Source organism: Terrisporobacter petrolearius (assembly GCF_020748185.1).
GTDB lineage: Bacteria > Bacillota > Clostridia > Peptostreptococcales > Peptostreptococcaceae > Terrisporobacter > Terrisporobacter petrolearius.
The window spans coordinates 57,672-173,014 of record NZ_JAHZMO010000004.1; the positions used below are offsets into that span (position 1 = coordinate 57,672).

General features: G+C 27.7%; 118 protein-coding genes and 1 other annotated feature (2 of these 119 cut by a window edge). Of the genes, 96 read left to right on the plus strand and 22 right to left on the minus strand.

The features are described 5' to 3' along the window. Both K0040_RS03810 and K0040_RS03815 read left to right on the plus strand, forming a co-directional pair. A protein-coding gene (locus K0040_RS03810) for a TRC40/GET3/ArsA family transport-energizing ATPase (RefSeq protein WP_228107626.1) crosses the window boundary here: on the plus strand, positions 1-1,744 show its 3' portion. It extends 77 nt beyond the left edge of the window; 1,744 of the gene's 1,821 nt are visible here — the last part of the coding sequence; its start codon lies off the left edge, out of view; the stop codon is at positions 1,742-1,744. A gap of 713 nt (positions 1,745-2,457) precedes the next feature. Next, positions 2,458-2,949: a hypothetical protein gene (locus tag K0040_RS03815; protein WP_228107627.1), complete on the plus strand. Its 492-nt coding sequence runs from the start codon at positions 2,458-2,460 to the stop codon at positions 2,947-2,949. 87 nt (positions 2,950-3,036) lie between these two features. Here the strand turns inward: K0040_RS03815 and K0040_RS03820 are convergent, their stop codons facing one another. Further along, the gene (locus K0040_RS03820; protein WP_228107628.1) at positions 3,037-3,573 is read right to left on the minus strand and encodes an RNA polymerase sigma factor; all 537 of its coding nucleotides are present in this window, start codon (positions 3,571-3,573) and stop codon (positions 3,037-3,039) included. Positions 3,574-3,731: 158 nt separating this feature from the next. On the opposite strand from K0040_RS03820, the gene K0040_RS03825 reads away from it, so the two are divergent. The 12 genes from K0040_RS03825 to K0040_RS03875 all read left to right on the plus strand — a co-directional run bounded on the left by K0040_RS03825 (position 3,732) and on the right by K0040_RS03875 (position 17,234). Then, entirely contained in the window at positions 3,732-10,598 is a 6,867-nt protein-coding gene (locus K0040_RS03825; RefSeq protein WP_228107629.1) for an RHS repeat-associated core domain-containing protein, read from the plus strand. Positions 10,599-10,684: 86 nt separating this feature from the next. Further along, a complete protein-coding gene (locus K0040_RS03830) occupies positions 10,685-10,921 on the plus strand; it encodes a hypothetical protein (protein WP_074916871.1) in 237 nt (78 codons plus the stop codon). A 439-nt stretch (positions 10,922-11,360) separates the two neighbouring features. Continuing rightward, entirely contained in the window at positions 11,361-11,663 is a 303-nt protein-coding gene (locus K0040_RS03835; protein ID WP_228107630.1) for a hypothetical protein, read from the plus strand. Positions 11,664-11,773: 110 nt separating this feature from the next. Beyond that, on the plus strand, positions 11,774-11,917 hold the full coding sequence (locus K0040_RS03840) for a hypothetical protein (RefSeq protein WP_175487645.1): 144 nt from the start codon (positions 11,774-11,776) through the stop codon (positions 11,915-11,917). 15 nt (positions 11,918-11,932) lie between these two features. Further along, positions 11,933-12,580 (plus strand): hypothetical protein, encoded by a 648-nt coding sequence (locus K0040_RS03845; RefSeq protein ID WP_228107631.1) that lies wholly within the window; start codon positions 11,933-11,935, stop codon positions 12,578-12,580. Between the two features lie 195 nt (positions 12,581-12,775). After that, a complete protein-coding gene (locus K0040_RS20650; RefSeq protein WP_265588799.1) occupies positions 12,776-12,898 on the plus strand; it encodes a hypothetical protein in 123 nt (40 codons plus the stop codon). A gap of 38 nt (positions 12,899-12,936) precedes the next feature. Further along, positions 12,937-13,482 (plus strand): hypothetical protein, encoded by a 546-nt coding sequence (locus K0040_RS03850; protein WP_228107632.1) that lies wholly within the window; start codon positions 12,937-12,939, stop codon positions 13,480-13,482. A gap of 278 nt (positions 13,483-13,760) precedes the next feature. After that, a complete protein-coding gene (locus K0040_RS03855) occupies positions 13,761-14,603 on the plus strand; it encodes a hypothetical protein (RefSeq protein WP_228107633.1) in 843 nt (280 codons plus the stop codon). 104 nt (positions 14,604-14,707) lie between these two features. Further along, positions 14,708-15,241: a hypothetical protein gene (locus K0040_RS03860; RefSeq protein WP_228107634.1), complete on the plus strand. Its 534-nt coding sequence runs from the start codon at positions 14,708-14,710 to the stop codon at positions 15,239-15,241. Positions 15,242-15,411: 170 nt separating this feature from the next. After that, a complete protein-coding gene (locus K0040_RS03865; RefSeq protein ID WP_228107635.1) occupies positions 15,412-15,921 on the plus strand; it encodes an OB-fold protein in 510 nt (169 codons plus the stop codon). Positions 15,922-16,092: 171 nt separating this feature from the next. Continuing rightward, the gene (locus K0040_RS03870) at positions 16,093-16,668 is read left to right on the plus strand and encodes a hypothetical protein (protein ID WP_228107636.1); all 576 of its coding nucleotides are present in this window, start codon (positions 16,093-16,095) and stop codon (positions 16,666-16,668) included. 35 nt (positions 16,669-16,703) lie between these two features. Next, the gene (locus tag K0040_RS03875; RefSeq protein ID WP_228107637.1) at positions 16,704-17,234 is read left to right on the plus strand and encodes an OB-fold protein; all 531 of its coding nucleotides are present in this window, start codon (positions 16,704-16,706) and stop codon (positions 17,232-17,234) included. A 146-nt stretch (positions 17,235-17,380) separates the two neighbouring features. Here K0040_RS03875 and K0040_RS21250 read toward each other — a convergent pair whose 3' ends face one another. Together K0040_RS21250 and K0040_RS03885 are read right to left on the minus strand one after the other, a co-directional pair. Further along, complete coding sequence (locus K0040_RS21250; protein ID WP_228107638.1) at positions 17,381-17,566, minus strand: YvrJ family protein; 186 nt, start codon at positions 17,564-17,566, stop codon at positions 17,381-17,383. Between the two features lie 5 nt (positions 17,567-17,571). After that, the gene (locus K0040_RS03885) at positions 17,572-17,802 is read right to left on the minus strand and encodes a DUF2922 domain-containing protein (protein ID WP_465244993.1); all 231 of its coding nucleotides are present in this window, start codon (positions 17,800-17,802) and stop codon (positions 17,572-17,574) included. Positions 17,803-17,819: 17 nt separating this feature from the next. Between K0040_RS03885 and K0040_RS03890 the strand changes: the two genes are divergently transcribed. Continuing rightward, entirely contained in the window at positions 17,820-17,969 is a 150-nt protein-coding gene (locus K0040_RS03890; protein WP_228107640.1) for a hypothetical protein, read from the plus strand. Positions 17,970-18,029: 60 nt separating this feature from the next. Then, positions 18,030-18,251: a Mor transcription activator family protein gene (locus K0040_RS03895; RefSeq protein ID WP_228107641.1), complete on the plus strand. Its 222-nt coding sequence runs from the start codon at positions 18,030-18,032 to the stop codon at positions 18,249-18,251. A gap of 59 nt (positions 18,252-18,310) precedes the next feature. On the opposite strand, the gene K0040_RS03900 is transcribed toward K0040_RS03895, so the two are convergent. Beyond that, positions 18,311-18,463 (minus strand): hypothetical protein, encoded by a 153-nt coding sequence (locus K0040_RS03900; protein WP_228107642.1) that lies wholly within the window; start codon positions 18,461-18,463, stop codon positions 18,311-18,313. 300 nt (positions 18,464-18,763) lie between these two features. On the opposite strand from K0040_RS03900, the gene K0040_RS03905 reads away from it, so the two are divergent. The 6 genes from K0040_RS03905 to K0040_RS03930 all read left to right on the plus strand — a co-directional run bounded on the left by K0040_RS03905 (position 18,764) and on the right by K0040_RS03930 (position 24,586). Continuing rightward, positions 18,764-19,780: an endonuclease/exonuclease/phosphatase family protein gene (locus K0040_RS03905; protein WP_228107643.1), complete on the plus strand. Its 1,017-nt coding sequence runs from the start codon at positions 18,764-18,766 to the stop codon at positions 19,778-19,780. A gap of 98 nt (positions 19,781-19,878) precedes the next feature. Continuing rightward, positions 19,879-20,166 carry a hypothetical protein gene (locus tag K0040_RS03910; protein WP_074916844.1) on the plus strand — a complete coding sequence of 96 codons (288 nt, stop codon included), beginning with the start codon at positions 19,879-19,881 and terminating at the stop codon, positions 20,164-20,166. Positions 20,167-20,407: 241 nt separating this feature from the next. Next, positions 20,408-21,043, plus strand: a complete 636-nt coding sequence (locus K0040_RS03915; RefSeq protein ID WP_228107644.1) for a hypothetical protein — start codon at positions 20,408-20,410, stop codon at positions 21,041-21,043. 248 nt (positions 21,044-21,291) lie between these two features. Beyond that, a complete protein-coding gene (locus K0040_RS03920) occupies positions 21,292-21,930 on the plus strand; it encodes a zinc-ribbon domain-containing protein (protein WP_228107645.1) in 639 nt (212 codons plus the stop codon). An 88-nt stretch (positions 21,931-22,018) separates the two neighbouring features. Further along, positions 22,019-23,473, plus strand: a complete 1,455-nt coding sequence (locus K0040_RS03925) for a TcaA NTF2-like domain-containing protein (protein ID WP_228107646.1) — start codon at positions 22,019-22,021, stop codon at positions 23,471-23,473. Positions 23,474-23,692: 219 nt separating this feature from the next. Continuing rightward, positions 23,693-24,586 (plus strand): sulfite exporter TauE/SafE family protein, encoded by an 894-nt coding sequence (locus K0040_RS03930; protein ID WP_228107647.1) that lies wholly within the window; start codon positions 23,693-23,695, stop codon positions 24,584-24,586. 57 nt (positions 24,587-24,643) lie between these two features. Here the strand turns inward: K0040_RS03930 and K0040_RS03935 are convergent, their stop codons facing one another. Beyond that, positions 24,644-25,093, minus strand: coding sequence for a staygreen family protein (locus K0040_RS03935; RefSeq protein ID WP_228107648.1), 450 nt, complete (start codon positions 25,091-25,093; stop codon positions 24,644-24,646). Positions 25,094-25,298: 205 nt separating this feature from the next. Here K0040_RS03935 and K0040_RS03940 point away from each other — a divergent pair, with 205 nt between their 5' ends. From K0040_RS03940 to K0040_RS03965, 6 genes are all read left to right on the plus strand, one after another. Beyond that, complete coding sequence (locus tag K0040_RS03940; protein ID WP_228107649.1) at positions 25,299-26,297, plus strand: asparaginase; 999 nt, start codon at positions 25,299-25,301, stop codon at positions 26,295-26,297. Between the two features lie 186 nt (positions 26,298-26,483). Beyond that, positions 26,484-27,101, plus strand: coding sequence for a hypothetical protein (locus tag K0040_RS03945; protein WP_228107650.1), 618 nt, complete (start codon positions 26,484-26,486; stop codon positions 27,099-27,101). Between the two features lie 261 nt (positions 27,102-27,362). Next, positions 27,363-27,986 carry a hypothetical protein gene (locus K0040_RS03950; protein ID WP_228107651.1) on the plus strand — a complete coding sequence of 208 codons (624 nt, stop codon included), beginning with the start codon at positions 27,363-27,365 and terminating at the stop codon, positions 27,984-27,986. Between the two features lie 22 nt (positions 27,987-28,008). Beyond that, positions 28,009-28,578 carry a hypothetical protein gene (locus K0040_RS03955; protein WP_228107652.1) on the plus strand — a complete coding sequence of 190 codons (570 nt, stop codon included), beginning with the start codon at positions 28,009-28,011 and terminating at the stop codon, positions 28,576-28,578. Between the two features lie 173 nt (positions 28,579-28,751). Further along, a complete protein-coding gene (locus K0040_RS03960) occupies positions 28,752-29,117 on the plus strand; it encodes a BlaI/MecI/CopY family transcriptional regulator (protein WP_228107653.1) in 366 nt (121 codons plus the stop codon). 64 nt (positions 29,118-29,181) lie between these two features. Further along, the gene (locus tag K0040_RS03965) at positions 29,182-31,452 is read left to right on the plus strand and encodes a M56 family metallopeptidase (protein WP_228107654.1); all 2,271 of its coding nucleotides are present in this window, start codon (positions 29,182-29,184) and stop codon (positions 31,450-31,452) included. Positions 31,453-31,511: 59 nt separating this feature from the next. On the opposite strand, the gene K0040_RS03970 is transcribed toward K0040_RS03965, so the two are convergent. Both K0040_RS03970 and K0040_RS03975 read right to left on the minus strand, forming a co-directional pair. Continuing rightward, complete coding sequence (locus K0040_RS03970) at positions 31,512-31,868, minus strand: DUF1622 domain-containing protein (protein ID WP_228107655.1); 357 nt, start codon at positions 31,866-31,868, stop codon at positions 31,512-31,514. Positions 31,869-32,285: 417 nt separating this feature from the next. Next, positions 32,286-33,884: a peptide chain release factor 3 gene (locus tag K0040_RS03975; protein WP_228107656.1), complete on the minus strand. Its 1,599-nt coding sequence runs from the start codon at positions 33,882-33,884 to the stop codon at positions 32,286-32,288. Between the two features lie 276 nt (positions 33,885-34,160). On the opposite strand from K0040_RS03975, the gene K0040_RS03980 reads away from it, so the two are divergent. From K0040_RS03980 to K0040_RS04045, 15 genes are all read left to right on the plus strand, one after another. Beyond that, positions 34,161-34,763, plus strand: coding sequence for a hypothetical protein (locus K0040_RS03980; protein ID WP_228107657.1), 603 nt, complete (start codon positions 34,161-34,163; stop codon positions 34,761-34,763). Continuing rightward, on the plus strand, positions 34,711-35,643 hold the full coding sequence (locus K0040_RS03985) for a nucleotidyltransferase domain-containing protein (RefSeq protein WP_228107658.1): 933 nt from the start codon (positions 34,711-34,713) through the stop codon (positions 35,641-35,643). The genes K0040_RS03980 and K0040_RS03985 overlap by 53 nt, the downstream gene beginning before the upstream one ends. A gap of 438 nt (positions 35,644-36,081) precedes the next feature. Beyond that, a complete protein-coding gene (locus K0040_RS03990; RefSeq protein ID WP_228107659.1) occupies positions 36,082-38,382 on the plus strand; it encodes a sensor histidine kinase in 2,301 nt (766 codons plus the stop codon). Between the two features lie 405 nt (positions 38,383-38,787). After that, complete coding sequence (locus K0040_RS03995; protein WP_228107660.1) at positions 38,788-40,746, plus strand: sensor histidine kinase; 1,959 nt, start codon at positions 38,788-38,790, stop codon at positions 40,744-40,746. Between the two features lie 80 nt (positions 40,747-40,826). Continuing rightward, positions 40,827-42,047 carry a phosphoenolpyruvate hydrolase family protein gene (locus K0040_RS04000; RefSeq protein ID WP_228107661.1) on the plus strand — a complete coding sequence of 407 codons (1,221 nt, stop codon included), beginning with the start codon at positions 40,827-40,829 and terminating at the stop codon, positions 42,045-42,047. Positions 42,048-42,134: 87 nt separating this feature from the next. Beyond that, positions 42,135-42,659: a Tm-1-like ATP-binding domain-containing protein gene (locus K0040_RS04005; protein WP_228107662.1), complete on the plus strand. Its 525-nt coding sequence runs from the start codon at positions 42,135-42,137 to the stop codon at positions 42,657-42,659. A gap of 113 nt (positions 42,660-42,772) precedes the next feature. Next, the gene (locus tag K0040_RS04010; protein ID WP_334302487.1) at positions 42,773-43,537 is read left to right on the plus strand and encodes a phosphoenolpyruvate hydrolase family protein; all 765 of its coding nucleotides are present in this window, start codon (positions 42,773-42,775) and stop codon (positions 43,535-43,537) included. A gap of 325 nt (positions 43,538-43,862) precedes the next feature. Beyond that, the gene (locus K0040_RS04015) at positions 43,863-44,963 is read left to right on the plus strand and encodes a tetratricopeptide repeat protein (protein ID WP_228107663.1); all 1,101 of its coding nucleotides are present in this window, start codon (positions 43,863-43,865) and stop codon (positions 44,961-44,963) included. A 26-nt stretch (positions 44,964-44,989) separates the two neighbouring features. Continuing rightward, a complete protein-coding gene (locus K0040_RS04020) occupies positions 44,990-45,484 on the plus strand; it encodes a tetratricopeptide repeat protein (protein WP_228107664.1) in 495 nt (164 codons plus the stop codon). A gap of 11 nt (positions 45,485-45,495) precedes the next feature. Beyond that, complete coding sequence (locus K0040_RS04025) at positions 45,496-46,749, plus strand: Hsp70 family protein (protein WP_316718760.1); 1,254 nt, start codon at positions 45,496-45,498, stop codon at positions 46,747-46,749. Positions 46,750-46,757: 8 nt separating this feature from the next. Next, complete coding sequence (locus K0040_RS20995; protein WP_316718763.1) at positions 46,758-47,081, plus strand: hypothetical protein; 324 nt, start codon at positions 46,758-46,760, stop codon at positions 47,079-47,081. Between the two features lie 49 nt (positions 47,082-47,130). After that, complete coding sequence (locus K0040_RS04030; RefSeq protein WP_228107665.1) at positions 47,131-47,727, plus strand: HutD family protein; 597 nt, start codon at positions 47,131-47,133, stop codon at positions 47,725-47,727. A gap of 51 nt (positions 47,728-47,778) precedes the next feature. After that, positions 47,779-48,294 (plus strand): nitroreductase family protein, encoded by a 516-nt coding sequence (locus K0040_RS04035; protein ID WP_228107666.1) that lies wholly within the window; start codon positions 47,779-47,781, stop codon positions 48,292-48,294. A 37-nt stretch (positions 48,295-48,331) separates the two neighbouring features. After that, the gene (locus tag K0040_RS04040) at positions 48,332-49,309 is read left to right on the plus strand and encodes a GIY-YIG nuclease family protein (RefSeq protein WP_228107667.1); all 978 of its coding nucleotides are present in this window, start codon (positions 48,332-48,334) and stop codon (positions 49,307-49,309) included. Between the two features lie 120 nt (positions 49,310-49,429). Beyond that, positions 49,430-49,600, plus strand: coding sequence for a hypothetical protein (locus tag K0040_RS04045; protein ID WP_228107668.1), 171 nt, complete (start codon positions 49,430-49,432; stop codon positions 49,598-49,600). 111 nt (positions 49,601-49,711) lie between these two features. Here K0040_RS04045 and K0040_RS04050 read toward each other — a convergent pair whose 3' ends face one another. Then, positions 49,712-49,960, minus strand: coding sequence for a hypothetical protein (locus tag K0040_RS04050; RefSeq protein WP_228107669.1), 249 nt, complete (start codon positions 49,958-49,960; stop codon positions 49,712-49,714). Positions 49,961-49,964: 4 nt separating this feature from the next. Here K0040_RS04050 and K0040_RS04055 point away from each other — a divergent pair, with 4 nt between their 5' ends. From K0040_RS04055 to ilvA, 17 genes are all read left to right on the plus strand, one after another. Beyond that, on the plus strand, positions 49,965-50,240 hold the full coding sequence (locus tag K0040_RS04055; protein WP_228107670.1) for an ABC transporter permease family protein: 276 nt from the start codon (positions 49,965-49,967) through the stop codon (positions 50,238-50,240). After that, positions 50,212-50,343, plus strand: a complete 132-nt coding sequence (locus K0040_RS20655; RefSeq protein WP_265588801.1) for a hypothetical protein — start codon at positions 50,212-50,214, stop codon at positions 50,341-50,343. Before K0040_RS04055 ends, K0040_RS20655 begins: the two co-directional genes overlap by 29 nt. Before the next feature lie 12 nt (positions 50,344-50,355). Then, positions 50,356-50,631, plus strand: coding sequence for a hypothetical protein (locus tag K0040_RS04060; RefSeq protein WP_228107671.1), 276 nt, complete (start codon positions 50,356-50,358; stop codon positions 50,629-50,631). Positions 50,632-50,710: 79 nt separating this feature from the next. After that, positions 50,711-51,049 (plus strand): cupin domain-containing protein, encoded by a 339-nt coding sequence (locus K0040_RS04065; protein ID WP_228107672.1) that lies wholly within the window; start codon positions 50,711-50,713, stop codon positions 51,047-51,049. A gap of 3 nt (positions 51,050-51,052) precedes the next feature. Next, entirely contained in the window at positions 51,053-51,388 is a 336-nt protein-coding gene (locus K0040_RS04070; protein WP_228107673.1) for a cupin domain-containing protein, read from the plus strand. A 274-nt stretch (positions 51,389-51,662) separates the two neighbouring features. Further along, positions 51,663-52,472, plus strand: coding sequence for a nitroreductase family protein (locus tag K0040_RS04075; RefSeq protein WP_228107674.1), 810 nt, complete (start codon positions 51,663-51,665; stop codon positions 52,470-52,472). 336 nt (positions 52,473-52,808) lie between these two features. Next, positions 52,809-54,005 (plus strand): D-alanyl-lipoteichoic acid biosynthesis protein DltD, encoded by a 1,197-nt coding sequence (gene dltD / locus K0040_RS04080; RefSeq protein ID WP_228107675.1) that lies wholly within the window; start codon positions 52,809-52,811, stop codon positions 54,003-54,005. Continuing rightward, complete coding sequence (locus K0040_RS04085; protein ID WP_228107735.1) at positions 53,971-54,111, plus strand: hypothetical protein; 141 nt, start codon at positions 53,971-53,973, stop codon at positions 54,109-54,111. The genes dltD and K0040_RS04085 overlap by 35 nt, the downstream gene beginning before the upstream one ends. A gap of 17 nt (positions 54,112-54,128) precedes the next feature. Next, entirely contained in the window at positions 54,129-55,643 is a 1,515-nt protein-coding gene (dltA, locus tag K0040_RS04090) for a D-alanine--poly(phosphoribitol) ligase subunit DltA (RefSeq protein ID WP_228107676.1), read from the plus strand. Further along, positions 55,643-56,791 (plus strand): D-alanyl-lipoteichoic acid biosynthesis protein DltB, encoded by a 1,149-nt coding sequence (gene dltB, locus K0040_RS04095; RefSeq protein ID WP_228107677.1) that lies wholly within the window; start codon positions 55,643-55,645, stop codon positions 56,789-56,791. Before dltA ends, dltB begins: the two co-directional genes overlap by 1 nt. Positions 56,792-56,809: 18 nt before the next feature. Beyond that, positions 56,810-57,040 (plus strand): D-alanine--poly(phosphoribitol) ligase subunit DltC, encoded by a 231-nt coding sequence (gene dltC / locus K0040_RS04100; protein ID WP_074916778.1) that lies wholly within the window; start codon positions 56,810-56,812, stop codon positions 57,038-57,040. Between the two features lie 192 nt (positions 57,041-57,232). After that, positions 57,233-59,332, plus strand: coding sequence for a class 1b ribonucleoside-diphosphate reductase subunit alpha (gene nrdE, locus K0040_RS04105; RefSeq protein ID WP_228107678.1), 2,100 nt, complete (start codon positions 57,233-57,235; stop codon positions 59,330-59,332). 12 nt (positions 59,333-59,344) lie between these two features. Continuing rightward, positions 59,345-60,316 carry a class 1b ribonucleoside-diphosphate reductase subunit beta gene (gene nrdF, locus K0040_RS04110; RefSeq protein WP_228107679.1) on the plus strand — a complete coding sequence of 324 codons (972 nt, stop codon included), beginning with the start codon at positions 59,345-59,347 and terminating at the stop codon, positions 60,314-60,316. A gap of 322 nt (positions 60,317-60,638) precedes the next feature. Then, complete coding sequence (locus K0040_RS04115; RefSeq protein WP_228107680.1) at positions 60,639-61,013, plus strand: hypothetical protein; 375 nt, start codon at positions 60,639-60,641, stop codon at positions 61,011-61,013. Positions 61,014-61,276: 263 nt separating this feature from the next. Further along, on the plus strand, positions 61,277-62,599 hold the full coding sequence (locus K0040_RS04120) for a putative DNA modification/repair radical SAM protein (protein ID WP_228107681.1): 1,323 nt from the start codon (positions 61,277-61,279) through the stop codon (positions 62,597-62,599). Positions 62,600-62,608: 9 nt separating this feature from the next. Continuing rightward, positions 62,609-63,355: a TIGR03915 family putative DNA repair protein gene (locus tag K0040_RS04125; protein ID WP_228107682.1), complete on the plus strand. Its 747-nt coding sequence runs from the start codon at positions 62,609-62,611 to the stop codon at positions 63,353-63,355. Positions 63,356-63,466: 111 nt separating this feature from the next. After that, entirely contained in the window at positions 63,467-64,669 is a 1,203-nt protein-coding gene (ilvA, locus tag K0040_RS04130) for a threonine ammonia-lyase (protein WP_228107683.1), read from the plus strand. A 68-nt stretch (positions 64,670-64,737) separates the two neighbouring features. Here the strand turns inward: ilvA and K0040_RS04135 are convergent, their stop codons facing one another. Together K0040_RS04135 and K0040_RS04140 are read right to left on the minus strand one after the other, a co-directional pair. Beyond that, entirely contained in the window at positions 64,738-64,875 is a 138-nt protein-coding gene (locus K0040_RS04135) for a hypothetical protein (RefSeq protein WP_228107684.1), read from the minus strand. Beyond that, entirely contained in the window at positions 64,866-65,024 is a 159-nt protein-coding gene (locus K0040_RS04140) for a hypothetical protein (RefSeq protein WP_228107685.1), read from the minus strand. The genes K0040_RS04135 and K0040_RS04140 overlap by 10 nt, the downstream gene beginning before the upstream one ends. 214 nt (positions 65,025-65,238) lie before the next feature. On the opposite strand from K0040_RS04140, the gene K0040_RS04145 reads away from it, so the two are divergent. Further along, positions 65,239-65,778 (plus strand): hypothetical protein, encoded by a 540-nt coding sequence (locus K0040_RS04145; protein ID WP_228107686.1) that lies wholly within the window; start codon positions 65,239-65,241, stop codon positions 65,776-65,778. A gap of 31 nt (positions 65,779-65,809) precedes the next feature. Here the strand turns inward: K0040_RS04145 and K0040_RS04150 are convergent, their stop codons facing one another. The 3 genes from K0040_RS04150 to K0040_RS04160 all read right to left on the minus strand — a co-directional run bounded on the left by K0040_RS04150 (position 65,810) and on the right by K0040_RS04160 (position 68,547). Further along, positions 65,810-66,904: an acyltransferase family protein gene (locus K0040_RS04150; RefSeq protein ID WP_228107687.1), complete on the minus strand. Its 1,095-nt coding sequence runs from the start codon at positions 66,902-66,904 to the stop codon at positions 65,810-65,812. Between the two features lie 145 nt (positions 66,905-67,049). Beyond that, on the minus strand, positions 67,050-67,571 hold the full coding sequence (locus tag K0040_RS04155; protein WP_228107688.1) for a hypothetical protein: 522 nt from the start codon (positions 67,569-67,571) through the stop codon (positions 67,050-67,052). 61 nt (positions 67,572-67,632) lie between these two features. After that, on the minus strand, positions 67,633-68,547 hold the full coding sequence (locus K0040_RS04160; protein ID WP_228107689.1) for a patatin-like phospholipase family protein: 915 nt from the start codon (positions 68,545-68,547) through the stop codon (positions 67,633-67,635). Positions 68,548-69,135: 588 nt separating this feature from the next. Between K0040_RS04160 and K0040_RS04165 the strand changes: the two genes are divergently transcribed. Beyond that, complete coding sequence (locus K0040_RS04165; protein ID WP_228107690.1) at positions 69,136-69,309, plus strand: hypothetical protein; 174 nt, start codon at positions 69,136-69,138, stop codon at positions 69,307-69,309. A 138-nt stretch (positions 69,310-69,447) separates the two neighbouring features. Here K0040_RS04165 and K0040_RS04170 read toward each other — a convergent pair whose 3' ends face one another. The 3 genes from K0040_RS04170 to K0040_RS04180 all read right to left on the minus strand — a co-directional run bounded on the left by K0040_RS04170 (position 69,448) and on the right by K0040_RS04180 (position 71,699). Continuing rightward, on the minus strand, positions 69,448-70,407 hold the full coding sequence (locus K0040_RS04170) for a DNA-processing protein DprA (RefSeq protein WP_228107691.1): 960 nt from the start codon (positions 70,405-70,407) through the stop codon (positions 69,448-69,450). Positions 70,408-70,475: 68 nt separating this feature from the next. After that, a complete protein-coding gene (locus K0040_RS04175; protein ID WP_228107692.1) occupies positions 70,476-71,078 on the minus strand; it encodes a GNAT family N-acetyltransferase in 603 nt (200 codons plus the stop codon). 132 nt (positions 71,079-71,210) lie between these two features. Then, the gene (locus tag K0040_RS04180) at positions 71,211-71,699 is read right to left on the minus strand and encodes a spore coat protein (protein WP_228107693.1); all 489 of its coding nucleotides are present in this window, start codon (positions 71,697-71,699) and stop codon (positions 71,211-71,213) included. 586 nt (positions 71,700-72,285) lie between these two features. Between K0040_RS04180 and K0040_RS04185 the strand changes: the two genes are divergently transcribed. The 9 genes from K0040_RS04185 to K0040_RS04225 all read left to right on the plus strand — a co-directional run bounded on the left by K0040_RS04185 (position 72,286) and on the right by K0040_RS04225 (position 82,589). Next, on the plus strand, positions 72,286-73,299 hold the full coding sequence (locus K0040_RS04185; RefSeq protein ID WP_228107694.1) for a GH25 family lysozyme: 1,014 nt from the start codon (positions 72,286-72,288) through the stop codon (positions 73,297-73,299). A 304-nt stretch (positions 73,300-73,603) separates the two neighbouring features. Continuing rightward, complete coding sequence (locus tag K0040_RS04190) at positions 73,604-76,000, plus strand: sensor histidine kinase (protein ID WP_228107695.1); 2,397 nt, start codon at positions 73,604-73,606, stop codon at positions 75,998-76,000. 51 nt (positions 76,001-76,051) lie between these two features. Further along, positions 76,052-76,354 carry a hypothetical protein gene (locus tag K0040_RS04195; protein WP_228107696.1) on the plus strand — a complete coding sequence of 101 codons (303 nt, stop codon included), beginning with the start codon at positions 76,052-76,054 and terminating at the stop codon, positions 76,352-76,354. Between the two features lie 191 nt (positions 76,355-76,545). Next, positions 76,546-77,901 carry an MATE family efflux transporter gene (locus K0040_RS04200; protein WP_228107697.1) on the plus strand — a complete coding sequence of 452 codons (1,356 nt, stop codon included), beginning with the start codon at positions 76,546-76,548 and terminating at the stop codon, positions 77,899-77,901. A gap of 42 nt (positions 77,902-77,943) precedes the next feature. Continuing rightward, the gene (locus tag K0040_RS04205) at positions 77,944-78,153 is read left to right on the plus strand and encodes a zinc ribbon domain-containing protein (RefSeq protein ID WP_018590861.1); all 210 of its coding nucleotides are present in this window, start codon (positions 77,944-77,946) and stop codon (positions 78,151-78,153) included. A gap of 26 nt (positions 78,154-78,179) precedes the next feature. Beyond that, positions 78,180-78,386 carry a small, acid-soluble spore protein, alpha/beta type gene (locus K0040_RS04210; protein ID WP_228107698.1) on the plus strand — a complete coding sequence of 69 codons (207 nt, stop codon included), beginning with the start codon at positions 78,180-78,182 and terminating at the stop codon, positions 78,384-78,386. A 114-nt stretch (positions 78,387-78,500) separates the two neighbouring features. Next, positions 78,501-79,337, plus strand: a complete 837-nt coding sequence (locus K0040_RS04215) for a sulfurtransferase (RefSeq protein ID WP_228107699.1) — start codon at positions 78,501-78,503, stop codon at positions 79,335-79,337. 65 nt (positions 79,338-79,402) lie between these two features. Beyond that, positions 79,403-80,977 (plus strand): nitrite/sulfite reductase, encoded by a 1,575-nt coding sequence (locus tag K0040_RS04220; protein ID WP_228107700.1) that lies wholly within the window; start codon positions 79,403-79,405, stop codon positions 80,975-80,977. A 121-nt stretch (positions 80,978-81,098) separates the two neighbouring features. Beyond that, on the plus strand, positions 81,099-82,589 hold the full coding sequence (locus K0040_RS04225; RefSeq protein WP_228107701.1) for a phytoene desaturase family protein: 1,491 nt from the start codon (positions 81,099-81,101) through the stop codon (positions 82,587-82,589). A gap of 31 nt (positions 82,590-82,620) precedes the next feature. Here K0040_RS04225 and K0040_RS04230 read toward each other — a convergent pair whose 3' ends face one another. Then, positions 82,621-83,265: an undecaprenyl diphosphate synthase family protein gene (locus tag K0040_RS04230; protein WP_228107702.1), complete on the minus strand. Its 645-nt coding sequence runs from the start codon at positions 83,263-83,265 to the stop codon at positions 82,621-82,623. 278 nt (positions 83,266-83,543) lie between these two features. After that, on the minus strand, positions 83,544-83,978 hold the full coding sequence (locus tag K0040_RS04235) for a DUF2383 domain-containing protein (RefSeq protein ID WP_228107703.1): 435 nt from the start codon (positions 83,976-83,978) through the stop codon (positions 83,544-83,546). A 169-nt stretch (positions 83,979-84,147) separates the two neighbouring features. On the opposite strand from K0040_RS04235, the gene K0040_RS04240 reads away from it, so the two are divergent. The 4 genes from K0040_RS04240 to K0040_RS04255 all read left to right on the plus strand — a co-directional run bounded on the left by K0040_RS04240 (position 84,148) and on the right by K0040_RS04255 (position 90,216). Continuing rightward, the gene (locus K0040_RS04240; protein ID WP_228107704.1) at positions 84,148-87,312 is read left to right on the plus strand and encodes a DEAD/DEAH box helicase; all 3,165 of its coding nucleotides are present in this window, start codon (positions 84,148-84,150) and stop codon (positions 87,310-87,312) included. 47 nt (positions 87,313-87,359) lie between these two features. Continuing rightward, positions 87,360-88,097: a tRNA pseudouridine(38-40) synthase TruA gene (gene truA / locus K0040_RS04245; RefSeq protein WP_228107705.1), complete on the plus strand. Its 738-nt coding sequence runs from the start codon at positions 87,360-87,362 to the stop codon at positions 88,095-88,097. An 18-nt stretch (positions 88,098-88,115) separates the two neighbouring features. Continuing rightward, positions 88,116-88,541 carry a GNAT family N-acetyltransferase gene (locus tag K0040_RS04250; RefSeq protein ID WP_228107706.1) on the plus strand — a complete coding sequence of 142 codons (426 nt, stop codon included), beginning with the start codon at positions 88,116-88,118 and terminating at the stop codon, positions 88,539-88,541. A 55-nt stretch (positions 88,542-88,596) separates the two neighbouring features. After that, positions 88,597-88,948: a binding site (T-box leader), on the plus strand. A 65-nt stretch (positions 88,949-89,013) separates the two neighbouring features. Beyond that, positions 89,014-90,216, plus strand: a complete 1,203-nt coding sequence (locus K0040_RS04255) for an argininosuccinate synthase (protein ID WP_228107707.1) — start codon at positions 89,014-89,016, stop codon at positions 90,214-90,216. A 70-nt stretch (positions 90,217-90,286) separates the two neighbouring features. Here the strand turns inward: K0040_RS04255 and K0040_RS04260 are convergent, their stop codons facing one another. Then, complete coding sequence (locus K0040_RS04260; protein ID WP_228107708.1) at positions 90,287-91,504, minus strand: cation:proton antiporter; 1,218 nt, start codon at positions 91,502-91,504, stop codon at positions 90,287-90,289. Positions 91,505-91,854: 350 nt separating this feature from the next. On the opposite strand from K0040_RS04260, the gene K0040_RS04265 reads away from it, so the two are divergent. The 19 genes from K0040_RS04265 to K0040_RS04355 all read left to right on the plus strand — a co-directional run bounded on the left by K0040_RS04265 (position 91,855) and on the right by K0040_RS04355 (position 111,204). After that, positions 91,855-92,904: a BMP family lipoprotein gene (locus tag K0040_RS04265; RefSeq protein ID WP_228107709.1), complete on the plus strand. Its 1,050-nt coding sequence runs from the start codon at positions 91,855-91,857 to the stop codon at positions 92,902-92,904. Between the two features lie 166 nt (positions 92,905-93,070). Further along, entirely contained in the window at positions 93,071-94,096 is a 1,026-nt protein-coding gene (locus tag K0040_RS04270) for a threonine aldolase family protein (RefSeq protein ID WP_228107710.1), read from the plus strand. A 24-nt stretch (positions 94,097-94,120) separates the two neighbouring features. After that, positions 94,121-94,879: an ABC transporter ATP-binding protein gene (locus tag K0040_RS04275; RefSeq protein WP_228107711.1), complete on the plus strand. Its 759-nt coding sequence runs from the start codon at positions 94,121-94,123 to the stop codon at positions 94,877-94,879. After that, positions 94,860-95,780: a SufB/SufD family protein gene (locus K0040_RS04280; RefSeq protein ID WP_018590876.1), complete on the plus strand. Its 921-nt coding sequence runs from the start codon at positions 94,860-94,862 to the stop codon at positions 95,778-95,780. Before K0040_RS04275 ends, K0040_RS04280 begins: the two co-directional genes overlap by 20 nt. Before the next feature lie 237 nt (positions 95,781-96,017). Beyond that, positions 96,018-96,212 (plus strand): hypothetical protein, encoded by a 195-nt coding sequence (locus tag K0040_RS04285; protein ID WP_228107712.1) that lies wholly within the window; start codon positions 96,018-96,020, stop codon positions 96,210-96,212. A 308-nt stretch (positions 96,213-96,520) separates the two neighbouring features. Further along, the gene (gene clpB / locus K0040_RS04290) at positions 96,521-99,115 is read left to right on the plus strand and encodes an ATP-dependent chaperone ClpB (RefSeq protein WP_228107713.1); all 2,595 of its coding nucleotides are present in this window, start codon (positions 96,521-96,523) and stop codon (positions 99,113-99,115) included. Between the two features lie 163 nt (positions 99,116-99,278). Beyond that, a complete protein-coding gene (locus tag K0040_RS04295; protein WP_228107714.1) occupies positions 99,279-99,920 on the plus strand; it encodes a histidine phosphatase family protein in 642 nt (213 codons plus the stop codon). Between the two features lie 9 nt (positions 99,921-99,929). Continuing rightward, entirely contained in the window at positions 99,930-101,147 is a 1,218-nt protein-coding gene (locus K0040_RS04300; RefSeq protein ID WP_228107715.1) for a BaiN/RdsA family NAD(P)/FAD-dependent oxidoreductase, read from the plus strand. 45 nt (positions 101,148-101,192) lie between these two features. Continuing rightward, on the plus strand, positions 101,193-101,840 hold the full coding sequence (gene cmk, locus K0040_RS04305; RefSeq protein ID WP_228107716.1) for a (d)CMP kinase: 648 nt from the start codon (positions 101,193-101,195) through the stop codon (positions 101,838-101,840). Between the two features lie 7 nt (positions 101,841-101,847). Then, entirely contained in the window at positions 101,848-102,444 is a 597-nt protein-coding gene (locus K0040_RS04310) for a lysophospholipid acyltransferase family protein (RefSeq protein WP_228107717.1), read from the plus strand. A 10-nt stretch (positions 102,445-102,454) separates the two neighbouring features. Beyond that, positions 102,455-103,297 carry a 4-hydroxy-3-methylbut-2-enyl diphosphate reductase gene (locus tag K0040_RS04315; protein ID WP_228107718.1) on the plus strand — a complete coding sequence of 281 codons (843 nt, stop codon included), beginning with the start codon at positions 102,455-102,457 and terminating at the stop codon, positions 103,295-103,297. A gap of 95 nt (positions 103,298-103,392) precedes the next feature. Then, positions 103,393-104,106, plus strand: coding sequence for a DUF5131 family protein (locus K0040_RS04320; RefSeq protein ID WP_228107719.1), 714 nt, complete (start codon positions 103,393-103,395; stop codon positions 104,104-104,106). 20 nt (positions 104,107-104,126) lie between these two features. Then, positions 104,127-105,152: a DmpA family aminopeptidase gene (locus K0040_RS04325; protein WP_228107720.1), complete on the plus strand. Its 1,026-nt coding sequence runs from the start codon at positions 104,127-104,129 to the stop codon at positions 105,150-105,152. Between the two features lie 391 nt (positions 105,153-105,543). Then, positions 105,544-106,455, plus strand: a complete 912-nt coding sequence (locus K0040_RS04330; RefSeq protein WP_228107721.1) for a ketopantoate reductase family protein — start codon at positions 105,544-105,546, stop codon at positions 106,453-106,455. 12 nt (positions 106,456-106,467) lie between these two features. Further along, the gene (locus K0040_RS04335; protein WP_228107722.1) at positions 106,468-107,718 is read left to right on the plus strand and encodes a M20 family metallopeptidase; all 1,251 of its coding nucleotides are present in this window, start codon (positions 106,468-106,470) and stop codon (positions 107,716-107,718) included. A gap of 12 nt (positions 107,719-107,730) precedes the next feature. Beyond that, positions 107,731-108,054, plus strand: coding sequence for a YhdT family protein (locus K0040_RS04340; RefSeq protein ID WP_228107723.1), 324 nt, complete (start codon positions 107,731-107,733; stop codon positions 108,052-108,054). Then, the gene (gene panF, locus K0040_RS04345) at positions 108,054-109,559 is read left to right on the plus strand and encodes a sodium/pantothenate symporter (protein WP_228107724.1); all 1,506 of its coding nucleotides are present in this window, start codon (positions 108,054-108,056) and stop codon (positions 109,557-109,559) included. Before K0040_RS04340 ends, panF begins: the two co-directional genes overlap by 1 nt. Positions 109,560-109,607: 48 nt before the next feature. Further along, positions 109,608-110,432, plus strand: coding sequence for a 3-methyl-2-oxobutanoate hydroxymethyltransferase (gene panB / locus K0040_RS04350; protein ID WP_228107725.1), 825 nt, complete (start codon positions 109,608-109,610; stop codon positions 110,430-110,432). Between the two features lie 7 nt (positions 110,433-110,439). Further along, positions 110,440-111,204 (plus strand): IclR family transcriptional regulator, encoded by a 765-nt coding sequence (locus K0040_RS04355; RefSeq protein ID WP_228107726.1) that lies wholly within the window; start codon positions 110,440-110,442, stop codon positions 111,202-111,204. Between the two features lie 203 nt (positions 111,205-111,407). Here the strand turns inward: K0040_RS04355 and K0040_RS04360 are convergent, their stop codons facing one another. After that, positions 111,408-112,070 carry a chloramphenicol acetyltransferase gene (locus K0040_RS04360; RefSeq protein ID WP_228107727.1) on the minus strand — a complete coding sequence of 221 codons (663 nt, stop codon included), beginning with the start codon at positions 112,068-112,070 and terminating at the stop codon, positions 111,408-111,410. A gap of 495 nt (positions 112,071-112,565) precedes the next feature. Here K0040_RS04360 and K0040_RS04365 point away from each other — a divergent pair, with 495 nt between their 5' ends. Together K0040_RS04365 and K0040_RS04370 are read left to right on the plus strand one after the other, a co-directional pair. Beyond that, on the plus strand, positions 112,566-112,715 hold the full coding sequence (locus K0040_RS04365; RefSeq protein WP_228107728.1) for a hypothetical protein: 150 nt from the start codon (positions 112,566-112,568) through the stop codon (positions 112,713-112,715). Further along, positions 112,712-113,527, plus strand: a complete 816-nt coding sequence (locus K0040_RS04370; RefSeq protein WP_228107729.1) for an alpha/beta hydrolase — start codon at positions 112,712-112,714, stop codon at positions 113,525-113,527. The genes K0040_RS04365 and K0040_RS04370 overlap by 4 nt, the downstream gene beginning before the upstream one ends. Positions 113,528-113,868: 341 nt before the next feature. On the opposite strand, the gene K0040_RS20660 is transcribed toward K0040_RS04370, so the two are convergent. Beyond that, positions 113,869-114,750 carry a collagen-like domain-containing protein gene (locus tag K0040_RS20660; RefSeq protein WP_265588802.1) on the minus strand — a complete coding sequence of 294 codons (882 nt, stop codon included), beginning with the start codon at positions 114,748-114,750 and terminating at the stop codon, positions 113,869-113,871. Positions 114,751-115,023: 273 nt separating this feature from the next. Then, positions 115,024-115,343 carry the final stretch of a hypothetical protein gene (locus K0040_RS04380; protein WP_228107730.1) on the minus strand. The gene runs 1,378 nt beyond the window's last position, so the window shows 320 of its 1,698 coding nt (coding positions 1,379-1,698); its start codon lies off the right edge, out of view; the stop codon is at positions 115,024-115,026.

The following is a 115,343-nucleotide window of genomic DNA, read 5'->3' on the forward strand; positions in this document are numbered from 1 at the left end:
TGCAGATAAAGGATTAAAAACTTTAATAGTGACAACAGATCCAGCGGCTAATTTATCAGATGTTTTTGAACAAAAAATAGGTCATAAAATAACTAAAATAAATAATATAGAAAATCTTTATGCTATGGAAATAGATCCAGATGAAGCAACCAATGAGTATAAAGAAAATTTGTTAGCTCCTATGAGAGAGATATTTGATGAAGAAATGATAAAGATAGCAGATGAACAACTAAGTGGACCATGTACAGAGGAAATGGCTTCATTTGATAGATTTATTGATTTTATGGAGATAGATGAATATGACGTTATAATATTTGATACAGCTCCAACAGGTCATACAATAAGACTTCTTGAACTTCCTATAGATTGGTCTAAACATATAGAAGAAAGTGCACAAGGAAGTGGGCAAACTTGTATGGGTCCAGTATCTATGATCCAAGATAGCAAAGATAAATTCGATAGAGCTATAGCTAAGCTTAGAGATACTTGTCAAACTGATTTTATATTTGTTATGCAACCTGAACAAACTTCATTAGACGAAACTCTAAGAGCATCAAATGAAATAAAAGAACTTGGAATATCAACAACAAAGGTTATAATAAATGGATTTATACCACAAGATGAAGCAATAACTCCATTTTTTAAATCAAGATATGAAATGCAACAAAGCTATTTAGAAAAAGCAAAAAAAATATTTAAAGACTTGCCTATAGATACTATGGAGTTATTTGATAGTGAACTTAAAGGTGTAGATAGATTTAGAGTAAGTGCATCTATATTATTTGATGGCAAGAAACCTAAAAAAACTATTAAAATAGAATATAAAAATATAGATGATATAAAAATACAAAAAAATGAAAATGCTAAATCTCTTATACTACCTAAAAAAGGTTCTATAAGAAATGTGTTCTTCTCAGGCAAAGGTGGAGTTGGAAAAACTGTGATGGCTTGTATTACGGCTGTTAAATCTGCTAATGAAGGATTTAGAACTTTACTTCTTACAACCGATCCAGCCGCTCATATAGGCAAAGTTTTAGATAAACCAATAGAGGATAGTCCAGCACCAATAGATGGATGCCCTAATTTATATGCAGCTAAAATTGATCCTAAAGTAGCTTTTGAAGAGTATAAAGAAATGGTTTTAAAAGATGCTAAATCTAAGTTTAGCGGACCTACTATAGCTACTATGGAAGAAGAATTAAATTCTCCATGTACAGAAGAGATGGCAGCTTTTCAAAAGTTTATATCATATGCTTCAGAAGAAGAATATGATGTTATAGTATTTGATACAGCTCCAACAGGGCATACATTAAGGCTTTTAGAACTGCCTATGGATTGGTCAAAACAAATTCAAATGAAAGCTGGGGTTACTGCTGAAATTAGTGAAGAAGATAAAAAACAAAAAGAAAAGTTTGATAGAGTTATAGCTACTATGAAGGATCAAGAAAAAACTACTTTTAGTTTTGTTATGTATCCTGAAAAAACCCCTATAATAGAGGCTTATAGAGCTAGTGAAGAACTTAAAACCGTTGGTATTGAAACGCAAATGGTTATAGCTAATCTTATAATACCAGAAGAACAAGCAACTTCACCATTCTTTAGAAATAGACGAAATATGCAAGAGAAATATCTACAAGAAATAAAAAATGACTTTGCAAATTCTGAAGTTGTTAGAGTTCCTATGTATGATAAAGAAATCAAAGGTATAGATATGTTAACAAAGATAGGAAATAGCATATTCTAAAATTATATGTAGAGTTGTAGGTGTGTTAGTGGAAGTTCCTGTAATGCTTTGTCTTGTATGGATAGGTAATAAAACTAGAAAGCATTTTTCTTAATAAAAATTCATATAAATTATGAAAAAAGGTGAGTATCTAATTAAGGATACCCACCTTTTTTATGTATTACTCATATGATGATTAAAACAAACCTTGGAGAAATAATTAATTTTTACTAAAAAAATATTATAAATCCTAGTTTAATTACAATAAGAAATCTTAAGATAAGTTTATTTATATTTAATGTATAATAAAAGTGAGAACATAATCCAAAATTTGGTAGTTGGAAAGCTGGAATATATATATATCTGGAGGTATTCTATGAAAAAATTTTTTTCAATAGCTATAACTTTTTACTTTTAATTACAGGAGCTGTTTTTATTACAAACTTTTTTCTTAATAAATCTGATCTTCAAGATATTATAAATGTAACTGCTTTAATAATTTTACTTATTTATGCATTAATAGTAATTAAAGTTAATAAATAACTTATACTATATCTGGCCTTTAAATTACTAAAGAGGAGAAGTTTATGATAGGAAATAAGATTATCAGAATGGTATAAAATTTTGATAATATATATAGAATAATAATTTGAATATTTAGATTAACTATCATGTTGAAATTGCAAGATTAAAGGTTTATTATATAAGTAAAGGTTTGGTAAAGGAGTAAAAATGTGGTAATTGGCTTAATGGGTTTATTTTTATTTGTAGTTTTTATAGCAACATTAGTTCAGACAAAAGGCTTAAATAGAAAGGATAACGTTAAAGAAAGATTAGCTTATGAAAATTCAATAAAAGATGAATTGGGGAAAATAGGGGAAGTAAAATTTGTGGATTTTATAGATAATGGATATTTAGCAATAATAGATGATTATATGAAATACAGTTTTTGTGATTACGAAAATAAAGTTTATATAAAAGATATATTAAAAACAGAGATTGATTATGATTTACAAGGAATAGAAGAGATGAAAGCAAAAGATGAGAAAAGGTTTTCTCTATTTGGGCATACTCGCAATACTCCGGTTAAGTTAAGAGAAATAAAATTTGTCTTATATTTGAAAAAAATGGACAATATAGTATTAACACTAAATCCACAGTATGTAAATCCTTACAAGATTAAAAAAGTGCAGTCAATGTTAGATAACATGAATGCAGCAAGTTAGAGTTTAATTGGCATACTCCCATTGCTATATATGGGGGTGTGCCAATTTTGTGTTGTAATCTTATTATTTCAAATAGATAACTTTTATTTACCTAGTATCATGATTAAAATAAGCTTTTCTCAGTTTGTTCTTACAACGTTGAAATCTTTTGTATAATGCATCTTCACTTATCTCCAGCATAGGTGATATTTCACTTATTGAAAATCCATATATATACTTAAGAATAATAATTTCTTGATCATTTGGTTGTAATTGATTAAATAATAATAAATTACTATTAAAACAATCAAGTTGATCTAGTAAAGAAGGTGAAAAATTCATCTCATTTTCCAAATCATTAATATCCATAATACTTTCTCTTTTTCTTTTATTGTAAATATTAATAGAAACTCTTTTTACAATAATGGTAACAAAAGCTTTAGTCTTTGGGCAATGAATATCGTCTATCTTATCTAGATTATGTAATATTTTGATGAATGCTTCGTGTACAGCATCTTTTGATAATTCTTTATCATTTAAAATTAAGTTAGCTTCATAATACATTGATTGTTTATATGTATTATAAATTTCAGTAAAAGTGTCTTTCTGAGACTCATTGTCAATATGCTTAAAATAAATAATCAATTTATGACTCCTTAGAATGTATTTGTTTCTAATAATAACAAAACTAACTAAATTATAAGACCAAAATAAATAAAATACAATGAATTTGTAAAAAAATGGCCAATAAATGGAATTTAAATTGTTTATATTATGAATACAATTTTAAAAGGGGGATATTCATGAAAAAAAAGAAAATTAATAAGTTGATTTCTTTCATTTTGGCGATATGCATGACATTAGTGTATTTGCCAATGGGGGTATTTGCTGAGGAACTTAAAAGTGTTACTGAAGCAATTCAAAGCGCAAATCAGGAAGACGTAAGTAGTAAATCAGAAAAAGTAATCAAAAAGACAGAAAGTTCTACAATATATCAATTTGAAGATGGAAAGAAAAAGGAAGTTATTTATGACAGTAATATTAGATTTAAAGAGAAAGGTAAATTAGTTGATTATGATCCATCGTTAATAAAAATTGATGATAAAAAAACAGATAACGATACAGATATTTCAGATTACAAATATGAAAATAATAAAGGTGATAAAAAAAATTACTTACCTAATACAATATCAGAAGAGACACCTGTTATTTTAGAAAATAATAATTATCAAATTACAATGGCTCCAAAAGATAGTGAAACAGAAAAAGTAAAATTAGAGGATGAAAATGTATTAGATATATATGATAAGGAAGTAAAATTACCAGTTAAAGCGGTCTATGAAGGTAAAGATGATAAAACAAAATTAGAGTATATTTCACAAGATAATGGAATAAAAGAAAATATAATTTTAAACGAAATTCCAGAATCAAATGTTTTTGAATATGAAATAAAATTAAATGGTTCTAAACCTAAAAAATGCGAGCTTGAAGAAAGTATTGTGTTTATAGATGAAAAAAACGATGAAGTAGTAGGTAGTATTGATGCACCATTTATGAATGATACCACTAACAAGGCGTATAGTGAAGATATAACTTATGACATAAAGGAAAAAGAAGGAGAAAAGAATACATATATATTAACTATGACAGTTGACAAGGAGTATCTAAATAGTAAAGACAGACAATACCCAGTAAAAATAGACCCTACAATTACTTGGTCAGGAGATAGCAATATAATAGATACATATATAATAAGTGGAAGTAAATATGGTGGTATAAACTTTTATGATGGTGGAACTACAGCATTTCCAATAGGTAGGGGTAGCCAAGGTGTAAATAGAGCTCTGGTAAAAGGAAAAAAACTAGCTGATACTGTTGACAATAAGTATGTGGCAAAAGCAACCTTAACAATGTATGAAACTAGTGGAAATGAGTCAGCGAATATAATAAAAGCTTATCGCATGACTGAAAAATGGAATGAAAAAAATGTAACATGGAATAGTAGACCGAATTATAGTACTAGCGATGGAGAGTATGGATCGGTAAAATCTACAGGAACATTATACAAAGCTTTAACTATGAATATAACTAGTTATGCAAGAAAGGTTGCAAGTAAAAAAATAAGTGACAATGGTTTATTACTTAAAGCCTCTGATGAAAGTGATTCAAAAGGAAAATATTCTAGATTCTTTGGCTCTAGACACTCAAATTCTGCTCTTAGACCTAAATTTACAGTTGAGTACTATGATGGACCAACTACGGCAAGTAATGTAACTCTATCAAGTAGTTATTTAAAGGTAGGTCAAACATTTAAATTAAATTGGTCAGGTATAAGTTCTAAATCACTAAACAGAGTAGAGTATAGAATTGCAAGTTATAAAGATAGTGATGCTACTGTAGGCCCAGATATATTTAAATACGCAGAGAGTCCTAAATTAGGGGCTACTTCTAGCGGAAGCAGTGATATTTCTAAAATAAAAGAATTAAAAGAAGGGTGTTATAGAATATATGTAAGAGGTATTGATAATGGAGGTATAGCAGGAACTGGAAAAGGAGCAACTTTCCATATTGATTCTACAAAACCAAAACTCGGTAGTGTATCCATATCTCCTAATTCAACTGAAGCAAATCCTTCAGAAAATTTTACACCAACTATAACATGGTCAAATGCTGAGGATACTCATTTTAAACAAGTTGAATATAGTGTAAATGGAGGAACTTATACAGTTGCCAAAGCAGAAAAATCTGGTTCACTTAAGTTACCTGCATCAAAGTTTCCATCAGCAGGAACTTATAAAATCAATATTAGAGCTATGGATAAATCAGGAAATGCAAGTGATATAAAGACATTGACATATTACATTAAAGATAAGAATGAGGATTTAAAGAAATATCTTCCTAGTGATTTATCTACTACAAATTACTATGGAAAGACACTAATAGCATGGAATATGGCTGAAGAATTACCAGGTAATATTTCATATAAAGTATATAGAGGTGAAACAGAAGATTTTACACCATCAGATAAAAGTATAGTAGCATCAGGCATAAAGGATTTATATTGCTATGATATGTTAGTTGGAGATGAAAAACCATATTATTATAAAGTTAAAGTTATAAAAACAACTAATGGAAAAGAAGAAGATACTAATATAATAACTTCAGCTATAAAATCTGAAATTAGTGATAAATCTGAATGGACTAAAAGACTTGGAAGTAAAGAATACTTAGGTTATTTTTCATACCAAACACCAAATGGAGATGGAACTATTGAAAAAAGTCAAGGAAACTTAACTTATTCACAAAAAGATATAGAACTTCCATCATCACAAGTATCTTTTGATTTGCAAAGAAACTATAATAGCCAGTCTAAAATAAATAATATGTTTGGTGTAGGTTGGAGTGACTCATTCCATAAAGAGTTATATAAAACAGGCAATGATGAAGAAATAATTTTTAGAGATAGTGATGGTTCTATGTTTAAGTTTAAAGGAGATGGCAAAGGAAATTATACTTGTGCTGAAACTAAAGACTATGAACTAGTTCAAACTGATAAAATTGAAAAATATGAGACAAAGGATAGTGCTGGAAATACAAAAGTCTATGAAGTAAACGATTATTATGAAATGACAACAAAAGACAATAATATATATAGATTCAATAAAAATGGTCAACTAGTGGCAATAACAAATCCAGTGAACGAATCAGGAGAAGATAAAGAAAAAATATATAACACATTCTTGCTATATAACTATGATAATAAAGGCAGATTAACTACAGTTATGAGTAATAGTGGATTAACTATTGAGATGAAATATAAATCAGAAGAAGGAAAAGAATCAGGTTTATTAAGCTCAATAACATTACCAGACAAAAGTATTTTATCTTATGATTATAATGATAATTATTTGACTGAATTTAAGCATTCTTTAGGAAATAAACAGGTAAGTTATAACTTTGAGTATAACAAGGATAAATATTTGAGTGGTATAAAAGATGCAAAAAGCAACTTATACTCTATTGGTTATAGTAATAACAAAGCTAATATTGTAACATATCCAAATGGAGAAACTTATAACATAGGGTATGTAAGTAATACAGAAACGACTATGACTAAAAGCAATGAAAGTAACAAAAAAATGTATACTGAAAGTACTGAATTTGATCAAGAATCTGGAAAAGTAACAAAGGAAACTGATGCTTCAGAAAATGTTAAATGTTTAATTTATGATAATAATGACAATAAACTTTTAGTAACTTCAACACAAGAAAAAATACAATACGAAGAGGTTAATAATGGAGTTGTTGAGTTTAAAACTAAAGAAGTAAAGACTAAAACGGAATATAACAAAAACGAAGATGTGGTTGAAGAAGTAGATGAAGAAGGAAATACAACTACATATACTTATGGAGGTGTCTATACAGAAAGTAAGCCGAAAGAAGTAATTACTAAAAATGGTGATAAAACAATATCTAAAGAAGAATATGAATATACAAATTTAGGAGAAATAGAATTAGAAAAAGATACTGTAAATGGTACTAAAACTAAATACGAGTATGATGAATATGGAAACAATACGCTTATATCAGGAAATGATATTAGCAAAACTGATAGCTCAGATGAAGAAAATAAGGATATACTTGATAAATCAATAAAAAATGAAGATTTAAGTAATACAAATTCTAATAATGTAAAATCAGATATAACAACTGATTATGATGTACATGGCAATGAAAAAACTATAACAGAAAAAAGTGCTGATTTAGAGAGTAAAAATGAAAATAAATACGACAACATGGGAAGAGTCATAGAAACAACAGTTTCAGATAAAGAAACAGGTAAATTAGAAACTATTCAATATGAATATGATTTTTTAGGTAGAGTTATAAAAACAACAACTACTACAGATGAATCAGGTGAAACACCTAAAATAGAAACAAAATCATATAATGAAAATGGAACTATTGTCAGTGAAACAGATAGCTCTGGTATAACAAAAAGACACGAATTTGATAAACTAAATAGAGTTACTTCAACAGAAATATCTAAAAATGATAATATAATGAAAAAAATAACAAATGAGTACACTTATGGAGACGTAACTATAAATACAGGCATAGGAAAAAAGTCATTATATAATATTTATATAGAAAGAACATATGTAAATAATGTACTATTTAGTGAAAAATATATAGATAAGTCAGGAAATACTGTAAGAGAAAAAACAAACGGTATATATACAGACTATACTTATGATAATAAAGGAAATGTAATTACAACATTTGTAATAGGAAGTAATATAAAAGATTTATCAAAAGGAAAAATTTCTTTGTCTTTATATAATGAAGATGGAAAAAATAATGCCAATATAGAAAATCCATCAATTGAAAATGGTAAATTTAAAGTAAGTAATAATTCTATAATTACAACAAAAACTTACGATGAAAAAGGTAATGAATCGAAAGTAACAGATGGAAATAAAGTAACAACTAAATATGATTACGATGACTCATCAAGAACAACGAAAGTTACTTTAGACTACAAAGAAAATGATAGTAATCCAAACTTTACAAAAATAGATTATAATATAGAAAATGATGGAAGTACTACAACTAAAATAACAGATGCATTAAATCATATAAGCTATAATGTAACTAATGCAGCAGGATTACAAACAGAAGTTAAAGACGTAGGACAATCAAACAATATAACGACAAAATTTGAATACGATTCGAGAGGAAATAAAAAGAAAGAGATATTTACTAATGGGGAATATAAAGAATATAAATACAATAAAAGAAATTTACTAACAGAAGTAACATATTGTAGTGAAGATGACAAAAGTACTTTAGTTACAGAGTATAAATATGATAACAATCACAAGCTAACATCAATGATAGACTACAAAATGGATGGCAATAATCCAGTATCCTATCATTATACATATTATGAGTATGACGATTTAAATAGACTTGCAAGTTATTCAGAAGTAAACTCGTCATCTACACCAAGTCAGTCTATAATAAACAAAAACAAAATAAGCTATTCTTATGATGCAAATGATAAAGTTACAGACATTAACTACATAGATTCAGATGATGAAGTAAAAGGATTAAAATTTGAATACAATGATTATGGTTGGTTAATGAAAATAAAAGTAAAAAATAAAAGAAACTTTTTGATAGGAGAAGCAAACTACAGAGACTATACTTATGACTCACATGGCAAAGTCAAAACTATAAAAGAATATAGAAACTTTGACAAAGATTATATATTAAAAACATATAACTACGATGTATTTGATAGGGTAACATCTATGAAATATGCTGATAGTAGTAGTTTAGACAAGGTTATGGAATCTTATTCTTATACTTACGACAAAAACAATAATATATTATCAAAAACAACAGTAAATAACTATCCATCAAAAGACTCAGACAAAATAAACGAAACAAAAGAATATACTTATGATAAGTTAGGAAGACTTACAAAAACTGAAGTTACCAACAAATCTATAAATAAGAAAAGTAATACGACATACGAATATGACAAAGTGGGTAATAGAAAATTAATGACAAAAGATGGTGCAACAACTAGTTATACATATAACGAGCTGAATCAGTTGACATCATCTAAAGAAAATAAAGGTGGAAAAGAAACATCAAATAAGGCTTACTCTTATGACAAAAACGGAAATCAAACTATGGAAAAAGACAGCGTGACAAAGGTAACAGTAGAAAATACTTATGATGTAGACAACAGACTTTCTACTTGCATAACAACAAATGGAGAAGAAGAAGTTGTAAATCAAGAAAACCTATACAACGGAAACGGTAAGAGAATCCAGAAGAAAGAAGGAAACAATGTAGTAAATTACTACTATCAAGATGGAGTAGTTTTATACACAACAGATAAAGGTGGAAATAAGACAAGTCAAAACTTTGTAGGTACTGAAGGAAATGTTATAGGTACTACAAGATATGGCAAGGATGGATTTAAGTATTATACTTATAACAAAGACGTTCAAGGAAGCACAACAAGTGTAGTAGGGCAAGAAGGGACTTCACCAGTGGCTTATGATTATGACGACTTTGGAGTAACAAGAAGTATAGGGGATAGTACTTTCTTTAATGAAGTTTGTTATACAGGTGCTATTTATGATGTAAGTACAGGACTGTATTATTTGAATGCTAGATATTATGATCCGAAAAACGGAAGGTTTATAACGAGGGACACTTATAGAGGAGAGATAAATGAACCGGATACTTTACATTTATATGCTTATTGTGCTAATAATCCTATAAATTATACAGATCCAAGTGGGCATGGTAAACTATCTATTTTAAGATCTATGGTGAAAAAAGCAATAAAAAAATGTACCCTTAAAAACTTGTATAAGATAGGTAAAAAGTTGCCTAAAAAATATAGAAAAAAATATTTTAAGATTGTAAGAAAAATTTTTTACTATACGAATAAAATTAAAAATACAGCAATAAAATATGGTGGGGTAAGAGGTGGATTGAATTTTTTCAATCATATGACTAATAAATTAGATTGGGTAAATAAAAAGATAGAAGATTTTGTTTATTCATCTTGCAGAAATGTTGGAATGAATAGACATTGGTCTTATTGGACTACTAAGTTTGTAACATTTTTCGTAGCTATATAAATTAAAAATTTAAGGTACAGTAATCTCCTATTATTGTTAATAAAAATAGGAGATTGTTGTATATAGGGACATATAGGAGGAAACTGATGGGATTAATTGTATTTTCAATATTTTATACATTTTTTTTTGCTGCAAGAATTGAGAAATCAGAAAATAAAATGGAATATTATCATAATATATTTGCAACAATTTTTTTTGGTATACTATCGTTTTGTAATATAACTGGTAGTAGAAGTAATGTGCTAAAGATTATTGGGACTGTAGTAATTATTTTAATAATAATTACTTATATTGGTTCTAAATCAAAAAGATATAAACAATAAAGTGTATGTTTATTTTAATAAGTAAGATATTGATAGTGACGGAAGTAATACAACTAAAATAATAAAGGTCCGGATTCATATAAGTTACGATGCAACTAATGTATTAGGGCTGAAGTAGAATCAAAAGACGTTGGAAGTTTTGATACAAATATAACTAAAAAATTTAAATATATTTCAAAAGACAATCAAACTAAGGTAAAAGACAGAGTAACAAAGGTAACAGTAGAAAATACAGAAGAAAGAAGCAAGTAATGTAGTATATTACTTCTATCAAGATGGAGTAGTTTTATATACAACAGATAAAGATAGAAATAAGACAAGTTAAAAGTTTACAAGTATATAAATTAAAAATTTAAGGTAGAGTAACCTCCTATGTACATTGATTATTGTTAATAGACATAGGAGATTGTTGTATATAAGTACATATAGGAGGAGATTGATGTCATTAATTATATTTTCAATATTTGGTATATTTCTGTTTGGTTCAAGTATTGAGAAATCAAAAAATAAAATGGAGTATTATCATAATATACTTTGGACAATTGGGTCTGTATTTTTGACTTTTTGCAATATAACTGATTATAGAGGTATTATTGGAAAGATTATTTTAATAGTTTTACTTATTCTTTTAATAATTACTAATATTTGTTCTAATTTAATAAAAAAGAAAATAAGTTGGGGGGATTTAATATTAAACTTATTCTTAATTATGTTATTGGTTTTCTTGATAATTGATAAATAGAAGTAAACTCATCATCTACTGACTCACATGGTAAAGTAAAAACTATAAAAGAATATGGAAAACAAACATCAAATAAGGTTTACTCTTATGACAAAAACGGGAATCAAACTATGGAAAAAGATAGTGTGACAAAGGTAACTGTAGAAAATACTTATGATGTAGACAACAGACTTTCTACTTCCATAACAAATAAAGAAAAAGAAGTCTTCAGTTTACCTTGTAGTCAGTTGTTGGAAGTTTATAAAAAGAACTGACTAGTTTTGAAAAGAATGATAAGTTTAAATTTTGTAGTTACCAAGGAAAATGTTATGGGTACTACAAGATACAGTACGGATGAATATAATTATTCTATTTATATTATGGAGGAGTATATGAAAAAAAGAAAGATTATTAGAGGAGTAGCTCTTGCTACACTTTCTATATTAATGTTTTTTGCATATAAATATTTTACGGAGTATAGCAAATATAAAGAAATAAATATTAAAAATATAGGAATTATAAAAGTTCCTAAAGATTGGTACTGCCACACAACAAAAGGTGGATTACTATATTTTGCTGATAAAGCCATTGAAGAAGATGATTGCAAGATTTACCTAATTCAATATGAAGTTGCTTCAGATGATATAAATACTAAAGAAGATGTTGATAATGGATACTATTTAGAAAATCATGATTTAGGAAATGGGTTAAGGGTAAAAGATATCTTTATACCTCCTTATCCAGATAATGAATCATATATTTTTTCCAATAGTAGTTATTATGAACATTGTACATTAAAATTTAATGGTAAAAGTATTAATTCTTACCTTATAAATTTTGATAATGGATCTTATAATACTACATTTTTAGTTTTAGACAAATCAATTAATAAAGAAGTTGTAGAGAAAATAGCTAAGTCATATAATATGACAAATTAACTGTATATTTTATTAGAGAAAGAGAGCTTATAATAGTTAAAATTATTATTTAAATAGTACTGGTATTAAGTGATTTTGAGCGTGTTTTAAGAAATTATATCTATAAAAAGACTTAGACAAAATGGAACTTCACCAGTGGCTTATGATTATGTCCACTTTGGGTGACAAGAAGTATAGGGGATAGTAATTTCTTTAGTGAAAATTTCAGGTTCTTTTAAAATAGCAATACTTATGATTGTTAGTAGACCACAAATAACATTTACAGGATGTGATAGAGTACGTGCCGTAGCTTTGAATAAAAAATTCGGTTACACTTAAGAAACGAATAAGAATTGCTCAAAGGAGATAGATATTTAATGAGGAAAATATACTACATAGATTACGCTCTATTGTTACTAATATTAATATTATCCATATTCATATTTAGAAAGCTATATATAAATTTTTCTTTTTATAAGATATTAATTTATATTATAGAATTACTAATGTTAATTTATATTAATAGAAAATTTAAGATTGTAACTGAATATAAACCTAGTCAAAAAGGTCCTTTAAAAGAAACTTTAGCAGGTTTGTATTTAATTATAGTTAAAATAATACTAATATTCATTTTAGTAGGGACGAGTATTACTAATATAGTAGAATTTACTTTAATCGAAATCTTTTTATTTCCTGGATATGGAGTGTATGTTTTATTTTACTCCTATTTATATGGGAATAAAATAGTTACAGTATCGGATGGAATAATTAATTTGGATGATGTTGAAAAAATTCATTTTAATAGTGGCTTACTTATTCAAACGTTAGATTTGGAATTAAAAGATAGTAGCAAAAAACAAATAGGAATGTCTCTAGATGAATATAAAAGGATAGTAAATAAATTAGAAGATATGGTGCTATAAGGTGTTGAGTAAATCTTATAAATCATACGACTAATAAATTGGATTGGTTAAATAAAAAGATAGAAGATATTGTTTATTCATCTTGTAGAAATATTGGAATGAATAGACATTGGTCTTATTGGACTACTAAGTTTGTAACATCTTTCATAGAAATATAAATAAAAGGTTTAAAGGTAAGCGTCAAAGATTTTTAAATTTAGAAAAGTTGTTAATGTTCGTTAGATTATTAGAAAGTTTTCTATCAAATATTACAACTAGATTATACAAGGGGGATATTTATGGAGTGGGTTTTATCAATGAGTATAACGCAAATAATTGTAGGAGCAGTACTGATTTTCATATATAAAATATCAAAAAACAACAATTCAATAAACATGATAAAAATTATAGGGTATATAAACATATTTTTAGGTGGAATAACTTTAATAATTCAAAAACTTAATGATAAGTTAAGTGTTGTAACAATGCTAATATTTTCTATTAGTATAATAATTACATTTATTTATATAAGCGTAATATTGCTAAAAACGATAAATGATAGGGATAAAAAAAATAAAAAAATATTATTTGTAGTTATCATATCTATTTTTATATTAATTCCTATGTCTAAGAAAATAATAACTCAAATCAATTTGGAATATAAAAAAACTCACAATAATATTAAAGTAGGACAGGAATTTTTAATATATAAAAAAGATAACTCTCAAGAGAATAAGAGAGTATACATGACAATTAGCAAAATTGTAAAAGATGAGCCTGATATTGTCATATATTTTGATTTAAGATATGAAGGAGACAAAGAAATACCTTTAGTAGGAGATAAGTTAAGTTTGAGTGATTTATGTGCTTTTAATACTACTTTATCTTCTAAAATTACTAAAGATAGAGAAGATGATGAATTTAATATTGAAGAAGATATTGATTCAGACATGGTTTATACTGAGTATACAAAAAAGTTAGATAAAGTTATAAAACCAGGTACTAAAATTAAGAACCTAACACAATTCATATTAGGAATATATAAAGATGACGATGATATTCCAATTAAAGACACTGATATTGTAATAGAAAGTGGCATAAAGACAAACCAGAAAATTCAAAGGTATGTATTATTAGAATAAACAAATTTATTTTATCTTAAATAGTTATTAAATTCAAAATTTTTTTAGACAAGATGTTTACCAAAGTTGAATTATATAAGATAAAAGGGAGGTTATATTCTAAAATGAAGAAACTATTATATATAGATAAAATACTATCATATATATTATGTATCATAGTCATTGTGTATATAAAAAATTTATATATAAATACTTCTATAATGGCATGCATTAAATACTTAATATATATCTTAATAATATTAGCGATTAGTAAAAGAATTAAAATAATGCTAAAATATAAGCCTTTAAAATTACCTAAAAGAGTATGGGTAGGTGTAATATACTTAATTATTTTAAAAAATATATTAATCTTAATAATGATATTTAACAGTTTTAATAAATTTATATATGACATTATTGATATCTATTTATTATTATCAATAATAATTTTATTGTTAAGTATACTAACCTATTCTTATATAAGTGAGAATTTTATTATAAGTATGTGGAATGGAAAGTTTAAGATAAGTAGCATAGAATCGTATTATGTGGATAAAGGTTATTTTGGAGAAAAATTATGTATTAAACTTTATGATAGAAGTCAGAAAAATATTAGTATCTCTCCAGAGGAGTATAATAGATTTAAAAATGAGTTTTAAAAGGATATTCAATAATGATGCTGATATTATAAACCTAAAAATACTTGGAAATTTTTTAATAGAGGTGGAAATAAGACAAGGCAAAACTTTGTAGTTACCAAAGAAAAAGTTATGGGTACTACAAGACACAGTAAGGATGGATTTAAATCTTATTAGATAAGGACGATATTATGGAAAAACGTGTACAATGTATGAAGATAAATAATAAAAATAACATAATACTATATTCAATAATATTATTGGTATATTATATAGTATTTGAATTTTACAACTATAAAGATATTGTAGTTTTAAAATATATATCTATTATAATAATTATAGTTATATTAGTTTTAAGTCGTAAATATTATTATAAAAAAAAGGATGTTAGTGTTACATCAGAGGAACTTTTAAATGAATATAACAAAAATGTATATGAATCAGATAAAAAATATAACGAAAAGTATATAAAATTAACAGGTGTAGTATCGAAAATAGAAATTACTAATAAAAAAGATTTGTACATATTTTTTGAATCGAATAACAAATTTATTATTATTGCTAACAGCGTTTCTATAACTAACAAATGCTTAGATTATATACAAAGTATATCTAAAGGAGATAGAATAACAATATATGGAGATTTATTTAGGACAAATAATGAACTAAGAATTTTTATGTGGTATATTTTGCAAAAGTAATAAAAAGAAAATAGTAAATTACTTCTATCAATATGGAGAGGTTTAACATAAAACAGACAAAAACGGAAATAAGACAAGCTAAAACTTTGTAGGTACCAAAGAAAAAGTTATGGATACTACAACATATAACAAAGATGGATTTAAGCATTATACTCTAAAGGAGGAGATATTATGAAGAAAAAAAGAATTATTATTTCTATAGTAATAATAATTGTATCTGCAATTTCAATTCTTTTATATCAATATATTAATAAATACAAAGACTATAAAGAAGTAAAGGTAAAAAATGTGGGGGCCATAAAAGTTCCAAAAGAGTGGAAATGTTTTAAAACAGAAAAAGGATTATTATATTTTGCTGATAAGCCTATCAAAGAAAAAGGAAGTAATGTTTATTTGATTCAGTATGAATTAATTTCAAATGATGCTTTATCTGAAAATGAGGAAGATTTTGATGAAAATGAAGGGGATGATAAGGGGTATTATTTTGAAAATTATGACTTAGGAAATGATATAAGTGTAAAAAACGTATTTATACCTCCTTTCAAATATCCTGAAACACAATCCTGCACATTTTCTAATAGCGCAACTTATAGTACTTGCACCTTTGAATTAAATGGTAAGATCATTAATAATTACCTTATTTGTTTTGAAGGAGACGATTATAACACTACATTCTTAGTTGCAAATAAATCAGTAGACAAAGAAACTATGGAAAAAATATCTAAATCATTTGATATGACAAAATAATAAGTAGATATTTGCTTAGGTAATGGGGGATGAGAATGAAAAAATTAATTAGATGTTCAAAACTTTATTACGCCAATGACCCAAAAGTAGATTCTATAGCAATTTGGGTTATATGCTCAGTAGGTATAATTACAACACTTAAAGAAGGTTACTATATGGAAATCTTAAGATATACTAGTTGGATATTTGTAATAGCATTGACATTATGGGCTAATCTTATTAAAGGTAAAAAAGCAAAAATTGAAATAGAAGAGAGCAAATTGTTAAATGACTATAATGAAAATGAAGAGAGAGCTGATAAAAAATATTGTGATAAATACATAAAGTTAATAGGAACAGTATCACATATTGAATTTGATGAGTATAAAGACATATTTATAGAAATGGCAAGTGATGACAAATATTGTGTAGGAGCATCAGCAATACTTGCTAATAAAAAATGTATTAAATATGTAGAAAGCATACATGTAGGGGATAAAATGATTTTTTATGGGAATTTTCTAAGAGATGATAGTAGATTATGTTTAGATGTGAAATATTTAAAATTAGAGAATGGAGGAGCTTAAAAATGTGGCTTTTTTTAGCATGTATATTATGCTCTATAATTATTACTTATTTGGGAAATTATTTAGCATCCTTTATATCATCAAAACTGAATAATACAAGTGAATTTAAAAGAGTGCTAGTAAATGCCATTATTTCAGGAACATTGCTATATATAGCTTTTAGAATAATATTGTTTTATTCTGTATTTATTGGTCATATTCGTAATATTGTGACACAGATCGCTTATACTATCTGTCAGGGCTTGAAGTTTACCTTCAATTCTAACTAACAAATAGAGAAAAATTGCTATAGGAAAACCAAGGTTAGCTATGAGAGATTGTAAATCAGCCATTTAAATCACCTGACTAGACTTCTAAATCCTACATTATCAGATACACAAGCAGCTATATCATATCCCTTTCGTTGGAAGACGTTCTTATCTTTTATTAAATTCATAGCGTCGATTATATCTTGTTCTTCCAAGTCTTCTCTTGGATCGTCCACTGTAATGGAAAAGCTATTACCTAAAGTGTTTTTAAAAGTCATTAAAAGTTTCTTTTCATTTATTCTGTGAAAATCCCTACCCAATTAAGGGCAAACACCAAGTGACGAAATTTTGCTGTGATGTTTCTAATAATAACTCCTCTTTGTTAATCTGTGGAAGAGAAGGTGTGGGAAAAACTCATTTGGGTATAACAGCCATGTTAAAGCTTATAAGTGACAATATTACGTCAGATATGTGGAGTGAAATATAACTATACAATTCCTAGTAGGATATAATATTATAAATAAATATATAAAAACGGGATGATATTATGAATATATTAATAGATGATATTCCAGTAAACTTACAACGAATGGTAGATATAATAGGTATAGACAAACTTATAGAGTTGTCAAAAGTATATGGAGGTGCAAGTATATATATACCAATGCACAAAACTTTGCGTATACGTGAAAGAAAGAGAAAAATAGCCAAGGAGTTTAATGGAGTAAATGGAGAAAGTCATAAGAAATGTTATATTTTCTTCTTATGACTTTCTTATGCTCAGTTGAGAAATTTATTTAACAAGATATTTAAATTTATTATGATTATCTAGAATGGTATTCCGCCATCATCATCGTCATCTTCATTGCCATGGTCAACACTATAATCAGCTTCACATGCGCTTGGACCTAATCCAAAATCATCACTATTTACTCTATAAGTTTGGTCTCCATTTTTTAATTCAGGCTTTTCTTTTGACATTTTATCCCTCTCCTTTTTAATTATTTATTAATTATAATAAATATATACAACAGCATATTAGGAACAACCTCTTTTATAACTAATAAAATCAAATAATAAAGGAAATTATACACTCCAAGTAAAAGGGATTTTATATATTCTAATGGAATTTGCTGATATAATATTAATATTGGTGCTTATAAAATATGACAAAACAATGAAGAGGGGGCGAAGAACATAAAAACCTTAAATAAAGTACTTATTGGTGCGGGTGGTGTATTAGTAGCACTTGCAGTTTTTGTAGTAGGTTATATAGTTTATATGCAAATTAACTACTATAGAATAGAAGACGATCAGTCACTGGAAATCACCAACAATAAAAAAGAAACCCTAAAAAAAGGTGAAGATTACTCAGCGGTTACATACAACATTGGCTTTGGAGCTTATGACCAGGATTATTCCTTCTTTATGGATGCTGGAGAAATGGAAGATGGGACTGTCCTTGTGGGAGAACATTCAAGAGCAGTAAGCAAAGAAAATGCTCTAAAAAACACTAATGGATCCATAGAAACAGTAAAAAAACTTTCACCTGATTTTGCATTGCTACAAGAAGTAGATGTGAATGCCACTCGTAGTTATAATATAAATCAAAAGGAAAGTTTCCAGGAAAAACTTCCAAATTACTCAAGCATATTTGCACTGAATTTTCATGCACCATATATGCTGTATCCTTTAAATGAGCCCCATGGAAGTGTGGAGGCAGGGCTGCTTACCATGTCAAAATACAAGGCCACATCAGCAACAAGAAAAAGCTATCCAGTAGATGAAAGCTTTTTTACTAAATTCTTCGACTTGGACCGTTGCTTTACAATATCACGTTACCCAGTGGAAAATAATAAGGAACTAGTTCTTATAAATAATCACATGTCTGCTTATGATAAAGGTGGTACTATAAGAGCGCGTCAGCTGGAATTGCTTAACAAAATCATGGAAGAAGAATATAAAAAAGGAAACTATGTAATTGTTGGTGGAGATTTTAATCACGCATTAGGAGAAACAGTAGATGCATTTGAAAGTAAACAGAAAATTCCTGAGTGGGTATTTAAGCTAAATGACAAGGATATTGTGAAAGGAATGAGTGTTGTAAAAGCTTTAAACAATACAGAAGTTTCAACTTGTAGAAGCTGCGATATCCCTTATAAAAAAGGTGTTAACTATACTTCAGTTTTAGATGGGTTTATTGTATCCGACAATGTTGAAGCTAGAGCAGAAAATATAGATGAAGACTTTATATATAGTGATCACAATCCTGTTAAATTAACATTTAAACTAAAATAGTAATAATACTTGCAATACAAGGATTGCTGATATATTATATAATTCAGCTACAGTTGGCAATGACTACATAATACAAACAGCGAGGACGTGAACATTTTATGGATAAGAAACTATTAAGTAAAGTCATAGAAAGAAAAAGAAAATCACTATCAACATTTATAATAGAACAAATGGGCATAGCAGGATTTATTGGAGGGTTTGTAGGTCTTCTGGTAGGTGAGCTATATACAATTGTATCAGATAATTTAGTTTGGCAAATAGCAAATGTATTTTTATATGCATTTATAGGGATGGTTATTGGTTATTTTACTAGTAAAAGAAAAAAAGAAGATTTGCAAGTAGAATTAATGATACTTGAAAATTTTTATAAAAATCAAAGTAATTAGTAAATAATTTTAATATATTACAAAAAGGCTAACATAGCCTGGACTAAACAAAATAAAAATACAGATGACTTCCTGGAAAAAAACAATCAATATGCATTAAATGAAAATTGAAAAAGTAAACTCTATTAGAATACAAAGTAGAAAGTAGTAATACTTATAAATACTACCAAAACAATTTGAACAAAATGATATAATAATTGTTGGATAACAAAATTTGGCAAAATGGTAAATAGGGGGTATTATGAAATCAATTCTAAAAAAAAGTATCTTATGTATTTTAATGTTAGGTTTAGTAGGATGTAACTCAAATAGCTCAAGTGTTAATTTAGCAGACCTAAAAACACCAGAAGAAGTGAACAAAGCATACGAAGAAAATAAAGATAAATTAAAAAATGAAGAAAAACTTCAGAATTTAAATATAAAATCTTTTGATAAAGTGGCAAAATATGCTAACAAATCAAAGGAAATAACATCTTCTTTAAAACAAACAGAAGATAAGTTGAAAACTATTGATAAACTAGTAGCCTTAGATGATTTATACGCAAATACGTCAAAGGATATAAAGCAAGAAGCAATGAACTATTTAATTGATCAGTACAAAAACGAAAAGTTGACAGATGACTTGGAAGACAATTACTACTTGGCATCATACATAGTTAGCAAATCAGATTCTGACAATGGTGACATATATGATGTGGCTAAGGTTATGAAAGAGTACATAAAAGATACAACAATGTTAGTAAATAATGAGTATGACCAAAACAACAAAGGAAGTTTGCTAAAGTCATTAAATGACAATAAGAAAAAGTTAGATGAAAATATGAATGTAACAACAAAAATTTATACGGACAGTAAGGAAAAAAAGAAAAGTAATTAATATATAAGTAAAATATCCAGCTTAAATTATTAGGCTGGATATTTGTTTGCTAAAATAAAACTATTTACGATAAAAAATATTATTTTTATTAAAAAAATACATTCAAAATACAAATTCCGACAAATTTAGAAAATAATATATGATATTATACTCTTCGGGTTAATAAAGTTGTAAGGCTTTACATAGATAATTAATATAAAAATTTACAGCTTTATTTTTAAGTAATTTATTAAGAAAGGATGATGCATATGGAATCAACAGATTCAACCCTGGTTTTTTGTACTCAGTGCGGTAAAGAAAATCAAGCAACAAGTTCGTTTTGTAACAATTGTGGAAAGCCTCTAAAAAGGGTAGAACTTAGCAAAAATAATTCAGAGGGAGGAAACTCTGGAGGCAGTTATAATAGGACTGATTATAGCGAAGAAGAAATGAACATATTTATTTCAAAAAATCAAATGTTCTATTTAGGAAAATTTGAGCAAATTAAAATGACTGGAGACAAAAAAACTTGGAACTGGTCAGCATTTTTGGCAGGTACTTATTGGCTGTTATATAGAAAAATGTACGTGCAAGGTTTATTATATTTTTTAGCAAGTTTACTATTATCATTTATTCCTATTATAGGATGGATATTAGATATATGCATTTGGATAGGTTTAGGTACTTTTGCCAATTCACTATACTTAGATCATGTAAATAAAAAATTCCAAGAAATTAATTGTGCAGATAGTAGTTATAGACAATCATTAATAAGCAAAAATGGTGGTACAAATATGGTGCTTCCACTAGTATTATTCTTAATACCAGCAATTTTAGTAGTTATATTAATATTCTTATCTGTAGTTATGTTTGGATCAATGTTTGGGGCAATGTCTTATTACTATTAAAATTATATTATAAGGACATTGGATTTAAGGTTCAATGTCCTTTTTAGTCTATGTTAAAAAAATTAAAATATTTGAGAGGGCGGAAATTATGAGGTGCAATAAATGCAACACAGAAGTAAGTAACAATGAAAAATACTGCTATAAATGCGGTAATAAAGTAGAAAATACAAACAGTATAAATTTACAAAAGGAAGATGGCAATCATAGTAATACAAATTCTAACAATACATACAAAAATGTTGAAGATACAACATTTGGCCATATAGGCACAGAAGTAACAAAAAACTCTAAAAAAGCAAAATCATTTCTTAAAGAAAATGGGGAAAAAGTTGTAAACAAAGTTATAAATCTAAACAAACTACAAAAAATTCTAATACTTTCAATTTCAGTACTATTTATTGCAGGGGTAACAGTTGTTTCAATACCACAAACTCAAGAAAAAGTAATTAATCAATTTGAGGAAGCAATAATAAATGACAATCCATCTAAACTAAAAAAAATAATGATTTCCAGTGACAAAAGATTAAATATATCACAAGACAGCTTAGGACTAATAATACAATACTACAAAGAAAATCCATCAAATTTAAATAATGATATTCAATACTTAAGAGAAATGTATCCAGTGGAAGGCAGTACAGATAACAATAGTCCATTTAGCATAGTAAGTAAGAAGGTATTGTTTAAAGAAAAGTACTATATAGGTGTAAATCCTAGATATATACAATTAGAATCCACATATAAAGACGCAAAAATTGATTTATATAGTGGGAAAGATTTAATAGAGGAAGATCTAAAAGGTGGAGAAATAGGGCCATTTTTACCAGGAAAATATAAATTAGTTATATCATGTGACAATGAATTTGCAAAGACAAAAGCATCTAAAGAAATAGATCTTTTCTATGGAGAACTAACAAACTACATAGACATGGAAGGAACTATTAACAACAATAAAATAAATAGTAATGAAGCAGAGGCTATCATCTACGTAAACCACAAAAGTACAGGTAAAACAGCAAGAGAAATTAAAACAATATCAGGATTAAATGATGGTGATACTGTATATGGTATTTTAAAATATAAAGGAAAGAGCATAAAAAGTAATATGGTAGAAATTATTGGAAGTTCAGATATATACTTAAGCTATGAATATACTAAGCCACCATCATCAGACGAAGTGAAAGACTCTGTATCCACATTGATTTATGATTATTTATACTACTTTGCAGATGCAGTAAATTACAATGATTTTTCATATATAGAAGACTATCTTAGTGTAGGTAGTGATTTATATAATGAGCAAAAAAGTAATGTACCTAAGTTCTATGAAAAAGGTGTAAGTGAAAGATATGTTAATCATGAGATAATTAATTTTGATTATAATGAGGACGAAGGAAAAGGTAGTATAACTGTAAAAGAAGTATATGAAATAACAAAAGATGATGAGCAAAAGGAAAAAGTATTTAACAATAAATACCAATTTATATTTAATGACATAGATAAAACTTATAAGTTAACTAAATTAGAAACGATTGAAAAATAAGATATATTTAGTTAATTATTCCACAAAGTTTTGAGTTGATAGTTTACCTAAAATTGTATATTTTTCTAAATTGTGTTAAAAATTAGAATTTTATGATGATTAAAATAAATATAAAATTAATGAAAAATATATATAAAAAAATATTAATACTATTGGAAAACATTTTCGAAGGTGATATAATTTGTTCGCGACAATAAAAGAAAGAAGGGCAAAACAATTATGTTAAAAGCAATTTTAGGGGCAATAGCAGTAATTTCAGCAGGGTTTTCAACAGTCTATGTAAATGACTTTAGAAAAAACAGAGATTCAGCTAACAATGGTATTTTTAAGAAAAGTTTAATCATAGGATTCGTAACAGATTTCCTAGATGCAATTGGGGTAGGATCATTTGCAACAACAACAGCAATTTTAAAATTTGACAAGAAGGTTAACGTACCTGATAAATTATTACCAGGAACATTAAACGTAGCTCACGCACTACCAATGGTAGCACAAGCACTTATGTCATTAACAGTAATAGAAATTGATATATTTACATTAGTATGTATGATAGTTGCAGCAGTAACAGGCTCCTGGGTAGGAGCAGGTATAATATCTAAATTACCAGAAAAGAAAGTTCAGTTAACTATGGGAATAGCTTTACTTGGTACAGCAGGATTACTAATAGCAAAACAATTAGGAGTAATGCCAGCTGGTGGAGATGCTATGGCACTTGAAGGAACTAAGTTAATAATAGGTGTTGTAGGTAACTTTGTACTTGGAGCATTAATGACTGCAGGTATAGGATTATATGCACCATGTATGGCAATGGTTGCACTTCTTGGAATGAATCCAAAGGCAGCATTCCCAATAATGATGGGATCATGTGCATTTGTTGGACCAATAGCTTGTACAAAGTTTGTTAAAGAAGGAGCTTATGTAAGAGAAGTATCTATGGGCATAACTATAGGTGGTATAGTAGGTTCAATACTTGCATTAAAATTTGTTACTAATCTTCCAGTATACTGGTTAAACTGGTTAGTAGTTGCAGTTGTACTTTACACAGCAGTTACTATGTTTAAATCAGCAGTAAAAAAAGATGATGAAAATAAACTTGAAAATCAAGCAAGTTAAATAGATGAAAATCCACTAACTAAAATTTAATTTTAGTTAGTGGATTTTTTATTTTAACTATAAGATGTAGTCTCTTATATAACCATAGTTTTCATAGTTATCAAAAATGGCAATTTCAGAATCAAATTTCACGTAAATAGGTGTATCAAGTAAAAAATCATGCTCATTTAATAATTCTTTATCTCCATAAAAAATAGCTTGAAGAGCAAAAGGTAGATGATATTTAAAAGCGCCGTATTTCATTGATGCAGCAAAATAATCAGAATCACCAACATAAGCATAAAAAATCAATATATAAGAGTTATAACCGTATCTTTTATATTTTCCCAGAAGTTCATCTCTCATTTCTTCATTTATGGCAGAATAATTGTACTCAGGGCCAATATCTAAAAAAAGCATTCCTGTAGTATCTGAATGAGTAAGGGTGTATTTTCTGCTTTCAATTGGGCCCAAGGGTGTCATAGGTGGTATGAATGTGGTTTCTAGTTTACTTGGGTCAAATTCCATATAATCACCAACTTTCAAAAATTAATATTACTTTATCATATAAGGAAAATAAGACAAAGGTTACAGGTATTATATTTCTTCTCCAAGTATACAATCCTAAAGTTTAACCTTAAAATAAGAAAAAATATATAATATAAGTATAAATATTAAATATTTTTAGATAAATACACAGTTGCTAGGTTAAATAAAAAAGGGGGAGTATGAAATGTCAGAAGTTCTTTTGGAAGTAAGTAGAGGTCCATTGGTGGAAAACATCCATAGAGGCGACGTTGCAGTAGTAGGAAAAGATGGGAAACTTAAATACTACAAAGGAGATCCTTACAAAGTTGCATATTTACGTTCATCATTAAAACCAGTTCAAGCCATAAATGTGTTTTTAAGTGGTGCCAATAAAAAATACAATTTTGAAGATGAAGAAATAGCACTTATGTGCGCATCTCACTATGGACAAGACATACACAAAAAAGTGATAGACAAAATACTTGAGAAAATAGGACTAACACAAGAAAATCTTCTTTGTAGAGGAGGATATTCTTTAAACGAAGATTACAAAACTTTTCAAATAGCTAATCATATTCGCTTAATTCCAGCCAACTCTGATTGTTCAGGAAAACACAGTGGAATGCTTGCATCTTGCTTAGCAAAAGGATACGACATAGAAAATTATAATTCAATAAATCACCCCATACAAAAAGATATAAAAAAACTTGTAGCTGATTTTTGTGAAATAGATGAAGATAAAATTTTAATAGGAGTAGATGGATGCGGCGTTCCTGTTCACGGCATGCCTCTTTACAATGCTGCTCTAGCTTTTGCCAAGTTTACTCATAGTGATGATTTACAAATAGATGTGAAAAATGCTTGTGATAGAATTTTTAGGTCCATGAACAATGCACCAGAAATGGTTGCTGGTACAGATGGATTTTGCACAGAATTAATAAAAAACACCAATGGAAAGCTGGGAGCTGATGGTGTTTACTGCGTGGCCGTAAAAGGTGCAGATATGGGTATTGCCATAAAAATAGAAGATGGAAATTACACAAGGGCCGTGGCTCCTGTTGTTATGAGATGTTTGGAAGATATTGGTGTGCTGACTTTGGAAGAGATTAAGGCTTTGGAAAGATTTAGAGGAGAAGATTTGAAAAATAGTCTGGGAAATACTATAGGTCAAGTGAAACCAGTTTTTCATTTGGATAAAGTGTAAAATTGCATGGGTATAATTTGTGAAAGTAAATAAGTAAGATTTGTTTTAAAACCAAGGGCGTATCAAAAAAGATACACCCTTGGTTTTTTGAAAAAATTTAATAACAAAAAACTAATTATTTCTTATATAGGACTAATATTAATGTTTATCCTAATTGGAAATAGCAATAATAACCCATCAACATATATGAAAAGGATATTTAAGCCAATAACTTTTGGCAACAGCACATTTTATTACTATGTAATTATAGTTATGGTTGTAATTTACTATTGTTTGAAAGGTATAAATAGTGAAAAAGAAAATTATTTTATAAATTCACCACTTTTTAGATTTATTGTAACAATAATATTAATGAATGTTTTTATTTGCTTAGGAGGGTACGGCGCTAAAATTTATAAAAGCTTTTCTCATAATTTAAACTCAATTTATATGATTAGGGATGAAACATATGTTGAATTTGAATATGAAAAAAATAAACTAAGTCTTAATGGGAAAATATCAATACTTAATTGTAGTAATGAAGTTCAAGAATTTGGTATAAAAATTAAATCACCATCCTTAGTAAAAAAATTCATAAATAAAGATTATATTGTTTTGAAAAATAAGGTAAAAATCTATCCTAAGGAAAAAAGAAACCTACATATAAATGAAGACTTTGATTATAAACTTAAAAAAGGAGAAGATCTAGGCTATAGCAGTGAGGCCTTTGAATATATTATTTTTAATAATGACAATGAGGTTGTTTTTAAAGGAAGTATAAGTGACTATAGTATGGACGACTATAGTGTGGATGATATGGATTAATAATTTATCCAGTATTATTGATTGTTAATATAAAAATGAAGAAGTTATTAAAAAGGCTATTTTGATATATGTTCTTTGCACATATACCAGAATAGTTTTTTCTTTTTGAAAAATTTTATTTAGCCAATGTTTAAAGTATATAGAAAAATGAATAACTAACGTATATATAGTAAGAGGTAGTGAATAGTTTTATTCAAAACATCAAGCTAAAAAATTCAAATATTAAATTTAAAACTATTTTAGAAAGGTAATATTATAAAAATGAAAAAAATACTTAAGAATGTGTTGTTATGTATCCTATGTGTAAGTATAGGAATATTTATAGGAACTTACAGCAAAAGGTTAATTAAAAATAAGTTTAGCAAAGCAAACTCATCATCACAAAGTGTAGTAGCTCATTTTGTGCAAGCAACTTACAATAAGGACAAAAGCACAATGATAAAATGCCTAAGTCCAGATTTGAATAATGTGGACAAGTTGAAGAAATTTAAGTCAAAGGGAAGCAAAACAGCATCAGAGATACTGGCTATATATGAAAATCACCTTTACTACAAAAAAAATCCACCAAAAGAACTTTCAGAAGACGATATGGATGCCCATAATTCATCTATGAAAAAAATAGAGAAGGGTGACCTTGTTGAAGCTTACGTAGATTTTCTTCTAAACAATATGAACACTAAAGGAAAAGACATAAAAGAAGATTCCATAAGTGTAAAACCCTTAGTTGATGAGAAATCTTATGAAGAAAAAAATCCAGACAAAGACTATTTAGATATGAAATTTTCCATAACTCTTAACAATAATGGTGACATATCAAAAAAAGACAAAAAAATAGTAATCCAAAATAAAGAAGAAAAGTATTATATAGTTGATATGGACATGTAGTAATTTAAAGTGGGGGTAAGATGTGAGAGATAGAAGAGGATTAGAACAAAACAATAAATCAAATAAGGCGGGTCAAAGAAGAAGACCTAAAAACATGAAAAGTAAGAAAAAAGTAAAAGAGAAAAAAAACATTATAGAAAATGTAGGCAACAAAATAAAAAACAAAAACATACCGTGGATCTTAGTAATAATAAGTATCTCTATAGGGCTGGAAATAGGGATTTTTACTGATTTTAGCATAAAAAATTTAATTGAAGATATAAGTAAATATAAAATATCCATCGTAAAAGAAGATGATCATTTACAAGAACAAGAAACTACTAAAGAAACAAAGTCAGACAAAATTAATAAAGCAAAGAAATCAATCATAAATTCCTGTGGAAAGGAGTTTAAAGACGTGGAGTACAAGGGAGATGGTGATCACCCAACTAAAATAAAGGGAAAGTACTATATTTTTAAGATGGGTAAAGTAAGTAATATGATGTTTTACGTTGATAAAAATACATATGAAGTTTTTGAGTACTCTGTTGATGGGTACTTTGGGAAGTATAGAAAAGAAAGGTATACTCCTTTTGAGAATGAAAATAAATAGGTTAGTTGTTATTTTAAAAGAATCAGATTTATCTGGTTCTTTTTTTATGCAAAGTTTATGAAGAATTAATAATTAAGAAAAATTACTGAGTAAATAATCATTGACTTTATTGGACTACAGTTGTAAGATTTAATTAAAGATTACAAATGTAAGTTTTAAAAGGAGGTTAATCAATGAAACAAAATATTTCTGAATCAGAATTAGAAGTAATGAAAATATTATGGCAAAAACAAGAAGCAACCAGTGGTGAAATAATAGAAGAACTAAAAGACAAAAGTGATTGGAAACCAAAAACAATTCAAACACTTATTACAAGATTAGTATCAAAGGAAGTTGTACAAGTAGACAAAAGCAATAAAAAATCATATATCTACAGCACAACAGTTAGTGAAGATGAGTACAAAGATGATGCAAGTAAGTCATTTTTAGAAAAACTTTATAGTGGATCAATAAATAAAATGGTACTTAGCTTTGTAAAAAGTAAGAAATTATCAAAATCAGAAATAGAAGAGTTAAAAGACATGTTAAAAGACGAGTGAAAATTAAATGGTACTGATAAGTAAATTAAAATATTAAGAGGGGAAATAAAAGAGGAAGTGAATTATGGAAAATATTTTGGGATATATAGTTGGGGCTACTATATTTGGAAGTGCCACAGGTCTTATAATACTACTAATAAAAACCTTACTAAAAAATAAAATTAACAAAAGATATGCATACCTACTTTGGATTATATTAGTAATAAAACTAATAATTCCATTTGGACCAGAAAGCAATATAAGTTTGTTTAATAGCATACCAATAAATTCTAATATAGAAAACATACTGAGCAGTAATAGAGGTCAACTAGAAAATAACAGTGCTAAATTAGATAATACAAATAGTAATTCAAATTCGTCGCAAACTAATGACTACATAGAGGCAGACAACAATACTAATGAAGTAAATAGTACAGAATCAACTGCTCAAGATAATTACAGTAATAATGAGGATAATGAAAATGTTGGACAAAATAGTCAAGTAATTAATAATACTGCCTCAAGACCAATAGTAGGTACAAATAAAGATAAACTTTCAACAATATTGTCATATGTGTGGTTATTTGGATTAATATTTGCAATAGTTGGTCACATGGCAATTTATATTTATTTTATAAAAGACTTAAAAAAATCTTCTATATTAAAATATGAAAGACTTGAAAAAATTTTAAAAAACTGTAAATCACAATTAAATATAAATAAAAATATTCAAGTAATAGTACATGATAAAATAAACTCACCATCCCTTGTGGGAATGTTTAAAGTCAACATTATTTTACCAAGACACTTAATAAATTTAAGTGAAGAAGAGTTAACTCACATATTTTTACATGAATTATGCCATTACAAAAATAAAGATAATTACATAGATAATTTACTTAGCGTGTTACAATGTGTACATTGGTTCAATCCACTTATTCACTACTATTTCAAAAGAATGAGAAATGACATGGAAATAGCCTGTGACGAAAGGGTACTAAGTGTTTTGAATGAAGATGAACATAATAAATACGGTATTACAATGCTTAACGTTTTAGAAAAAATTAATTTTAATTCTAAAGTGAGAGTAGGATTAAATATGGCTAATGATAAGAAAACTATGAGAGAAAGAGTAGAACTAATAAAAAATAGTAAGAATTTCTCTAATAAAAAAAAGATATTTACAGTAACAGGTATAATTTGTTTACTTGTAATGGGTGGCGTATTACTTACAAATGCAAAAATTATAAAAGTGGATGATGACTTAGATAAGGCCATATCAAATGTTATTTTAGAAAAATATGGATCAGAATATGAAAAAAACCATTCAGGAATATATTCAGGGGATGGAGAATTATCTGTAGAAGCTCATAAAATTTTAGGTAAATCTACTAAAAACAATAAAATAGAAATTTACTTAATAGCAACTTATGGAGATTATGAATTCCAAAATAATATATTTAATTTGGTAAAAGCTAGCTTAGAAATACCTTTAAAGATAACATTTACAACTGACTCTACAGAAGGAAGCAAATTAAAAGATAATAATAAATATTACTATGTAGATATGAAAATGGCAAGTGATGGAAGTGATTTGGAAAAATCCATAAAAGATATGTTTCCAAGAAAAGAAGCAAATAAAGCTTTGGATATTATAAATGATACAAAGGAATCAGAAAAGTTATTAGAAGAAATAAACCAAGATGCAACGAAGTATGTTGAAGGTTTAGGCAGGAAATCAAAGGTAACTTATCATTATGTTCAAAAAGAAAATATAGATGAATCTGCATTAGGTATAAAAGAAGTAGGTACATATCCTGATTATATTGGAACTAGGGAAGTTATAGAAAATAAAAAAAGATATATTTATAAAACGGATTATAGTAAAATAACTAAAATGTTAAATTTTACTAAAAAAAATGAAAATGGTCAGATACTAGAAGAAATTTCATACGAAATAAACAATAACAAAATGGAAAAAATAGACAGTGATAAATATATTTCTTACAGAGAATTCTCAGGAAACACTTTTTTATATATAGATGAAGCTAAGACTACATTTACAGCAGAGGAAATAAAAATAGTAAACAATGAAGCTAAAATTTATGGAAGTGTAAAGAACGAAAGTGATAAAGATTTACACCTATCTATGAAAAATATAACCATAGGAGAAAACATAAAAAATGTAGATTTTGAAGTTACTATAGGTAGAGGAGAGAGTCAAAATAATATTTTGACTATTAAAGGAATATCAAAAATTAGTGATTTATATAATAAGCACACAGGAACCATATTAATAAAAAATATGAATAATACAGATGATGTAAAAAAAATAGATTTTTTAAATAAGTTTTAAATGAACTTTAAAATATAAATACAAGTCGCAAAAACTTCAATAACAAGTAATCCATCAACTTAATTGTTAGGTGGATTACTATTTTTATTTTCAGATTTAATTTCTTTATTTAAAAAATAAGATATTATAGTTCTGATTACAACTAAAGCAGCCAGAGTTAGTATATGATCAATAGTTGGATCCAGTATAGATTCAATAATATCTGCACCAATCAATATTTCAAGAGCAAATAATATATATGTGCCTAAAAAATTTTTTAGCATAGTAACATTTTCAACAGCTACTTTTCTATCTTTAGAAGTTACTTCAGATATTATAAAAGCAATAAACTGTATAATAACGCCATAAATTATTACTATTACAGATAACCAATATAGAATAGTAACAAGTAAGTGCAATATATTTTTCAATTCCAAATTAATCAGTCCTTATAAATAGTTAGTTATTTATAGTATGAACTTATAAAATAACAATATTCAAGCCACATATTATATATAAAACAATGCTAAAATAATAATTTAAAAGAGAGATTAAAAGTCAAAGTTACTCGTGAAAGTTTTTATGAGGCATAATAGTACCTTAGATAGTAAGTGATAAATTTTAAAGTGGATTTTTGATAATAATATAATAAAGCTTGTGATAGGGAAGATTTATATAGAAGCTCATTATGTGAATGCAGTGAAGGTGATTATAAACCTTTAGAAAAATATTTAGAATACTTGCCTGATTTTAGAAATGAATACGAATTTTTATGGAAATAAAAAAGGATAGAAATTTTTGGATAAGATAATCCCCCTTGCGTTTAAAATAAACGTAGGGGGGATTAATATTTTCTATAAAGAAGTTTCTCTTAAAACTAAACCTTCATTTCTATCCATTAGAGTTCTAACAGACCATTCATTTGCGAATAACACTACTGGATTTCTATTTCTATCTTCAACTAACAGTGTATCCATTGGCATTGTAAGTTTACCAAATTTAGAAAGATCATTTTCAACCCAACGTACATGGCTGTAAGGTAGCCCATTCATTAGTATATCAACACCATATTCTTGTTTTAGACGATATTCTAAAACTTCAAACTGAAGCACACCAACAACACCTACAATAAGTTCTTCCATACCACCGTTAGGCTGTTTATAAACTTGTATAGCACCTTCTTCAGCTAATTGTGTAAGACCTTTTACGAATTGCTTTCTTTTAAGAGCATTTTTTGTAGATATTTTCATAAAGTGCTCAGGAGCAAATTGTGGTATACCAGAGTACTCTAAATTTGATTGTTTTTCACTTAATGTATCACCAATATTGAATATTCCTGGGTCATGTATACCTATAATATCACCTGGATAAGCTGAATCTATTATAACACGGTCTTGTGCCACAAACTGTTGAGGTTGCGAAAGCTTAACTTTTTTACCTCTTTGTACATGATTTACTGTCATACCTTTTTCAAATTTACCAGAGCAAATTCTAAGGAATGCAATTCTATCTCTATGATTTTTATCCATATTAGCTTGAATTTTGAATATAAATCCTGAGAAATTCTCAGAGTTAGGATCAATCTCACCTAAATTACTGCTACGAGGACTTGGTGGTGCTGTTATATCTAGGAATGATTCTAAGAAAGGCTCCACACCAAAGTTAGTAAGGGCACTTCCAAAGAATACTGGTGTTAATTCACCATTTAATATTCCATCTAAATCAAAATTATCTCCAGCAATATCTAAAAGTTCAATATCCTCTAATAGTTTTTCGTGAAGATCACTACCAAGTAAAGTATTAAACTTTTCATCAGATGGATCTCCAGTTATACAATTAGCAATAGCTTGTCCATGGTTACCATCATTAAATACTTCAACTTGGTTTTTGTGACGGTTAAACACACCTTTGAACTCTTTACCAGAACCAATTGGCCAGTTTACTGGACAAGAACGAATTCCTAGAACATTTTCAATATCTTCAAGTAGTTCAAATGGGTCCTTTCCTTGACGGTCCATTTTATTTATAAAAGTGAAAATCGGAATTCCTCTCATTTTACAAACTTGGAATAATTTCTTTGTTTGATCCTCAACCCCTTTAGCAGAGTCAATAACCATTACTGCAGAGTCTGCAGCCATAAGAGTTCTGTAAGTGTCTTCACTGAAATCTTGATGTCCTGGAGTATCAAGAATATTTATACAAAAGTTATCATATTCAAATTGAAGAACACTTGATGCAACAGATATACCTCTTTGTTTTTCTATTTCCATCCAGTCAGACACTGCATGTTTTTGAGATCTTCTTGATTTAACTGATCCTGCTTCACGAATGGCTCCACCATATAATAGAAACTTTTCAGTTAATGTAGTTTTTCCTGCATCGGGATGGGAAATGATTGCAAAGGTTCTTCTTCTTTTAACCTCATTAATCAAGCTTATATTTTGTTGTGTCATATTTTATCATCCTTTATTTTAATTTTATGATTATGCAAATATAAAAATATATTTAGTTGTAGTTTTAAGATTAACATAACTATATATGTACAAAAAAACTACAATACTAATTGATATTATAACTTTAATTAAAAACTGTCAATATATAAATAGAAGGAAGAGTATTACATATAAACTTTATCTAAATCCATATATTGTATTCCCTAAAAATCTGCTATGATATAATTACATAAATTTACAAAAAATGGTACTTTGAATTATAAAGGAGAATATGACATGAAAAAATTAATATTAGCACTACTAGTAGTACTAGCTATAAGCACAGGATGCGCCCAAAACAATGAAATAGCACAAGAAACACCAAAAGAAGAAAAAACAGTCTACTGCAGTGAATGTGCAGTTAAGTCAAAAGAAGAAAGCAAATACTGTAAAGATTGTGGAAAAGAAACAAAATGGCTAAGCAAAAAGCCAGAAATAAAAACAGAAGAAAAAGACACTGAAAGTGACAGCAAAAAAACAGAGACAACCGATACTTCAAATAAAAAAGAAGAAAGTGAATATGACAAAGGCTACAAAAAAGGCTACAAAGATGGATATTACAAAGCTCAAATAAACGACAATGAATGGAACGGATCTATAAAAAACGATTATGACAGAGGATATGCCAAAGGTTTTGACAATGGATGGACACAGTGTGTAGCTGACGGAAAAGCCTATGAAAGCAAAAATAATCAAGGAGAAAATAAACCGCTTCCAAAACCAAATATTTATTATATTGAAAAAGGCACATGCCCATCTTGTGGAAAAAGTAATTTAAGCATAAAAAATGACAAGGAAGGGTATTGCAAAGATTGTGGGTTTGATTGGAACTACAATTAAAGTAAAAAATATGCCAAATAATAAAGAAGAAACAGGGTGTATCAAAAAAGATGCATCCTTGTTTTTTAATAATTTAATAAAGGGGATGCAAATATTGAATAAAGAAAATGTAGCAGATTTATTTAAGGATATTTCTAAGTGCAATCAAGTGGAGGCTATTGCCCTTGGAGGTTCTAGAGCAAGTGAAAAATATGATGATAATTCAGATTATGATGTTTATGTATATGTAAAAGAAAATATACCTAAAGACATTAGAATGAATATATTATCAAAATACTGTTGCAAAATGGAAATAGAAAATCATTACTGGGAAGTTGAGGATAACTGCACTTTAAAATCAAATACTGATATAGATATTATTTATCGTAATATAGAAGACTTTGATTTGACAATAAGTAATATAGTGCAAAAAAATATAGCTAACAATGGGTATACCACTTGTTTATGGCATAACCTAAATAGTTGTAAAGTTTTATACGACAAAAATGGTAAATTAAAAGAATTAAAAAGAAAATATAATATGACCTATCCTGATAAATTAAGACATAATATAATAAGTAAAAATAGAAAACTTTTAAATGGAGTACTTCCATCCTATGATATGCAAATTAAAAAAGCTATAAAACGTAATGATAAAGTTAGCATAAATCATAGAATTACTGAGTTTTTAGCAAGCTACTTTGATATAATATTTGCTGTAAATAAGGCAACCCACCCTGGGGAAAAAAGATTAATACAACAATGTATAGATTTATGTGAAATACTACCCATTGACTTTGAAGAAAATATAAATGACCTTTTTGAAAATATGTTTAATGAAGATTGTAATCTTATAATAGAAAAAATAATTAAAAATTTAGATAAAATAATAGAACAATAAAGAGAAGGAGGGTTTATCAAAAAAGATACACCCTCAATCTATAATAATTAAAACCAAGTTGTATTTGGAGATGGCTCTTCATTTAAAAGGTATTGTGTATACTATAAGCGCTGGATAGCCGATTTTTAGAAATTATTATGTAAATTTATTAACAAATAAAGGTATATATGGTAATTTATCTAGTAAGATGAAGGAAAAATTTATAAGTGGAAAGTTATATAAATCTGTTATGTTAGCAATTCAATTTATAAAAGAACATGCTGTTTAGTTATGTAAACAAAAAGCTCTCTTTTGAGGGTTTTTTTTATATTTATAGACTAATAAAATTAATATAATTCTAACAAATTTATATTTTTTGAAGGAAAATTCATATAAAAGGCAAATTAATTGTATAAAGGAGAAAATACATAGGACGAAGAAATTATTTGGAGGTAATATATGATTTTAAATGCAAAAAAAAATGAAACATTTATTATACATTTTATAAAACATGCAGTAATTTTAATAATACTTTTAATGATTTTAGGAATATATGACTCAACATTCAATATTGATGTGCATAATAAAAACATACATGATTTAGTATCAATGTTATCTCTGTTAATGTATTTAGGAGCAACCGTGTCATCACTGTATTATTATATGTTAAAGAAAAATAATGATATAATTTTCTATATAATTTACTTTGTTATCGGCTTTTTTTTACATCTTTCAAATCAAACCATGTGGGTAAATGTTCAAGATGAACATTTATTGATTAATTTATTTATTATTAATAAATTTCTTATAATAATGACTATTATACCAAACACAAAGCTTAAAAATAAAATTTTAAATAAAAAGAGTATTTTCACTTTTTGTATAGTATTGTTATGCTTAATTTTATCATACATAGAATTATCACTATTTAGTAGCAAAGCCTTAATTACAAATCATTATATACAAATTCTATTTACTTGTGGGGATATAATTTATATTTATGCTTCATTTAAATACTTTAAAAAATTTAAAAAAACAAAGGACTGTATATATATTTTATGGGCAGTATTTTTGTTAAGCAGATGTTTGAAAAATTTTTATACATTAACTTTTTACAAGGGTAATATGGAAAATTACAAATATGCAATTTTAGCACTACTAATTATGTACATTGGTTTAATTATGTATAGCATAGGAATATTAATTATAAGTAATATGGAAGTACATAGTAAATTAAAAGATATGCAAGATTTAGATGTTTTTTATAATATACTAGATAATGAATTTATGAATATAGAAATGTATTTTTTTAATAAAAGTTGGAAAATAATTTATGCAAATAAAGTAGCAAGAAAAAAATATGAATTTAATGAAAATAATATGAAATCATTAGAATATATAGAAGAAAAGTTAAAAAAAGGATTTGGAAATATTGATAAAAAACATAAATTTATTATAACACAAGCAATAAAAAATAATAAAAGTTGGAAAGGTATAATACAAAAAGATAATAAGGATGAGATTTTGTTAGATATAAGAACACAAGTAAGTAAAGACCATGGAGTAATCTATTTTGTCCAAATTAACTATAATAAAGAAATAATAAAATTAAAAAAAGAAGTAGAAGAAAAAAATAGAATTTTTGATGTAATAACTGAAAAAAGTGGAGATATAATAATAATTGTAGATAAAGATGAAAGAATAAGGTATGTAAATAAAGAAGTCTATAAATTATTAGAATATGAAGAAAATGAAATAATTAATTTTGACATAAAAGATATAATAATTGATTATTATAACTATAACTGTAATCGTGAAGAGAACAAAATATTTGGAGAATTACATTTAATATGCAAGGATAAAACTATTATAGATGTGGAGACATTAGGAACGCGAATAAATGATGAGGGTTGGATTCTCGTATCTAGAAATAATTCCTATAGAAAAGAGTTAGAACTGCTAAAAAATGAAAATGAAAAGATTAAAGTTCATCAGCAATTAAAAAATGATTTCTTTGCAAACTTATCTCATGAGTTAAAAACGCCTTTAAATATTTTCTATTCCATTATACAACTATTAGATCTGAATTTAGACAAAAAAGAAAATGAGTTTAAATTAGTATATGAAAAATATAACACAGGGTTAAAAATTAATTTTTATAGAATGCTTAGGATGATTACAAACTTAATTGATTTAACTAAGTTTGATTCAGACTTTAAAGACATAAATTTTAATAATTATGACATAGTAAAATTATGTGAAGATGTTACCATGTCTGTTATAACATATGCTCAACAAAAAAATATTGAAATTATATTTGATACAGATGAAGAAGAACATATAATTAGATGTGACGCAGAACACATGGAAAGAATAATGCTAAACCTTCTTTCTAATGCAATTAAATACACTCCAAGTGGTGGAGAAATATTTGTGAATCTAAGTTTTGATGATAATTATGTAAATATATCAGTAAAAGACAATGGAATTGGTATTCCAAAAGAAAAGCTAGAGAGTATTTTTGAAAAGTTTGTTAGAGTAGATAAAACAATAAAAAGAGAAAATGAAGGTAGTGGAATAGGTCTTAACATAGTAAAATCACTAGTTGATTTGTTAGGAGGAAAGATAAGTATAGTAAGTAGTGAAGATATGGGTAGTGAGTTTACAATAGAGATACCTAATATAAAACTAGAAGAAGGTCTAACAGATTATGATGTAGACAAAGAAAGAATAACTTTAGAGTTATCGGATGTTTATTAGATCAAAAGAACTTATAATATAAGAAAATTAAACCATTTTATAAAGAAGTCTAAGCTAAAGCTTAGGCTTTTTAAGTTTTTTGTAAGTATATTTAGGATTTGTTTTTTTTTATTTGAAATTTAAGTGAAAATTCTTTATTATAGATATTAGGAAAGTCAAAACTTGACAGTCTGTGTCGTGTTTAAGGTAAAAATAATATAAAATATTTATATATAATAATAATTGTCGAAGAGGTAAATTGAATTTTTTGTCTAATTATTATTATAAATATATTTAATGTGTAGGGAGACAATAAATAATAAATTAAGGGGGAATTTTATTATCATTTGTTCTATTTATATAAATCTACATATTAAACAATTTGCATATGCATGATAATTTAACTAATAGGAGCACAAAATTAAGATGAAAAAAATAAATAGGCTGCTAATAATATTATTAATAATATTGCTAAGTTCAGTTACCAATATTTATGGAGAAATAAAAGATAATGAGGGAGTACACAATATTCTTTTAATAAACTCCTATGATATAGATAATAAATGGGAAAATAGCATAAAAGACGGGTTCAAAGAATCCACAAAAGATAACCATAACATTAATATAAAAACTGAGTATTTAGATATTAGGAATAATAATAATGAGAAATATTTGAGAGATTTTGAGAAATTATTAAATACAAAACATAAAGATAGTAACTTTGATATGGTGGTTACAGTAGACGACGAAGCATTCAATCTGGCTAGGAAAGGTTTGCTCGATGAAGATAGTATCTTTTACAAAAAAATAATTGTTACAACTGGTGTTAGTGAAATAATAAACCTTTCGCCTGAAGAGAAAAAATATATAACAGGCTTTATGGATGGCAGATCAAAAATAGAACTAATTAAAATAATTACACGTCTTCAGCCAGAAATAAAAAAAATAAATGTTTTGATTGATGATACCGGTTATTGCAAAAATATAAAAGATAAATTATTGAGAAATAGATATTTATTAGATAATCATATAAATTTAAATTTTATTGAAATTAAATATAAAGACGAAATACTTGGTAAAATTAAAAATATGGATGAAAATAATGAAGCCTTATTAATATGTGGAGTATTTAAAGATAAAAGTACTTACTATTATGCTAATTGTGAGGAATTAATCAGAAAAATAAATGAAATAAAACATATACCAATATATACAAGTAGAGAAGACTATATAGGTAAAGGTGTTATAGGTGGTTATATTGATATAGGAAGTGAATATGGACAATCTCTTGGGAAAATGGTTTTGAAAATATATAAAGAAGAAGGTATATCTTCAGTACCATTTATAAATAGAGTAGGCGCTAATTATATGGTTGATTATGAGCAAATATATAAATACAATATAAATCCATCTGATCTTCCAGAAGAGACAGTTGTAGTTAATAGAAAACCTCATGAATTGTTAATTACAAAAAATGAAAGAATGCAGATGCTTTTAATTATACTATTTTTACTTATTACCATGGCATATATAATTACAATGATGTTTAAACATAGAAAAAACAATATAAAAAATAAAAAATTATATGATATTGCTAAGGAAAGAGAGCAATTAAAAACTGATTTTATAGTAAATATGAGCCATGAGTTAAGAACACCTTTGAATATAATAAGTAGTGCATCCACTTTGCTAGAGATGAAAGTAAATAGAAATGAAGAAGTAAAAAAAGAATATATATTAGATAAAGTTGAGAGAATCAACCAAAACAGCAACAGACTAAGAAGACTTATAAACAATTTAATAGATATTACAAAATTTGACTCAGGTTTTTATGAATGTAGATGTAAAAACGAAAATATAGTTTATGTGGTAGAAGATATAGTATTTGCAACAGTTGATTATGCAAATGAGAAAGATATAGAAATATTATTTGATACAGATGCAGAAGAAATAATAACTTCTATAGACAAAGAAAAAATAGAAAGGGTTATTTTGAACCTGCTTTCCAATGCCATAAAATATACTAATAAAAATGGGAGAATAGAAGTTCATATAAAACATGACAACAAATTCGTCTATATTAGTATAAAAGATAATGGTATAGGAATACCAAAAGAAAAAGTAGGTCAAATATTCCATAGATTCTATCAAGTAGATTCTATTTTATCTAGAAAAAACGAAGGTAGTGGAATTGGACTTTGTATAGTAGATGAAATAATTAAATTACACAATGGTAAAGTTAAAATTGATAGTGAAGAAAACAAAGGAACTACTTTTGAAATAACTTTAAATCTTTCTAATGATGATCGTATAGACGGCGATATGGATAATAAAACTGACAGAAATATTAACGATGTAGTAAAAATTGAAATGGCAAATATATAACTATAAAGCTACTAAATTTGTATATGATATACTTATTTAGTAGCTTTATTTAATGTAAAAGGGGTATAAGGGGAAAACTTATGAAGAGAAAAGAAATACTGGAAAAACTTATGTTACAAATAAATAAAGGAAACCATATTGTTGGTGTGACAACAGGATCTGGTATGACAGCAAAGTACTCAGAAAATGCTGGTGCAGACTTTCTTTTGGCTCTTAGCTCAGCAAAATTTCGGCAAATGGGAAGAGGAGTATTAGCAAGTTTTTTACCCTATTGTAATAGCAATGATTTGGTCATGGAATTTGGATCAAAAGAAATAATACCCTTAGTCAAAAATATACCTGTAATATTTGGAGTAAATGCTACTGATCCTACTAAAAATATGGATACTTACTTAAATAAAATAATTGAAAATGGTTTTTCTGGTGTGAACAATTACCCCTCAATTGGACTTATTGATGGCAAGTTTAGAGAAGCTCTTGAAGAATCAGGATGCACTTATTTATTAGAGGTTGATTTAATTAAAAAAGCACATCATAAAGGTTTATTTACTATAGCATTTGTATTTGATGAAACACAAGCTAAGCAAATGATTGAAGCAGGAGCTGATGCTATATGTGTACATCTAGGATTTACAGAAGAAGGTTTATTAGGAGATGAAAAAAATTTTTCACTGGAATTTGTAAAGACAAAAATGGAAAAAATATTTAATAAATGTAATGAGATAAATCCTTATATAATTAAACTGATTTATGGTGGGCCTATTAAAACTCCATTAGATATTAAATACATGTACAGTAATGAAAATTTAATGGGATATATTGGTGGTTCACCCTTTGACAGAATACCATTAGAAAAAGCAATTACAAAAACAGTAAAAAGTTTTAAAGTATCTTCTAATGTGGATGAAGATGACCTAATAAGTAAAAAACTAGATAAAATCAAAGGGAATTGTAATTATGTTGAATATATAAAAGAATATGTTGATAAAAATTATATGAATGACATATCTTTTTCAGATTTAGCTAAATCAGTTCACGTATCTAGAAGTTATTTGAGTAGTTTATTTAAAAGAGAAGTAGGTTGTAGTTTTACAGAATATTTAGTAAACTTTAGGATAAACAAAGCAACTGACATACTAAATAAAAAAGATATACCCTTATCAACAGTAGCTGCATTGGTGGGTTACAATGATTATTCTCAGTTTAGTAAAATGTTTAAAAAGTATAAAGGATACTCCCCAATAAAACATAAACACAAAAAGTTAGAACATAAAGACATTTACTTAGAAAATGAAAAATAATAGTATAGATATAAGGTTAATTTTGGTAGTAAAAATTACAAAATTTATACTAATTTGACAAAATGAATTAGAAGGAGAGAATTATGGATGAAAACCGTTGCAATTGCAGGTCCCTTTGATGCAAAGGGTACGGAATATCTATATGCCAAAGAGCTAATTGAAAGTTTAGAACTAAATGCTTATACAATACATACAGGCGTATCTAAATCAACTTTCAAACCTGATATTTCCAACGAAGAAGTAGTAAAAGCAGCAGGAAGAAGCATGAAAGTTCTTGCTCAAGAAAAAAACCTAGAATTGACAACAGAAGTTTTATCAAAGGGAATGGAAAATTTAATACCTAAACTTTACGAGGAAGGAAAATTTAATGGAATTATTTTTTTTGCAGGTTCTAGAGAAACTTCATTAATAACACCTGCAATGAAGGCATTACCTATTGATGTGCCAAAGCTTATGATATCAAAAGATTCATCTGAAGACACACCGCAATACGTGGGCAAAAGTGACATTGCCATGATGCCGACAATTGTGGATGTAGATAAATCCAATTATACTTCTACAAAAATAGCAGTTTTTACAATTGCTGGAATGCTTAAATTTGAGAATAATTAATAATTTAATATATAGAAATTAGAAAACTAACTGGAGGAAAATTCAATGAATAAGATGACAAGAAAAGAAATTATTAACAAGTTTAATGAAGATGTAATCAAGGGAAAATACTAGTGGGAGTTGGGGCTGGAACAGGCACTACAGCTAAAAGTATTGAAGCCGGGGGCGCAGACATGCTTATCATCTATAACTCAAGTAGATATAGAATGGCAGGGCGTGGACAACTGGCAGGATTAATATCCTATGGAGATGCAAACCAAATCGTTTTAGATATGGGAGCAGAAATACTACCAGTTGTACAAAACACGCCTGTTCTAGCTGGTGTATGTGGCACAGATCCATTTAGACTAATGGACATGTTTTTAAATCAATTAAAAGAGCAAGGATTTAGTGGAGTTCATAACTTCCCAACAGTAGGATTAATAGATGGTGTTTTTAGACAAAGCTTAGAAGAAACGGGAATGGGCTACGACTTAGAAGTTGACATGATAAATAAAGCTCATAATCTAGACATGCTTACAACTCCTTTTGTATTTGATCCACAGCAAGCAAGAAAAATGGCAGAGGCAGGAGCAGACATATTGATTGCTCATATGGGATTAACTACAAAAGGAACAATAGGGGTAAAAACAACTCTTACTTTACAAGAGTGCGTTGAAAAAATAGAAACTATAATTAAAGCAGGAAAAGAAGTTAATCCAGATATAATGTTTCTTTGTTGTGGGGGACCTATATTAGAACTAGAAGACGTTAGTTATATAATAGAAAAAGTGGAAAGCATAGATGGCTTCTTACTAACTTCACATCTAGATAAAATTCAAACAACAAAAGCCATTGAGGATGAAGTAGCATCATTTAAAACTATAAGAAAAAAATAAAATTTTAGAACCTTACTCATTTATACTGAAATATAAAATTATATTTCAGTATTTTATTTTGCAATAATTGTAATTAACAGTAAATAAAGGTTTTATATGCTATAATATTTTTCACAAGGGAATGTATAACAATATGTGAGGAGAAAATTATGAAGATATTCCTTTAGAAATTCTTCCTAGGGATATAGATACTTTAGAGTGGAAAGCAAGAATACTTTACAAGCAAAAAAAGCTTAAAGAAGTTGTAGATTTTAGTGATGAAATAATAAGATTTAACCCTGAAAATCAAGTAATACAAAGGCTAAAAGCAAAAGTATTATATGATATGGGTGATTTTACTAGATCTTTTGAAGTATGTGAAGAAATGTTAGAGATATATAAATATCAAATCTTCCCTTACGTGCAAAAATCAAGAATATTAGTTGAAGTGGAAGAAATTGATGATGCTATGGAAATATTAAACTTTCTAGAAAAAGAAGAAGTAGAATCTGAAAGTATTAATTTTATAAAAGGACTTATAGCATATTGTAAAGATGACATAGAAAGTGCTAAAGAAATTTTTGAAGATATAGTAGAAAAAATTGAGTCAAACAAAGATACATTTATAGAGTTTAAAGAAGAGGTTTATTTATATTATATAAAATGTACTTACAAAGACAAAAAGCCAGAAGACATAATAAGGTTGGCGAATAAGGGACTGGAATATGACAGCAAAAACATGGAACTTATGTATTACAAAGGGTGGTATCTATTAGAATTAGATAAATTGGATGAAGCACAAGAGATATATGAAGAGTTAGACATCATAGATGAAGGAAATTCATACTCAAAGACTAAATTAGGTGATATTCACAGGCTAAGAGGAAATTTTGAGAAGGCACTAGAGTACTATACTAAACAGATAGAATTGGAATATGATGATGAAGACTATTTTGATAGAATAACTTTAAATATAGACCTATACAATTTTGACAGTGTATACGAAGATTTAACTTATTTGGAAAGAGCCATGCCAGAAAGTCCAAGGGTATATGATGACTTAGGAATATACTATAATATGCTAGATAAACCTGAAGAAGCTTTAAAATACTACTTAAAAGCAAAGGCAATAGAAGATAAAAATGAAGTAAAAGAACTTAGATATTTAAATTTCAGAGTAGCAAAAATATATAGAAGACTTGGAATGTACCAAGAGGCTATTAAATGTTATGAGGAAGATTATGAAAGAAGTAAAGAAGATGATGATTTATATGAAATATATGCACTATATATGCAAATTGCACAGTTTAAAAAGGGTGAAGAATATTTAAAAAAATATTTAAAAGCAATAAACTTATTTAAACTTAGTGTGAAGTATAGATATAAAATTGCCATGATGCTTTGGGAAAGTAATAGACTATCAGAGGCAAAAAACGCTTTTCGCTAATACTCTCTGATGATAGCGAAATAAATATGGATAAAGGTAGATTTTACTATTATACTAATAATTTAAAAAAGGCATTATCTTATATTGAAAAAGCTATAGAAATTGATAATAGTTTCGGTGAAGAACCTAACAAAAATAATTTTATAATTGCAGGTAGAATATGTTTTAAATTAGGATATGAAGACAAAGCCATTAATTATGGAAAAAAGGTACTAAGATTACTACCAAAGGATTTGGAAAGTAAAAAAGACTTAATTCCTCTTATGTATAAGTATGCAGGAGGCGCTTATGCAATTTGTAGAGAATATGAAAAAGCTGAAGAATACTTAAAAAAAGCATTGGAAGGACCTAAATGTATGCATTGTGAAAAATATAAGTGTATAGATGCAATAGTAGAGCTTATTCACTTGGAGATTTTAAAAGGTAATATGGATAAAGCTAGAGAGTATTTAGAAGAAGGAAGAAAAATAGATCCATCAGATATTGATATAATTGGTTTTGAAAAAATACTAAGCTGTTAAGAGGTGAGAAAATGATAATAGGAATAGATTTGGGAACAACAAACAGTTTAGCTTGTTATTTCAATGAAGGAGAAACAAAAATACTATATCCTCAATTAAGTGTAGATGTGTTTAAAAGAAGTATGGGTACAAATAAAGAATTTGTACTAGGAGATAAGAAATTTAAAGCAGAAGAATTATCTTCATTTATACTAAAATATATAAAAGAAGACGTGGAATTCTACTTAGGGAAAAGTGTGGAAGAAGCAATAATAAGTGTTCCAGCTTATTTCAACGATGAACAAAGAAAAGCAACAAAAAAAGCATGTGAACTTGCAGGTTTAAAAGTTGAGCGAATCATAAGTGAACCTACTGCAGCGGCAATTGCCTACGGTATAGATAAAAGAGATGATAATACTAGATTTTTAGTATTTGATTTAGGGGGAGGAACATTTGATATATCAATCATTGAGATGTATGGCAGTATAATGGAAGTAAGAGCAGTAGCTGGAGACAATTTCATAGGTGGAGAAGATTTCACAGATATACTTTATAGAATGTTTTTAGACAAAGTTAAATTAAAAGAAGAAGATTTAAGTAAAAAAAGCATATCTCATATAAAAAAGCAATGTGAAAAAGGTAAGATAGAATTTAGCTCTAGGAAAGCTGTTAAAATAAGATGCAACGTAGAAGGTGAAATTTATGAAACAAGTATAAATATGGATGATTATGAAAAATCTTGTGAGCTTATTTTATCTAAACTAAAAAAAACTATAGAAAAAAGTTTAAAGGATGCAAAAATAAAATTAAATCAAATAGATGAAATTATATTAATAGGAGGTGCAACAAAACTACCTATTATAAGAAAATTTGTAGGGAAAATATTCTCTAGACTGCCAAATACAAGTATAAATCCAGATGAGGCTGTAGCAATGGGAGCAGCCTTACAAGGAGCAATGAGAGAAAGAAATAAATTCATAAAAGAAGTAATACTTACAGATGTATGTCCTTTCTCCCTTGGAACAGAAGTTATAATAAATTCATCAAATAATAGATACAATGAAACATATTTCTGTCCAATAATTGAAAGAAATATAACTATTCCTGTAAGTAGAACAGAAACTTTTTATACTGCTAATGACAACCAAAGCAAAGTTGTAGTTGAAATAATTCAAGGAGAAAGTAGATTAGTAAAAAATAATCTAAAACTTGGACAAATAACGGTAAACGTACCGAGAAGAAAAGCTGGTGAAGAATCTATAGATGTGACATATACTCCCTTTTAGAAGTAATAGTGAAAGTAAACTCCAGTGGAGAAAAGAAAAGAGTTATAATTCAAAAACAAGAGGAAAAAATCACCGAGGAAGAAGCTAATGCTAGATTTGAAGAATTAAGCTATTTAAAAATTCATCCTAGGGAAAATGAAAAAAACAAAGAAGTACTTTCTAGGGGAGAAAGAATGTACGAAGAAAGTACAGGTGAATATAGGGAAATAATTAACTCAGCATTAATAGAATTTGGAAATATTCTTGATAGACAAGATAAAATTCACATTGAAAATGGAAGAGAAAAATTAAATGACATACTAAATGATATAGAATTTGAACAACTATATTAATTTTATTTCAGGTAAATTATATAATTTACTAGATAAAAGGGGGAATATTATGAGTCATATTAAAGTTATAAAAAAAGAGGAACTTTCAACAAGTAAGTGGTCAGGTGGAAGGACTACTGAGCTTTATATTTATCCAGAAAATGAACTTTATGAAAATAGAAATTTTAAATTTAGAATCAGCTCAGCAAAAGTTGATTTGGAAGAGTCTACTTTTACCAAACTACCAAATATAAAAAGAAAAATTATGATATTAGATGGAAAACTTAAATTAGTACATGAAAATCACCATGAAATTACTCTTGAAAAGTTTGATCAAGACACTTTTTATGGGCATTGGAATACTAAAAGCTATGGAAAAGTAACAGACTTTAACTTAATGTTAAATGAAAATACTGATGGTATAATAGAACATATAAATTTGAAAAATCATATAACTTTTGAACAGAATAATAAGGATAAATATGAAAATTTAACAGAAGTTTTCTATATTGTAAAAGGTAAAATAAATATAAGTATAGATTATGAAAGTGAATTATTAAAAAATGGTGATGTAGCTATAATAAAAAATAGTGACAAACTAAATGTTAAGCTAGAAAATAATGACACATTTAACTCACATATAATAAGAACAAAAGTAAATTATTAAAACTTATTATATAGTAAAAGTAAAAAATTATTAAGTTATGGAGGTAAATTTATGTTGGAAATATTAAAAAATAGAAGAAGTATAAGAAAGTTCACAGAAGAAAAAATATCAAAAGAAGATTTAAATAAAATATTAAAGGCTGGCTTATTTGCACCTTCATCAAAGGGGAAAAATCCAGTAGAGATGATAGTTGTGGAAGATAAAAAAACAATATTACAACTGGAAACTTGTAAAAAGCATGGTACTTTACCATTAAAAACTGCACCACTTGTTATTGCAATTATAGCTGATAGTGAGTTAAGCGATGTTTGGGTAGAAGACGCTTCCATAGTTTCTATTCTAATTCAGCTAGAAGTGGAAAAATTAGGATTAGGATCTACTTGGATTCAAATGAGAAAAAGAGAATCCACAGAAAAGGATTCTGAGGAAGCTGTAAGAGAAGTTCTTAATATTGGGCAGAAATACGGGGTTTTATCCCTTGTAGCTATTGGACATAAAGATGAAGAAAAAAATCCTTATGATGATTGTCACTTGAATTTTGATAAAGTTCACTATGATAAATTTTAACTAAAAATATAAACTAAATATCAAAAGGATAAGACTTATGAATTTAAAAGACAAAATAAATAAAATGCCTGAAAGCCCTGGTATTTACATAATGAAAGATGCTTATAACAACATAATATATGTGGGAAAGTCAATAAATTTAAAAAGTCGTGTAAAAAGCTATTTTAGAGATAATCTTAATAGATCTAGAAAAATCGAGAGAATGGTAAAATCCATAAAGAACATAGACTACATTACTACAGATACAGAACTAGATGCTCTTTTGTTAGAATGTGACTATATCCATAATATAAGACCTATGTACAACACTTTAATGAACAATTATGAAAAATATAAATATATAAAGTTAAATGTTAATAGCCTTAATTTAATCCATATTGTAGATAAGCAAGATGACGATAGCACTTATTTTGGACCATTTTCCATGAATAAAAGACTTTTTATACTAAGGGATTTTTTACTAGATTACTTTAAACTTCCAACTTGCAATACAAAAACAAAATGCATTAGATATAATATTGAAAAATGTATGGGAACTTGTAGAGTAAACACTAAGGAAAAATATGAAGAGATTTACGAAGTTTTAAAAAATACTTTTGAAGGAAAAGATGATTTTATAAAAGAATTAGAAAATGAAATGGTAAAACAATCATCTTTACTAAACTTTGAAAAAGCCATGGAAATAAAAAGTAACATGGAATTACTTAAAAGTATAAGTAAAAAACAAAATACCTTTAATTTGTTTAAAAATAACTGTAAATTTGTAATTTGGATGAAAATGAATGAAAATAATTACAAATTATACTTTATTAATAATGTAAATGTGGAGTATTCTCAGATTATTAATGCACAAAACTTTGACGAAAAAATGAAAAGGAAAATAAAAAATAAAATAGAAGAGTTTAAACTAAATAAACACAATAGGGTTTTATATGACAAATCTTATATAGATTATATTAATATTATTTATTCTTATATTTATAAAAATGAAAAAATTGATTATATACAACTATAAGAAAAATAATTGTTATTGACATATAATGTAAAAAAACTACTATTATGTTAGATATAAAATTAAATAACATTTGTCATAAAAAATTCTATTGAAATAGAATAAAACCCAAACTCCATTGCCATGAAGGTATATATTTATATATCTATGTGGCAATGGAGTTTGGGTTTTGAAAAATTAGGATTTACAAATATTAAAGTAGAAAGGGATATTATAGACAAGGTTTATGATGAAAAAGAAATGGATCTTTACTCATGCACACCTTCGTTTAAAATAGTAGGAACTAAAGAATAGGAGGTAAATAACCTGTTAAATGAAAAATCTAATGTGAATGAAATTATAAGTGGTTTGCAAAAGTATTGGAATTATAGGATACTATCATACTCCAAAAGCAATATAGAAGAGTTAAACAATTTTAAACAATACAACACAAGAGCTATTACAACACATAATAATAACAGCTAAAAGATTAGTTACAGCCTTATTTATATCTTTATCCATAGGCAGCATTCTATGGATAATCATAGGGAACAACAAAAAAATAGAGTTACTATTAACACCTTTAATTGGATTTATGCAATCAGTGCCACCAATATCTTGGTTAGTATTAGCCATTATATGGTTCAGAGTTGATGGGAAGGCAAGTATATTCATAGCTGTGATAGAAACTTTCCCATTGATAGTTATAAATTTAGTGGAAAGTATAAGAAATATAGATTATCAGTTAATCGAAATGGGAGAAGTTTTAAGTTGTAACAATGGAATAGGTGGAGAGTTTACCAATGCTAGAGTAAATATTGAAACATCCTATGTATTTGCTTGGACCATAATAATAGTAATATTATTTTATATAACTAATAAAATACTTTCTCATATGTTTAATACAAAAATAAAAGGTGAACGATATGCTTTTAAAGATAGCAAATTTAACTAAGAAATTTAATAACCTTAAGGTTATAGATGATTTAAATTTGAATATTGATAAAAATGAAATAGTAGCCATAATTGGACCATCTAGGGGCTTTAATTATGATTGAGACTTATTACTAATGTATGAGCCATTTAAATCACTAGATTATAATTTAAGAATAGAAATGCTAAACTCATTAATTAACTTATGGAACAAAAGTAAAAAATCTATTTTATTTATTACCAATGAAATTGATGAAGCCATTACTTTAGCCAATAGAATAATAGCACTTCAAAAAAGGCCAACTAAAGTTGCTAAGGAAATTATACTGGATAAAGAAAGTATTGGTAGCAGAGATATGAATTCCGACGAATTTATACAGTACAGAAAAGAAATAATAAATATATTGAGTTAATAATTATAATAAGAATTATGTTTTAATTCAAATCTAACTATTATAAATAAAATTATATTTAATTTAAAGGAGGAGCAATATGGAAGAATTAATAAAAAATATAGAAAGAGGAAAATCAATAGACTTTGATAGTCTAGTAAGTTGTAAAGAAGGGCAAATAGAAACTGTAACTTTAGCTCAGAAAAAGGGTGTTGGAGTGACTTTATTGGCCTTTGGTGAAGGGGAAGGTGTAGGTCCTCATGCTGCAAAAGGAGATGCATTAATATATATACATGAAGGTGTGGCAAGGGTAAAAATAGGTGATGAAACCATGGAAGCTACAAAAGGTCAATTCGTTTTAATGCCTGCAAATATACAACACCAAGTAACTGCAATAGAAGATATGAAAATGCTTTTAATACTTGTTAAAGAGGCCTAAATTATGAGATATTTAAGAAATATAAAACCTTTTGAGGCCATTGCCATGACTAATATGATAAGCCATACAGGAAATACCATAGCAAGCAAGGCATTAATAGATAATGATAATTGTGAAATAAGATTTTTCTCTTTTGCCAGTGGAGAAAGCATAGACAAAGAGCATTATGTAATGGAAACACTTTTTGTAATAATAGAAGGAAGTGCTAAAGTTTTATATAATGAAAATGATGAAACCATAATAAACCAAGGTGATATAATTGCCTTGGAAGCTGACATAGAATATGGTATAGAGGCTTTAACGGATGTTAAATTATTCAATATATTAGTAAAAGCATAAATGATAATGATAAATAAAATATAATAAAAATAAACTAAAAATGGTGTATCTTATGATACACCATTTTTAATTATAAAAATCAATTTATATTTTATTAAGTATTATAGCTACGTTTTTAACACCAGTTGAACAACTTAAAAAGATAAATATTTATACTTATTATAAAATAACAATATAATCTTTTTAAATAATTTAATAAAAAAAGTTAAAAAACTATAATATGGGTATATATGTATTATAATATAAATGATAAATTAAAATGGGGGGAATGATTATGGATTATAAAAAGCTTATATTAAACAGAAAATCGGTAAGAGAATTTAAGGACACAAGTATAGATACAAAATATTTCAATAAAATAGAAAGTTATATAGAAAGTTCTAAAAAATTACTTCCTGAAATTGAAGTTGAAATGAAAATGTATGACTTTAAAGATTGCTATGAAAAGATAAATGAATTGGCAGGATATAACGGATTTTTAATCCAAGCGCCAAATTACATTGTAATACTTTCTGATGTGAAAGAAGGCTATATAGAAAACAGTGGATATATTGGAGAAAGAGTAGTATTAAAAGCCCGAGACATGGGAATAGATTCTTGTTGGATCACTTTTAAAGATAGTAAATCAATAAAAGAAAGATTAAACATTTTAAGTGACAAAGAAGTTACAGCTATAATTGCTTTAGGATATGAAGATAATAGCAATAATAAAAATAAAAGTACTTCAGACAGATTAGGTGTGGAAGAAATCGTATTTATGGATGAGTGGGGAAATAATGCAAGTGTTACTGAATTAGAAGAAAGATACTTACTTGATGCATTTTCATGGGCTAGAATGGCACCATCAAGTCTTAATAGACAACCATGGAGATTTATTATTGACGGTGGTAAAGTTATATTAGCAGTTAAGACAGACGATTTTAGCAGCAATTATGAGGGTAGCATAGATACAGGAATAGCAATGCTTTATTTTAGCTTAATAATAGATACAACAATGTTTGATTTAAAATGGCAGGTTGGAAGTTTAGATAAGGATTATAAAATTCCAGTTGATTATAAAATCGTAGGATATTGTTCTATATAGTTTATAAAAAATATTAAATAAAAATAGAGAAAAAAAGAGTGAATATATATGAAAATATTCGCTCTTTTTTTAGGCAAATTATGTTACAAAAGTAAATAATTCGACCTTATTATAAAGAAAATTGTAACTTGTGGAAAATAGGGTAAATTAAGGTTATTGCAATCATTAGAGAAAAGTTTTATTAATATTATTACGAAAATGTAATATGTCAATGACTCTCATTTTATTGACAATATATTTACTCATAGTTTATATTAAGATTTGGAATAAGGTATAAAAATGGGGATGAAGTGCAGTTTTTTTAGCAACTTTTTAGAGGAGATTAAAGATTAAATTATGAAGAAATTAGGTTATTTTATTATACCATTAGTGATTGGTGGTATATTTTTATGTGGATTAAATAAATTCCTGGACAAGGAAATAGATTCAATGCTTAAAGAAAAAGATTTAATGCCTATAGTAAATGACGCATTAAGTGACGTAAAAGATAAAGGAACTATTGCTAACAATCATTTTATAGAAAAAAATAATATTATGATGTTAGGTTCATCAGAATTAAGCCATTCAACAAAGCAACATCCAACTTACTATTTTAACACCAACAAAAGTAAAAATGGTGTGGTGCCAATAGGAAGAGCATATACTCAAAGCTTACAGGATGCCGCATCATTAGGAAGTTTTAACCCAGAAGCAAAAGACAAGAAAGTTGTTTTGTTAATTTCTATGCAGTGGTTTATGGACAAAAAAGGAGTTACACCTCATCATTATCAAACTAGATTTTCACCGACTCAATTTTATGAGTTTTTAAGTAATCCGAAAGTTTCACAGAAAAACAAAGACATATTTTCTGATAGGTCAAGTAAATTACTAGCGGATGCAGATGAATACAAATCGGAAGCTGTTTATGCTAAATTATATACTTCTAATTCCATTGTATCAAATATAGAAAAAGTGCTTTTAAAACCTTATTTTGAAATTAGAAAATTTGCAGTAAAACTTAAAGAAAAAGGCACTTTATATAAACAATTAGTAGTTTTATCATCACAAAAAGATAAAAAGCCAGAACCTAAACAATCTATAGATTGGAAAATGGAAAAAGAAAAAGCCATTGAAGACGCTAAAAAAAGAGTTGGAGACAACGATCTGTGTATAGATAAAATCTACTATAAAAAGAACTTTGGTGAAAACTTAAATAAAGTAAAAAACAAATATAAAGATGTAAATCTTCTTGAATCAAAAGAATTTGATGATTATCAACTTACTTTAGATATTTGTAGAGATTTAGGAATAAAACCTGTAGTTATAATGCTACCAGCTATGGATAAGTTTTATAATGTTACTGGCATTTCTAAGACGGAAAGACATGAGTTTTATGATAAAGTTAAAAATATTACAAAATCAAAAGGCTTTAAAGTTATGGACCTTAGAGATAAAGAAAATGAAAAGTATTACTTACGAGATGTAATGCATCTTGGAACGAAAGGTTGGGTGGATGTTTGTGAAAAGTTATATAAAGAATTTGGCCAAGAATAAGTACTTAATGATGAGTGCTACATTTACAGTAATAATTGTTGCAGCAATATTAGTATTCACATTTACTTCATTTAAAGACTTACCATTTATATATAATGAGTTCTAATAAAAGGGAGATTTCACATGAAAATTATAGAAGGAATAAAAAAATATTCAACTACAGATAGAATTGCATTAATATGCAATGATGAAAAACTTACGTACAATGATTTAGAAAAGTATTCAGAAGCAATTGCTCTATACTTAAAAGATATACATAAAGAAAAAGATATACCTATAGTTATATATGGAAACAAAGAAAATATGATAATGCCATGTATGATAGGTGCTTTAAAATCGGGTAGAGCTTATGTACCACTAGATATAAGCTTACCGATGGACAGAGTATTTGACATTACAAAAGAAGTTTCACCTAAGGTATTATTTAACTTTAGTGATGAAACAGACTTTGGAGATTTAAATGTAATAAACGAAGATAGACTAAAAGAAATAATAAAAAAATATGAAAACAAAACTTTAGGAAAAGAAAACTGGGTAAAAGGCGACGAAAATGCCTATATATTATTTACTTCGGGAAGCACAGGAAAGCCTAAGGGCGTACAAATAAGTTCAAACAACTTAGATAGTTTTGTAAGCTGGATAAGCCCATATTTAAAAATTGATGGAAGCGAAAAAGTAATAATGAATCAAGCAGCATATTCTTTTGATTTATCAGTAACTTCCATATATCCAGCACTAGTACATGGAGCAACTTTATTCTCTTTATCAAAGAAAGTATTAGCTGATTACAAAGAATTATTCAGCCAATTAAAAAGATCAAATATGGCTGTATGGGTTTCTACGCCATCTTTTGCAGGTGTTTGTACAACAGAAAAAGATTTTGATAGTAACATGTTAGAAAAGCTTGAATCAATGATATTTATAGGAGAGACTCTTCCTAAAAGCTTAGCTAAGGAATTACTAGATAGATTCCCAAATACAAGAGTAATAAATGGATATGGACCAACAGAAGCTACAGTTGGTGTTAGTGTAAATGATATGTCTTATGAATTAATAAATGATGAGAAAAGTCTTCCTGTTGGATATCCTATGTCAAATTGCAAAATAAAAATAGTAGATGATAATGGAAATGAAGTTGAAGAAGGAGAAAAAGGTGAAATTATCATAATAGGGCCTTCTGTTTCAAAAGGATATTTTAACAACGAAGAAAAAACAAATGAATCATTTTTCTATGATGAAATAGACAACGTTAAACATAGAGCCTATAAAACAGGTGACAAAGGATATATGTTAAATGGCAATATATACTACTGTGGTAGAGTAGACTTTCAAATAAAATTAAATGGATTTAGAATAGAAATTGAAGATATTGAAAGTAATTTAAGAAAAGTTGAAAATGTAAATAATGCAATAGTTATACCTGTGTACAAAGACGAAAAAATTGCTTATCTAAAAGGAATTGTTCAGTTAAAAATAGATAATGAACTAAGTAATATGAAAAAAGGTATAGCGATAAAGAAAGAGCTAAATAAATATATTCCTTCATATATGGTACCAAGAACTATAAAAATTATAGAAGACTTTCCAACAAATACAAATGGAAAAATAGATAGAAAGAAACTTATGGAGGAAAATTAATGACTTTTTCACAATATGGAGATTATTTTTATCTTTATATACTACTATTAACTGCAATACCTGCAATAGTTTTAGGACTTAGAGAAAAAAATATAAAATATTATGGTATGTTAGCAACAGTTTTCATGATAATATTAATTGTAGGTGTAAATGTTAGACTTTCATATTTAATAGGATTTATAATATGGGAAGTAATAGTAGTTAAAGGATATGAATATGTAAGAAAGAAAACAGATAGCAAACTTGTATATAGATTATTTTTATTTTCTTCAATGCTTCCAATAATAGTAAATAAAATTTCACCATTAACATCTTTAGGAGTTATAGGATTTATAGGAATATCTTATTTGAACTTTAGAACGATACAAATGGTCATAGAAATTTACGATGGAGCAATAAAGGAAGTTAATATTTGTACCATGCTTTATTTTGTATTATTTTTCCCTACACTAAGTTCTGGTCCTATAGATAGATCTAGAAGATTTGAACAAGAGTTAGAGAAAAAAATACCAAGAGAAGAATATATAAACGAATATTTAATCCCAGGAATTAAAAAAATATTTATGGGAATTGGATATAAATTTGTAATAGCATTTTTAATAAACATACTTTGGATGGGTCACATATCATCAGAGTTAACTTTTGCAAATGCTATAAACTACATGTATGCTTACAGCTTGTACTTATTCTTTGACTTTGGAGGATATAGTTTATTTGCAGTAGGGACTAGTTATATTTTTGGAATACATGCACCAGACAACTTTAATAAACCATTTATCAGTAAAGACATGAAAGAATTTTGGACAAGATGGCATATAAGTTTATCAAGATGGTTTGGTGATTATATATTTTCTAGATTTACTATTGGGTTTATTAGAAGTAAAAAATTCAAAAAAAGAGCTACAGCTTCTCATGTATCTCAGATGATTACAATGGGTGTTATGGGGGTTTGGCATGGACTTACATGGTATTATATCCTATACGGTTTGTACCAAGGTCTAGTGCTTGTAGGTACTGATATATATCAGAAAAAATCAACGTTTTATAAAAAACACAAGAAAGAAAAATGGTTTGAGATTGTACAAATAGTTATAACATTCCATATAGCATGTTTTGGATTGTTAATATTCTCAGGACATTTCGCTTAAATATTAGGAGGATAGATTATGCAAGAAACAGTTATAAGTATATTTGAAGACGTATTAGAATGTGATGAAATAAGAGATGATTTAGATATGAATTTATTTGAAGCAGAACTTTTAGATTCACTAGCTATAATAGAAGTTTTAGTTGAGATAGAAGATAGACTTGGTATAGCACTTCAACCAACAGACTTAGAAAGAAGTGACATGGCAACAGTAAATAACTTAGTTAAATTCTTAGAAAACAGAAAATAACATTACTTAAAGGTGTATCAATAAATTTGATACACCTTTTTTTTGTTTATGATTTATTTTTAATAAAAAAGTTTAAAGTAATAATAAATTGTGTATATACTATATGTGGTATCGAAAATGATATTAATAACTATATATAGTGTGTTTTACTTAAAAAATACATATAATCAAGCTTATAAAAGGAAGGTAGAGATGAACTGGATAGAACTTAACAACCAAGTCATAATAAAAGACGAAGAAGGAAAATACCAATTAGAGAAAGACAGAGAAGCTTTAGAAAGTTATTTAAATGAATATGTAAATAAAAGGTTAAAAAAATTCAAAAATATAGAAGAAAGATTAAATTATTTAATAGAAAATAATTATTATAACAAAGAAGTAATAAATAAATATACAATGGACTTTATAGAAAAGATTTACAACCATATAAAAAATTGTGATTTTAAATTCCAATCTTATATGAGTGCTAATAAATTTTATCAAAACTATGCTCTAAAAAGTGACGATAACAAAATCATATTAGAAACATACAATGATAAGGTTTTAATAGTATCATTAGCTCTAGGTGATGGAGATGAAGATTTAACTTTAAGTTTAGCAGATAAATTAATAAAACAAGAGTTTCAGCCAGCTACTCCCACATTTTTAAATGCAGGAAGATCAAGAGCAGGGGAGATGGTATCTTGTTTTTTGCTTTCAGTGGAAGATAGTACAGAGGGAATTTCTTATGCCATATCTTCTGCCAACCATTTATCTAAAATAGGCGGAGGAGTAGCTTTAAATTTAAGTAGACTAAGAGCATGCGGAGATCCTATAAAAGGAATTGAGGGAGCCGCAGGAGGGCCTGTGGGTGTTGCAAAAATGCTTGAGCAATCATTTAGTTACTTTAATCAAATGGGAGCTAGACAAGGAGCAGGAGCAGTTTATTTAAGTGTATTCCATCCAGACTTTGAATTATTAATGGACACAAAGAAAATAAATGCAGATGAAAAAATAAGATTAACTACTTTATCTTTAGGTGCCATAATTCATAACAAATTTATGGAATTAGCAGAAAAAAATGAGAAAGTTTACGCCTTTTATCCATACAGTGTATACAAAAAGTATAAAATTCACTTAGATGAGATGAAAATGGATGAATGGTATGACAAGCTTGTAGAAGATAGGGATATACGAAAAAAAGAAATTAATCCTAGACAGATGCTTACTAAAATAGCACAGATGCAACAAGAAAGTGGCTATCCTTATGTTGTTTTTATAGATACAGCAAACAAAGAACATACTTTAAAAGATTTAGGACTTATAAAAATGTCAAATTTATGTTGTGAAATATTCCAATATCAAACACCTTCAAACATAAAAGGTTATGCAGAAGAAAACATATGGGGACAAGATATAAGTTGTAACTTAGGATCATTAAATATAGCGAATGTTATGGACAATAAAGATGTGGAAAAAACAGTGGAAACAGCTATAAAAGCCTTAACTTTTGTTTCAGATAAAACTAATATAAAACAAGTTCCAACGGTGAAAAATGGTAATGATAAATCACATTCCATAGGCCTTGGAGTAATGAACTTACATGGATATTTAGTTAGAGAAAATATACTTTATACTTCGAAAGAAGCTCTGGACTTTTGTAATGTATTTTTTGCCATGATAAGATTTTATGCCATAAAAGCATCTATGAATATAGCAATAAAAAGAAAAGAAACTTTTGTTGGATTTGAAAAATCAGAATATGTAAAAGGTAAAGACAGTGAAGTTTTATCAAAATATTATAATGAAAATTATTTACCAAAGACTGATAAAATAAAAGAATTATTTAAAGGTATTTATATTCCGACTAGAAAAGACTGGTCAAAGTTATTAGATGAAGTAAAAGAAAATGGTATATACAATGCTTATTTAACAGCCATAGCACCAACACAAAGCATTAGCTACGTGCAAAATGCCACAAGTAGCATAATGCCAATAACAGAGCCAGTGGAAGTTAGAACTTATGGAGATTCAACAACAATTTATCCTATGCCATTTTTAACTAATGAAAATATGCTTTACTATCAATCAGCTTATAGAATTGATATGAGAAAGGTTATAGACATAGTAGCAGCAGCCCAAAGTCATGTGGACCAAGGAATATCTACAACATTATTTGTAACAGATGACAAAACAACTAGAGATATAGCAAGATATTATATTTATGCTTATAAAAAAGGTTTAAAAAGTTTATATTACACAAGAACAAAAATGACAAGAGATGATAATGAATGTCTAATGTGTTCTGTATAGGGAGAGATAATTATGACATTTACTTTAAATAAAATACACAAAGCAGTAAACTGGAACAAAGAAGATGACAACTTTACACAAGCCTTTTGGGAACAAAATGTAAAGCAGTTTTGGCTTCCAGAAGAAATTTCTGTATCAAAAGATTTAAAAGTTTGGAATGAACTAAGTGAAAGAGAAAAAGACTTATATAAAAAAGTTTTAGCCGGTTTAACACTACTTGATACAAAACAAGGAAATAACGGAATACCTTCCATGATGAGTTTAACGGATAACCTTCAAAGAAAGGCCGTACTTTCATTTATGGGAACTATGGAAGAAATACATGCGAAAAGTTATTCATCAATATTTACAACTCTACTATCAAATAGAGAAATAGATGAATTATTTGAATGGATAGAAGAAGAAAAAACTCTACAAAGAAAAGCAGAGTTAATTTTAGAGCAATATGAAAATACAAATGATGAAAAAAGTTTATATTTATCCATGGTAACAAGTGTATTTTTAGAAAGTTTTCTATTTTATTCAGGATTTTTTTATCCCCTATTTTTGGCAGGCCAAGGAAAAATGGTATCAAGTGGAGAGATAATATCACTTATTCTAAGAGATGAATCACTACATGGAAAGTATATAGGATTTCTCGCAAAAGAAAAATTTGAAAGCTTTAATAAAGAAGAAAAAATGGAATTAAAAAATCAGATGTATGAAATTTTCAACAGCCTTATGGATAATGAAATAGAATATACGAAGCTTATTTACAAAGACAGCAACTTAGAAGAAGAGGTTATAAACTTCTTACAATATAATGCCAATAGAGCACTTGAAAATTTAGGATTTGAAGATTACTACCAAGTAAAACCTGTAAACCCAATAGTTTTAAATGGCTTAAGTACAGAAACTAAAACACATGATTTCTTCTCCACAAAAGGTAATGGATATCAAAAGGGAATATACGAAGAACTAAAAGACGAAGACTTTATAATATAAGAAAAAAGTACCTTATAGAATTAATTTTATAGGGTACTTCATTCTTAATTATTAATTAAGAATTATATATTTTTAATTCTTATTAAGAATAAGTGGTAAATTATGCTATAATTCTATAGTGACAACTTAATGAATATTGTATTTATATGTATAAAAATAGAAATATAAATAAAGGGGAAAATTATCTATCAAATAAAATGAAACAATATTAAAACAGGCCAAAGAATGATAATAAATAAACTTATCTTTCTATTGAAAATACACTAATCAGATTATTAACCTAAAAGGGGAACTTATTGAAATTAAAGGGGGTAATATTTGAATGAAGATGCAAAATAAATATAAAATCATACTAATAATATTAATTTTTATTACTATGAACTTATATTTAATATTTAAACCAGCATTCATTTTTTCTGACGAAAATATTTCAGACAAAATAAGTAGTAATTATTTAGATAAGCAAGGTTCCTTAAGTGATTATCAGATAAATTCATCAAAAATACTTAATACTAATAAAGGAACTTTTGTAGAAACACGTTATAATGTTAAGCCAAAAGCACTGGCATACAGTGAGTGGAATGCAGGTAACGGGGTAGAAGGTTATAATGGGTGGTTAGTTAATAAGTCCACGTGTATTCGTTACCACAAAATAGGATTTATGTATATAACTATTGAAAGTTTTACAGAGTCGTGATTATTTATTAATTTATTTTAATTTCAATAAACAAATTAATAAGATTTGCAATTTACATATATTAAAAATAAAAAAGCAATTACTTTAGAAAATTATATTTAAAGTAATTGCTTTTTTATGTAATTATCACATATTACCATTGAAAAAATAATGAAATAATTCTATAATAATAGATAATGAACGTATGTTCTTAGAAAATGGAATATATATTTGATAAAAGTTATTTATTAATCTAGGGTTCATATTTTTAAGGAGGTGAGGTTTTGGATTTACAAAGAAAGCTTGAAATATTATCGTCAGCAGCAAAATACGATGTGTCTTGTTCGTCAAGTGGAAGTAACAGAAAAAATAAAAAAGGTGGTATAGGAAATGCTTGTGTAAGTGGTATTTGTCATTCATTTACACCAGATGGAAGATGCGTATCTCTTCTCAAAATTTTAATGAGTAATGTGTGCATTTACGACTGCAGTTACTGTGTAAGTAGAACTTCCAACGATTTTCCAAGAGCCACATTTACACCAGACGAAATATGTGATATAACTATAAATTTTTATAAAAGAAATTATATTGAAGGCCTATTTCTAAGCTCGGCCATAGTGAAAAGTGCCAACTTCACCATGGAGAAATTGTACGAAACAGTTTATAAACTTAGAATTGAGCATAACTTCAATGGATACATACATTTAAAGGCCATACCTGGAGCAGACCAAAATCTAATAGATAAAGCAGGACTTCTAGTTGATAGAATGAGTGTAAATATAGAACTTCCATCATCAGAAAGTCTAAAAATATTAGCACCAGATAAAGATAAAAATAAAATCTTATCGCCAATGAAAAATATTAGTAATAAAATTATTCAAAATAAAAATGAAATAAAAAGATTTAAAAATGCTCCAAGCTTTGTGCCTGGAGGCCAAAGTACACAATTAATAGTGGGGGCATCGCCAGAAAGTGACTTGAAAATACTAACTCTAAGTGAAAGTTTATACGAAAAGATGAACTTAAAAAGAGTTTATTACTCCGCTTTTGTGCCAGTAACAAATGATAAAAGACTACCAGAAATTAAAAATCCACCAACACTAAGAGAGCATAGGCTTTATCAAGCAGACTGGCTTCTTAGATTTTATGGATTTAACGCAAAGGAATTATTAAGTGAAGAAAACCCCAATTTTGATATAAACTTTGATCCTAAAACTAATTGGGCTTTGAAAAATATTCATACATTTCCACTAGAAATAAATAAAGTACCTAGAGAAATGCTGCTTAGAATTCCAGGTATAGGTGAAAAATCTGTTCAAAGAATAATGGCTATACGTAAAGTTTCAAATATTACCTTTGAAGATTTAAAAAAAATAGGTGTGGTTCTAAAAAGAGCACAGTATTTCATAACTTGTAATGGAAAATACTATGGAGATGTATCCTTTGATGAACCACTTATAAGAGATAAATTAGCTCCTAAAGAAGACTTAAATATATTAGAAAGCAAAGGAGAGCAACTAAATTTCTTTAATATGCCTGGATTTTATTATTCGCCGGCCATATTAAAAGTAGATGATATTTTTTCTTCGGTAATAGGAGAATTATAGGAGGAATTTATGAGAGTATTTTTACATGAACCAACTTTTGAAGGCTTGCTATCTGCCGTTTATGATGCTTATTACTCAAGCAGAAAGCCAGAGGCTATTTACAGTAAAATAGTATATGAAGAAAATTTAATCGACGAAGTTATTACAATAAAAAGTAATTCTATTAAATTTGAAAAAGTTTATAATGCCATAATAAATAAAATATCAAAAGATTTACTAAATAAAATATATTATGTATTTTTATCTGAAACAAAGGAAAGTTCCAATTTGATTTATAATTACTTGAAAATTGGATTTAAATTTGGAAAAGATGTGGAATTACATATAAATAATGATATAGTTTTAAATATGGACAAAATAAGTAACAAGGTATCATATGAACGTCATAGACTTACAGGTTTTGTTAGATTTAAAGAAATAAATAATATTTTATATGCTTCCATAAACCCAGATTACAACATACTTCCCATACTTGGAAGTCATTTTAAAAAAAGACTTTCAAATGAAAACTTTATAATTCATGACGTAAAAAGAGATACTGCTCTTATTTATGATAAAGAAGATTATTATTTAACTAATTTATCAAAAGATCAAAAGAATATTTTAATAAATAGTGATGACAAAGGTGAGTATGAAAACTTGTGGAAGCAATATTTTAAATCAGTGAATATAGAAGAACGTAAAAATCCTAAACTTCAAAAGAGAATGATGCCAACTAGATATTGGAATAATATTGTTGAAGTTAATAATAAGTAATTAATAGATTTTCTGACAAGTATATAAAATTAAAAATAGTGCAAAAATAAACATGTATGATTAGATTTATCATATTTTACTAATTATTTATACAGCTGGGAGTGAATCATAATGACAAAGGTAACCTTACAAGATATACAAAAAGCACAAGAAACAATAAAAGATATAGTAAAAAAGACAGATATACTTGAAAGTACTAAACTTAGTACAATGACTGGAGCAAATATTTATTATAAATGCGAAAATCTTCAAAAAACTGGATCTTTTAAAGTGAGAGGGGCTTCTAATAAAATAGCAAATCTTACAGAAGAGGAAAAATCTAAAGGTGTTATAGCATCAAGTGCAGGAAATCATGCCCAAGGTGTTGCGCTAAGTGCAAAAATGAACGACATAGAAGCAACTATAGTAATGCCTTCAACGGCACCCCTTGCTAAGGTAACAGCAACAAAATCTTATGGAGCAAATGTGGTATTAGAAGGAATCGTTTATGATGATGCCTATGCAAAAGCAGTAGAGTTACAAAAAGAAAGTGGTGCAACATTTCTTCATCCATTTAACGACGAATATGTTATAGCAGGACAAGGAACAATAGCCTTAGAAATTTTTGAACAAATGAACAATAAAGTGGACACTATACTTTGCCCAATAGGCGGAGGAGGAATAATCTCTGGGGTGGCAGTGGCAGCAAAAGCCCTAAACCCTAATGTTAAAATAATTGGTGTACAAACAGCAAATATTCCATCTATGTACGAATCAATAAAAGAAGGTAAGGTAACAACAGCATTTAAAGCAACTTCTGTGGCAGATGGTATATCAGTTAAGACTGTAGGAGATAAAACCTTTGATATAGCAAAAGAATTAGTAGATGAAGTGGTTCTTGTGGAAGAAGGGGAAATAGCAGAAGGCCTTTTATTCTTAATGGAAAACCAAAAAGTTGTGGCAGAAGGATCAGGAGCGGTTACAACAGCAGCAATACTAAGTGGAAAATACAAACCAAAAGCAGATGAGAATGTTATTTGTATAATTTCAGGTGGTAATATAGACGTTAATACTTTAAATAGGATAATAGCAATAGGTCTAAATAAAAGTGGTAGACGTTTTTCATTTAACACAGATATACAAGACAAACCAGGAGGACTTTCTGAACTTACTGGAATACTAAGTGGATTAGATGCAAATATAATAACAGCAAATCTATCTTCAATAAATGAAATTGGTAGATTAAATGCTCATATGATTTTAGAAACATTTGACCTTGAGCATATAGAAAAAATTAAAAAAGCAATAAGTGATGGCGGTTTTGAAATTAAATAATAAATAAATCGTATAAAATATAAATAAATTAAAGCGACTAAATAATAATATTTAGTCGCTTTATAGATTTAATCTTCAAACCAAGACTTTTTATAAAGAAGTATTATTATTGTAACTTCTCCTGAAGTGAAGTACTGAAAAAACAAAGATGTAACAATAATTGCTAGTACCTTGTTATACTTAGCGCCTATACTAGTTAGCTCCATCCTATTGAGAATATTTCTTCAGTTCCATTTTGAGCAGTCCAAGAAAAGATCACAAGAACAACTAGTCCTATAGCTGGGACACCTCGTAAAAGAGATGTATCAGGATTTTCAGCAATGTTTCCTGTAATAAAAAAAATTACAGGAAACATTGTAGTATTAAATATAATCAAATATTACAATATATTAATAATGTATTTGAATAGTTTTCACAAAAAATAAATATTATAATAGCAGCCCAATAGTTTTTATAAAAATCATAAAAAGATAAGATGATATATAGTCAAATACCGTTGTTTATGGTATATTATAATTCGTTGTTTAAATTGAGTTGAAATATTTGTAATTGTTAAGAAAGGGAATACCATGGAAATACTTAGATTTAAAAAAGACGAATTTAATATGAAAAACTTCATACATTACTATAATGAAAATATAGAGGAATTACTTTTTAATTATCCTCATTATATATCAAGGGTTTGCTTAGTAGATAGAGATTATATGGACGTAATTATATTTGATGAGGATTACGAAAATATAAATGAGGAAAAAGATTATGAAGAGTTATTATATAATGGAGAGTATGCACTTCATTTTGTTGTTGGAAAAACCTATGAAGGAGCAGAAAAAATAGAACTTATTAATGGTAAAAAATACGTATTAAATCACTATATGGGTGATATTTATGAAGATGATAACACTGTAAAGGATATAGGAGACTTAAGTTTGAATGTGGATAATTTGGTTGGCTTATTAATTGATTTAGAGGAAAAAGAAATAGTGGTTCATCCAGTAGATTTTGAACATGGAGGAGAAATTTCTCAACCTAGGATAAGAAATGTTGATTATTGTGGAGACCTGGAAGAAAAATTAGTGAAAATTTTAGATGAATTCTTAATTCAATAATTTAAAGGACAGCTATATAGCTGTCCTTTGCTTATTTCATGCCTAAAACAAAGTTAAAAATCTTAACTCTGTATAAAATTTCATAACCAATAAATGTTAAAATTGCTGAAAAAATTATTATTAGTCCTATGGATAAAGCAGTAGATTTAACTGTAGGTACAATTAAAATTGCAAGAACTAATAAAATAGGTTGATGAATAATATAAATTGGAAAAGTACGCTTATTTAAGAACCTTAGAAGTTTATTATTTTTATTAAAATGAACACTACTAAAACCTATAACTGTACAAATTGCAGATATTAAAACACCGTTTTTTAAAATACTATCAATAATCCATACTGTTAAATTACTATCTTCTGGTCTAAGTAATAATGTATAAGTTACACCACAAATTCCGAAAAAAATAAGGGCAATTAAATACTGAAAGCGATGACTTATTAATTTTTCTAAAAGTGTATCATCTTCATAAACAATATAACCTAGCAAGAAAATTAATAAACATCCTACTATGCTTTTTCCCATTATACCTGGAAACAAGTCGCTACACATTCCAAGCATCAATAAAAATATAAAACTAAATTTATTTACAAAAGCCTTTTTTAAGAAATGAACTATATTTATTCCTTTTTCCTTTTTAAAAACTAAAGATAAAATAATTCCGCCCAAGATAGAAACAACAAATAAATATAGTATAAACCATAAGTGAGCAGGGGTAAAAGCTCCATCATAGCCTGTAAAATCAGTTACGTTTGAAAAAAAGAAACCTAAGTGACTAAAATAATTCAAGTTTACTTCACCACGCCAAACTCTTGCCAAATAAGTTTGTGGTGGTACTAAAAATATAAGTCCAAATAAAAGTGGTACAAGAAGCTTTTTAATTCTTTCTACTATATATTCCTTCATATTTCTACGCTCAAAGGAAAAATATGTGGAAGCTCCTGCGAGGAAAAATAGCATAGGCATATACCATGTAAATAATAATAAAATTATTATGTTTGCAAAAAAGTTCTTTTCTTGTGAAATAATATAAAAATCCCCAAATTTACAAAATATAGCGCAAGTATGATAAACAAAAAGCATGAGTATGCTTATGTTTCTAATCCAGTCTATTTCATATCTTCTCATCCAGCCCTCCAAATTTATAATAAGTTACAAAACATTCTTGCTATTTATTTTACTTTACCATAAATTTAGTCACATGTATTTATAAATTAATAATAATAAATTAGAAAATATTAAAGCTGAAAGATAATTCTTCCAGCCATTTTATTTATCCAATTTTAACAATATTTAAACTTGCAGGGCATCCTTCATTGGTAAAACTATCAATAGTTTTACTATTGGAAAAGCTATTGTTTTTTAATTTAAGGATAGCATTTTCACAAATATAAACTATATCATCACCAATAATAAACATACAATTTTTATTACTAGGATCTACAACCCCAAAGATTCTTTGGATGTTCTTTTGTAGAATATTATTAACATATAGACCTATACTTTGTTCAATAGGGTCTTTCTTACCCTCTATATTAACTGGAATCTTATATATTATATGATATACACCAGATTTATTGACTTTTATAGTTGTAGGACTAACAAGAAGGATATCTTCATTAAATATTTCAGTCATATTAAATGGAAAATACTCATCTACACCTACATTTACTAATTCTGTTTGTAGAAAAGTAGCATAAGAGCTTTCTTTATTACTGCGCTCTTTTAATATATTGCAGAGGTTTTTTAATAAGTGATTATAATTTTTATTATAGTCATTAAACTCTTCTTTCATTGACGTTACACCCCCTAGTATATTTTATGATGAGCTTTTCAAAAGATTTACAAAATAAGATTTATAAACGATAATATTTAAGATAAGTATTAAAGTCCCAATTTTTCAAGAAGGATTTAGCTGAAAAATATCCAGAGTTATATAAAGCTTTGGTTTGTTCGTTAGATATATCAAAATCTGTAGTATCGATACCTAAGGTTGGAATATTGACAATTCTAACTGCATCACAATCTTTAAAATATACTTCCTCGCTTGTTGCAAGACTTGTTTCTATTACATCTATTGAATAGGGAATAAATCCATTTTGATTTTTGCTTGGTTTTTCAACATTATTATATAAATTCAAACCAAATGTAGGCCATCTTGGCTTACGTTTTACATCGAAAATCCAAATAGGGAAGTTGCTCAAAAGTCCGCCATCAACAATATAACAAGGAGTTTTTCCACTATATAAAATTACTGGTTCAAAGAAAAATGGTATACTAAGGCTCATTCTAACAGCTTTTGCTATTTCAAAATCAAGTGGATTTATATTGTACTCAACTAGGTCATCAGGCAAGGTAATTAATTTATGGCGAGTAACATCTGTTGCAATAACCTTTAATTTACTTTCACCATTAACATAAATATCTCTAAAATATTTTTTTCCTTTTCTTTCAAATTTTTCTGTTAAAAAATTTTCTACATAATCTCCTGCGTGTAGGCCCTTGGAAACAAATAGAGAAGCGATAGGTCCGAATAAAGGAATAGATTGTAATTTATTTTTATCTGCAAACTTATTATAATCCAAATAAAACATAATATTGCTTATTTCACTGGCACTATAACCAACAGCTACTAAGGAAGCAACAATTGCTCCAACTGATGTACCTGCAGCCCTTTTCCATATATATCCTTCTTCTTCAAAAAAAGAAAGAGCACCCACAAGAGCTATTCCTTTAACACCCCCACCTTTGCAAACTAAATCTGCATACATTATTATTCACCACCAATATTAAATTAGTACCTATAGAATTTGGTACAATACATAATATGTAGATTAATATAAAGATGATAAATATTATAATGAAAGTGTTAAAAATTCTTGGAGAAACTTTGTATCAATTTTTATGAATATTATATAATAATTCCTAGTAGGATATAATATCACCTATATCTAAAATATAATAATCTGTAATAAATATTTATATCATACAAAAAAACTAAAACTGTTAAATTTAATAAGAATTCTGTATACTTTAGTTAATTGGTTAACAAAATATAAAATAAAAAAGGAATTATTTATTAGAAACAGAATATTATATATAAACCTAGTTATTTTAACTATTGAACAGATATTAAAATGTGTGAAATCCCCCACATTCTAATACAATTATAATAATTTAGCACCTTATGCACCTATGCATTTGGTGCTTTTTTCTATATTTCTTTAACAAGGAAAATTTATTAAAAAAGGACATGTATAGGTGTTTTTTAAGTTATTTTTTATGAAAATTTGAATAAATAGTAATATATAATTATTTTTCCTAGTTATTATATAAATTTTAGAAAAGAAGGTGAAAGTTTGAGCAAAAATCAGAGCATAAAAGTAACAATTAGTTTTAAAGAAAATTATAGAGATCTAACTTTATACAATTATCTTTTGGAAGATATAAAGAATCAATACGGAATAAGCTCCTATGTGAAAAATTTAATAGAAAGGGATATGGAAATAAGAAAAACAAAAACAGGCTCATAATTTATGAGCCTGTTTTAGAAATATAATAATACAAGGAGAAATAATTTAATAATAGTAAATATTGTATGAAGTACCATTAATAAATTACTTACTAGTAATTGTAGTCTAATTTTTAACAATTCACAATAAGATTAATTGTTAAAAATTAAAAAAAATCTGTTCTTTTAATATTTTATTACCCTGAATCCTAGTATCTACCTGGTTTAGTCCATCTATAAATATATTTTCTATTTTGTTTATATTATAACTATTATCAATTATTATTGTATTTTTATCTTCTAGTAATTTCATATTCCCACTTCTACATCTACAATTCATACTATTATGTTTATAGCAACAGATTATTTTATTTTGATTTTTTGCAAAATTTACAGTATGCATAGTTCCACTATTGGTCTCACATTCTACAACTATTACACCTAAAGAGAGAGCACTTTGTAAACGGTCTCTTTCTACAAAATGATTTTTGTAAGGTTTTTCCAGAGGAAAATACTCACTCACAATACATCCATTATTGTAAAGTATTTCTTCACATAAAAGCTTATGATTAGATGGATAAATATTTGATATTCCACTAGGTAAAACTGCTACTGTTTTATTGTGATTTTTTACCGTAGAGATATGTGCATTATAATCTATGCCATGAGCCAGACCACTGACAATTATATAATTTTTATTTGAAAATATTTCAGCAAGATTTCTAGTTATTTTTTCACTTTCTAATGTGGGACGTCGAGTTCCTATAATTGCTACAGATTTATTTTCAATAATACAAGACTTATTTCCTTTATAAAATATAATTACAGGGTTATTTTCAATAACTTTAAGTTTTATAGGAAAATCTTCGTCTAAAATGGTCATTATTTTTATATTATTTTTTTCACAATGATTAATAATACTTAAACTTTTATTTTTTGCCAATATTACATCTTGTATGTTTAAATTTAATTTATAACTTGGAAGGTTTTTAATAATAAAATTAAAAATCTCAAAAGAATTAATAGATGATGGCAAAGGGTTAAGTATTAATTTATTAATTGTTTTTTTACCAATTTTATTTATATTAAGTAAAGTTAAAATTAATTCTGTTTTTGACATAATAACACTCCTATTAAATTAGTTTCTCAAATTAACATAAATTTTAATAGGAAATGATTTCATTTATATTAAGTTCTATTATTAACTATTGTTGATACTACGCTTAATATACCTGCCAAAATATCATTGGATACATCATTTATATTTATAAATGGTTTTGGAGGTTCTTTATATTTCCCTAAACTTTTCCCCATAATCATAATATCATGCCATTTACCAAGTTTATAACCACAATTTGGATATAATCCTAGTTTTTTAAAACCAAAGAATTCATGAAATTTAATACTACTATCATTTGGACTAGTTATTTTACAATAAACATTTTTTATATTTTGGTGAGCTAAAATTTGCAAAATACAAGTATATAATCCTCTGCCAACACCTCTATGAGTGTATTTCTTGTCAACATAAATAGAAAGCTCCACATTCCAATTATAAGCATCTCGCGCCATATATCTATTAGCATATGCATACCCTATAACTTGATTATTTAATTCACACACAATATAAGGATAGTTTTCTCTACTTTTTTCAATTCTACTACGGATTTCATCAATGGTAGGTACTGCGTACTCAAATGTTATTGATGTGCTAATTACATAAGGTGCGTAGATTTTTAAAATTGCTTTTGCATCATTCTTCTCAGCAAATCTTATAACAAATTCATTCATATATACACCTTCTTATATCTATTATTTATTAAAAGTGTAATGAAAAATAATAGAATAAGCAATAAGAATAGAATAAAATAAAAAAATACCGTAATAAAAATGCATTTATTACGGTATTTTACAAATAATTGTCTAATTATACATGTTATGTTGATTCATATAATTATAAATTTGTTCTCCATGTTCTTGTTCTTCTTTTTGAATATGATTTAAAACTTGTCTGATATTTTTATCTTTAACTTCAAATATAGCTGTGTTATATGTAGCAGAAATATATTTTTCAGTAGATAAAGTATCTTGACATAACATTTTATCATTTTCATCATATGTACCACTAGATACATTATTTACCATATTAGGCATTGAAAGTGTGCTATCTTGCTGCATTTGTTGATTTTGACTGTTTTGGTTACCAGAATTAACATTTGGTACTGTACCATTTAATATTTGATTAATGGAATCTAAATGTTCTTGTTCTTTTTGAGCCAAAGAAGAAAATAATTGTTTTAGTTCTTGACACTTAGCTCTTTTAGAATAATCATTATACTTTGAAACACATAAAGTTTCATGACTTTTTTCATCTTCAAGTAAAAGTCTTTCTTTTGTAGTTAAATTTACCATAATAACACCTCCACTTTTAGTTTTAGTTTGTATAATTGAGCAAAATTTATTCTACTTATCTCATAATATTTACTTTTATTATAAAATTTATTATTCAAGAGTATAATATAAATATATAAGGATATAATTAAGAATGTAAAACCTTTATTTTTTATTCTTGATTTTATTTATATTCTCGGTTTCTAATTAAGATATTGCAGGAAAAGACTAAGTAAAAATATTACTTAGTCTTTTTTCGTTCTAAAAAGTATTAGATTTTCTTGTAGTGGAAAAATTTTTTCTAAAATAAAATAAAAATTCTGTCGTTTATAGTAACAAAAACTTATTGTGCTTAATAATATAGACTATAAATGGTTATAAAAATCAAAACTAAATTATAAAACTCTTATTAATCCTAAAAAATTAAAAGAGTACAAAAGCATAATTAATTGGATACTAAGATAGCCATTTATTAAAGCGAGGACTTTCAAAATTACAATTCTATACAACTTCAGATGATAGTTCATGTAATAAACAGGCCATTAAAAGAAAAGAATCTACTAAAAAGTAGGTTCTTTTCCATATATATAATAAGGAAGTGATTAAAATGGCAACTATTAAAGGTATTGATGTGTCAAAACATAATGGAAATATTAATTGGAAGAAAGTAAAAGATGATGGTATAAAATTTGTTATTATTAGAGCAGGATATGGATCATCTACTGTAGACGAAAAATTTGAAGAATATATTAAAGGTGCTATTAAAGAAAATATTGATGTAGGAATATATTGGTTTAGCTATGCCATAAGTGAGAAGAAAGCCAAACTTGAGGCTGTTAAGTGTATGGAAGTAATTAAGCCTTATAAAGATAAAATAACTTATCCTGTTTTTTATGATTTTGAGTATGATAGTGTAAATTATGCAAAAAAACAAGGAGTAAAAATAAATAAAACTAAGGCCACAGAATTTGCTTATGCCTTTTTAAAGGAAATTGAAAAAGGAGGATACATTCCTGGTCTTTATACAAACATAGATTTTTCCAACAATTATTTCTTTAAAAGCCTACAAAGAGATTATGATTTATGGATAGCTCAATATGCTTCAAGATGTTCCTATAGTGAGCCCCATGTAATGTGGCAATATAGTGAAAGTGGAAGAGTATCTGGAATTGATGGAGATGTGGATCTAAACTATTGCTATAAAAAATATTCAAGCAAAAGTTATAAAAATAATAATTCAAACATAGATAAAAACAACCCTACAAACACAAATAAAGATAAGGATAAAGAAGATAGTATATCTGAAATTTTAATTAAGTCATTGCAAAATTCTTTAAATAAATCCTATAATTGTAATTTAACTGAAGATGGAATATTTGGACATAAAACAAAAGCAGCTGTAGAAAAACATCAATTAAGCATAAAAAATAAAAACAAAAAATTAGAACATACAAAATGGTTACAAAAAGCATTAAAAGAATTAGGTTATGATATTGCAATTGATGGATACTTTGGAAAAGATACACAGAAAGCCGTAGAAAAATATCAAAAAAAGAAAAATCTTACTGTTGATGGAATAGCAGGAATTAAAACACATGAATCTATAATTTCATACATTTAGTTTAAAGTACCAGGGTGTCTGGTACTTTTTTAACGTGCTATTTAAAAAAATAAAGTTCCTGCACCTTAATATAAAGGTGTTCAATTATAACTAATTCATTTTTATAAAATTCGTGATAATACACATTATAATGTCATTTTACATTTTATAACAATAAAATATAAAATGGTATTATATATCTAAAAATAGTATTTTTTAACTTACAAAATACTTTGAATTCAAACAGATTCTGTTATAAAATATTTATATACAAAAAAAAAGAAAAAAATTGTTCTTTTTATGGGTGAAAGAAAAGGGGAAAGATATGATTAAAATTTTAAATTCTTTATGTTATGCTATTATAGCAATGAACGAAGACAAACAGATTCTATTTGTAAATAAGTTTCTTTTAGACTTATTAGGTGTTAATGAAGGGGATGTAATTGGTAAAAATGTATTTGAAATAATTTCTATTAGTAGTCAACCTATAGATGATCTTATTGATACTGTTTCACAAAATAATAGGTTTCTTTTTTGCGTAAAAACAAGAAAGAATCATCTTCAATCATTGTGGGGTAAAATTGTTGAAGATGATTTTAATGGAGAAAATGCTTATTTTATAATAGGCAAAAAACAATCTGAAAAACAATATAATAAAAAAGATCTAGAAGACCTATTAGATGTTATACAAACAGAGTGTTGTATTAAAAACATCAAAGGAGAATATATATATGTGAATCAACAATTTGCTAATAATTTAGGTTGCAAAAAAAGTGAAATTATTGGAAAAACAAATCGAGATTTTTTCTGCAAAGAAGATTGGGCTTATATGGAAAAAAAAGAAAAAATGGTTATAGATAAGAAAAAAGTAATTAATAATGAAAATGTATATCTTAATACAAATGAAAAAAAATGGTATAGCAATACCTTAGGACCTATATTTGATGAAGATAATAATGTAAAATATATTGCAAGTTGCAAACTAGATATAACTCTTACAAAATTTTTAAATGATACACTACAAATTGCTCTTAATCAAATAACTCAAATTAGTAGTGATATAAGTATATTTGATATGGATAAAGAGTACAGGTCACTAATTCAATATACTATAGAAAAATTAATGAATTTCTCAAAATCTGATGGTATTTCAGTTATATATTTTGATAAAAAAACTTCTAAGTTAAAAGTAATCGCTCAAAGCGGAGAAGTAATTGAATCATTTAAAGACGAAGATTCTGGTAGAGAGTTATATGAACTTATATATAAATATGGTGAAGGAATGATACACTTAGATAAACTAAGATACAATAATGATTTAGACTTGATAAATGAAAATTATATACCAGGTAAATTCTCAGCAATAGGTATTTATAATATGACTCTTGATAAAGATTATTCTGGTTTCATTATGTTAACATACAAAAAAGGACATGAAGATAGATGTATTCCCATAAATTATTTTAAAACCATATGCTCCTATATCTCAACAAACATAAATAACTGGAAAAAATGCAAAGATATTAAGGATGAGAGATCAAAAGTTGAAAAAATAAATAATTCTTTAATGCAATTTATAGACGTATCAGAAGATATGATTGCAACATGGAATTTAGATGGAAGTCCTATTTATAACAATTATCAAATTCTCAATATCTTAGGCTATGATACTATAAAAAATATGGATTTTTTTGACTTATTGCATCTTGATGATAGAGAACAAGTATATAATTTAATGTTTAATGAAGATCATGATTTTGGTTCTGTTACAAGTAGATTTAGATGTGGCAACAATACATATAAATGGATTGATTGGAGTTTTAAAATTTTAAAAGAAGAAAATATGTTTTTTTCAACAGGTAGAGATGTGAGTGAAAGAATCGCCAATGAAAAAAGAAAGTTATTACTTCAAAAGGCTAAGTGTATAGAAGAAATAAAGGATGAATTTTTATCAAATATAACTCACGAGTTTAGAACACCAATAAATATTATTATGTCAACTATTCAACTTATTAGTACAAGCTTAGAAAATAACACTTATAAACTAGGTAATTTGCATGAACATATAAAATATCTAAAAAGAAATTCAAATAGGCTACTTAGATTAGTTAATAATTTAATAGATATTACATATATAAAAAATGGGTATCACGAATTAAATCTACAAAACTACAATATAGTCGAATTAGTGGAAAATGTCTGTAATGCAGTGGTTGCAAATGAAGAAAATGATGATATCAATATTATTTTTGATACAGACTGTGAAGAAATAAATATGGCCTGTGATGCAGATGAAATTGAAAGAATTCTTTTAAATCTTTTATCTAATGCAATAAAATATAGTTTTACTAACGATCCAATTATAGTTAGTATAAAGTCTAATATGAGTAATGTTAAAATATCTGTAAAGGATCATGGTATTGGTATTCCAAAAGATTATTTAGACAGAGTCTTTGATAAGCTAACTAGAGTAGACAATAATTTGACAAGACATAATGAAGGAAGTGGAATAGGCCTTGCCATTGTTAAATCTTTAGTCAATTTACATGAGGGAGAGATTGAAGTTGAAAGTGAGTTAGGAAAAGGATCTAATTTTATAATTACGTTACCAATTAGTTTAGTCACTGAAGAAAGTATAAACGTGAGAAAAATATCCGATTGCAAAAATAAAATTGAAAAATGTGCTATGGAATTTTCAGATATTTATGAGTATAATTGCTGATAATTATAACTATATGTTAAAATAAAGAAAATTCTTTTAAGAAGAGACAACATGGGAGAAATGAATATACTTATAACAAATGAAGCAAAAAGAGAACTGGATAAACTTTTAGCTAATAGTGATAAAACTTGTATAAGAGTTCTTACTAAATGTATAACAATGACAAGTGATGCAAAAGTTGATTTAGAACTTGATAGCCCAAGTGATGATGATAACTTATATGATGTGGATGGATATAAAATAATTATAAATAAAGTACTTGATTCCCAAATGAATTATATTACAATTTCATTTGGTGGTCTTTTAAGTCGCGGATGTTTCTGTGTTGATGCAGATTTCAATTTTTATTATTAATTTGAAAAGTATAAAAGTTTAAGGTCAACATCTTAGATTTTTATACTTTTTTATTTACAAAATTTTAATCCTATCTAATTAATAATGTCTTCAGATTATAAATTTACAAAGTCTTTACTTAGTAAGCTATAATATTAATATAGTTTTAAATAAGACAAAATTAAAAACAAATTACTAACAGGAGAGTGTTTATGAATTCCAAAGATATACAATTTGAAAAAATGACTAAAACACCCATACCCAAATTAGTTTCTTCTTTAGCAGTACCTACTATTATTAGTATGCTAATAACATCCCTCTATAATATGGCGGATACATATTTCGTTTCTCAGCTGGGAACAAGTGCTTCTGCAGCTACAGGTATTGTATTTTCTTTAATGGCAATTATACAAGCTGTTGCTTTTGCCATAGGCATAGGCTCTGGAAGTACAATTTCTAGAAAACTTGGTCAACAAAACAATGAATATGCTGATGTTTTAGGTTCTTCTGGTTTTATTACTTCCTTAATATTTGGATTTGCTTTATTAATATTTGGGAATATATTTATAGAACCACTGATGATTTTATTAGGGTCAACAGAAACAATTCTTCCATATGCTGTAAGTTATGCAAAATACATACTATTTGCAGCTCCTTTTATGACAGCCTCTTTTGCTTTAAATAATATGTTAAGAGCTGAGGGGAAAGCTAATTTTGCAATGGTAGGTATAGGAATTGGAGGTATTATAAATATAATTTTAGATCCTCTATTTATATTTTACTTTAATTTAGGCATTAGTGGTGCTGCCATAGCCACAGCTACAAGCCAATTTTTAAGTTTTATCATATTGTTTTCCTATTACTTGAAAGGAAAAACAATAGTTAAGTTTTCCATAAAAAAAGTATCAAAAGAATTAAAAATATACTTAACAATATTTAAAAATGGAATGCCTAGTTTCTTTAGACAAGGATTAGCTAGTGTGGCCACAGTAGCACTAAATTTTAATGCAGCTAATTATGGAGATTCAGCTGTAGCTGCCATGTCCATTGTTGGAAGGGTATTTATGTTAATATTTTGTGTTGTAGTAGGTTATGGTCAAGGTTATCAACCTGTAGTTGGATACAATTATGGTGCAAAAAACTTCACTAGAGTTAAAGAATCTTTCTTGTTTACTTTAAAAATAGGAACAACAATAATGACAGTTTTAGCTTTTATGGGATATATATTATCACCACAAACAATGTCATGGTTTATTTCAGATTCGTCTGTTATTGAAATAGGAACGAGAGCCTTACGATATCAATGCTTAGTAATGCCACTAATGGCCTTAGGTGTTATTTCAAATATGACATTTCAAGCAGTTGGTAAATCTTTTCATGCAACTTTTTTAACGTCTTGTCGTCAAGGAATATTCTTTCTTCCACTAATTATAATTTTACCTAAAATACTCTATTTAAAAGGAGTAGAAATTACACAACCAATTTCAGATATACTCACTTTTATTATAAGTATTCCTTTTATATATAAATTTTTTAAAAACTTAAATATAAATACTGATGTACAATAATATGTTATAATATTTTTACTTAAATAATATTGGAGGTAAATTATGGACAAAAAACAATATGTGTGCCCAAAATGTGGAAATCAAACTTTTGAATCTGATCAGTTTCAGGCTACAGGAGGAAATTTTGCAAAAATATTTGATGTACAAAACAAAAAGTTTGTAACTATAAGTTGTAAAAAATGTGGATTTACAGAACTTTACAAAGGAACATCTTCTGATGGTTGGAATATATTAGACTTTTTAATGGGATAATATATTAAAAACTTTAGGAGGTTTTTATGTCAAAACCAGTTGATCAAAATGCTAAATTAGCATTAAATCAAATGAAAATGGAGATTTCTCAAGAATTATTAAATGATTCTAATATAAAAAATAATTCCAATCCAATTGATAGCATAGGCTTAAGTGGTCGAGTAGGAGGCCAAATGAGCAAGAAGCTAGTTGAAATGGGTGAAAGAGAATTATTAAAAAGATATAATAAATAAGAAAAGACTGCTTGAAAGCAGTCTTTTTCCTTATATTGTAATAAAATATTATATTGTAGTATAATAATTAATAGTTAAAAATTATAAAAGAAATATATTATAGGAGAGAGTAAAATGTCAAATATGATAAGTGCAAAGTGGTTAAAAGAAAATTTAAACAATGACAAATTAGTTATAGTAGATTGTAGATTTTCACTAATGGATAAAGAATATGGAAAAAGAAGTTATGACGAGTCTCATATTAAAAATGCTGTGAGAGTAGATATTGAAACTGAATTATCTGCGCCTGTAAAAGAGCACGGTGGAAGACATCCACTTCCAAGTGTAAAAGATTTAAAAGCAACTTTTGAAGACAAAGGAATAAATAATGATTCCATAGTAGTAGCTTATGATGAAGGTGACTTAGCGGGGCCTGCAAGACTTTGGTGGATACTAAAATACTTAGGACATGATGAAGTTTATGTATTAAATGGTGGAATAAAAGCATTTGAGGAAATTGGTGGGGAAGTAACTAGTGAATATACTTCAGTAAAAAAAGGGAACTTTGATATAAATGTAAATGAAAATATGAGAGTCAATATGGAGTATGTAAAAGAAAGACTACATAAAGATAATATTGTTATAGTAGATTGTAGAGAAAAGGGAAGATACAATGGTGAATTTGAACCAGTAGATAAAAAAGCTGGTCATATTCCAAGTGCTCATAATTATTTCTGGATGAATATTTTAAACAATCAAGATGATGAATTAACTATGAAAAGTAAGGAAGAATTAAAAGAACTTTTCAGCAAATTAAACAATTACGATGAAGTAATAATTTACTGCGGATCTGGTATAACTGCAAGTCCTGTTAGTTTAGCTCTTAGCGAAGCTGATATTGATCATAAACTATATTCAGGAAGTTTTAGTGACTGGGTAAGCTACGAAGAAAATAAAGTAGATACTATATAAAATAAATAGATTTATCACTTTTGTAAACAATATAATAGAAATATATTTTTACAGAGGTGATAACTATGCACAATCTAGAAAAAACTAAAGAAATATTTCTCAGTGAGATACCTAATTTTAAAGAGCAATGTTTAAAACTTTTAAGTGGCAATCTTACTAAGATGGATTATAAAGGAATTTCAGGTGGATATGGAGTATATGCTCAAAGAGATCAAAAATCCTTTATGATAAGACTTAGATTTTCAAGTGGGGTTGTAACTATATCTCAACTACATAAGGTATATGAATTTGCAAAACAATATAATCTTGATGGTATACACTTTACAACTAGACAAGCAGTTCAACTACATGATTTAGATGTAGATGGAATTTGCAACATTATGGAAGAAGCCATAAAAAATAATATATTCACTCGCGGTAGTGGAGGCAACTTTCCAAGAAACGTTGGATTATCACCACTTTCAGGAGTGGATCCAGAAGAAGCATTTGATGTTGCACCTTATGCAGTAGCAACAGACAATCACTTTATGAGTAAAATCACTACTTATCATTTACCAAGAAAACTTAAAGTTTCTTATTCATCTTGTCCAATGGACGCTGCACATACTACAGTACAAGATTTAGGATTTTTAGCTATAACAAAAGATAATAAACCATACTTCAAAGTTTTTGTTGGTGGAGGTCTTGGTAAAAATCCAAATGCTGGTCTAGAATTAGATGAACTAATTGAACCAAAAGATGTATTGTATTATGTTGAAGGTTTAACTAAACTATTTATGGATGAAGGAGATTATTCCAACAAGCATAAAGCAAGAGTTAGATATATGGTTTATAAACTTGGAGAAGAAGAATTTATTAAAAAACTCAAAGATTATGTATCTAAAGAAAAAGAAAACAACAACCTTAAGATTCAATTAGAAGATATAGAATATCCTACTGATGGTGGAGTAGAAACAAATGTTAAAGACTGTAGATTATTTCCACAAAAACAAAAGGGATACTATAGTGTCTATATTCATCCAATTGGAGGACAATTAAAACTTGATGATTTAAATAAATTATTAAATACTTTAGATAGTTGTAAACATGCATCAATTAGGCTTGCTATGACAGAAGGTATATTTATTATAAATCTTGACGCAAAAGAAGCAGAGAATTTACTACGAATTAGTAAAGCATTTAGTGGATGCACTAGTATAGAAAAGAGCATTTCATGTATTGGTGTTCCAAGATGTCAAATGGGTATTGAAAACAGTCAAAAGATGTTACATGAAATTATTGACTACTTTAAAGAAAATTCTAAAGAAGATAACACTATACTTAATGCTATACCAAGAATATATATATCAGGTTGTATGAACTCTTGTGGTGTACATCAAATAGGTGCCATAGGACTTACTGGTAAAAAGAAAAAAGTTGATGGTCAAATGTGTGATGCCTTTGAATTGTTTGTAGATGGTGATTTTGAATATAAAAAAACAAGACTAGGTAAATCATTAGGGGATTTTAAAGCAAATGAAATTCCAAAAATGTTATTTGAAATTGGAGAAAAAGTAGCAAATAGCGAAATGGACTTTTACACATATTACGCAGCAAATGAAAAGGAAATAGAAAAAATAACTTCTAAATACAATATTTAATCTGAAAAACTGGTACATAACTTGTATCAGTTTTTTTTCGATTTTCTAAATTTAATTAAGTATAAAGTGCATAATATAAATATAAATTAAAAATATAATATTATGATGAGAGAGGATGAAAATGAATAAACATACAATAATTATAGGAGGGGGAATAGGAGGATTATGCAGTGGAATAAGACTTTTACATAAAGGCCATAAAGTAACTTTATTGGAAAAAAACAAAAAAATTGGTGGTAAAGTAAATATACTAGAAAGTAATAATTTTAAATTTGATATGACTGCATCTATTATAATGACTCCTAAAAATTATACAGATTTATTTAAAGATGTGGGAAAAAATTATGAAGACTACTTTAAAATATATAAATTAGATCCTATTTATAAAGTATATTATGATGATAAAACAAGTTGTAATTTTTATAGTGATACTAATAAAATGATTGATCAACTAGAAAGTTTACAAAAAGGATTATCCACAAATTTTTACAATTTTTTAGCAAAATCTTATGAAAAATACTTTATTAGCAAAGACAAGATACTTAATCAGCCTATGATAAATCTAAAAGAAATTATTAATTTTTCATTTATAAAAAATATGTGCAAAATTAACCCTATGTTATCAACCAATAATTATCTTAATAAGCTAATATATAACGAAAAGTTGAAAAATTATTTAATATTTACATCCATGTACATAGGTGTAAATCCTTACACAAATTCAAATATTTATACCTTAATACCAACCATATCTCACTTATATGGTATTTGGTATATAGAGGGAGGATTATATTCATACATAAAGGCTTTAGAGAAGCTGTTTATAGAACTTGGAGGGAAAATAACAACAAGCTGCGAAGTTAAAAGTATAGTAATAGAAAAGAATGAAGTAAAAGGCGTAAAAACAAAAGATAAAATATTAAATTGTGATTTAATAATTTGTAATGCAGATTATCCCTATGCAATTAAAAATTTAATAAATGATGAATTTTTAGATAACAAATACTCGAAAAAAAAATTAAACAATATTGATTACTCTTGTTCTGTTTTTGTATTATATTTAGGATTAGATAAAATTTATCATAATTTAAATGTTCATAATATTTATATAAGTAAAGATTTTAAAAACAGTATAGAAGGACCTTTTAAGGGGTATATTCCCAGTGACCCTTCGTTATATATCTATTATCCTGGTGCAGTTGATGAGTCTTTTAAAGTTAATAATCACTCTTCTATGAATATTATGATTCGTGTGCCTAATTTGTCATTTAGTAATATTAATTACAATAATAATCAAATTGAAACATTAAAAAAATATATTATTAATAATCTAAAAAACATTAAAGGATTAGAAAATATAGAAAATCATATTATTTATGAAAACTATTTAACTCCTTTAGATCTTAATGGTAAATACAATTTATACTATGGTAATGCATTTGGCATAAGCCACAAAATAAGTCAAAGTGCATATTTTAGACCTCATCTTAAATCAAAAAAAGTCAAAGGTTTATATTTTATAGGTTCTTCAACACATCCTGGCAACGGTGCCTCGGTAGTTATAGATGGTAGTAAAGTATTATGCAAAATTATTGAAAACAATAAAAAATAAGTGTTTTGCAAAACAGCAAAACACTTATTTTTTATCCGCCAAGAGTAATATCTTGTTTATCATACCATTTTAAAGCATCATAAAAATCCTGTTCTTTAAAATCTGGCCACATATTCTCTACAACATAAAAATCTGCATATACACATTGTATTGGTAAAAATCCGCTAAGTCTTCGTCTTCCACCCCAGCGAATAATCAAATCAATACGAGAGATTTCTCTAGATTTAAGATTATTCTCTACGTGTTTTCCAATGGGACAGGAATCTTTCTTATAGTTTAAGTCCCAACTCCAACCATAGTGAATTAAGAAGTTTACTTTTATTCCACCTTTTCCAAATTTTTTTCTTTCTTTTGTAAATGGTAAAAGCTGTGAAGGAAAAGTATCACTAAAAGTATCTCCTACAACTAAAATTTCGCAGTCTTCTTTTGTTAAAAGCATAACCGATTCAACACAAGCTTTTATAAAAGCTTCTTTTTGAATAGTAGGTCGCTTTGTATTGTCCACTGTATAGCCATAGAAAGTAACTTCTTTAATATTTTCTCTTTGGCATAATTTAAAAAGCTGTAAACCTGGATTAACTCCATGATCATATCCTTTTTCTTTTGATAAATTATTACTAACAGCCCAGCGTCGATTACCATCTGGGATAATTCCTATATGTGTTGGTATTCTCATAAGGCCTCCATATGTATTTAAGTTATTTATTTATTCTTCCCCAAATAATAATAACTTAAACTTAAGACAGAAAAATCCCCATAAAGATGGGGATTTTTATCTGTATATATGTTTTAATGATTCTCCATGAGTCACCACACCGTTTATTATATAAAACGGAGAAAATATGTTCAAATATTAACTTATATTTCCGATCAATTAGATAAATTAATATTTAGTGTTCCTATACTTATATATTATTGTAGATTGATAAAAATTACCACATATTTCATAAATATTTATAAAAACTTACGAAGGTCTTTTGAAAAGTTTTCTTCTATTTCAACTAAGTTATAGCACAAGCCTTTAATACCTTCCATTGCACTACTATATTCATTTAAATACCTACAAATAGACTTTATACCCATATTACAACCTTCAGTCATTAAATCAGCAATTACTTTGTCATGTTCTCCTTTAATAAGCTTCACATTAATTTTTACCCATGACATGGCTTTCGCCAAAGGACTGGGGTCTTTTTCTTCATCCTTAAATTTTTTCAATTCTTCTTGTATTTTTTCTTCTAATTTTTCATGGTCTTTTAGATATTTTTCTAATAGGGATTTTAGTTTTTTATTTTCAGTTTTATTTATAACTCTATTTAGTCCATCAATGCCCATCTTAGCTCCTGCATCACATTCTTTTAATAGATTTATAGTATCTTCATTTGGCATAAAATCACTCCTTATAAAATTATATTTTTATTATGCCTATAATTTTTTTTTATAATCATAAACTATTGATATTTCAATGATTTATCTAGCTTCTTTTTACTTGTGTCGTTGAAGTAGATTTATAACCGTAATATAATAAAGTTTATAATACTTAGAAACAGGTGAAAAAATGGACTTTAAAATAGTAAATGATATATTGATTAATAATACTGACAAACTAAGGTTGAGTAGAGGACAAGAATATTATAAAGATGGATATGTACAAGAAATTAAATATAATAATCAAAATAAAATCTTAAATATTGATGGAAAAGTAGCTTCCGCTAACTACAACATCTTATATTATCCAGAAATTACTATAGACTTAAAAAATAAAGAAATAGTAAATACAATTTGTACTTGCGAAGACTATAGAAAAAGAAGTTCAAGTAACAATAATGTTATATGTAAACATATTGTAGCTTCATCTTTATATGTAATTAATTTATTAAAATCAGATGTAATTAGCAATTTAAAACAAACAACTATTGTATTAAAAAATGATAATAAAATAAAAATAAATAAAAATTTTATTAATAAGGAATTATTAGATTACTTTAAAAGTAATGAAAGAGAAAAAGTTAAATTAGACGTTAGAGTAGAGTATGTTGGGGACAATAGTGTATCTTGTGACTTTAAAATAGGTATAGATAAGATGTACGTTATGAAAGATTTAAAGGAATTTGCTTACTCTAGACTTGAATCAAAGGATTTAATATTTGGCATAGATTTTCTATACAATCCAGTAAATAATTATTTTGAATATGAAGATGAAAAAATAGTTCAAATTATTGAAGAGTATGGAATGGATTTGTCATACAACTCACCACAGAAAAATTTCAAATATTTAACGATTAAAGGTCCCAATATTAGAAGACTATTTGAATCTCTTTCTTATAAAACATTTGATTTTAAATTTAGAAATATGTATTACAGCCCAAGTGTTATTGAAAGTAATATTCCAATAGATATAAGCTTTGAATTAAATAACAATGAAGCCATACTAAAATGTGAAGATAAGCTTCCTTTTCCCCTATCATTAAAAGGTGATGTGGTATTTTACAAAGGAAATATATACTTGTTAAATAGTGAAAATGGTATATATTATAAAAAACTTTACTCTGTACTAAATGAGTTTAAAGAAGTAAGCTTCCCATTAGAAAATGTCAGCCAAGTTTTAAGTGACATGGTACCTAAAATAGAAAAAATCTGTGATAGAGTAATTGTAGATGAAAGAATAAAAGACAATATTTCTAAAGACTTAAAAATAAAATACTTCTTTGATTTGGAAAATAGCAATGTAACTTGCAAAATAGTTTTCTCCTATGATGAAGACAATAATAAATTTATTATAAGGGACTTTGAAAAAGAGAATGAAGGAGTTTATAGATTGTATTCAAACTTTTTTGAAAAAGAAAATGATAAATATATATTTAAAGGAAATGATAATCAACTATATGACTTTTTAAACAGAGATATTAATAGTCTTAAAAATATTGGTGAAGTATATTATTCTGATAAACTTAAAGAAAGAAAAATTCACAATTCTTCAGCTTTTAGAGTTGGCCTTGGAGAAGAAATTAATCATTACCTAGACTTTAATTTTGAAATTGAGGGAGTAGATCCAAAAGAATATAAAAATATTATAAAAGCATTTAAAAATCAAAAAAGATTTTACAAATTAGGTGATGGAGATTTTATAAACTTAGAAGATAGTGAAACTAAAGAGATGTTTAAATTGATGGAGAGTTTAGGTTTTACTGACAATATAAAAAACATGAAAATACACTCAAGTAAAGCAATGTTTATTAATCATCTCCTTACGGAGAAAAAGCTACCATATATCTCTGGAATGGAAAATACAAATAATATTATTGAGAAATTTAGAAGTATGGAAAAACAAGAAATCAATATTCCAAAAGACCTTCATGCAACCCTACGGGATTACCAGGTTGATTCTCTTAACTGGTTTGAAACTTTAGATTATCTAGGTTTTGGTGGAATTTTAGCTGATGAAATGGGGCTAGGTAAAACCATACAAACAATTGCCTTCTTACTAAATAAAAAAGATAAAAAAACTTTAATAGTAACTCCTACATCATTAATACACAACTGGAAAAGTGAATTCGAAAAATTTGCGCCCTCTTTATCTGTGGGAATTAGTCATGGTTTGAAAAAAGACAGATTAAGCATAATTAAAAACATAAATGACTTTAATGTTATATTAACAACTTATGGATCCCTTAGAAATGATATAGAAGAATACGAAAAACTTGAATTTGATTATTGTATTATAGACGAAGCTCAAAATATAAAAAATCCTTTAGCTTCTTCTACTGATGCTGTAAAAGCTATAAAAGCAAGTAATAAATTTGCTTTAACTGGAACACCTATTGAAAATAACTTGATGGAACTTTGGTCTATATTTGATTTTATTATGCCTGGATATTTATATAGTTTAACTAAATTTAATGCCATATTTATAAAAGATGTGAGTCAAGTAGAAAATTTAAAAAGAATGATAAAACCATTTATACTTCGTAGAACAAAAGAACAAGTTATTAAAGAGCTTCCGCCTAAAATAGAAAAAGAGTTTTATGTGGAAATGGGCAAAACACAAAGAAATACCTACGGCATTTATGTAGAAGAAATAAAAAGAAGATTAGAAGAAAAAAAAGATGTGAAAAATAAGATCACCATATTTTCTTACCTTACAAAACTTAGACAACTGTGCTTAGATCCAAGCATAATTGTGGAAGGATACAAGGGTAAAAGTGCAAAAACTGATACTTGCTTAGAAATAATAAAAGATTATATTGAAAAAGACAACAAAATTTTAGTTTTCTCTCAATTTACATCTGTTTTAAAAAACATAGGCAAAAAACTAAATAAAAATAAAATCAACTTTTATTATTTGGATGGAAGTACACCTGCTAAGGATAGAATAACTTTAGTAGATAGCTTTAACAATAATGAAGAAATAAAAGTATTTTTAATATCACTTAAAGCTGGAGGAACTGGTTTAAATTTAACATCTGCCAATACTGTAATTCACTTTGATCCATGGTGGAATCCATCTGTGCAAAATCAAGCAAGTGATAGAGCTCATAGAATCGGTCAAAAACAAGTAGTGGAAGTTATAAAATTAATTTCCAAAGGAACAATAGAAGAAAAAATTATGGAATTGCAACAAAAAAAATCAGAATTAATTCATGATATGCTTGATGGAAACCTAAACAATACTAATATACTAAGTAGTTTGTCAGAAGAAGAATTAATTGATTTAATAAAGTAAATTAAGTATAATGAAATAACAAATTTTATTAAAAAGGAAAAATAATAATGAGAAATATAAAAATGATAGTACAATACGATGGAAGTAACTTTAAAGGATTTCAAAGATTAAAAGATAATGACAATACTGTACAAGGGAAAATAGAAGATGTTCTTTGTAAACTTACAAATGAAAATGTTGAAATAATAGGTTCTGGAAGAACAGATATGGGTGTTCATGCCATGGGTCAAGTTGTAAACTTTAAAACTGATTGCAATGATTCAGTTGAAAAAATACAAAAATATTTATATAAATATTTACCTGAATCTATAGTTATAAAAAGTATTGAAGAGGTTGAAGATAGATTTCACTCTAGATACAATGCCAAATCTAAAGTTTATTTATACAAAATAGATAACAATAAGTTTCATAATCCATTTTTTAGAAAATACTCAGCCCATATAAATAAAAATTTAAATCTAGATCTTATGAAAGAAGCTAGCAATTATTTAATTGGAGAGCATGATTTTTCCAGCTTCGCTTCTTCAAAATCAAAAAAGAAAAGTCATGTTAGAATAATTGAATCTATTGACATAGTAGAAAAAGATAACCTGATTGAAATCTATGTTAAAGGTGATGGATTCTTATATAACATGGTAAGAATAATTGTTGGAACTTTAATGGATGCAGGACTTGGCAAACTAAATCCTACGGATATAAAAGAAATTTTAGAAGCTAAAGATAGAAAAGTAGCTCCAGAAACAGCTCCAGCAAAAGGTCTATATTTATTTAAAGTTCAATATTAATTCTATGGGGGGATGTATTTGAATAATTTAATTATAAAAAATGGGAATGATAAAGACTCTGATTATATAATTGAAAAACTAGTTGAATATAATTTATCAAAGGTGCCACAAACACAAGAAATAGCTTATGCGTGGATAAATAAGATAATAGAAAATGATAATAAAGAAATAGTTGGGGGAATTCTTGCTAAAATGTATTGTTGGAATGTTATTTACATTGATGCACTTTGGATTGATGAAAACTATAGAAGTTGTGGTCTTGGAGAAAAATTACTACTTGAAATAGAAAGAATAGGAAGAAAAGAAAAATGTAATTTAATTCATTTAGATACTTTTGATTTTCAAGCTAAGGATTTTTATATAAAAAATGGCTATGAAATATTTGGTATTTTAGATGAATGTCCTAAAAATCACAAAAGATACTTTTTAAAAAAATCTTTATAATAGTTGACAATGATTAGAAATTCAACTATCATTTAAACATATTAAATTGAATATACAAAATTCAGTGAAAAAGAGAAGTAACTTAAAGATCATATTTACAGAGAATTAGGGATGGTGGAAGCCTAATAATATACTTTAAGTGAATAGAGCTTTGGAGAAGATTATCTGAAATAACAGTAGGATAATAGGTAGCCTTGCCTTAAAAGGAAGAGTGAATAAAATTCTAATTTTCTCATTTGAGTCTAGTAAATTTGAGCAACGGAGTATCCTGAAGCGTTAGCAAAATGATTCGCCAACACGTTGCTCGAAGGAATCTCGTTGGCGAAATGAAGGTAACGCCCACGCAGTGGCTTAAGCGCAACGAATTTTATTAATTAGAGTGGTAACGCGGTAAATTCGTCTCTTGGTTAAATCCAAGGGACTTTTTTTATTGTAAAAATCAATAATTGGAATAATAAGGGGGAAAATAACTATGAAAGAAAAAGTAGTACTAGCATATTCAGGTGGATTAGATACATCTATAATAATACCATGGCTTAAAGAAAACTATGATATTGATGTAATTGCTGTTTGTGCCAACGTAGGCCAAGATGATAACATGGATGAAATACACAATAAGGCTATTTTAAGCGGTGCCATAAAAGCTTATTGTGAGGATTTAAAAGAAGAGTTTATAACTACAACAATTTATGCTGCCATAAAAGCAGAAACAAAATACGAGGGAAGATATTTACTTGGAACTGCTTTAGCAAGACCAATAATAGCTAAAAAATTAGTAGAGATAGCTCATAAAGAAGGTGCTAAGTATATTTGTCATGGATGTACAGGAAAAGGTAATGACCAAGTTCGTTTTGAAGGCACTATAGCAGCCCTAGATCCATCAATAAAAGTTATAGCACCTTGGAGAATTTGGGATATAAAATCTAGAGAAGATGCCATAGATTATGCACAGTCACACAATATACAAGTAGTAGCTACAAAAGAAAAGATTTATTCTGTTGATGATAACTTATTTCATGTGTCAACTGAAGGCGGAGATATAGAGTGCTTACAAAATGAACATAAAGAAGATATTTATAAGAAAACTCAATCACCAGAAACTGCTTGTGACACAGCTGAATATGTAGAGATATATTTTGACAAAGGTATACCTAAGAAAGTTAACAATAAAGAATTATCTCCAGTTGAATTATTAGAAACTTTAGACAAATTAGGATGTAAACATGGTATAGGTATAGTAGAAATATTAGAAAATAGATTAGTTGGAATGAAATCTAGAGGAATATATGAAACTCCAGGAGGCGAACTTTTATATGCTGCACATAATTACTTAGAGAGTGCAACACTAGACAAAGATTCTCTTCATCTAAAACAAAGATTATCATTAGAATATGCTGACTTAATTTACAACGGAAAATGGTATTCAAAAGCATGTAGTGCAATAACAGCATTTATGGATGAAACTCAAGAAAATGTAACAGGAGCAGTAAAACTTAAATTATACAAAGGAAATATAAAACCTGCTGGAATATTTACTGAAAATGCATTATATGATGAAAGTATTTCTTCATTTGGTGACAGTGAGTTATACGACCACAAAGATGCTGAAGGATTTATAAACTTATTTACCCTTCCACTTAAAATAAATGCTATGAAAGATAAGAAAAATAAATAATATATATTATAAATAAAAAACTCTACTTAATTTAATAAGTAGAGTTTTTATTTTATTAATTTTCTTTAAGCTAAGATATTGCACTTAACTTCTCTTTATTTTTCTTCATTTTATAATTGTATGACATCTTTAATAATATAGGTGATAATATGGTTGTAGCTATAACAACAATTAAAATAGGTGCTAAAACAGTAGTATTAATTAATCCTGCGCTAAAACCTTTATTAGCAACAATTAAAGCGACCTCACCTCTAGATACCATACCAAAGCCAACTTGTAATGATTCTCTATTTGAATAATTAAACAACTTACATCCTAAACCACAACCTACTACTTTTGATAAAACAGCTACAATAGTAAGTATAACAGCAAATAATATTATCATTGGAGTCATTTTAGGTAATACTAGTTTTAAACCTATACTAGCAAAAAATATTGGAGATAAAAGTGCATAGGATACTGTATCTAATTTATCTTCAATATAATACTTCTTACTTAATGGTGACAAAGTAAGACCTGCTATAAAAGCACCTGTTATATCTGCCACACCAAAATATGCTTCTGATATATAAGATAAAAGCAAACAAAATGCAAATGCTGCTATTACATAACGCCTTTTATGTTTGGAATCTTTATCAAGCCAATTTTTAAATATAAAATAAAATATGCCACTGGCAATTGCAGCAAATATAAAAAAGCAAAATATCTTTAATAAAACCTCAAAAATATTCACATCAGGATTTGCAAAACTAATTACTATTGTAAGTGCAACAATTCCAAGAATATCATCAATAATTGCAGCACCTAATATGGTATTTCCTACTTTCGAATTTAATTTTCCCATCTCCTTCAGTGTCTCAACAGTAATACTAACTGAAGTTGCTGTAAGAATAGTACCTATAAATATATTTTGAAGAAATGCATTTGCATTAGCTTCAAATGGTATTAATCCATGACGATTAAAATACATTGCAACAAAAAATCCACCTGCAAGTGGAACTATAATCCCTAAAATGGCTGTCACTAAAGAAGCTTTTCCAGACTGTTTTAATTCACTTATATCTGTTTCTAACCCTGCAAAAAACATTAAGAGTATTACTCCTATCTCAGCTAACTGAGTTAAAAACTCCGTTTCATGAACAATGTTTAATACTGCTGGTCCTAAAATTAATCCAGCAAATAAGGCTCCAACTACTTGAGGCATTTGACACCTCCTAGAAATTAAGCCAAATAATTTTGTAGAAATTAGAATTAAAGCAATATCTAATATGTAACTATATGATTCCATAATACGTCCCCTTTTCTAAAATAATTAAATATTAAGTATCCCTCAATATCATCATCTTAGTATATAAAAGGTAATATATCAACATTAATAAAATTTTAACTAATTTATGATAATTGTTTAAAATAATAAACTTAATTTAAAAAATTCAAATTTGTATTTTATAAAATTAAAGTAAGTATAACTTAATTTTGTTAATAATTCTATAAGGATAAGCAAGTGATTAAAGGATTTTTTTTTGTATTATAGGAAATAATAATTTTAGAATTGTAATAAATACTTACATTATTTATAGATAAAAATTTCATATAAAATCTATACTTAATATAATTAAACATAGCGGAGGTAGATTTATGACATTAAAAAAATTAATTGCAATAACTATGGTAACATCTATGTTGACTGCCTGTATGACAGGATGTACTACTAAAAAAGACAATTCCACTACTAATAATAACTCTGAGAAAAAAGAATACACTATATCAATGATTACAGATGTTGCTGGTGTAAATGACCACTCCTTTAACCAAAGTGCTTGGGAAGGATTACAAAAAGCAGAAAAAGATTTAGGTGTTAAAGTTAAATATTTGGAATCAAAACAAGATGCAGATTATTCTACTAATGTGGAAACTCTTGTAGATAATGGGACTGATTTAATAGTAGGTGTTGGATCAAAACTAGCTCCAACAATTGAGCAAGCAGCCAAGGATTATCCTGATCAAAAATTTGTACTTGTTGATGAAACATATGAAGATATACCTTCTAATGTGGAATCAATTTTATTTAAGGCTGAACAATCCGCATATCTAGTTGGTTTAATAGCTGGTAAAATGACAAAAACAAATAATGTTGGTTTTATTGGTGGCATGGATATGTCTGTTATAAATACATTTAAATACGGTTATATGGCCGGTGTAAAAACATCAAACTCAAAATGTAAATTACAAAGTCAATATGCAAATTCATTTTCTGATCAAGCAAAAGGAAAAGCAATATCAAACCAAATGATATCAAATAGTGCCGATGTAATATTTGTAGCTGGTGGTGATGTGGGAACTGGTGCCATAGAAGCTATCAAAGAATCAAATAAATATGCTATTGGTGTAGATAGAGACCAAAGTGATTTAGCCCCAGACAATGTTTTAACTTCTGCTATAAAAAGAGTAGATATTGGAGTATACGAAACAGCAAAAAGATTTATAGAAAATAAATTTGAAGGTGGAAAAGAAACAACTTATGGACTTAAAGAAAATGCTGTTGGTATACCTGATTCAACATCTAAATTAGTTCCACAAGATGTTTTAGATTATGTTGATGAAGAAATTAAAAAACTAGAAAGTGGAGATATAGTAGCTCCTAAAAATGAAACTGAGTATAATAAATATCTTAATACTTTAAAATAAATAGGTGTTCCTTAATAAAAAGAGTAGAGAAATCTACTTTTTTTATTTAAAAAAACTTAAAATCTATTTAAAACAAGAAATATATATCAATTAAAAAATATGTAGATACAATAACAAATTTTGTATAATATTAATTATAAGTAATATATTAATTTTGGAGGTATTTATGTACAGTTTTACAAATGATTATAGCGAAGGTGCACACGAAAGTATACTAAAAGCACTTTTAGATAGTAACCTAAAACAAGGTTCAGGATATGGACTTGATGAATATAGTGAAAAAGCAAAGGATATACTAAAAAATGTGCTTAAAAGTAAAAAAATAGATATTCACTTTATACCAGGCGGGACTCAAGTTAACTTAATATGTATATCTTCTTTCTTAAAACAATACGAAGCTGCAATTGCTGCAGATACAGGACATATTGCAGTACACGAAACGGGAGCAATCGAAGCTTGTGGTCACAAAGTTATCACAGCGCCTAGTAATGATGGGAAATTAACAGTAGATAAAATAGAAAAAATATTAAAGATACATACTGATGAGCATATGGTTAAGCCAAAACTAGTATATATATCTAATGCAACAGAAATTGGTACAATATACAAAAAACAAGAATTAATAGATTTATATACATATTGTAGAGAAAAGAATCTGTTATTCTTTATAGATGGAGCTAGAATGGGTTCAGCAATAACAAGCAAAGAAAATGATTTAGAGCTTTGTGATTTAGTTAATCTTTGTGATGCATTTTACATAGGTGGAACTAAAAATGGAGCATTATTTGGTGAAGCTCTTGTTATTTGCAATGACTCACTAAAAGAAGATTTTAGATATAATATAAAACAAAAAGGTGCTTTACTTGCAAAGGGGAGACTTCTTGGAATTCAGTTTATGGAATTATTTAAAGATGATTTGTTCTTCAATTTAGCGAAACACGCCAATGAAATGGCAGCTTTGATTCAAGATGCATTAATTGAAGAAAACTATAAATTATTAATTAAATCATCTACTAATCAAATATTCCCCATATTACCTAATTCATATATAGAAAAATTAAGGGAGAAGTATTCATTTAATACATGGGAAGAATATGATGAAAATCATACAGTTATAAGACTTGTTTCTTCATGGGCAACAGAAAAAGATAAAGTATTAGATTTTATAAATGATTTAAGGAACTTACAATAATAATCTTAGAAAGGAATGTTTACAATGCTTGAATTAAAGAATATATCTTTTAAAGTTAAAGCTTTAGATAGTAATGAAGAAATTACGATTTTAGATAATGTAAGCTTTAAAATTGACTTTGGGAAGATGTTAGTTATAACAGGTCCAAATGGTGGAGGAAAATCCACATTGGCAAAAATAATAATGGGAATAGAAAAACCAAGTAGTGGTCAAATTTTATTTGATGGTATTGATATAACAAATTTAAATATTACAGAAAGAGCAAAACTAGGTATAGGTTATGCCTTCCAACAACCACCTAGATTCAAAGGAGTAACTGTAGAAAAAATGTTACAATTAGCTTCTGGTAAAAATCTATCAGAAGAGTTATGTTGCGAATATTTATCTAAAGTAGGCCTTTGTTCTAGAGAATACTTAAAAAGAGACGTGGACAACTCTTTATCTGGTGGAGAATTAAAAAGAATAGAGATAGCCTCATTAATGGCAAGAAATTCTATAATATCAATATACGATGAGCCAGAAGCAGGAATTGATTTATGGAGCTTCTCCATGCTTGTAGATACTTTTACAAATTTCAAAAAAAGCAGTAACCAAAGTGTTATCATAATATCTCATCAAGAAAGAATTATAGACTTAGCAGATGAATTAATAATAATTTCTGATGGAAAAATTCAAAATATAGGCGCAAAATCTAAAGTCTTACCTTTATTACAAGGTGATATGAAAAATTGCCTATGTCAAATGAAGGAGGTGGCACTTACCCATGAGCGAGTTAATGATTAAAAACTTATTAAAAACTATAGCAGATATTACTGGAGAAGTTGATGGAGCATTCAATCTAAGAAGCAATGGATGTGGTGTAGAGAGAAGATCTAGTGAAAATATTATAATAACTCCTAAGGAAGATAAACCCGGAATTGACATAACAGTTAAACCTAACACTAAAAACGAAACTGTACATATACCCGTAGTAATAACAGAAGATAATGTTAATGATTTAGTATATAACGACTTTTATATTGGAGAAAATGCAGATGTAACTATTGTGGCTGGATGTGGTATTCATAATGATGGGTGCGGTACTAGTGAACACGATGGTATTCACACTTTCCATATAGGAAAAAATGCTAAAATTAAATATGGAGAAAAACACTATGGTGAGGGAAGTTCTGAGAGCAAAAGAATATTAAACCCAACAACAATAGTACACATGGATGAAGACTCTTATTGTGAAATGAATATGACCCAAATAGAAGGAGTTGATTCAACTAAAAGAGAAACAGAGGCATTTTTAGGAAAGGGAGCAAAATTAATAATAAATGAAAAATTAATGACTCATGACGATCAAGTTGCTCATTCAAATGTGAGATGTAATCTAAATGGAGAAGATTCCATATTACAAATTATATCTCGTTCTGTTGCCAAAGATGAATCTGTTCAAGTATTTCATCCAATAGCCATAGGAAATGATAACTGCAAAGCTCACGTTCAATGTGATTCTATAATTATGGATAAAGCTAAAGTAAGCTCTATTCCAGAAATTCAGGCAAATCATACTGATGCACAAATAGTTCATGAAGCTGCCATTGGTAGAATTAATAATGAGCAATTACTAAAACTTGAAACCTTCGGCTTAAGCGAAGAAGAAGCTGAAGAAGTAATAGTAAATGCATTTTTAAGTTAATATATAAAGAGAAGTAAATAGTTTACTTCTCTTTTTTAATAATAAAATATAAATATTGATCTAATTTATAATAAATAACTATAAAGTGTTAAATTTCACAAAAAGAACAAACGTTCTCATATCTAGAAAATAGCACTTAAATAATAATATTTTAATTAACTCTCCTTTTTAAATGTAGAATACTAATTATATTTTGGGATAAATTATTAATATAGTATGGATTACAAGGAGGAAAAAATGACTAAAGATAAGCATAAAAGAGAAGACGACAAAACTAGATACAATAGAAATGATAAGAAAAATCCACACTTCAAATTAGAACTTGGTGAAGAGCTAAATTTAGAACCTAGACTTAGACCTTCAAAGACAGGATCTGTAGCTCAAAACACAGCAAGACCTATTAGCACTCACAAAAAACATCAAGATAAATAAGAGCATATTAACTTATCTAAGAAAGAAGTGAAAGCTTCTTTCTTTTTTAAGCAATAAAGTTATTTAAAATAATTGACCTACACTATGGCTCAAATCATAAAGGAAGATATTTAATTGAAGATATTAGTGTGGGAAGTTTAACTATTTTGTCATATTTAATTATAAATGTTTACAAAAATGTATACTAAAAATACTTAATTTTAATAGAAATTTTTCTTTAATAGTTCTATAATATTTTTTGAGGTTAGCTTTATAAAATAGTTGCTTTACTCAAACCTAAATTATGCAATATCAAAGGAGGTATTTTAATGGATATTGAAAGAATGACTGTTAGAGTTCAAAAAAGTTTAAATGAGGCTTACAATGAAGCTGTTAAACATCACAACCAAATGGTTGATGTAATTCACTTATTTTCAGCTTTAGTAAATCAAGAAGACGGTTTAATTCCTAATATTTTAGAAAAAATGAATATATCTGTTACTGCTCTTAGAAGTAGCATCAATGAAGAATTAGACAAGCTTCCTCAAATTTATGGAGAAGGAATTAATTCTCAAGGTGTAACTGCATCTAGAAATATTGAAGAAGTATTAATAAAAGCAGAAGACATTTCAAAAGACTTTAAAGATTCCTACATAAGTGTGGAACATGTAATGCTTGCTATTACGGAAATGACTTCTATTTCAAACGTAAAAAAAATATTAAACATGTACAATATAAATAAAAATGATTTTCTTCAAGTTTTATCTGCAGTAAGAGGTAGTCAAAGAGTGGAAAGTCAAGATCCAGAAGGAACTTATGATGCTCTAGCTAAATTTGGTACAAACTTAGTAGAACTTGCTAAAAAACATAAACTAGATCCAGTTATAGGTAGAGACGAAGAAATAAGAAGAGTTATAAGAATTTTGTCTAGACGTACTAAAAACAATCCAGTACTTATAGGTGAACCTGGTGTTGGTAAAACTGCCATAGTGGAAGGTTTAGCTGAAAGAATAGTTAGAGGTGACGTTCCAGAAGGACTAAAAGATAAAATAATTTTCTCACTAGATATGGGTTCACTTATTGCTGGTGCCAAATACAGAGGTGAGTTTGAAGAAAGACTAAAAGCAGTACTCAAAGAAGTGCAAAGTGCTGAAGGAAAAATAATATTATTTATAGACGAAATACACACAATCGTTGGTGCTGGTAAAACAGAAGGTTCTATGGATGCAGGTAATTTAATAAAACCTATGCTTGCTCGTGGAGAACTTAACTGTATAGGTGCTACTACTTTTGATGAATACAGAAAATATATTGAAAAGGATAAAGCATTAGAGAGACGTTTCCAACCAGTAATAGCTGAGGAACCTACGGTTGAAGATACAATTTCTATTCTTAGAGGTTTAAAAGAAAGATTTGAAATACACCATGGTGTTAGAATTCATGATAGTGCAATAGTTGCTGCTGCAAAACTTTCTAATAGATATATACAAGATAGATTCTTACCAGATAAGGCCATAGACCTAATAGATGAAGCTGGTGCCATGATAAGAAGTGAAATTGATTCTCTTCCTACGGAATTAGATATGGTAAGAAGAAGATTATTTACCTTGGAAACTGAAAGAGAAGCATTATTAAAAGAAAATGATGAAAAAAGTAAGCTAAGATTAGAAGAGCTTCAAAGGGAAATTGCTGAACTTAAATCTAAAGATGACGAAATGACAGCGAAATACGAAAAGGAAAAAGGTTCAATCACAGAAATTAAAAATTTAAAATCAAGATTGGACGCAGCTAAAGGCGATGTGGAAAAATACGAAAGAGAATACGACTTTAATAAAGTTGCTGAAATAAAATACGGTATAATACCTGATTTAGAACAACAAATAAAAGAAGTAGAAGAAAAAATGAAATCAGGATATGATAATGCTCTACTAAAAGAAGAAGTAACAGAAAACGAAATTTCTGATATAGTTTCAAAATGGACAGGTATACCTGTTACAAAACTTGTTGAAGGTGAAAGAGAAAAACTTCTTAAATTAGAAGATGTACTTCATGAAAGAGTAATAGGACAAGATGAAGCTGTAACTGCCGTATCCAATGCAGTAATAAGAGCAAGAGCAGGGCTAAAAGATGAAAACAAACCAATTGGTTCATTTATATTCCTTGGACCTACTGGTGTTGGTAAAACAGAACTTGCTAAAACTCTAGCTAAAACTTTATTTGACAGCGAAGAAAACATTATAAGAATAGATATGTCTGAATATATGGAAAAGCACTCAGTATCTAGACTTGTGGGACCTCCTCCAGGATATGTAGGTTACGAAGAAGGCGGTCAATTAACAGAAGCTGTTAGACGAGCTCCTTATTCTGTAATTCTATTTGATGAAATAGAAAAAGCTCACGAAGATGTTTTCAACATGTTTTTACAAATCTTGGATGATGGTAGACTTACTGATAACAAAGGTAAAACTGTAGACTTTAAAAATACAATCATTATAATGACATCAAATATAGGAAGTAGTTACTTATTACAAGATGAAGGCAATATTACAGAAAAAACTAAAGATTTTGTAATGGGTGAAATGAAAAGAAGATTTAAACCAGAATTCCTAAACAGAGTAGATGACATAATAATGTTTAAAGCCTTAGATAAAGAAGAAATTAAAAACATTATAGATATATTTGTAAAAGCTTTAGCATATAGATTAAAAGACAAAGATATTACAATAGAAATAACAGATGAAGCTAAAAATATTATGGTTAAAGAAGGTTATGACCCAGTGTATGGTGCAAGACCACTAAAAAGATATATTGGAAACACTTTAGAAACAATGATAGCGAGAAGAATGATTGCTGGAGAAATTTGCAATGGATGTACTATATTAGTTGATGGTGAGAATGACAATATAACTATAAAGGTTAAATAAAACTTTAAATAATATAAAAAGGGTTAAAATACTAATAAAAGTGTTTTAACCCTTTTCATTATACACATAAGCTAAGGGAATTTTTATGTATTTACTGTATATTTATGATATAATAAAAATTTAGAATGAATAAATTAATCTTACTTCAATGAGGAGGACAAAAATGACGAATACTATATATTTAGTTAGACATGGCCAAACAGAGTGGAATATAAAAGGAAAAACTCAAGGTCATGGTAATTCAAACTTAACTGAAAAAGGTGTTAATCAGGCTAAAGAACTAGCTGACAGCATGATTAAATATCCTATTGACTACATATATTCAAGCGATCTTGGTAGAGCAGTAGAAACTGCACAAATAATAAGTAATAAATTTGATTTAGATGTGATTAAAACTTCAGGCCTTAGAGAAATGGGCTTTGGAGCATGGGAAGGTCTTTTAATAAAAGAAATTCAAGAAGAATATAAGGACATATATCATACTTGGAGAAATGAGCCTCACCTTGCACAAATACCTGGGGGAGAAACTCTTCAGATTATAAAAGAAAGAACAGATAAATTTTTAGATGAGTTAAATGAAAAATACGATGGAAAACATATTGTACTTGTAACTCATTCTGTAACAGCAAGAGTAATACTTCTTTCTGTTTTAAATTCAGGAATGGAAAATATCTATAGAATTAATCAAGGAAATACTGCACTAAATGTTATTGAGTTTAGAGATTATGGACCAGTTGTTATAAAAATGAACGATACAAGCCATATTAAAACTAATCATAAACTAGAAAATAGTGCATTAGAATAGGAGAATATAATGTCAAAAGTAATAGTAGTAGGTGGAGGTCCATCAGGAATGATGGCAGCACTTATAGCTTCTAAAAACTCTCATGAAGTTACCTTAATAGAGAGAAATGAGGAACTAGGAAAGAAGCTTAAGCTTACTGGTGGTGGAAGATGTAATATTACAAATAAAAGATACATTGAAGACTTTTTTGATAAAGTTGTAACTAATAAAAAATTCTTATACAGTGCCTTTTATTCATTTACCAATGAAGACTTATTAAGCTTCTTAGACGAAAGTAACCTTGAATACAAAGTAGAAGAACATAATGATTATAAAGTTTATACAAAAAGTGATAAGGCAACTGAGCTTATCAATAAATTTAAAGACCTACTAATAGAAAATAATATAAAATTGCTTTATAATAGCAAAGTAGTAGATTTAATTATAAACGGAAACAACAAAATAGAAGGTGTTGTTTTAGATAATAATACTAAAGTCCTTGGAGACAAAGTAATAATATCAACAGGTGGAAAAAGTTATTCTAAAACTGGATCTGATGGCACAATGCATAAAATATTATTAAAACATGGTCATACTGTAACTAATACTTATCCTGCTTTATCTCCTTTAAAAATTAAAGAAGATTGGACAAGAAGATTACAAGGTATATCTTTAAAAGATATAGAAATATCATGCAAAATTAAAAAGAAAAAAATATGTAAAAGAGGAGACATGCTCTTTGCTCATTTTGGTATAACAGGACCAGTAGTACTTATCATATCATCTTATATTAATAAAAACTTAGAAAATGAACCTATAGAATTAAACGTTGACGTTTTACCAGATGTAACTAGAGAAGAAATAAGCAAAATTATAAGAGAAAATCCTAATAAAAATATTGCAAACAACTTAAAGTCCATATTACCATTTAACTTTTTAAAAGAGATTTTAGATTTATTAAATCTTACTGAAACAAAACCTAATGAATTAACTAAAGAAAATGAAAATAAAATTATTGATTATATAAAAAACATGAAGCTAACTACGAATTCAACTTTAGGAATACAAGTTTCAATGGTAACAAGTGGTGGCATATCAGTTAAAGAAATTAACTCTTCTTCAATGGAGTCTAAATTAATAGAAGGCTTATATTTTACAGGAGAAGTAATAGATGTAGATGCAGAAACTGGAGGATATAATCTTCAAATAGCTTTCTCAACAGGTTATTTAGCAGGTATAAGTTTATAGCTTAAGCTAAAATACTTTAAATAAGAACAAAATAGGAGAAATAATATGAATAATTTAGTAATAGCAATAGATGGACCAGCAGGAGCTGGAAAAAGTACAATAGCAAAAATAATAGCAGACAAGTTAAACATAAACTACATAGATACAGGTGCTATGTATAGAGCTGTAACTTTAAAATGTTTACAAAATAAAGTAAATATAGAAAATGAAGATGAAGTAATAAAATTAGCAAAAAAAACAGTAATAGACTTTAAAGAGAATAACATCTACTTAGATGGTAAAGTAGTAAATGAAGAAATAAGAACCATAGAAGTAACTAATAACGTTTCTAACGTTGCAAAAATAAAAGAAGTTAGATACTTAATGGTGGATGTACAAAGAGAAATCGGTACAAGAAACTCTGTAATACTAGATGGAAGAGATATAGGTTCATATGTTTTTCCAAATGCTGATTACAAATTCTTCCTTATAGCTACACCTGAAGAAAGAGGAGCTAGAAGATACAAAGAATTAGTAACAAAAGGTGTTGAAGTTAAGCTTCAAGATGTAATAGCTGATATAATTAAAAGAGACGAGATAGATTCTTCTAGAGAGTTTGCTCCTCTAGTTAAAGCAGAAGATGCCATAGAAATAGACACTACTGGTAAAAGCATAGACGATGTGGTTGAATCAGTTTTAAATAAAATTAAATAAGGGAGAGATGCATTTGAGTTTTTATAAATTTGTTTTAAGTTTATTTACTTTATATAGTAAAGTATTTTATAAATATGAGGTAATAGGTGCACAAAATATTCCTGACGAAGGAAATTTGATAATTGCAGCTAATCACAAATCTAATTTAGATCCTATTTTTATAGCAGCTGCTGTGAAAAACAGAACAGTTGCACCTATAGGAAAAAAGGAATTATTCGAAAATAAAATATTAGGTAAAATATTGAGTAATTTAAATGTTATACCCATAGATAGAGAAAATCCTGGTATCTCTACAATAAAGACCATTCTAAAAAAACTAAAAGAAGGTTATGCTGTTGGCATATTTCCAGAAGGAACTAGAATAAAAGGAAATGGATTTGGTGATGCCAAAGCTGGTTTAGCTTTATTTGCTGTTAAAGGAAAAGCTAATGTAGTTCCTATATCAATAATATCAAATTATAAGATATTTAATAAAGTAACAATCTACATTGATAAACCAATTTCATTTGAAGAATATTATAAGCAAAAGCTAAGTGCAGAAGATTACGAAAGATTATCTGGAGATGTACTTGAAGTAATTAAAGATAATTATTATAAAAGATAGGAGATTTGTTATGGAGGTTAGAATAGCAGAAAATGCGGGATTTTGTTTTGGTGTTAAAAGAGCTATGAACATGGCTTGGGATGAACTAGAAAACAAAACTAGTGATAATGTATACTCTCTAGGTCCCCTTATTCATAATAAACAAGCCGTAGATAAATATAAAGAAAAGGGACTAATGGAGATGGATTCATTAGATAAAATCCCTAGTGATAGTAAATTAATAATAAGATCTCATGGTGTTGGAAAAAAAATATACACAGAGTCTGAATCAAAAAACATGGATATAGTAGATACAACTTGTCCATTTGTAAAAAAAATACACGACATTGTTAATGAGTTTTCTAATAAAGGTTATAAAATTATAATAGTTGGTAATTCCACTCATCCTGAAATAATAGGAATTAACGGTTGGTGTGATAACGAAGCAATAATAATAAATAGAGAAGAAGAAATTGATAATATAACATTTAATGATAATGATCTATACTGTGTAGTTAGCCAAACAACTGCTAACTTAGAATCTTTTGATAAAATTGTTTCTAAGTTGAAAAGTAAAATAAAAGACTTAACTGTTAACAATACAATTTGCTTTGCTACAAAAGAAAGACAACTGTCAGCTACTGATTTAGCAAAAGAAGTTGATTGTATGATAGTTATTGGTGGAAAACATAGTTCTAACACTCAAAAACTAGTGAATATATGTAAGAACATAGTACCTACTTTTTCCATTGAAACTAAAGGAGAATTGGAAAAAAGTAAGTTAGAAAAATTTAAAGTTGCAGGTGTAACTGCAGGAGCTTCCACACCTGATTGGATAATAGAAGAAGTAATAGGATATTTAAAAGAAATATAGTATAAATAAATCCACTAATTTATTAGTTTTAATAAATTAGTGGATTTTTCATATTATAATGAATATAAACAAGTATTTTTATGGAGGAAATTTATATGGCTATGTGGAATTCTTGGCGTGGTTGTAAAAAATGTAGCGATGGCTGTAAATATTGTTATATTCATAAAGGAGATTATAAAAAAAGTATAAATACTAATGAAATAATCAAAACTAATGATTTTTACAAACCTATAGAAAAATATAAAAATGGAAGTTATAAAATAAAATCAGGTACTGTATATCTATGCTTTTCTTCTGATTTTTTAATTGAAGAAGCTGATTCATGGAGAGATGAATGTTGGAAAATGATAAAAGAAAGAAATGATTTAAAATTCTTGTTTTTAACAAAAAGAATAGACAGGTTTAAAAATTGTATTCCAAAGGACTGGAATGATGGTTATGATAATGTGATTGTATGTTGTACCATAGAAAATCAGAAAAATGCTGATTATAAATTACCTATTTTTAAAGATTTACCCATAGAGCATAAATGTATTACAGCTCAACCTTTACTTGAAAATATAGATATACAAAAATATTTGAATGATATTGAACTTGTTGTAGTAGGTGGCGAATCAGATTATAATGCAAGGCCACTAAATTATGACTGGGTACTTAATATTAGAAATCAATGCATAAAAGCAAATGTTAATTTTGAGTTTAGACAATGTGGAACATACTTTATAAAAGATGAGAAGATGTACAAACTTCAAGTTAAAGATTTATGCAAACAAGCAAAGTTAGCAAATATAAATTATAAAAAGAAATAAAGAAATTAAGGGAGGGTTTCATGGGGATAGATATAAATAGCAATATAAAAATAGAAAAAATCAAAAAAGGTAATAAAAATCTAATTACAGATGTAAAAGGTATTAAGGTAGGACATGTAACATTAAATTCTAAAAATATAAAAACAGGTGTCACTGCCTTACTACCACATGAAAACAATATATTTAAAGAAAAGGTAATGGCAGCAAGTTATGTTATAAATGGATTTGGCAAAAGTGTTGGACTTATTCAAATAGACGAACTTGGAACTTTAGAAACACCAATAATACTTACAAACACACTAAGTGTGGGAACATGCACTACAGCACTGATTAAATATATGTTAAAAAGTAATGAAGATATTGGTGTAACTACAGGAACAGTAAATCCCGTGGTTATGGAGTGTAATGATGGGTATTTAAATGATATTAGAGGCCTACATATTAAAGAAGAGCATGTTAAAGAAGCTATAGAAAATGCATCTGTAGATTTTAAAGAGGGATGCATTGGAGCTGGCATGGGCATGAGTTGCTATGAATTAAAAGGGGGAATAGGGTCATCTTCAAGAGTTGTTGACCTAGATTATAAAGAATACACAGTAGGTAGCTTAGTTCTTACAAATTTAGGTCTAAAAGGCGATTTAATATTGGATAATAAAAACATCGGTGAAAATATAAATACTATGGACAATTATGAAAAAGAAAAGGGCTCTATAATAATTATCATTGCTACGGATATTCCTCTTAGTGAAAGACAGTTAAAAAGAGTAGCCAAGAGAGCAAGTGTGTCTCTTGCTAGAACTGGGTCCTATTTAGGCAATGGAAGTGGAGATATTGTTCTTGCTTTTACTACTGCTAATAAAGTGCCTCATTATAAAAATAGTGATATCTTATCTTTTAATATGATTCATGATGATGAAATAGATAAGGTATTTAGAGCAGTTGTTGAGTCTGTTGAAGAGTCGATTATAAGTTCTATGTTACATGCAATTACAGTTGTGGGTAGGGATGGTCATATTAGAAAAAGTATAAATGAGTATATGAAATAGCGAGTTGTCCAAAAGATGATTTAAAATAAATATAAAAAACTGGCTAGGAATCGAATTTTACGATAAAAATAAAAGATTCCTCTTAGAGGGGCATAACTTTATTAAAACACTATCTTTACGTTTACAGTTTGTAGGAGATGAATAGGAAATATAAGTTCTATTAAAATATAAGAAGACTATATTGGATACAAATAATAATCCTATATAGTCTTTATATTTGTATTAAAATATTTAAATTTAATTATATGTATAAATAATATATTGTATACTTTTCATAAAATGTTCTTTTATATTAATTTAATTATTATAATGAGAGTATATTAATGTGAAACATCATTTCTCATTGTGGAATGATACATTGATAATACATTTTTTATAAGGGGATATATGAATGAATATTGGAATTTTAGGTGCAGGGGCTATGGGAAGTCTATATGGTGGATTATTATCGCGAAATAATGATGTATATTTAATAGATATATGGAAAAAACATGTAGATACCATAAATATTAATGGATTAAAAATAGTTAATAAAGACGATGAGATTAAATTTTATCCTAAAGCTACAATTGATGCAAATTTATTACCAAAATTAGATTTAGTAATAGTGTTTGTGAAATCAATACATACACTAAAAGTTATTCAAGATAACAAAGATATCATTGGTGATGAAACCATAGTACTATCATTACAGAACGGCTATGGTAATGCTGAGGAAATAGTGACAGTAGTAAAAAAAGAAAATATAATTGTAGGGACTACTTCAAATGGAGCAACTTTATTAGGACCGGGAAAAATCAAACATGCTGGATCAGGAATAACATATGTTGGATCACTTGATAAAAATTCACTTCATAAAGCAGAGAAAATAAAACAAATCATGAGAGAATGCGATATTGAAACAGATATAAGTGATAATATATTAGAACTTATATGGTCAAAATTAATCGTAAATGTGGCAATAAATCCAATTACAGCACTTTTAAGAATAGAAAATGGGAAATTATTAGAATCTAGTTATACGCTTAATTTAATGAGAAATCTAGTATATGAAGGCGTAGATGTAGCTAGAGCACTAGGACTAAACTTTGAAAAGGAAAGTACCTTTGAGAAAGTCAAAGATGTAGCTAAGAATACTTACAATAATAAATCTTCAATGTTACAAGATGTTTTAAATGAAAGAGAGACTGAAATAAGTAAAATAAACGGGGCTGTGGTAAAAGAGGGGAGCAGGTTAGGTATATCTACTCCAATAAATGAAACAGTAGTAATGCTTGTAAAATCAATTAGGTATTGTAAATAAGGAGGATTAAATATGAATAATCAATACGAAAAAGTAATGGAAAAATTAGACTCAGAAGGTCTAATAAAATTTACTCAGGAGTTGATTCAGATAAATAGTGTGTATGATCCTGAAGATACAAATGCTAATGAAACAAATGCGGCACAATATGTATTTGACTTTTTACAAAAAGAAGGCTTTGAGGTTTATATGGAAGAGGCAGTAAAAAATAGACCTAATGTAATTGCTTTTTTAAGGGGAGATGAAGAAGGCAAAACTATTTTGTTTGAAGGTCATACGGATGTTGTTTCAGCAGGTGATTTTAGTCAATGGACTTATAATCCATTTGGTGGAGAGATAGTAAAAGTAAATGGTAAAGAAAGAATTTATGGTAGAGGCGCTTGTGACACAAAGCAAAATCTTGCAGCTGCAATATATGCAGCAAAAGCTATAAAGGATTCTAATGAGAAATTTAAAGGAAATATATTACTGTGTATACCATGTGATGAAGAAGGTTTAATGTTAGGAATAAAAAGCTTCATAAAAAATGGATGGGCGGACAATGTAAATGCAGCTGTCATATGTGAGCCCGAAGAAAAAAATTTATGTATATTTCAAAAAGGTGCTTTAAGAATAAAAATAAATTTCTATGGGAAAATGGCACATGGGTGTATGCCACTTTCAGGAAACTGTCCTAATTGGGCTGTAGGTAAAGTAATATGTGAGCTTAGAAGGTTAGAGACTTTTGAAAAATATAGATTGGGAAGACATGAATATCTTGGGTATCCAAGTATAACACCAACTATGATTCAAACTCCAATAAATGGAGTATCTCAAATAAACGTTATTCCATCAGATGCATATGTAACACTAGATATAAGAACTGTTCCAGGCCAAGAACATGAAGGAATAAAAAGACAAATACAAGGAATACTAGACGACTTCTCTTCGCAATTTAGAGAAGGAGATGATAAGTTTACTGCAACTATTGAGGTATTAGACGACAGACCATGGACAGAAACCTCAAGAGATGAACCAGTAGTAAAATCTATAGCAAAAGCTTATAGAAATGTAATGAAGGCAGAACCTATATATAATGGAGTTCCAGGAGCTACAGACGGTACTTTTATACAATGTCAAAAAGGAATACCCGTAATAGTAACAGGTGCAGGTGATAGAGAAGTTCCTCACCAAGTCGATGAATGGTGCGAATTAGAGGATATTATTGAAACTTCAAAAATATATATCCTTACAGCTCTATATTATTTAAATGAAGAATATTAAGGAGGATAAAAAATGGATGATAATAAATGGGAAAAAGATATTTTAATTGAAGACCCAAGGTTTAAACAGTGCAATAAAGAAGCCATAATGGTTTTTTGTATTGGTATCGTTAACTTAATATGGTGGTTTGCATGGGGATATGGTTTAGGTTCACAACCTATTTCTGAATATACCTATGTGCTAGGATTTCCAATGTGGTTCTTTATGAGTTGTATAGTAGGAAGTATATTATTTTCCATTATTACAGTAATTATGATAAATAAGTTTTTTAAGAATATGTCTCTGGAAGCCTTATCTGAAGATGAAGTAGAACAATATAGAAAGGAGTATAAATAATGAATTCGTCGGTTGATTATGGAGTATTGATTCCTATATTATTATATTTTGCTGTGGTATTTGGCGTAGGTTTTTATTCTATGAAATTCGTTAACAAAGCTAGAAATAGCAATGGTGAAGGTAGCGAATTCATGGATGAATATATGACAGGCGGAAGAGGGCTTGGTGGATTTGTTTTAGCTATGACATTAGTAACTACTTATTTAAGTGCGGGGAGTTTCATAGGTGGTCCTGGAACAGCTTACACTCAAGGACTAGCATGGGTATTCTTGGCAATGGCCCAGATGCCCACAGGATACTTTACTTTAGCAGTATTAGGTAAGAAATTTGCCATAGTTTCAAGAAAAATAAAAGCTGTTACAATAACAGACTTTTTAAGAGAAAGATATAAATCAGATGTAGTGGTTATATTAACATCATTATCTATAATAGTGTTTTTTATAGCTGCAATGTCAGCTCAATGGGTAGGAGCAGCTAGATTATTACAGGGATCCGTAGGTCTTCCATATAAAGTAGCATTAGCTGCGTTTGGTATAACTGTTATAGTTCATACGGTAATTGGAGGATTTAGAGCTGTTACTTTATCAGATACAGTACAAGGTGTAATAATGACAATTGCAACAATTGCTATTTTTGTAGGAACAGTAGTAGCTGGTGGAGGAGTAGAAACTATAGTTACAAATATGAGGGGTATAAATGAAGGTCTTATCACACCTTTTGGTGTAACAGATGGAATGATGACTATGGCATGGGTAACATCTTTTTGGATTTTAGTTGGATTCGCCGTTATAGGTATACCTTCTGTATCCCAAAGAGCTATGAGTTATAAAGATACGGACAGCCTTCATAAAGGTATTAAATATGGAACAATAGTATCAGTTATATTACTATTAGGAATGCATTTAGTTGGAGCTTTTGGAAGTACTTTAGTTACAGGTATTGAATCAGGAGATTTAGTAGTACCAACATTAACAACTGAATTATTCCCATCTGTAGTAGCAGGATTATTATTAGCAGGACCATTAGCATCAATAATGTCAACAGTAGATTCTCAGCTACTTGTAGCTTCTGGAGCTATAGTGAATGATATATATACTAATTATATAAATCCTAAGATTAAGTCAAGTTCTAAAATTGTTGGGAAAATAAGTATACTAGCAACAAGTATATTAGGTATAATTATATTTATAGTATCTTATAATCCTCCAGAGTTAATAGTCTGGCTAAACTTATATGCTAATGCTGGGATAATATCTACTTTTTTATGGCCAATTATATTGGGACTATATTGGAAAAGAGCAAATGCACAAGGCGCTTTAGCAGCAATTATATCAGGTATAGGAACTTATGTATTATTTAGTTATATATGGCCTAGACCTTTAGGAATGCATACTATTGTATTACCTTTAATTATTTCACTAGTTTTATTCATAATAGTTTCAAAATCAACCAAGTCACCAACTAAGGAGACAATAGAACTATTTTGGGGAGTATATTCTAAATAAATAATTTTTAAATAATGATAGACTATAACTATTTTGGGGGCTATTTATATGAAAAAGAAAGTAAGTGTTTTAGATTTAAAGCAAATGAAACAAGAAGGCAAAAAATTCACTATGGTGACAGCATACGATTATACAAGTGCATCTATAGTTAATGCGTCAGATGTAGAGCTAATTCTAGTAGGAGATTCTCTAGGTATGGTAATAATGGGATACGATAGTACTACAGGTGTTACAATGGAAGAAATGATTCATCACATAAAACCTGTTGTAAAAGGAGCTCCAAATACATTTATAGTTGGAGATATGCCTTTTGGATCATATAATGTGACTATAGAAAAATCTATAGAGAATGCAAATAGAATAATAAAGGAAACAGGTTGTGACTGTGTTAAGTTGGAAGGTGGTGTAGAATTTGCAGATACTATAGCAGCCATAGTAAGAGCGGGTATACCAGTTATGGCTCATTTAGGTTTAACACCTCAAACAACAGCACAATTAGGCGGGTTTAAAGTTCAAGGTAAGGATTTAAAAACTGCAAATAAATTAATAGAAGATATAACGGCAGTTTCTAAAGCAGGGGCATTTGCAGCAGTAGTAGAATGTGTTCCTTCACAAGTTGCTAAAGTGATGTCGGAGTCTGTAGATATACCTATAATTGGAATTGGAGCAGGACCAGATGTGGAAGCTCAAGTATTAGTAACTCAAGATATGATGGGTATGTATGACAAGTTTACACCTAAATTCGTAAAGAAATACTCAAATATAAGAGACATAATGATAAAAGTATACAATGAATTCAGTGGTGAGGTAAGTAGGGGTTCATTCCCATCATCAGAATATAGTTTTAATATAAAAATAGAAGGGTTAGAATAAAGGGATAATGGAAGAGGAAAATAGATATTTAATAAAATCTTTAATAAAAGCATTCAATGTATTAGAATTAGTAGTAAAAAATGAAAAAATGAGTATATCTGAAATCAATGATATAACAAAATTAGGTAAAAGTACTATACACAGACTATTATCTACATTTAAAGATATGAATTATATTGATCAAAACAAAGAAGATAATACGTACTTTGCAACGATTAAAATCTTTGAACTTGGAAATAGCGTAACAAATAAGATGCCAATAAAAAATATTGCAAAACCTTATTTGCAAAAACTATATGAAGAATGTAATGAAACAGTAAATTTAGGTGTAATAATAGGCGATGATATCATATATTTAGATAAAATTATGACTAAAGAACCATTAAGAATTGATTTAGAGATAGGGAAAAAGGTACCAGTTTACTGTAGTTCATTAGGTAAATCTATGTTAGCCTTTAGTAACAGCATGAATCTTAATACAATAAAATTCGAAAAATTCACAAATAAAACAATATCTAACAAGAAGGATCTTATAAAAGAACTAGAATCTATTAAAGAAAATGGCTATGCCTTTGATGATGAAGAGTATATAGAATATTTATCTTGCATTTCTGTTCCTATAAAAAATGGAGAAGGTATAGCTATAGCAAGTATAAGTATAGCTATTCCAACTATAAGATTAGATGAAGATAAAAAGCAAAACTTTATAACTTTATTAAAATTTTATGCAAAAAAAATAGAAGAAGATATGTTAAATCGTTATTCTATTTAATAAACTCTAAAGAAGTTTTCTTATATACTTACTTATCATCAAATATATGATTTAATCAATACTTGACTAACTAATGAACTAAAAAATCAAAAGAAGTATCTAATTGACTACAAATAAATATGCCAAATATGATTACAATATTCAAGAACTTGATTTAGAGAATCCAATAAGAGGATTCTCTTTTTATGTATTAACTAAATTATTTATTTCATCCAACTTTCAGGTGAATTCATATATTCTTGGAATTTCTCTAAAAATAATCCTACATGATATCCATCTGCCACAGCATGATGAACTGTAATAGAAAAAGGCATCATTTTTTTATTACCTTCTTCAAAAAACTTCCCACCTTGCATAATAGGAGAATAGGTAGTCATAGTTGCAAATGGCACAGGAGTATAGCTAGAAAATTCTATCCATGGTAACATGCCTATCATAAAGTTATTTTGTGGAGCCATTTCAGTTTTAGCCATAGGTCCATGATTATCACCATATTTATTTTGGTCATCCATATAATTCTTATAGAAAATATCAAAATCATCATCATATTCTGTCCACATATTTGACATAGTGTTATCATCTTTATGTAAAATTGCATAAGACGGATGTAAAACTTCGTAATAACCTAGTTCACCATCTAAATAGGCAACTCTAAATTCCTTCAATTCACTTATTACCTTTGAAGCAACGTATAAATAAGCTGGAAAAAATTTTTTCTGTTTAGCTTTTACCATATTATAGGCATTGGTAATATCAATATTTACACTGATACTGTATCCAGTTGGTAACATTTTTGTAAAATAATAAAAATATTGAGATCTATTCCACTTTTTTAAATCTATTTTATGAAAATTCTCATTTAACATTTGCATCCCTTCTTTCTTAATCTGATTTATAAAACAAGTATATTATAAAATTCTTAACTTTGTAATCTATCCTCCGTAGAGTTTAACTCTACTAAAAGTAAATTTTGTTTCTATGTATAAATAAATATGTTAAATTGTAATAATATTTTTAGTATAATAAAACGTTACTACCATATTTAAAAATGCAGGATAAAAATAAAAACTGTAGTTTTTTAGACCAAGAAGGTAGATGTATGATTTATAAATATTTACCTGAAATAAAAAATAGATTGGGAATTATTTAGTAAACTAAGCATATAATTTACGCCAACCTAAAAAAATATAAATAAACAAGGAACTGAAAAGGGCGTATCAAAAAAGATACGCCCTTGAAATTTCTTTTTACCATACAATATAGTATGATAAATCATATTTTACCATACAATAGATAAAACCAAATAAATATTAAAAATAAATTTACAAAAGTTTTTATTATTCATAAAGGAGGAGTTCATAATGAGAGTCACACCAGATATGATAGATAAACAGCTTCGTTTAAAAGGTAAACTCATGAGTAAATTTGTTCGTTATAATAGTCCTAAAGATTTTCAAAAAAATAACAAAATAGTAGAAAGATTACATAAGGGTAAGAATAGCAAAAAATGATTTGTGAGGAAAGATATATTACTAAGAAAGATGGTGGAGTAATCAGGGTGTGCATATACAAACCAATTGATTTCAAACCAAATGCAACAGGTCTTTTGTGGATACATGGTGGAGGGTATGCCATGTGTATTCCAGAACAAAATATGTATTATTTTGAAAACTTCACTTCTGTTGCAAATTGTGTAATAGTTGCCCCTGACTATACTCATTCAATAGTAAGACCGTACCCAGCGGCCTTTACTGACTGTTATGATATTCTTTGTTGGATGAAAGCTAATGCAAGTAAGTTAGGAATTAGAGATGATCAACTATTCGTTGGAGGAGAAAGTTGTGGTGGAGGAATTACTGCTGCCATAAGTCTTTATGCAAGAGATACTAAAGAAGTTAATATTGCTTTCCAGATGCCATTATACCCAATGTTAGATGACAGAATGAATACATACTCATCTATAAATAATAATGCTCCTGTATGGGATTCTATAAATAACTCTTTGGCATGGAGGTTATATTTAGATGATTTATTTGAAAGTAACAATGTTCCGAAGTATGCAGCTCCTGCTAGAGAAGTTGATTACTCTAATCTTCCTCCTACCTTTTCATTTGTGGGAGAAATAGAGCCTTTTTATGATGAAACTGTAGAGTACATTAAAAATCTTAGCTTAGCTGGAGTAAAAACATATTTTTCAGTTTACAAAGGTTGTTATCATGGGTTTGATACAGTTTGTCCTAAATCAAATAAAGGAAAGTTAACTATGAATGATATGCTTAGAGTTTTTGAATATGCAACAAAAAATTATTTTGCAAAACAATAAACTAAATATTGTTTAGTGAATCTAATAAAATTTAAAAATAAGTAAAAAATTTATCAATAAATATCGAATTGTATTAAGATGTTAATCATCTGGAAGAGTATGAAGACAATTGGAACTGCGGATACCATAGACCATGTAAGCATAAAGATTGCTAATCAAATATATACCAAATAATTATTCTATTTGGTGTTTTTAGCTCTTTTAAAGATCCAAACCCAAAATAAACAATTCTACAAATAATATTAAATTGAAAAAAATAAAAAGATGTAGATAATTTACTTATAAACTAGATTATCTACATCTAAAAAATAAAAAAGTAAAGTTCAAATTTAATAATAAAACTATTTTCTATTTTGATATTTTTTCTTCTTATATTCGTATTCAGGTATCGGAGTAGGAACTACAGTACCTGGAATACCAGCTGGGCCTTGTGGACCTATATCACCTTTTGGTCCCTGTGGACCTGTATCACCTTTTGGTCCCTGTGAACCTGTATCACCTTTTGGTCCCTGTGAACCTGCTAGGCCTGCTGGACCCATTTCTCCTTTTGGTCCCTGTAGACCTGCTGCTCCCGCTGGGCCTGCTGCTCCCATTTCTCCTTTTGGTCCCTGTGAACCTGCTGGGCCTGCTGGACCCATTTCTCCTTTTGGTCCCTGTGGACCCATTGGTCCCATTGGGCCTGCTGGACCAGTCTTTCCTTGTGATCCCATATCTCCTTTATCACCTTTTGGTCCTTTTGGACCTTGTACACCCATGTCTCCCTTTGATCCTTTTGGACCCATTGGTCCCATCGGTCCCATTGGGCCTGCTGGGCCAGTTTCTCCTTGAGCTCCTACACCACTAGAAAAACTGCATAGCGGATTAACATAAACTTCTTTACCTAAATCTACATATTGAATAGAACTCAATTTAATATAGATAGGACCTTTACCAGAGCATGTTTTACCCATAACTGCACACTGATTAACCTGACAAACTTTTAATCTTAATATACAGTCACTACCTTCTAACTTTAACCCCACAATTTTGCCAATTGAACATTTTAAAATATTAAAAATTTGAAAATCTCCACAATTTACAGGAACAACAAACATAGGGCAAGATGTAGATTCCATTTTACCAGAGCAGTAAACTTTTTTATTTTTACAAGCTTTATCTGCTTTTAGCTCCTGACATGAAGACATGTTGCAAGAATTACACTTATTTACACAATTTTTGTCCATAATAGTACACTCCATGTTGATAATATTTAGTAGAATTTCTACGTATTATATTTATATGATAAAAGTAATAAAATGTTTATCATAAATACTTAGAGAAAGTAGTCTACATGGCGTTTTGTCTATTTGAAATGAATGTATACTTAAAGGAGTAATTTATATCCCAAACCATAGAAGTTTTTTATTTCATAAGTATGTAATTAAAGAATGGATAATTAATTCTTATATCCATGCTTTAATAAATTTCTACTATAAAGTTATATTTTCATTTATTAATTATTTATCCAATAAACTTCCATAAAGTACAGGATAATAAGTAGTGCTAGTAGTATCCATATTGAAGTCTCTTACCTTAACATAACCTGTGCTAGATGAAGTATCAATGGTTTTTCCTTTACCAAGGTATATAGAAACATGATGTACGTGGTATTCTATATTATTAATAACTTCTTTTCTACTACAAGTATCGTAATCACCATTGTTATCACAATATGGACTATTTTCAATATTAAAAAAGATTAAATCTCCTGGCTTAAGCTCACTAGGTGTTATCTCTCCACCTTGTTCAAGTACATATTTAGCTTGACTATTAGATC

Coding starts and splice junctions, on each gene's coding strand:
- K0040_RS03825 (WP_228107629.1), top strand. CDS start 3,732: ATGAAAAAAAAGAAAATTAATAAGTTGATTTCTTTCATTTTGGCGATA.
- K0040_RS03830 (WP_074916871.1), top strand. CDS start 10,685: ATGGGATTAATTGTATTTTCAATATTTTATACATTTTTTTTTGCTGCA.
- K0040_RS03835 (WP_228107630.1), top strand. CDS start 11,361: ATGTCATTAATTATATTTTCAATATTTGGTATATTTCTGTTTGGTTCA.
- K0040_RS03840 (WP_175487645.1), top strand. CDS start 11,774: ATGGAAAAAGATAGTGTGACAAAGGTAACTGTAGAAAATACTTATGAT.
- K0040_RS03845 (WP_228107631.1), top strand. CDS start 11,933: ATGATAAGTTTAAATTTTGTAGTTACCAAGGAAAATGTTATGGGTACT.
- K0040_RS03850 (WP_228107632.1), top strand. CDS start 12,937: ATGAGGAAAATATACTACATAGATTACGCTCTATTGTTACTAATATTA.
- K0040_RS03855 (WP_228107633.1), top strand. CDS start 13,761: ATGGAGTGGGTTTTATCAATGAGTATAACGCAAATAATTGTAGGAGCA.
- K0040_RS03860 (WP_228107634.1), top strand. CDS start 14,708: ATGAAGAAACTATTATATATAGATAAAATACTATCATATATATTATGT.
- K0040_RS03865 (WP_228107635.1), top strand. CDS start 15,412: ATGGAAAAACGTGTACAATGTATGAAGATAAATAATAAAAATAACATA.
- K0040_RS03870 (WP_228107636.1), top strand. CDS start 16,093: ATGAAGAAAAAAAGAATTATTATTTCTATAGTAATAATAATTGTATCT.
- K0040_RS03875 (WP_228107637.1), top strand. CDS start 16,704: ATGAAAAAATTAATTAGATGTTCAAAACTTTATTACGCCAATGACCCA.
- K0040_RS21250 (WP_228107638.1), bottom strand. CDS start 17,566: ATGGCTGATTTACAATCTCTCATAGCTAACCTTGGTTTTCCTATAGCA.
- K0040_RS03895 (WP_228107641.1), top strand. CDS start 18,030: ATGAATATATTAATAGATGATATTCCAGTAAACTTACAACGAATGGTA.
- K0040_RS03900 (WP_228107642.1), bottom strand. CDS start 18,463: ATGTCAAAAGAAAAGCCTGAATTAAAAAATGGAGACCAAACTTATAGA.
- K0040_RS03905 (WP_228107643.1), top strand. CDS start 18,764: ATGCAAATTAACTACTATAGAATAGAAGACGATCAGTCACTGGAAATC.
- K0040_RS03910 (WP_074916844.1), top strand. CDS start 19,879: ATGGATAAGAAACTATTAAGTAAAGTCATAGAAAGAAAAAGAAAATCA.
- K0040_RS03915 (WP_228107644.1), top strand. CDS start 20,408: ATGAAATCAATTCTAAAAAAAAGTATCTTATGTATTTTAATGTTAGGT.
- K0040_RS03920 (WP_228107645.1), top strand. CDS start 21,292: ATGGAATCAACAGATTCAACCCTGGTTTTTTGTACTCAGTGCGGTAAA.
- K0040_RS03925 (WP_228107646.1), top strand. CDS start 22,019: ATGAGGTGCAATAAATGCAACACAGAAGTAAGTAACAATGAAAAATAC.
- K0040_RS03930 (WP_228107647.1), top strand. CDS start 23,693: ATGTTAAAAGCAATTTTAGGGGCAATAGCAGTAATTTCAGCAGGGTTT.
- K0040_RS03935 (WP_228107648.1), bottom strand. CDS start 25,093: ATGGAATTTGACCCAAGTAAACTAGAAACCACATTCATACCACCTATG.
- K0040_RS03940 (WP_228107649.1), top strand. CDS start 25,299: ATGTCAGAAGTTCTTTTGGAAGTAAGTAGAGGTCCATTGGTGGAAAAC.
- K0040_RS03945 (WP_228107650.1), top strand. CDS start 26,484: ATGAAAAGGATATTTAAGCCAATAACTTTTGGCAACAGCACATTTTAT.
- K0040_RS03950 (WP_228107651.1), top strand. CDS start 27,363: ATGAAAAAAATACTTAAGAATGTGTTGTTATGTATCCTATGTGTAAGT.
- K0040_RS03960 (WP_228107653.1), top strand. CDS start 28,752: ATGAAACAAAATATTTCTGAATCAGAATTAGAAGTAATGAAAATATTA.
- K0040_RS03965 (WP_228107654.1), top strand. CDS start 29,182: ATGGAAAATATTTTGGGATATATAGTTGGGGCTACTATATTTGGAAGT.
- K0040_RS03975 (WP_228107656.1), bottom strand. CDS start 33,884: ATGACACAACAAAATATAAGCTTGATTAATGAGGTTAAAAGAAGAAGA.
- K0040_RS03980 (WP_228107657.1), top strand. CDS start 34,161: ATGAAAAAATTAATATTAGCACTACTAGTAGTACTAGCTATAAGCACA.
- K0040_RS03985 (WP_228107658.1), top strand. CDS start 34,711: ATGACAAGGAAGGGTATTGCAAAGATTGTGGGTTTGATTGGAACTACA.
- K0040_RS03990 (WP_228107659.1), top strand. CDS start 36,082: ATGATTTTAAATGCAAAAAAAAATGAAACATTTATTATACATTTTATA.
- K0040_RS03995 (WP_228107660.1), top strand. CDS start 38,788: ATGAAAAAAATAAATAGGCTGCTAATAATATTATTAATAATATTGCTA.
- K0040_RS04000 (WP_228107661.1), top strand. CDS start 40,827: ATGAAGAGAAAAGAAATACTGGAAAAACTTATGTTACAAATAAATAAA.
- K0040_RS04005 (WP_228107662.1), top strand. CDS start 42,135: ATGAAAACCGTTGCAATTGCAGGTCCCTTTGATGCAAAGGGTACGGAA.
- K0040_RS04015 (WP_228107663.1), top strand. CDS start 43,863: ATGGGTGATTTTACTAGATCTTTTGAAGTATGTGAAGAAATGTTAGAG.
- K0040_RS04020 (WP_228107664.1), top strand. CDS start 44,990: ATGGATAAAGGTAGATTTTACTATTATACTAATAATTTAAAAAAGGCA.
- K0040_RS04025 (WP_316718760.1), top strand. CDS start 45,496: ATGATAATAGGAATAGATTTGGGAACAACAAACAGTTTAGCTTGTTAT.
- K0040_RS04030 (WP_228107665.1), top strand. CDS start 47,131: ATGAGTCATATTAAAGTTATAAAAAAAGAGGAACTTTCAACAAGTAAG.
- K0040_RS04035 (WP_228107666.1), top strand. CDS start 47,779: ATGTTGGAAATATTAAAAAATAGAAGAAGTATAAGAAAGTTCACAGAA.
- K0040_RS04040 (WP_228107667.1), top strand. CDS start 48,332: ATGAATTTAAAAGACAAAATAAATAAAATGCCTGAAAGCCCTGGTATT.
- K0040_RS04045 (WP_228107668.1), top strand. CDS start 49,430: ATGAAGGTATATATTTATATATCTATGTGGCAATGGAGTTTGGGTTTT.
- K0040_RS04050 (WP_228107669.1), bottom strand. CDS start 49,960: ATGAATATACTTGCCTTCCCATCAACTCTGAACCATATAATGGCTAAT.
- K0040_RS20655 (WP_265588801.1), top strand. CDS start 50,212: ATGCTTTTAAAGATAGCAAATTTAACTAAGAAATTTAATAACCTTAAG.
- K0040_RS04060 (WP_228107671.1), top strand. CDS start 50,356: ATGTATGAGCCATTTAAATCACTAGATTATAATTTAAGAATAGAAATG.
- K0040_RS04065 (WP_228107672.1), top strand. CDS start 50,711: ATGGAAGAATTAATAAAAAATATAGAAAGAGGAAAATCAATAGACTTT.
- K0040_RS04070 (WP_228107673.1), top strand. CDS start 51,053: ATGAGATATTTAAGAAATATAAAACCTTTTGAGGCCATTGCCATGACT.
- K0040_RS04075 (WP_228107674.1), top strand. CDS start 51,663: ATGGATTATAAAAAGCTTATATTAAACAGAAAATCGGTAAGAGAATTT.
- dltD (WP_228107675.1), top strand. CDS start 52,809: ATGAAGAAATTAGGTTATTTTATTATACCATTAGTGATTGGTGGTATA.
- dltA (WP_228107676.1), top strand. CDS start 54,129: ATGAAAATTATAGAAGGAATAAAAAAATATTCAACTACAGATAGAATT.
- dltB (WP_228107677.1), top strand. CDS start 55,643: ATGACTTTTTCACAATATGGAGATTATTTTTATCTTTATATACTACTA.
- dltC (WP_074916778.1), top strand. CDS start 56,810: ATGCAAGAAACAGTTATAAGTATATTTGAAGACGTATTAGAATGTGAT.
- nrdE (WP_228107678.1), top strand. CDS start 57,233: ATGAACTGGATAGAACTTAACAACCAAGTCATAATAAAAGACGAAGAA.
- nrdF (WP_228107679.1), top strand. CDS start 59,345: ATGACATTTACTTTAAATAAAATACACAAAGCAGTAAACTGGAACAAA.
- K0040_RS04115 (WP_228107680.1), top strand. CDS start 60,639: ATGAAGATGCAAAATAAATATAAAATCATACTAATAATATTAATTTTT.
- K0040_RS04125 (WP_228107682.1), top strand. CDS start 62,609: ATGAGAGTATTTTTACATGAACCAACTTTTGAAGGCTTGCTATCTGCC.
- ilvA (WP_228107683.1), top strand. CDS start 63,467: ATGACAAAGGTAACCTTACAAGATATACAAAAAGCACAAGAAACAATA.
- K0040_RS04135 (WP_228107684.1), bottom strand. CDS start 64,875: ATGGAGCTAACTAGTATAGGCGCTAAGTATAACAAGGTACTAGCAATT.
- K0040_RS04140 (WP_228107685.1), bottom strand. CDS start 65,024: ATGTTTCCTGTAATTTTTTTTATTACAGGAAACATTGCTGAAAATCCT.
- K0040_RS04145 (WP_228107686.1), top strand. CDS start 65,239: ATGGAAATACTTAGATTTAAAAAAGACGAATTTAATATGAAAAACTTC.
- K0040_RS04150 (WP_228107687.1), bottom strand. CDS start 66,904: ATGAGAAGATATGAAATAGACTGGATTAGAAACATAAGCATACTCATG.
- K0040_RS04155 (WP_228107688.1), bottom strand. CDS start 67,571: ATGAAAGAAGAGTTTAATGACTATAATAAAAATTATAATCACTTATTA.
- K0040_RS04160 (WP_228107689.1), bottom strand. CDS start 68,547: ATGTATGCAGATTTAGTTTGCAAAGGTGGGGGTGTTAAAGGAATAGCT.
- K0040_RS04170 (WP_228107691.1), bottom strand. CDS start 70,407: ATGTCAAAAACAGAATTAATTTTAACTTTACTTAATATAAATAAAATT.
- K0040_RS04175 (WP_228107692.1), bottom strand. CDS start 71,078: ATGAATGAATTTGTTATAAGATTTGCTGAGAAGAATGATGCAAAAGCA.
- K0040_RS04180 (WP_228107693.1), bottom strand. CDS start 71,699: ATGGTAAATTTAACTACAAAAGAAAGACTTTTACTTGAAGATGAAAAA.
- K0040_RS04185 (WP_228107694.1), top strand. CDS start 72,286: ATGGCAACTATTAAAGGTATTGATGTGTCAAAACATAATGGAAATATT.
- K0040_RS04190 (WP_228107695.1), top strand. CDS start 73,604: ATGATTAAAATTTTAAATTCTTTATGTTATGCTATTATAGCAATGAAC.
- K0040_RS04195 (WP_228107696.1), top strand. CDS start 76,052: ATGGGAGAAATGAATATACTTATAACAAATGAAGCAAAAAGAGAACTG.
- K0040_RS04200 (WP_228107697.1), top strand. CDS start 76,546: ATGAATTCCAAAGATATACAATTTGAAAAAATGACTAAAACACCCATA.
- K0040_RS04205 (WP_018590861.1), top strand. CDS start 77,944: ATGGACAAAAAACAATATGTGTGCCCAAAATGTGGAAATCAAACTTTT.
- K0040_RS04210 (WP_228107698.1), top strand. CDS start 78,180: ATGTCAAAACCAGTTGATCAAAATGCTAAATTAGCATTAAATCAAATG.
- K0040_RS04215 (WP_228107699.1), top strand. CDS start 78,501: ATGTCAAATATGATAAGTGCAAAGTGGTTAAAAGAAAATTTAAACAAT.
- K0040_RS04220 (WP_228107700.1), top strand. CDS start 79,403: ATGCACAATCTAGAAAAAACTAAAGAAATATTTCTCAGTGAGATACCT.
- K0040_RS04225 (WP_228107701.1), top strand. CDS start 81,099: ATGAATAAACATACAATAATTATAGGAGGGGGAATAGGAGGATTATGC.
- K0040_RS04230 (WP_228107702.1), bottom strand. CDS start 83,265: ATGAGAATACCAACACATATAGGAATTATCCCAGATGGTAATCGACGC.
- K0040_RS04235 (WP_228107703.1), bottom strand. CDS start 83,978: ATGCCAAATGAAGATACTATAAATCTATTAAAAGAATGTGATGCAGGA.
- K0040_RS04240 (WP_228107704.1), top strand. CDS start 84,148: ATGGACTTTAAAATAGTAAATGATATATTGATTAATAATACTGACAAA.
- truA (WP_228107705.1), top strand. CDS start 87,360: ATGAGAAATATAAAAATGATAGTACAATACGATGGAAGTAACTTTAAA.
- K0040_RS04255 (WP_228107707.1), top strand. CDS start 89,014: ATGAAAGAAAAAGTAGTACTAGCATATTCAGGTGGATTAGATACATCT.
- K0040_RS04260 (WP_228107708.1), bottom strand. CDS start 91,504: ATGGAATCATATAGTTACATATTAGATATTGCTTTAATTCTAATTTCT.
- K0040_RS04265 (WP_228107709.1), top strand. CDS start 91,855: ATGACATTAAAAAAATTAATTGCAATAACTATGGTAACATCTATGTTG.
- K0040_RS04270 (WP_228107710.1), top strand. CDS start 93,071: ATGTACAGTTTTACAAATGATTATAGCGAAGGTGCACACGAAAGTATA.
- K0040_RS04275 (WP_228107711.1), top strand. CDS start 94,121: ATGCTTGAATTAAAGAATATATCTTTTAAAGTTAAAGCTTTAGATAGT.
- K0040_RS04280 (WP_018590876.1), top strand. CDS start 94,860: ATGAGCGAGTTAATGATTAAAAACTTATTAAAAACTATAGCAGATATT.
- K0040_RS04285 (WP_228107712.1), top strand. CDS start 96,018: ATGACTAAAGATAAGCATAAAAGAGAAGACGACAAAACTAGATACAAT.
- clpB (WP_228107713.1), top strand. CDS start 96,521: ATGGATATTGAAAGAATGACTGTTAGAGTTCAAAAAAGTTTAAATGAG.
- K0040_RS04295 (WP_228107714.1), top strand. CDS start 99,279: ATGACGAATACTATATATTTAGTTAGACATGGCCAAACAGAGTGGAAT.
- K0040_RS04300 (WP_228107715.1), top strand. CDS start 99,930: ATGTCAAAAGTAATAGTAGTAGGTGGAGGTCCATCAGGAATGATGGCA.
- cmk (WP_228107716.1), top strand. CDS start 101,193: ATGAATAATTTAGTAATAGCAATAGATGGACCAGCAGGAGCTGGAAAA.
- K0040_RS04310 (WP_228107717.1), top strand. CDS start 101,848: ATGCATTTGAGTTTTTATAAATTTGTTTTAAGTTTATTTACTTTATAT.
- K0040_RS04315 (WP_228107718.1), top strand. CDS start 102,455: ATGGAGGTTAGAATAGCAGAAAATGCGGGATTTTGTTTTGGTGTTAAA.
- K0040_RS04320 (WP_228107719.1), top strand. CDS start 103,393: ATGGCTATGTGGAATTCTTGGCGTGGTTGTAAAAAATGTAGCGATGGC.
- K0040_RS04325 (WP_228107720.1), top strand. CDS start 104,127: ATGGGGATAGATATAAATAGCAATATAAAAATAGAAAAAATCAAAAAA.
- K0040_RS04330 (WP_228107721.1), top strand. CDS start 105,544: ATGAATATTGGAATTTTAGGTGCAGGGGCTATGGGAAGTCTATATGGT.
- K0040_RS04335 (WP_228107722.1), top strand. CDS start 106,468: ATGAATAATCAATACGAAAAAGTAATGGAAAAATTAGACTCAGAAGGT.
- K0040_RS04340 (WP_228107723.1), top strand. CDS start 107,731: ATGGATGATAATAAATGGGAAAAAGATATTTTAATTGAAGACCCAAGG.
- panF (WP_228107724.1), top strand. CDS start 108,054: ATGAATTCGTCGGTTGATTATGGAGTATTGATTCCTATATTATTATAT.
- panB (WP_228107725.1), top strand. CDS start 109,608: ATGAAAAAGAAAGTAAGTGTTTTAGATTTAAAGCAAATGAAACAAGAA.
- K0040_RS04355 (WP_228107726.1), top strand. CDS start 110,440: ATGGAAGAGGAAAATAGATATTTAATAAAATCTTTAATAAAAGCATTC.
- K0040_RS04360 (WP_228107727.1), bottom strand. CDS start 112,070: ATGTTAAATGAGAATTTTCATAAAATAGATTTAAAAAAGTGGAATAGA.
- K0040_RS04365 (WP_228107728.1), top strand. CDS start 112,566: ATGAGAGTCACACCAGATATGATAGATAAACAGCTTCGTTTAAAAGGT.
- K0040_RS04370 (WP_228107729.1), top strand. CDS start 112,712: ATGATTTGTGAGGAAAGATATATTACTAAGAAAGATGGTGGAGTAATC.
- K0040_RS20660 (WP_265588802.1), bottom strand. CDS start 114,750: ATGGACAAAAATTGTGTAAATAAGTGTAATTCTTGCAACATGTCTTCA.